The organism is Streptomyces sp. NPDC021080, assembly GCF_044333225.1.
GTDB lineage: Bacteria > Actinomycetota > Actinomycetes > Streptomycetales > Streptomycetaceae > Streptomyces.
On sequence record NZ_JBIRQM010000003.1, the window covers coordinates 579541 to 690719 of the forward strand.

General features: G+C 72.3%; 111 protein-coding genes, 1 pseudogene and 1 riboswitch (2 of these 113 only partly in view). Of the genes and pseudogenes, 67 read left to right on the top strand and 45 right to left on the bottom strand.

Annotation, left to right across the window (positions count from 1 at the left end; genetic code table 11):
• The 4 genes in view from ACH4S8_RS09845 to ACH4S8_RS09860 are tightly spaced (at most 17 nt apart) and all read left to right on the top strand, a layout consistent with a single transcriptional unit that may run on beyond the window.
• A protein-coding gene (locus tag ACH4S8_RS09845; protein WP_398392182.1) for a DUF6084 family protein crosses the window boundary here: on the top strand, positions 1–349 show its 3' portion. It extends 305 nt beyond the left edge of the window; the window shows 349 of its 654 coding nt (coding positions 306–654); the start codon falls outside the window, past its left edge; it ends in the stop codon at positions 347–349.
• 1 nt (position 350) lies between these two features.
• Positions 351–1787: a hypothetical protein gene (locus ACH4S8_RS09850; protein WP_398392183.1), complete on the top strand. Its 1437-nt coding sequence runs from the start codon at positions 351–353 to the stop codon at positions 1785–1787.
• A complete protein-coding gene (locus ACH4S8_RS09855) occupies positions 1784–2344 on the top strand; it encodes a hydrogenase maturation protease (protein ID WP_398392184.1) in 561 nt (186 codons plus the stop codon). Before ACH4S8_RS09850 ends, ACH4S8_RS09855 begins: the two co-directional genes overlap by 4 nt.
• A gap of 17 nt (positions 2345–2361) precedes the next feature.
• Positions 2362–2466, top strand: coding sequence for a DUF6893 family small protein (locus ACH4S8_RS09860; RefSeq protein ID WP_398392185.1), 105 nt, complete (start codon positions 2362–2364; stop codon positions 2464–2466).
• On the opposite strand, the gene ACH4S8_RS09865 is transcribed toward ACH4S8_RS09860, so the two are convergent.
• Positions 2442–2897: a helix-turn-helix transcriptional regulator gene (locus ACH4S8_RS09865; protein ID WP_398392186.1), complete on the bottom strand. Its 456-nt coding sequence runs from the start codon at positions 2895–2897 to the stop codon at positions 2442–2444. The genes ACH4S8_RS09860 and ACH4S8_RS09865 overlap by 25 nt on opposite strands.
• A gap of 77 nt (positions 2898–2974) precedes the next feature.
• Between ACH4S8_RS09865 and ACH4S8_RS09870 the strand changes: the two genes are divergently transcribed.
• From ACH4S8_RS09870 to ACH4S8_RS09905, 8 genes are all read left to right on the top strand, one after another.
• On the top strand, positions 2975–3412 hold the full coding sequence (locus ACH4S8_RS09870; RefSeq protein ID WP_398392187.1) for a hydrogenase maturation nickel metallochaperone HypA: 438 nt from the start codon (positions 2975–2977) through the stop codon (positions 3410–3412).
• Positions 3396–4187 carry a hydrogenase nickel incorporation protein HypB gene (hypB, locus tag ACH4S8_RS09875; protein ID WP_398392188.1) on the top strand — a complete coding sequence of 264 codons (792 nt, stop codon included), beginning with the start codon at positions 3396–3398 and terminating at the stop codon, positions 4185–4187. The genes ACH4S8_RS09870 and hypB overlap by 17 nt, the downstream gene beginning before the upstream one ends.
• Positions 4184–6550, top strand: coding sequence for a carbamoyltransferase HypF (gene hypF, locus ACH4S8_RS09880; protein WP_398392189.1), 2367 nt, complete (start codon positions 4184–4186; stop codon positions 6548–6550). The genes hypB and hypF overlap by 4 nt, the downstream gene beginning before the upstream one ends.
• Before the next feature lie 35 nt (positions 6551–6585).
• Complete coding sequence (locus ACH4S8_RS09885) at positions 6586–6924, top strand: HypC/HybG/HupF family hydrogenase formation chaperone (RefSeq protein WP_398392190.1); 339 nt, start codon at positions 6586–6588, stop codon at positions 6922–6924.
• The gene (gene hypD / locus ACH4S8_RS09890; RefSeq protein WP_398392191.1) at positions 6921–8039 is read left to right on the top strand and encodes a hydrogenase formation protein HypD; all 1119 of its coding nucleotides are present in this window, start codon (positions 6921–6923) and stop codon (positions 8037–8039) included. Before ACH4S8_RS09885 ends, hypD begins: the two co-directional genes overlap by 4 nt.
• Positions 8040–8112: 73 nt before the next feature.
• Positions 8113–9102, top strand: a complete 990-nt coding sequence (gene hypE / locus ACH4S8_RS09895) for a hydrogenase expression/formation protein HypE (protein ID WP_398392371.1) — start codon at positions 8113–8115, stop codon at positions 9100–9102.
• Between the two features lie 212 nt (positions 9103–9314).
• Positions 9315–9671 carry a DUF779 domain-containing protein gene (locus tag ACH4S8_RS09900; protein ID WP_398392192.1) on the top strand — a complete coding sequence of 119 codons (357 nt, stop codon included), beginning with the start codon at positions 9315–9317 and terminating at the stop codon, positions 9669–9671.
• Positions 9672–9746: 75 nt separating this feature from the next.
• Positions 9747–10997, top strand: a complete 1251-nt coding sequence (locus ACH4S8_RS09905) for a phosphodiester glycosidase family protein (RefSeq protein ID WP_398392193.1) — start codon at positions 9747–9749, stop codon at positions 10995–10997.
• 12 nt (positions 10998–11009) lie between these two features.
• Here ACH4S8_RS09905 and ACH4S8_RS09910 read toward each other — a convergent pair whose 3' ends face one another.
• The 5 genes from ACH4S8_RS09910 to ACH4S8_RS09930 form a co-directional block, all read right to left on the bottom strand.
• Positions 11010–11204: a hypothetical protein gene (locus tag ACH4S8_RS09910; protein ID WP_365734568.1), complete on the bottom strand. Its 195-nt coding sequence runs from the start codon at positions 11202–11204 to the stop codon at positions 11010–11012.
• Between the two features lie 270 nt (positions 11205–11474).
• Positions 11475–12581: an acyl-CoA dehydrogenase family protein gene (locus ACH4S8_RS09915; protein ID WP_398392194.1), complete on the bottom strand. Its 1107-nt coding sequence runs from the start codon at positions 12579–12581 to the stop codon at positions 11475–11477.
• On the bottom strand, positions 12578–13768 hold the full coding sequence (locus ACH4S8_RS09920; RefSeq protein WP_398392195.1) for an acyl-CoA dehydrogenase family protein: 1191 nt from the start codon (positions 13766–13768) through the stop codon (positions 12578–12580). The genes ACH4S8_RS09915 and ACH4S8_RS09920 overlap by 4 nt, the downstream gene beginning before the upstream one ends.
• Positions 13765–14742, bottom strand: a complete 978-nt coding sequence (locus ACH4S8_RS09925) for an NADPH:quinone oxidoreductase family protein (protein ID WP_398392196.1) — start codon at positions 14740–14742, stop codon at positions 13765–13767. The genes ACH4S8_RS09920 and ACH4S8_RS09925 overlap by 4 nt, the downstream gene beginning before the upstream one ends.
• A gap of 163 nt (positions 14743–14905) precedes the next feature.
• Positions 14906–15550, bottom strand: coding sequence for a helix-turn-helix domain-containing protein (locus ACH4S8_RS09930; protein WP_398392197.1), 645 nt, complete (start codon positions 15548–15550; stop codon positions 14906–14908).
• Positions 15551–15627: 77 nt separating this feature from the next.
• Between ACH4S8_RS09930 and ACH4S8_RS09935 the strand changes: the two genes are divergently transcribed.
• The 5 genes from ACH4S8_RS09935 (at position 15628) to ACH4S8_RS09955 (ending at position 20447) form a co-directional block, all read left to right on the top strand.
• A complete protein-coding gene (locus ACH4S8_RS09935) occupies positions 15628–16596 on the top strand; it encodes an NAD(P)/FAD-dependent oxidoreductase (RefSeq protein ID WP_398392198.1) in 969 nt (322 codons plus the stop codon).
• A 73-nt stretch (positions 16597–16669) separates the two neighbouring features.
• Positions 16670–18208 (top strand): ATP-dependent DNA ligase, encoded by a 1539-nt coding sequence (locus ACH4S8_RS09940; RefSeq protein WP_398392199.1) that lies wholly within the window; start codon positions 16670–16672, stop codon positions 18206–18208.
• Entirely contained in the window at positions 18205–18681 is a 477-nt protein-coding gene (locus ACH4S8_RS09945) for an NUDIX domain-containing protein (RefSeq protein ID WP_398392200.1), read from the top strand. The genes ACH4S8_RS09940 and ACH4S8_RS09945 overlap by 4 nt, the downstream gene beginning before the upstream one ends.
• 109 nt (positions 18682–18790) lie before the next feature.
• Complete coding sequence (locus ACH4S8_RS09950; RefSeq protein WP_398392201.1) at positions 18791–20182, top strand: NADP-dependent succinic semialdehyde dehydrogenase; 1392 nt, start codon at positions 18791–18793, stop codon at positions 20180–20182.
• A 25-nt stretch (positions 20183–20207) separates the two neighbouring features.
• Positions 20208–20447 carry a DUF6213 family protein gene (locus ACH4S8_RS09955; protein ID WP_151470505.1) on the top strand — a complete coding sequence of 80 codons (240 nt, stop codon included), beginning with the start codon at positions 20208–20210 and terminating at the stop codon, positions 20445–20447.
• 78 nt (positions 20448–20525) lie between these two features.
• Here the strand turns inward: ACH4S8_RS09955 and ACH4S8_RS09960 are convergent, their stop codons facing one another.
• Positions 20526–21221 carry a transcriptional regulator gene (locus tag ACH4S8_RS09960; RefSeq protein WP_398392203.1) on the bottom strand — a complete coding sequence of 232 codons (696 nt, stop codon included), beginning with the start codon at positions 21219–21221 and terminating at the stop codon, positions 20526–20528.
• A 200-nt stretch (positions 21222–21421) separates the two neighbouring features.
• On the bottom strand, positions 21422–22651 hold the full coding sequence (locus tag ACH4S8_RS09965) for an acyl-CoA dehydrogenase family protein (RefSeq protein ID WP_398392204.1): 1230 nt from the start codon (positions 22649–22651) through the stop codon (positions 21422–21424).
• 169 nt (positions 22652–22820) lie between these two features.
• Here ACH4S8_RS09965 and ACH4S8_RS09970 point away from each other — a divergent pair, with 169 nt between their 5' ends.
• Positions 22821–23465 (top strand): TetR family transcriptional regulator, encoded by a 645-nt coding sequence (locus ACH4S8_RS09970; protein WP_398392205.1) that lies wholly within the window; start codon positions 22821–22823, stop codon positions 23463–23465.
• 75 nt (positions 23466–23540) lie between these two features.
• Here ACH4S8_RS09970 and def read toward each other — a convergent pair whose 3' ends face one another.
• Positions 23541–24080 carry a peptide deformylase gene (gene def / locus ACH4S8_RS09975; RefSeq protein WP_398392206.1) on the bottom strand — a complete coding sequence of 180 codons (540 nt, stop codon included), beginning with the start codon at positions 24078–24080 and terminating at the stop codon, positions 23541–23543.
• A gap of 153 nt (positions 24081–24233) precedes the next feature.
• Here def and ACH4S8_RS09980 point away from each other — a divergent pair, with 153 nt between their 5' ends.
• From ACH4S8_RS09980 to ACH4S8_RS10010, 7 genes are all read left to right on the top strand, one after another.
• Positions 24234–25472, top strand: a complete 1239-nt coding sequence (locus tag ACH4S8_RS09980) for a MurT ligase domain-containing protein (RefSeq protein WP_339127947.1) — start codon at positions 24234–24236, stop codon at positions 25470–25472.
• A gap of 19 nt (positions 25473–25491) precedes the next feature.
• Positions 25492–26220 carry a type 1 glutamine amidotransferase gene (locus tag ACH4S8_RS09985; RefSeq protein ID WP_398392207.1) on the top strand — a complete coding sequence of 243 codons (729 nt, stop codon included), beginning with the start codon at positions 25492–25494 and terminating at the stop codon, positions 26218–26220.
• Between the two features lie 274 nt (positions 26221–26494).
• Complete coding sequence (locus ACH4S8_RS09990) at positions 26495–27520, top strand: 6-phosphofructokinase (protein WP_398392208.1); 1026 nt, start codon at positions 26495–26497, stop codon at positions 27518–27520.
• A 137-nt stretch (positions 27521–27657) separates the two neighbouring features.
• Entirely contained in the window at positions 27658–28611 is a 954-nt protein-coding gene (locus tag ACH4S8_RS09995; protein WP_398392209.1) for a cytochrome c oxidase assembly protein, read from the top strand.
• Between the two features lie 227 nt (positions 28612–28838).
• A complete protein-coding gene (locus ACH4S8_RS10000; protein WP_398392210.1) occupies positions 28839–30407 on the top strand; it encodes a DUF6777 domain-containing protein in 1569 nt (522 codons plus the stop codon).
• Positions 30407–32632, top strand: a complete 2226-nt coding sequence (locus ACH4S8_RS10005; protein ID WP_398392211.1) for a protein kinase — start codon at positions 30407–30409, stop codon at positions 32630–32632. The genes ACH4S8_RS10000 and ACH4S8_RS10005 overlap by 1 nt, the downstream gene beginning before the upstream one ends.
• A 94-nt stretch (positions 32633–32726) precedes the next feature.
• Positions 32727–32885: a hypothetical protein gene (locus ACH4S8_RS10010; RefSeq protein ID WP_261704251.1), complete on the top strand. Its 159-nt coding sequence runs from the start codon at positions 32727–32729 to the stop codon at positions 32883–32885.
• 27 nt (positions 32886–32912) lie between these two features.
• Here the strand turns inward: ACH4S8_RS10010 and ACH4S8_RS10015 are convergent, their stop codons facing one another.
• From ACH4S8_RS10015 to ACH4S8_RS10030, 4 genes are read right to left on the bottom strand one after another with little or no spacing between them, the layout of a single operon-like run.
• Positions 32913–34118: a sensor histidine kinase gene (locus tag ACH4S8_RS10015; protein WP_398392213.1), complete on the bottom strand. Its 1206-nt coding sequence runs from the start codon at positions 34116–34118 to the stop codon at positions 32913–32915.
• Entirely contained in the window at positions 34115–35884 is a 1770-nt protein-coding gene (locus ACH4S8_RS10020; RefSeq protein WP_398392214.1) for a cation acetate symporter, read from the bottom strand. The genes ACH4S8_RS10015 and ACH4S8_RS10020 overlap by 4 nt, the downstream gene beginning before the upstream one ends.
• Before the next feature lie 3 nt (positions 35885–35887).
• Positions 35888–36283: a hypothetical protein gene (locus ACH4S8_RS10025; protein ID WP_398392215.1), complete on the bottom strand. Its 396-nt coding sequence runs from the start codon at positions 36281–36283 to the stop codon at positions 35888–35890.
• A 10-nt stretch (positions 36284–36293) separates the two neighbouring features.
• On the bottom strand, positions 36294–37049 hold the full coding sequence (locus ACH4S8_RS10030; RefSeq protein ID WP_398392216.1) for a LytR/AlgR family response regulator transcription factor: 756 nt from the start codon (positions 37047–37049) through the stop codon (positions 36294–36296).
• A gap of 98 nt (positions 37050–37147) precedes the next feature.
• Here ACH4S8_RS10030 and ACH4S8_RS10035 point away from each other — a divergent pair, with 98 nt between their 5' ends.
• The 4 genes from ACH4S8_RS10035 (at position 37148) to ACH4S8_RS10050 (ending at position 40662) form a co-directional block, all read left to right on the top strand.
• The gene (locus ACH4S8_RS10035) at positions 37148–37651 is read left to right on the top strand and encodes an Lrp/AsnC family transcriptional regulator (RefSeq protein ID WP_151470518.1); all 504 of its coding nucleotides are present in this window, start codon (positions 37148–37150) and stop codon (positions 37649–37651) included.
• A 125-nt stretch (positions 37652–37776) separates the two neighbouring features.
• A complete protein-coding gene (gene ddaH / locus ACH4S8_RS10040) occupies positions 37777–38589 on the top strand; it encodes a dimethylargininase (protein WP_398392217.1) in 813 nt (270 codons plus the stop codon).
• Positions 38586–39836 (top strand): ornithine--oxo-acid transaminase, encoded by a 1251-nt coding sequence (gene rocD / locus ACH4S8_RS10045; RefSeq protein WP_398392218.1) that lies wholly within the window; start codon positions 38586–38588, stop codon positions 39834–39836. Before ddaH ends, rocD begins: the two co-directional genes overlap by 4 nt.
• Positions 39837–39936: 100 nt before the next feature.
• On the top strand, positions 39937–40662 hold the full coding sequence (locus tag ACH4S8_RS10050; protein WP_398392219.1) for a lysophospholipid acyltransferase family protein: 726 nt from the start codon (positions 39937–39939) through the stop codon (positions 40660–40662).
• 81 nt (positions 40663–40743) lie between these two features.
• On the opposite strand, the gene ACH4S8_RS10055 is transcribed toward ACH4S8_RS10050, so the two are convergent.
• The 8 genes from ACH4S8_RS10055 to ACH4S8_RS10090 all read right to left on the bottom strand — a co-directional run bounded on the left by ACH4S8_RS10055 (position 40744) and on the right by ACH4S8_RS10090 (position 47860).
• The gene (locus ACH4S8_RS10055) at positions 40744–42348 is read right to left on the bottom strand and encodes an alpha/beta hydrolase (protein ID WP_398392220.1); all 1605 of its coding nucleotides are present in this window, start codon (positions 42346–42348) and stop codon (positions 40744–40746) included.
• 168 nt (positions 42349–42516) lie between these two features.
• Positions 42517–43284 carry an urease accessory protein UreD gene (locus ACH4S8_RS10060; protein WP_398392221.1) on the bottom strand — a complete coding sequence of 256 codons (768 nt, stop codon included), beginning with the start codon at positions 43282–43284 and terminating at the stop codon, positions 42517–42519.
• Entirely contained in the window at positions 43272–43949 is a 678-nt protein-coding gene (gene ureG, locus ACH4S8_RS10065) for an urease accessory protein UreG (protein ID WP_398392222.1), read from the bottom strand. Before ureG ends, ACH4S8_RS10060 begins: the two co-directional genes overlap by 13 nt.
• A gap of 259 nt (positions 43950–44208) precedes the next feature.
• Positions 44209–44883, bottom strand: coding sequence for an urease accessory protein UreF (locus ACH4S8_RS10070; RefSeq protein ID WP_398392223.1), 675 nt, complete (start codon positions 44881–44883; stop codon positions 44209–44211).
• Positions 44883–46604: an urease subunit alpha gene (locus tag ACH4S8_RS10075; RefSeq protein ID WP_398392224.1), complete on the bottom strand. Its 1722-nt coding sequence runs from the start codon at positions 46602–46604 to the stop codon at positions 44883–44885. The genes ACH4S8_RS10070 and ACH4S8_RS10075 overlap by 1 nt, the downstream gene beginning before the upstream one ends.
• Positions 46597–46908: an urease subunit beta gene (locus ACH4S8_RS10080; protein ID WP_398392225.1), complete on the bottom strand. Its 312-nt coding sequence runs from the start codon at positions 46906–46908 to the stop codon at positions 46597–46599. The genes ACH4S8_RS10075 and ACH4S8_RS10080 overlap by 8 nt, the downstream gene beginning before the upstream one ends.
• Positions 46909–46925: 17 nt before the next feature.
• Positions 46926–47228: an urease subunit gamma gene (locus ACH4S8_RS10085; protein WP_103550668.1), complete on the bottom strand. Its 303-nt coding sequence runs from the start codon at positions 47226–47228 to the stop codon at positions 46926–46928.
• A gap of 353 nt (positions 47229–47581) precedes the next feature.
• On the bottom strand, positions 47582–47860 hold the full coding sequence (locus ACH4S8_RS10090; protein ID WP_398392226.1) for a type II toxin-antitoxin system Phd/YefM family antitoxin: 279 nt from the start codon (positions 47858–47860) through the stop codon (positions 47582–47584).
• 186 nt (positions 47861–48046) lie between these two features.
• On the opposite strand from ACH4S8_RS10090, the gene ACH4S8_RS10095 reads away from it, so the two are divergent.
• From ACH4S8_RS10095 to ACH4S8_RS10105, 3 genes are all read left to right on the top strand, one after another.
• Positions 48047–48682, top strand: coding sequence for an ATP-dependent Clp protease proteolytic subunit (locus ACH4S8_RS10095; protein WP_398392227.1), 636 nt, complete (start codon positions 48047–48049; stop codon positions 48680–48682).
• 7 nt (positions 48683–48689) lie between these two features.
• Entirely contained in the window at positions 48690–48995 is a 306-nt protein-coding gene (locus ACH4S8_RS10100) for a hypothetical protein (RefSeq protein WP_398392228.1), read from the top strand.
• A gap of 337 nt (positions 48996–49332) precedes the next feature.
• Positions 49333–49529, top strand: a riboswitch (cyclic di-AMP (ydaO/yuaA leader).
• 3 nt (positions 49530–49532) lie between these two features.
• Positions 49533–50006, top strand: a complete 474-nt coding sequence (locus ACH4S8_RS10105) for a C40 family peptidase (protein WP_398392229.1) — start codon at positions 49533–49535, stop codon at positions 50004–50006.
• 147 nt (positions 50007–50153) lie between these two features.
• On the opposite strand, the gene ACH4S8_RS10110 is transcribed toward ACH4S8_RS10105, so the two are convergent.
• Positions 50154–50777 carry a LysE family translocator gene (locus ACH4S8_RS10110; RefSeq protein ID WP_398392230.1) on the bottom strand — a complete coding sequence of 208 codons (624 nt, stop codon included), beginning with the start codon at positions 50775–50777 and terminating at the stop codon, positions 50154–50156.
• 110 nt (positions 50778–50887) lie between these two features.
• On the opposite strand from ACH4S8_RS10110, the gene ACH4S8_RS10115 reads away from it, so the two are divergent.
• Entirely contained in the window at positions 50888–51862 is a 975-nt protein-coding gene (locus tag ACH4S8_RS10115) for a LysR family transcriptional regulator (protein ID WP_398392231.1), read from the top strand.
• Here the strand turns inward: ACH4S8_RS10115 and ACH4S8_RS10120 are convergent.
• Positions 51850–52308 (bottom strand): ATP-binding protein, encoded by a 459-nt coding sequence (locus ACH4S8_RS10120; protein ID WP_398392232.1) that lies wholly within the window; start codon positions 52306–52308, stop codon positions 51850–51852. The genes ACH4S8_RS10115 and ACH4S8_RS10120 overlap by 13 nt on opposite strands.
• A 212-nt stretch (positions 52309–52520) precedes the next feature.
• Here ACH4S8_RS10120 and ACH4S8_RS10125 point away from each other — a divergent pair, with 212 nt between their 5' ends.
• Entirely contained in the window at positions 52521–53378 is an 858-nt protein-coding gene (locus ACH4S8_RS10125) for a helix-turn-helix domain-containing protein (protein WP_398392233.1), read from the top strand.
• 11 nt (positions 53379–53389) lie between these two features.
• A complete protein-coding gene (locus tag ACH4S8_RS10130; protein WP_398392234.1) occupies positions 53390–53641 on the top strand; it encodes a DUF397 domain-containing protein in 252 nt (83 codons plus the stop codon).
• Positions 53642–53809: 168 nt separating this feature from the next.
• Here ACH4S8_RS10130 and ACH4S8_RS10135 read toward each other — a convergent pair whose 3' ends face one another.
• A complete protein-coding gene (locus ACH4S8_RS10135) occupies positions 53810–54934 on the bottom strand; it encodes an 8-amino-7-oxononanoate synthase (RefSeq protein ID WP_398392235.1) in 1125 nt (374 codons plus the stop codon).
• A 169-nt stretch (positions 54935–55103) separates the two neighbouring features.
• Between ACH4S8_RS10135 and bioB the strand changes: the two genes are divergently transcribed.
• From bioB to ACH4S8_RS10155, 4 genes are all read left to right on the top strand, one after another.
• Positions 55104–56351, top strand: a complete 1248-nt coding sequence (gene bioB / locus ACH4S8_RS10140) for a biotin synthase BioB (protein ID WP_398392236.1) — start codon at positions 55104–55106, stop codon at positions 56349–56351.
• Entirely contained in the window at positions 56344–57624 is a 1281-nt protein-coding gene (locus ACH4S8_RS10145) for an adenosylmethionine--8-amino-7-oxononanoate transaminase (protein ID WP_398392237.1), read from the top strand. The genes bioB and ACH4S8_RS10145 overlap by 8 nt, the downstream gene beginning before the upstream one ends.
• Position 57625: 1 nt before the next feature.
• Positions 57626–58342, top strand: a complete 717-nt coding sequence (gene bioD / locus ACH4S8_RS10150; RefSeq protein ID WP_398392238.1) for a dethiobiotin synthase — start codon at positions 57626–57628, stop codon at positions 58340–58342.
• A 134-nt stretch (positions 58343–58476) separates the two neighbouring features.
• Positions 58477–59166: a class I SAM-dependent methyltransferase gene (locus tag ACH4S8_RS10155; RefSeq protein WP_398392239.1), complete on the top strand. Its 690-nt coding sequence runs from the start codon at positions 58477–58479 to the stop codon at positions 59164–59166.
• A 31-nt stretch (positions 59167–59197) separates the two neighbouring features.
• Here ACH4S8_RS10155 and ACH4S8_RS10160 read toward each other — a convergent pair whose 3' ends face one another.
• Both ACH4S8_RS10160 and ACH4S8_RS10165 read right to left on the bottom strand, forming a co-directional pair.
• A complete protein-coding gene (locus tag ACH4S8_RS10160) occupies positions 59198–59536 on the bottom strand; it encodes a fic family toxin-antitoxin system, toxin component (protein WP_398392372.1) in 339 nt (112 codons plus the stop codon).
• Between the two features lie 40 nt (positions 59537–59576).
• Positions 59577–59816: a toxin-antitoxin system HicB family antitoxin gene (locus ACH4S8_RS10165; RefSeq protein WP_339127977.1), complete on the bottom strand. Its 240-nt coding sequence runs from the start codon at positions 59814–59816 to the stop codon at positions 59577–59579.
• A 208-nt stretch (positions 59817–60024) separates the two neighbouring features.
• Here ACH4S8_RS10165 and ACH4S8_RS10170 point away from each other — a divergent pair, with 208 nt between their 5' ends.
• The 7 genes from ACH4S8_RS10170 to ACH4S8_RS10200 all read left to right on the top strand — a co-directional run bounded on the left by ACH4S8_RS10170 (position 60025) and on the right by ACH4S8_RS10200 (position 69014).
• Complete coding sequence (locus ACH4S8_RS10170) at positions 60025–61026, top strand: ABC transporter ATP-binding protein (protein WP_398392240.1); 1002 nt, start codon at positions 60025–60027, stop codon at positions 61024–61026.
• Positions 61027–61033: 7 nt separating this feature from the next.
• On the top strand, positions 61034–63598 hold the full coding sequence (locus ACH4S8_RS10175) for an ABC transporter permease (RefSeq protein WP_398392241.1): 2565 nt from the start codon (positions 61034–61036) through the stop codon (positions 63596–63598).
• A 173-nt stretch (positions 63599–63771) separates the two neighbouring features.
• The gene (locus ACH4S8_RS10180) at positions 63772–64692 is read left to right on the top strand and encodes an LLM class F420-dependent oxidoreductase (protein ID WP_398392242.1); all 921 of its coding nucleotides are present in this window, start codon (positions 63772–63774) and stop codon (positions 64690–64692) included.
• Positions 64693–64749: 57 nt separating this feature from the next.
• Positions 64750–65175: a GNAT family N-acetyltransferase gene (locus ACH4S8_RS10185; RefSeq protein WP_398392243.1), complete on the top strand. Its 426-nt coding sequence runs from the start codon at positions 64750–64752 to the stop codon at positions 65173–65175.
• Positions 65176–65422: 247 nt separating this feature from the next.
• Entirely contained in the window at positions 65423–66748 is a 1326-nt protein-coding gene (locus tag ACH4S8_RS10190; RefSeq protein WP_398392244.1) for a hemolysin family protein, read from the top strand.
• On the top strand, positions 66745–67758 hold the full coding sequence (locus ACH4S8_RS10195; protein ID WP_398392245.1) for a hemolysin family protein: 1014 nt from the start codon (positions 66745–66747) through the stop codon (positions 67756–67758). Before ACH4S8_RS10190 ends, ACH4S8_RS10195 begins: the two co-directional genes overlap by 4 nt.
• Positions 67759–68201: 443 nt before the next feature.
• Positions 68202–69014, top strand: a complete 813-nt coding sequence (locus tag ACH4S8_RS10200; protein WP_398392246.1) for an SGNH/GDSL hydrolase family protein — start codon at positions 68202–68204, stop codon at positions 69012–69014.
• Positions 69015–69742: 728 nt separating this feature from the next.
• Here ACH4S8_RS10200 and ACH4S8_RS10205 read toward each other — a convergent pair.
• Together ACH4S8_RS10205 and ACH4S8_RS10210 are read right to left on the bottom strand one after the other, a co-directional pair.
• Entirely contained in the window at positions 69743–70981 is a 1239-nt protein-coding gene (locus tag ACH4S8_RS10205) for a BN159_2729 family protein (RefSeq protein ID WP_398392247.1), read from the bottom strand.
• Entirely contained in the window at positions 70978–71559 is a 582-nt protein-coding gene (locus ACH4S8_RS10210; protein WP_398392248.1) for an RNA polymerase sigma factor, read from the bottom strand. The genes ACH4S8_RS10205 and ACH4S8_RS10210 overlap by 4 nt, the downstream gene beginning before the upstream one ends.
• Before the next feature lie 427 nt (positions 71560–71986).
• Between ACH4S8_RS10210 and ACH4S8_RS10215 the strand changes: the two genes are divergently transcribed.
• The 4 genes from ACH4S8_RS10215 to ACH4S8_RS10230 all read left to right on the top strand — a co-directional run bounded on the left by ACH4S8_RS10215 (position 71987) and on the right by ACH4S8_RS10230 (position 76037).
• On the top strand, positions 71987–72454 hold the full coding sequence (locus ACH4S8_RS10215; RefSeq protein WP_398392249.1) for a transcriptional regulator: 468 nt from the start codon (positions 71987–71989) through the stop codon (positions 72452–72454).
• A 6-nt stretch (positions 72455–72460) separates the two neighbouring features.
• Positions 72461–73036, top strand: a complete 576-nt coding sequence (locus tag ACH4S8_RS10220) for a hypothetical protein (protein ID WP_398392250.1) — start codon at positions 72461–72463, stop codon at positions 73034–73036.
• 284 nt (positions 73037–73320) lie between these two features.
• Entirely contained in the window at positions 73321–74763 is a 1443-nt protein-coding gene (purB, locus tag ACH4S8_RS10225) for an adenylosuccinate lyase (protein ID WP_398392251.1), read from the top strand.
• Between the two features lie 458 nt (positions 74764–75221).
• Positions 75222–76037, top strand: a complete 816-nt coding sequence (locus ACH4S8_RS10230; protein ID WP_398392252.1) for a nucleotidyltransferase domain-containing protein — start codon at positions 75222–75224, stop codon at positions 76035–76037.
• A gap of 316 nt (positions 76038–76353) precedes the next feature.
• Here the strand turns inward: ACH4S8_RS10230 and ACH4S8_RS10235 are convergent, their stop codons facing one another.
• Positions 76354–77079: an ABC transporter permease subunit gene (locus ACH4S8_RS10235; protein WP_398392253.1), complete on the bottom strand. Its 726-nt coding sequence runs from the start codon at positions 77077–77079 to the stop codon at positions 76354–76356.
• Between the two features lie 2 nt (positions 77080–77081).
• On the bottom strand, positions 77082–78008 hold the full coding sequence (locus ACH4S8_RS10240) for an ABC transporter ATP-binding protein (RefSeq protein ID WP_398392254.1): 927 nt from the start codon (positions 78006–78008) through the stop codon (positions 77082–77084).
• A gap of 108 nt (positions 78009–78116) precedes the next feature.
• Between ACH4S8_RS10240 and ACH4S8_RS10245 the strand changes: the two genes are divergently transcribed.
• The 3 genes from ACH4S8_RS10245 to ACH4S8_RS10255 all read left to right on the top strand — a co-directional run bounded on the left by ACH4S8_RS10245 (position 78117) and on the right by ACH4S8_RS10255 (position 81213).
• Entirely contained in the window at positions 78117–79280 is a 1164-nt protein-coding gene (locus tag ACH4S8_RS10245; RefSeq protein WP_398392255.1) for a sensor histidine kinase, read from the top strand.
• 14 nt (positions 79281–79294) lie between these two features.
• Complete coding sequence (locus ACH4S8_RS10250) at positions 79295–79957, top strand: response regulator (protein ID WP_398392256.1); 663 nt, start codon at positions 79295–79297, stop codon at positions 79955–79957.
• A 98-nt stretch (positions 79958–80055) separates the two neighbouring features.
• Positions 80056–81213, top strand: a complete 1158-nt coding sequence (locus ACH4S8_RS10255) for an ROK family transcriptional regulator (protein ID WP_398392257.1) — start codon at positions 80056–80058, stop codon at positions 81211–81213.
• A 201-nt stretch (positions 81214–81414) separates the two neighbouring features.
• Here the strand turns inward: ACH4S8_RS10255 and ACH4S8_RS10260 are convergent, their stop codons facing one another.
• Together ACH4S8_RS10260 and ACH4S8_RS10265 are read right to left on the bottom strand one after the other, a co-directional pair.
• Complete coding sequence (locus ACH4S8_RS10260) at positions 81415–82176, bottom strand: GntR family transcriptional regulator (protein WP_398392258.1); 762 nt, start codon at positions 82174–82176, stop codon at positions 81415–81417.
• A 269-nt stretch (positions 82177–82445) separates the two neighbouring features.
• Positions 82446–83330 (bottom strand): RNA polymerase sigma-70 factor, encoded by an 885-nt coding sequence (locus tag ACH4S8_RS10265; RefSeq protein ID WP_398392259.1) that lies wholly within the window; start codon positions 83328–83330, stop codon positions 82446–82448.
• A gap of 112 nt (positions 83331–83442) precedes the next feature.
• Here ACH4S8_RS10265 and ACH4S8_RS10270 point away from each other — a divergent pair, with 112 nt between their 5' ends.
• Positions 83443–84096, top strand: coding sequence for an NADPH-dependent F420 reductase (locus tag ACH4S8_RS10270; RefSeq protein WP_398392260.1), 654 nt, complete (start codon positions 83443–83445; stop codon positions 84094–84096).
• Positions 84097–84324: 228 nt separating this feature from the next.
• Complete coding sequence (locus tag ACH4S8_RS10275; protein ID WP_398392261.1) at positions 84325–85155, top strand: alpha/beta fold hydrolase; 831 nt, start codon at positions 84325–84327, stop codon at positions 85153–85155.
• A 120-nt stretch (positions 85156–85275) separates the two neighbouring features.
• On the opposite strand, the pseudogene ACH4S8_RS10280 reads toward ACH4S8_RS10275, so the two are convergent.
• Positions 85276–86121 (bottom strand): annotated as a pseudogene (locus ACH4S8_RS10280) (DMT family transporter); the annotation flags it as partial.
• On the opposite strand from ACH4S8_RS10280, the gene ACH4S8_RS10285 reads away from it, so the two are divergent.
• The 3 genes from ACH4S8_RS10285 (at position 86112) to ACH4S8_RS10295 (ending at position 91069) form a co-directional block, all read left to right on the top strand.
• Positions 86112–87611, top strand: coding sequence for a PLP-dependent aminotransferase family protein (locus tag ACH4S8_RS10285; RefSeq protein WP_398392262.1), 1500 nt, complete (start codon positions 86112–86114; stop codon positions 87609–87611). The pseudogene ACH4S8_RS10280 and the gene ACH4S8_RS10285 sit on opposite strands and share 10 nt — an antisense overlap.
• Before the next feature lie 136 nt (positions 87612–87747).
• Positions 87748–89343: an alkaline phosphatase D family protein gene (locus tag ACH4S8_RS10290; protein WP_398392263.1), complete on the top strand. Its 1596-nt coding sequence runs from the start codon at positions 87748–87750 to the stop codon at positions 89341–89343.
• Positions 89344–89590: 247 nt separating this feature from the next.
• The gene (locus ACH4S8_RS10295; protein ID WP_398392264.1) at positions 89591–91069 is read left to right on the top strand and encodes a GNAT family N-acetyltransferase; all 1479 of its coding nucleotides are present in this window, start codon (positions 89591–89593) and stop codon (positions 91067–91069) included.
• Positions 91070–91272: 203 nt separating this feature from the next.
• Here ACH4S8_RS10295 and ACH4S8_RS10300 read toward each other — a convergent pair whose 3' ends face one another.
• Positions 91273–92463 carry a trans-sulfuration enzyme family protein gene (locus tag ACH4S8_RS10300; RefSeq protein ID WP_398392373.1) on the bottom strand — a complete coding sequence of 397 codons (1191 nt, stop codon included), beginning with the start codon at positions 92461–92463 and terminating at the stop codon, positions 91273–91275.
• An 81-nt stretch (positions 92464–92544) separates the two neighbouring features.
• On the opposite strand from ACH4S8_RS10300, the gene ACH4S8_RS10305 reads away from it, so the two are divergent.
• Together ACH4S8_RS10305 and ACH4S8_RS10310 are read left to right on the top strand one after the other, a co-directional pair.
• The gene (locus ACH4S8_RS10305) at positions 92545–93051 is read left to right on the top strand and encodes an Lrp/AsnC family transcriptional regulator (RefSeq protein ID WP_151470566.1); all 507 of its coding nucleotides are present in this window, start codon (positions 92545–92547) and stop codon (positions 93049–93051) included.
• A 62-nt stretch (positions 93052–93113) separates the two neighbouring features.
• Complete coding sequence (locus tag ACH4S8_RS10310) at positions 93114–94805, top strand: DUF885 domain-containing protein (protein ID WP_398392265.1); 1692 nt, start codon at positions 93114–93116, stop codon at positions 94803–94805.
• Positions 94806–94937: 132 nt separating this feature from the next.
• Here ACH4S8_RS10310 and ACH4S8_RS10315 read toward each other — a convergent pair whose 3' ends face one another.
• Positions 94938–95459 carry an immunity 21 family protein gene (locus ACH4S8_RS10315; RefSeq protein ID WP_398392266.1) on the bottom strand — a complete coding sequence of 174 codons (522 nt, stop codon included), beginning with the start codon at positions 95457–95459 and terminating at the stop codon, positions 94938–94940.
• Between the two features lie 120 nt (positions 95460–95579).
• On the bottom strand, positions 95580–96098 hold the full coding sequence (locus ACH4S8_RS10320) for a rhodanese-like domain-containing protein (RefSeq protein ID WP_398392267.1): 519 nt from the start codon (positions 96096–96098) through the stop codon (positions 95580–95582).
• 187 nt (positions 96099–96285) lie between these two features.
• On the opposite strand from ACH4S8_RS10320, the gene ACH4S8_RS10325 reads away from it, so the two are divergent.
• Positions 96286–96732: an Lrp/AsnC family transcriptional regulator gene (locus ACH4S8_RS10325; RefSeq protein ID WP_339128009.1), complete on the top strand. Its 447-nt coding sequence runs from the start codon at positions 96286–96288 to the stop codon at positions 96730–96732.
• Positions 96733–96776: 44 nt separating this feature from the next.
• On the opposite strand, the gene ACH4S8_RS10330 is transcribed toward ACH4S8_RS10325, so the two are convergent.
• From ACH4S8_RS10330 to ACH4S8_RS10350, 5 genes are all read right to left on the bottom strand, one after another.
• Entirely contained in the window at positions 96777–99773 is a 2997-nt protein-coding gene (locus ACH4S8_RS10330) for an AAA family ATPase (RefSeq protein WP_398392268.1), read from the bottom strand.
• Between the two features lie 55 nt (positions 99774–99828).
• Positions 99829–100992 (bottom strand): exonuclease SbcCD subunit D, encoded by a 1164-nt coding sequence (locus ACH4S8_RS10335; RefSeq protein WP_398392269.1) that lies wholly within the window; start codon positions 100990–100992, stop codon positions 99829–99831.
• 109 nt (positions 100993–101101) lie between these two features.
• On the bottom strand, positions 101102–101728 hold the full coding sequence (locus ACH4S8_RS10340) for a YigZ family protein (RefSeq protein ID WP_398392270.1): 627 nt from the start codon (positions 101726–101728) through the stop codon (positions 101102–101104).
• 370 nt (positions 101729–102098) lie between these two features.
• Positions 102099–102641 (bottom strand): SixA phosphatase family protein, encoded by a 543-nt coding sequence (locus ACH4S8_RS10345; RefSeq protein ID WP_398392271.1) that lies wholly within the window; start codon positions 102639–102641, stop codon positions 102099–102101.
• Entirely contained in the window at positions 102638–103450 is an 813-nt protein-coding gene (locus tag ACH4S8_RS10350; protein WP_398392272.1) for a hypothetical protein, read from the bottom strand. Before ACH4S8_RS10350 ends, ACH4S8_RS10345 begins: the two co-directional genes overlap by 4 nt.
• A 138-nt stretch (positions 103451–103588) precedes the next feature.
• On the opposite strand from ACH4S8_RS10350, the gene ACH4S8_RS10355 reads away from it, so the two are divergent.
• The 3 genes from ACH4S8_RS10355 (at position 103589) to ACH4S8_RS10365 (ending at position 105519) form a co-directional block, all read left to right on the top strand.
• Positions 103589–104461 (top strand): alpha/beta fold hydrolase, encoded by an 873-nt coding sequence (locus ACH4S8_RS10355; protein WP_398392273.1) that lies wholly within the window; start codon positions 103589–103591, stop codon positions 104459–104461.
• A 22-nt stretch (positions 104462–104483) separates the two neighbouring features.
• The gene (locus tag ACH4S8_RS10360; RefSeq protein WP_398392274.1) at positions 104484–104891 is read left to right on the top strand and encodes a CoA-binding protein; all 408 of its coding nucleotides are present in this window, start codon (positions 104484–104486) and stop codon (positions 104889–104891) included.
• Positions 104892–105078: 187 nt separating this feature from the next.
• Positions 105079–105519, top strand: coding sequence for a GNAT family N-acetyltransferase (locus ACH4S8_RS10365; protein ID WP_398392275.1), 441 nt, complete (start codon positions 105079–105081; stop codon positions 105517–105519).
• 16 nt (positions 105520–105535) lie between these two features.
• Here ACH4S8_RS10365 and ACH4S8_RS10370 read toward each other — a convergent pair whose 3' ends face one another.
• The gene (locus tag ACH4S8_RS10370) at positions 105536–106435 is read right to left on the bottom strand and encodes an alpha/beta fold hydrolase (RefSeq protein ID WP_398392276.1); all 900 of its coding nucleotides are present in this window, start codon (positions 106433–106435) and stop codon (positions 105536–105538) included.
• Positions 106436–106716: 281 nt separating this feature from the next.
• On the opposite strand from ACH4S8_RS10370, the gene ppk2 reads away from it, so the two are divergent.
• On the top strand, positions 106717–107652 hold the full coding sequence (ppk2, locus tag ACH4S8_RS10375; RefSeq protein WP_398392277.1) for a polyphosphate kinase 2: 936 nt from the start codon (positions 106717–106719) through the stop codon (positions 107650–107652).
• 131 nt (positions 107653–107783) lie between these two features.
• Here ppk2 and ACH4S8_RS10380 read toward each other — a convergent pair whose 3' ends face one another.
• Complete coding sequence (locus ACH4S8_RS10380) at positions 107784–108143, bottom strand: ArsR/SmtB family transcription factor (protein ID WP_398392278.1); 360 nt, start codon at positions 108141–108143, stop codon at positions 107784–107786.
• 61 nt (positions 108144–108204) lie between these two features.
• Here ACH4S8_RS10380 and ACH4S8_RS10385 point away from each other — a divergent pair, with 61 nt between their 5' ends.
• Entirely contained in the window at positions 108205–109431 is a 1227-nt protein-coding gene (locus tag ACH4S8_RS10385; protein WP_398392279.1) for a cation diffusion facilitator family transporter, read from the top strand.
• 37 nt (positions 109432–109468) lie between these two features.
• Here ACH4S8_RS10385 and ACH4S8_RS10390 read toward each other — a convergent pair whose 3' ends face one another.
• Both ACH4S8_RS10390 and ACH4S8_RS10395 read right to left on the bottom strand, forming a co-directional pair.
• Positions 109469–110029: a YbaK/EbsC family protein gene (locus tag ACH4S8_RS10390; RefSeq protein ID WP_398392280.1), complete on the bottom strand. Its 561-nt coding sequence runs from the start codon at positions 110027–110029 to the stop codon at positions 109469–109471.
• Positions 110030–110126: 97 nt separating this feature from the next.
• Positions 110127–110699, bottom strand: coding sequence for a helix-turn-helix domain-containing protein (locus ACH4S8_RS10395; RefSeq protein ID WP_398392281.1), 573 nt, complete (start codon positions 110697–110699; stop codon positions 110127–110129).
• Between the two features lie 93 nt (positions 110700–110792).
• Here ACH4S8_RS10395 and ACH4S8_RS10400 point away from each other — a divergent pair, with 93 nt between their 5' ends.
• Positions 110793–111179, top strand: the 5' end (the start) of a protein-coding gene (locus ACH4S8_RS10400) for an EamA family transporter (RefSeq protein WP_398392282.1). It continues 471 nt past the right edge of the window; only the first 387 of its 858 coding nucleotides appear in the window; the start codon lies at positions 110793–110795; the stop codon falls past the right edge of the window.

The window sequence follows — 111179 nt, forward strand, 5'->3', positions numbered from 1 at the left end:
CTGCACCTACGACACCGAGGTCGCGTCGGCCTCGTACTTCCGCGCGCTGTCCCGCGGCGAGGTGCCGCTGCTCCTGCTCTTCTCCGGCACGGTGTTCACCGGCCGGGACGGCTTCCGGGCCGAGCCGGTGCCCTGGCACAAGGAGACGTCGTACCGGATGCCGGTGGACGTGTGGCGGAACATGATCGAGCAGTACTTCCCCAACTCGGGCTGGCTGCGCGTCCGGCTGGACGTGCTCGACGCGCTGCGCCGCTACCGGTCCGCGCACGCGCTGCCGTCCTGGGAGCGGGTCTTCGACGAACTCCTCGCCACCGCCGACGCGAAGGCCGACGCGAAGGGGGCCGACTGAGATGAGCAATCCCCTGGAGGACCGCTTCGAGCAGGCCCGCACGGTGGCGGACGCCGTCCTGTTCGAGGGATATGTCCTCTACCCCTACCGCGCCTCCGCCGCGAAGAACCAGCTGCGCTGGCAGTTCGGCGTCCTGGTGCCGCCCGCCTGGACCGCCACGACCGGAGAACACTCCGTCCAGCGCACCGAATGCCTGCTGGAACCCCGCACGGGCGACCGGCTCCACGCCGAACTGCGCTTCCTGCACGTCCGGCGGCGCACCGTCGAGCGGCTCGACGCCGATGGAAGCTACACAGAGGTCCCCGAACTCGACCTGCCCGACCGGGTGTTGGTTCCCTGGGACGAGGGACACGAGGAACGCGTCCTGATCCATGAATCGCTCGCGGAACTGACGGGTGACCAAGCCTCGGTGCACGCCGTACGGTTCGACCTCCCCGACAGCGTCGAGTACGAGCCGGTCACCGACGCCGAGGGCCGCACGCTCGGCCGTCTCGTGCGGCGCCGGAAGCGGCTGACGGGCGAACTGCGTCCCAGAGTCGAGGAGTTGCCGGGACCGTACCGGGTGCTGCGGCTGACGGTGAGCGTGCACAACACCACCACCGCCCCCAAGGACGCCCCCCTCGACCGCGAGACCGCCCTCGCCCACAGCCTGATCGGCACCCATCTGCTGTTCGGCGTTCCCGGGGGACGGTTCCTGTCGCTGACGGACCCTCCCGAGTGGGCCCGTCCGGCCGCCGCGAGCTGTCAGAACGACCGCACCTGGCCCGTCCTCGCGGGCCCGCCCGGCGCGGACGAGGTCATGCTGTCCTCGCCGATCATCCTGGAGGACCATCCCGCCGTCGCCGAGGAGAGCCCGGGGCCCCTCTACGACGCCACCGAGATCGACGAGATCCTGTCCCTGCGCACGGCCGCGCTCACCGACCGGGAGAAGCGTGAGGCCCGCGGCACGGACGCCCGCGCCGCCGGGGTCGTCGACCTGGTCGACGCCATGCCGGACGCGGTGCGCGAGCGTCTGCACGGGGCGATCCGGGGACTGCGCGAGATCACCGGCGACGACGCGGCGGGCGAGGCGCTCCCCGCCGCCCCCGACACCGGCCCGAGTCTGCCTCGGGGCCCGGGGCATCCCTGGTGGGACCCGGCCGAGGAGGCCGGGGCCGCCGAGGTGCCCACCGCCGTCGTCATCGACGGCGCGACGGTACGGGCCGGCAGCAGGGTCAGGCTCACCCCCGGCGCCCGGCGCTCCGACGCCCAGGACGCCTTCCTGCACGGCCGGCACGCCACGGTCGAGGCCGTGGTCGGCGACCTCGACGGCGAGACGCATCTCGCCGTCGTCGTGGACGACGACCCCGGCACCGACGTGCGCCGGGCCCAGGGCCGCTTCCTGTACTTCAAGCCCGACGAGGTGGCCCCGCTGACGGAGCAGGAGGAGGCGACATGACCGGATCCGGTCGCACCGGCCCGTCCGGGCCGGCCGAAGGGCGCGGGACCGGCCGGGTCCTGGTCGCCGGGGTCGGCAACGTGTTCCTGCGGGACGACGGGTTCGGCGTGGAGACCGTACGGCGGCTCACCGCCCGGGCACCCGAACTGCCGCCCGGCGTCGAGCTGATGGACGCCGGCATCCGCGGGGTGCACCTCGCCTACCGGCTGCTGGAGGGCTACCGGACGCTCGTGCTCGTGGACATCGTCAGCCGCGACGGCCCGCCGGGCACGCTCTACACGATCGACGTCGGCCCCGGACCCCCCGCGGCAGGCCCCGGACCGGGCCCACTGGACACGCACGCCATGGACCCCGCCACCGTGCTGGCCCTGCTGCACGATCTGCACGCCGGCGCGGGCGGCACCCTCCCCGAGGAGGTGTACGTCATCGGCTGCGAACCCGGCGCCACCGACGAGGGCATGGGCCTGACTCCCCCGGTGGCCGGTGCCGTGGACGCCGCCGCCGACCTGGTGCTCGGCCTGGTACGCCGCGCCACCTCCGTACCCCAGAGGAGCTGACCGAGATGGAGGCAAGGATGGAATGGCAATGGGTCGGCGTCGCCGCGGGCCTCGTACTGGCCTACGGAGTCGCGAGGAACCTGTCGGACATCCGCCGCTACTTGCGCATGCGGCGCATGTGATCCGGCGGACGTGAATGATCGGGCGGACGCGCGTGATCCGGCGGACGCGCGCCGGCGCGCGGGCCCCCGCCGTCGCGCCCCGCGCGGCCGCCGACGTCCTCGAGCTGCACGTACCGCTCCAGGAAGAGATGCAGGGTGCCGTGGAGTTCCCCCAGGCGCACGAACCACAGGGCGAGGTTCATGGCGCCCTGCTGGGTGATCGCGTAGACACGACGCGCGGGGCCGCTCTCCGAGGCGCGCCAGTGCGAGGTGACCTCGCCACTGCCCTCCATGCCCCGCAGCAGCCGGTACACATGCGCCTGGTCCGCGTCGCCGCAGCCGAAAGCGCCCAGGCGCTGCACCAGTTCATAGCCATGACCTTGGCGTTCGGCCAGCAACAGGAGCAGCACCGGGGTGAGCAGAGCGCGCCGCTCGGCCTCTTGCCCGGTCATCGTGGTCTCAGGGTAACCAGGCATGCGCGCGCCGCACGTCCGGGCGCGGCGGCACCCGGCGGCGGGAGGTGAGGTCCGTGCACGAGCTGTCGATCGCGGTCGCGGTCGTCGAACAGGTCGAGGAGGCCGTGCGGGAACAGGGCCGCGCGGTCGCGTCGCTGACCCTGCGGATCGGCGAGCTGGCGGGGGTGGTGCCCGAGGCGCTGGACTTCTCGTTCGGGCTCGCGGCGGAGGGCACCGCGCTGGCGGGGGCACGGCTGCTGATCGAGACTGTGGAAGCACGGGGCCGCTGCGAGGGCTGCGGCCGCGAGGCGGCGACCGGGATGCCACCGGTGCTGTGGTGCGCCGGGTGCGGGGCGCCGCTGACCCTGCTCGGCGGCCGGGAGCTGGAGATCGTCCGGGTGACGCTGGCCGACGGGCCCCTGAACGGCAAAGACGCGGACGACGGGTCTCGGCCCGCGCCGTCCGGGCCACCGGTACGCGACGAGGAGGCGAGCCATGTGCCGCACCGTTGACCTGCATCAGGCCGTGCTCGCCAAGAACGACGAGAACGCGCTGGCCCTGCGGGGCTATCTGGGTGACCGCGGCACCGTGGCGGTGAATCTGCTGTCCAGTCCGGGCAGCGGCAAGACGGCTCTGCTCGAACAGCTGCTCGCGCGCGCCGTGGCGGGTGGCACCCCCGCCGCCGCCGTCACCGCCGACCTGGCGACCGAGAACGACGCGACCCGGCTGGCCCGGTCCGGCGCACCGGTGCGGCAGATCCTCACCGACGGGCTGTGCCATCTGGAGGCGGGCATGCTCCAGCGGCGGCTGGAGGGCTGGCTGCCCGAGGGCACCCGGCTGCTGTTCGTCGAGAACGTCGGCAATCTCGTCTGCCCCGCCTCCTACGACCTCGGGGAGACCCTGCGCATCGCGCTCGCGTCGGTGACCGAGGGCGAGGACAAGCCGGTCAAGTACCCGACCGCCTTCGGGCTCGCGCATCTCGTCGTGATCACCAAGACCGACATCGCGGACGCCGTCGACTTCGACCGGGAGGCGTTCCTGCGGGGTGTCCGGCAGGTCAATCCCGGGGTGCCGGTGCTGGAGACCTCGGCCCGCACCGGCCAGGGGGTCGACGCCCTGCTGGCTCACGTCCTGCGCTGCGCGGCCGGAGAGGAGACCCACGTACCGGTACTGGCGCGGCAGCACGAGCGCTACCTGCACAGCCACGAGAACGGCCACGAGCACCCGCCGGCGGACGGGCACACCGACGGGCACGCGCACCCCGGCGTGCGGGGACAGGCCCGGTGAACCGGTCCCCCGGGCGCGAGCGCCGGCGCGTCGTCGTCACGGGCGTGGTCCAGGGAGTGGGGTTCCGGCCGTTCGTGTACACCCTCGCGGAGGAACTCGGGCTGACCGGCTGGGTCACCAACAACGCGCGGGGCGTCGAGGCCGAGGTGGAGGGCCCGGCCGCCGGCGTGGCGGAGTTCTGCGCGCGGATCGGGACGCGGCCGCCGCCGCTCGCGGTCGTCGAGTCGGTCGAGCACGAGGCCGTGCCCCTGGAGAACGACGGCTCGGTGTTCACCATCCGCCCCTCCTCCGGCGGCCCGGGCCGCACCCTGGTCTCCCCGGACACCGCGACCTGCGACGCCTGTCTGAGCGAACTCGCGGACCCCGCCGACCGGCGCTACCGGCACCCCTTCATCACCTGTACGCACTGCGGTCCGCGGTTCACCATCGTCACCTCGCTGCCGTACGACCGGGCCGGCACCACCATGGCGGACTTCCCGATGTGCGCGGACTGCGCCCGTGAGTACGCGGACCCGGCCGACCGGCGCTTCCACGCCCAGCCGATCGCGTGTCCCGCCTGCGGTCCCCGGCTCACGCTGCGCACCGGGGCGGACGATCCGGGCGAGCTGCGGGGCGCGGAGGCGCTCGCCGAGGCCCGCCGGCTGCTGGCCGAGGGCGCCGTCGTCGCGGTCAAGGGGATCGGCGGCTACCACCTGGCGTGCGACGCGGGTGATCCCGCGGCCGTGCGCACCCTGCGCAAGCGCAAGAACCGCGGCGGCAAGCCGTTCGCGGTGCTCGCCGGTTCGCTGGAGACCGTCCGGCGACTGGCCCGTGTCGGGCCCGAGGAGCGGGAGTTGCTCCTCGGGCCGCGCAAGCCGGTGGTCCTGCTGCGGCGGCGGGCGGGGGCCGGCGACGAGATCGCCCCGGGAGTCGCCCCGGGCAGCCCCGACCTCGGCTTCATGCTCCCGTACACACCGGTGCACCGGCTGCTGCTCGGTCTGCCCGGTGATCCGCCGGGCCCGGCCGTCCTCGTGATGACCAGCGGGAACCGCTCGGGCGAACCCATCGTCACCGACGACGCCGAGGCGCTGACCCGGCTGGCCGGGCTCGCCGACGCCTGGCTCGCCCACGACCGGACCGTCCACGTGCCCTGTGACGACTCGGTGGTCCGGGTGTGCGCGGGAGCCGAGCTCCCGGTGCGCCGGTCGCGCGGTTACGCCCCCTTCCCGATCGCCCTGCCGGTGCCGGTGGTCCCGGCCCTGGCCGTGGGCGGGGACCTCAAGAACACCTTCTGCGCCGGGGACGGCCGCTACGCGTGGCTGTCCGCGCACGTGGGGGACATGGACGACCTGGCCACCCTGAACGCCTTCGAGCGGGCCACCGGCCATCTGACGGACCTCACCGCCGTCGCGCCGCGTCTGCTCGTCGCCGACCGGCATCCCGGCTACCGCGCCACCCAGTGGGCACGGCGCACCGCCGAGGCCCGCGGACTGACACTGCGCCAGGTGCAGCACCACCACGCCCATGTCGCCTCGGCGATGGCCGAGCACGGTCTCGACGGTTCGGCTCCGGTGATCGGGATCGCCTTCGACGGGACCGGATACGGCGACGACGGTGCCGTATGGGGCGGTGAGGTGCTGCTCGCCGACTACGACGGATACCGGCGGTTCGCCCATCTGGCCTATGTCCCGCTGCCGGGCGGCGACGCGGCCGTACGCAACCCCTACCGGATGGCCCTGTCGCATCTGCGGGCCGCGGGACTGCCCTGGAGCGACGAGCTGCCGTGCGCGGCGGCGGCCACACCGGAGGAGCGGCGGCTGCTCGAACGGCAGCTGGAACGCGGCCTCAACTGCGTTCCCACGTCCAGCATGGGACGCCTCTTCGACGCGGTGTCCTCGCTCTCGGGCGTCTGCCACCGGGTGGAGTACGAGGCGCAGGCGGCGATGGAGCTGGAGAACGCGGCGCTCGACGACCTGACGGGACCGCTCGCCGACGACGAGCGGAACGACGCGTACCGGTTCATGCTGAGAGCGGTCCGTCAGGGCCCCGGGGTGCCGCTGATCGCCGATCCGGCGCCGGTCCTGGCTGCCGCCGTCGCGGACGTCAGGGCCGGTGTCACGGCCGGTCCTGTGGCCCGCCGGTTCCACCGGGCCGTGACCGGCCTGGTCCTGGAGGTGTGCACGGTGGCACGGAAAAGGACCGGCATCGACACGGTCGCCCTCAGCGGCGGGGTGTTCTGCAACGCCCTGCTGACCGAGGGCTGCGGCGCCGTCCTGGAACACCGCGGCTTCACCGTGCTGAGGCACCACAGGGTTCCCCCCAACGACGGCGGTCTGGCCCTCGGCCAGCTGATCGTCGCCGCCCGGTCGCTGGACTTCGACTAGCGCGACGGAGCGCACGAGCGAGGCAGGAGCAAGTCATGTGTCTGGCCGTACCCGGCCGAGTGCTGGAGATCGAGGAACGCGACGCGACGCGGATGGCCAAGGTGGACTTCGGCGGTGTCGTCAAGGACGTGTGTCTGGAGTACGTGCCGGACATGAAGGTCGGTGACTACGCCATCGTCCATGTGGGATTCGCGTTGCAGCAGCTGGACGAGGAGTCGGCCAGGCAGACCCTGGAACTCTTCGAGAACCTCGGGGTGCTGGAGGAGGAGTTCGGCGACGCCTGGGGCAGGGCCGCCCGGGACGCCGGCGCCGAACGCCCCGCAGGAACCGGACTTCCGCCCCTAAAGGGCGCCGAGAAGGAGGCGCGGTCATGAAGTACCTGGACGAGTTCAGCGATCCGGTTCTCGCCAAGCGGCTCTTCGACGACATCAGGGCGGTCACCACCCGGCCCTGGTCTCTCATGGAGGTCTGCGGCGGCCAGACGCACTCGATCATCCGCCACGGCATCGACCAGCTCCTGCCCGAGGAGATCCAGTTGATCCACGGGCCGGGCTGTCCGGTCTGCGTGACCCCGCTGGAGATCATCGACAAGGCGCTGGAGATCGCCTCCCGGCCCGACGTGATCTTCTGCTCGTTCGGCGACATGCTGCGCGTGCCCGGCAGCGGACGCGACCTGTTCAAGGTCAAGAGCGAGGGCGCGGACGTCCGGGTCGTGTACTCGCCGCTGGACGCGCTGAAGATCGCTCAGGAGAACCCCGACCGGCAGGTCGTGTTCTTCGGCATCGGCTTCGAGACCACGGCGCCGCCCAACGCGATGACCGTGTACCAGGCCAAGAAGCTGGGCATCCCCAACTTCAGCCTGCTGGTCTCGCACGTCAAGGTGCCGCCGGCCATCGACGCGATCATGAACTCGCCGGACTGCCGGGTGCAGGCGTTCCTCGCCGCCGGGCACGTCTGCACGGTGATGGGCACGGCCGAGTACCCCGAACTCGCCGAGCGGCACCGGGTGCCGATCATCGTGACGGGCTTCGAGCCGCTCGACATCCTGGAGGGCATCCGCCGCGCGGTGATCCAGCTGGAGGCGGGGCAGCACACCGTGGAGAACGCCTATCCGCGCGCGGTGCAGCCCGAGGGAAGCCCGGCGGCGCGGGCCATGCTCTCCGACGTCTTCGAGGTGACCGACCGGGCCTGGCGCGGGATCGGCACGATTCCGCTCAGCGGCTGGCGGCTGTCGCCCAAGTACCGGGACTACGACGCCGAGCACCGCTTCTCGGTGACGGGCATCGAGACGGAGGAGTCGACCGTCTGCCGCAGCGGCGAGGTGCTCCAGGGCCTCATCAAGCCGCACGAGTGCGCCGCCTTCGGCAAGGAGTGCACCCCGCGCAATCCGCTGGGCGCGACCATGGTCTCCAGCGAGGGCGCGTGCGCCGCGTACTACCTCTACCGGCGGCTGGAGAGCCCGGACAAGGAGGCGAGTTCCGTTGGCTGACTCGGCATACGCTCCGGTCGACTTCTCCTCCTGGACCTGCCCGGCGCCGCTGCGCGACCACGACAGGATCGTGATGGGGCACGGCGGCGGCGGCACGCTCTCCGCCGAGCTGGTGGAGCACCTGTTCGCGCCCGCCTTCGGGAACACGGTGCTCGCCGAACTCGGCGACGCGGCCCATCTGCTGATGGGCGGTGCCCGGCTCGCCTTCTCCACCGACTCCTTCGTCGTACGGCCGCTGTTCTTCCCCGGCGGCAGCATCGGCGACCTCGCCGTCAACGGCACGGTCAACGACCTGGCCATGGCGGGAGCGGTGCCGGCCTATCTCTCCTGCGGGTTCATCCTGGAGGAGGGTGTCGAGCTGTCCGTCGTGGGACGCGTGGCCGAGGCGATGGGCGAGGCGGCCCGGACGGCCGGGGTGCTGGTCGCGACCGGCGACACCAAGGTCGTCGACGCCGGTCACGGCGACGGCGTCTTCATCAACACCGCCGGGATCGGCCTGATCCCGGACGGCGTCGACATCCGCCCGCAGCGCGCGGCCCCGGGTGACGTGGTGCTGGTCAGCGGGCCGATCGGCGTGCACGGAGTGGCGATCATGAGCGTGCGGGAGGGTCTTGAGTTCGGCGTCGAGATCCAGAGCGACACCGCGTCGCTGGCCTCTCTGGTCGCGGACATGCTGGCCGTCTGCCCGGATCTGCACGTGCTGCGCGATCCGACCCGCGGCGGGCTGGCCACCTCGCTGAACGAGATCGCCGCGGCGGCGCGGGTCGGCATCCGGCTCGACGAGCGGTCCCTGCCCGTCCCGGAGACGGTCGCCAACGCCTGCGCCTTCCTGGGCCTCGACCCGCTGTACGTGGCCAACGAGGGCAAGCTGGTGGCGTTCGTGGCGGCCGAGCACGCCGACGCCGTGCTCGCGGCGATGCGGGCCCACCCGCTGGGCAAGGAGTCCGTGGCGATCGGACACTGCGTCCCCGACCACCCCGGCATGGTGGTCGCGGCCACCGGTCTGGGCGGCACCCGGGTGGTGGACATGCCGCTCGGGGAACAGCTGCCGCGCATCTGCTGACCCACCGCGCCCACGGCGGCGGCTGACACCCCGTCGGCCGGTACCGCGTCGGCAGGCACGATCGCTCCCGAGGCCGGTCCCCGGTGACGACCCGCATCACGCGGGTGTCACCGGGGACCGGCCTCTCGTGTGTCCGGGGTGTGCAACCCTCTCGCAACGTCCGGGGTGGTCGGCTGGTGCGCGACAGCCGTGAGACCCGAGGGGGAGAGCCGATGGACGCCGTCCCGCGCGTGGAGCTGACGCCCGATGCCGCCGAACTGCTGAGGCGGCTGCGGACCCTGCACGGACCGCTGATGTTCCATCAGTCGGGCGGCTGCTGCGACGGCAGCGCGCCCATGTGCTACCCGGACGGCGAGTTCCGCACCGGCGGTTCCGACGTCCTGCTGGCCGAGCTGGAGGTCGAGGGCGTCGAGGAGCCGGTCTCCTTCTGGATGTCGAAGAGCCAGTACGAGCTGTGGAGTCACACGCGGCTCATCGTGGACGTCGTCGCGGGCCGTGGCAGCGGCTTCTCCCTGGAAGCACCCGAAGGAGTGCGTTTTCTGATCCGTTCCCGCGTCGTCGGCGCCTAGCCACCGCCCCGGGTCCCCGTCTCTGATGCAATTCCCCTGAGTCCTGGCAGAGTTGACGAGACATCAGGGGGCACGGTGACGCGTCTTGGCAGACGGTTCAGAACGGCACTGACGGTCTTCACGGCAAGCGGGGCGCTGGCCGGTGCGGCCCTGACGGGGGCGGCACCGGCCAGCGGCGCGGACGGCGCGACCCGCGTCGCGGACGGCCCGACCCGCATCGCGCCCGGTGTCATGTACACCCAGCTGGACATCCCGGCGGTCAAGGGGGTGGCGCACGCGCACGTACTGACCGTCGATCTGCGCAATCCCCATGTGCGCGTCGACCTCCTCTACCCCGGGGCCGTGGCGTCCCGGGCGCCCGTGTCCCGACTGGCCGATTCCCGGGGCGCCGTCGCGGGGGTGAACGGCGACTTCTTCGACATCACGGAGACGCAGCATCCCGGTGTCGAGGCGACGGGCGCGACGGTGGGTCCGGCGATCGCGGGCGGCCACGGTCTCAAGGCGGCGGTGCCCGAGGGCCAGCGGTTCGGACCGGCACTGCCGCCCGGCACGAGCACCGAGGACGTGTTCGGGGTGGGCGTCGACCGCCGGGCCCGGCTGGACAGCGTGGCCCTCGACGGGTCCGTGCGCAGCCCCGAGGGCACCTGGCGGCTCGGCGGGTTCAACCAGTACGCGCTCCCGACCGGATCCGTCGGCGCGTTCACCGCGGACTGGGGCAGCGCCTCGCGGGTCCGGGCGACCTGCGGTACGGACACGGACCGGGCCGCGCCGTGCAGCGCCGACACCTACGAGGTGACACTCCGCCACGGCCGGGTCGTGTCCACCGCCGGGGCTCCGGGAAGCGGGCCCATCGCCCGGGGCACCACCGTGCTGGTCGGCCGCGAGACGGGCGCCCGACGGCTGCGGAAGCTGTCCCTGGGCGAACGGGTCGGGGTACGGCACCGGCTGGTCGCGAAGTCCTCCCGGGTGCCCTACCGGTTCGCGATCGGCGGCTATCCGATGATGACCGCCGGGGTGCCGCTGCCGGGTCTGGACGACAAGACCTCGGCGGTACGCACCGCGGTGGGCCTCTCCGACCACGGGCGCCGGATCCAGCTCCTCGCCCTGGACGGCGCGCCGAGGTTCCGCGTCGGGCTCACCATCGCCGAGGTCACCCGGACCATGAAGGGGCTGGGGGCGAAGGACGCCTTCAGCCTGGACGGCGGCGGATCCACGACGATGGTCGCCCGGCAGGCGGGGGCGGACGCGGTCAGCGTCCTCAACCATCCGAGCGGCGGCGCCGAGCGTCCCGTCCCCAACGGCATCGGGGTGTTCGCGGGCCCCTGACGCCGCGGCCGGTCAGGGCGTCAGGCTGCCCACGATGTCGGCCGTCGCGGTGAGACCGCTGTGGATGGTCGGGGCCATGCTCGTGCTGGCCAGCAGGAACCCGAGCAGGGCGCACACCAGGGCGTGGGAGATCTTCAGCCCTCCGTTGCGCAGGAAGATCACCGCCAGCACCAGGAGAAACAGCACCGCAGAGATGGAAATGGCCATCGTCAACCTCCTCCGCCACGTCCGCTTCGCGGCGTTCGGCCGCAAGTGTGGCGTAGCGGAGGCTTCGTCCGGGCGGCTGACATGTCCCCCGATCGGGTGGTCTTCTTCCGGCGGCCGGGGGCGTCCGGGAACGTTTCGAAACCGCCCAGGTCAACGGTGTCGGGAGGGTCGGCGGCGTCCGGGAAACGGACCCCCTCGCCCTCGCTCGCGACCCGCGCACGGGAAGAGCCCGTCCCGGTCAGGTGGGACGGGCTCTTCCCGGCTCGGTGGTCAGGGAGCCTGCAGGTCGACCAGTCCGGCCAGGGCCTCGCGGTGCGCGCCCGCCGTGCCGTAGGCGATCGAGTCGGCCTTGGCGCGCTTGAGGTAGAGGTGCGCCGGGTGCTCCCAGGTCATGCCGATGCCGCCGTGCAACTGGAGCGCCTCCTCCGCGGCGTGCACGGCGACGGGTGCCGCGTACGCCTGGGCGACGGCGACCGCCACGTCGCTGTCCGGACTGCCGGTGGCCAGCGCGTCGGCGGCGTTCCGGGCCGCGGCACGGGTGCCCACGACCTCCAGCCACACCTGGGCCAGCCGGTGCTTGAGCGCCTGGAATCCGCCGACCGGCCGGTTGAACTGCTTGCGTTCCTTGAGGTAGCGGACCGTCTCCGTCAGCGAGTGGTCGGCGATCCCGAGCTGCTCGGAGGCGAGCAGTCCGGCACCGGCCCGCAGCGCCCGCCGTACGGCGCCTGCCGCGTCCGTGGTGAGCGGCCGCGCGGGCGCCGCGTCGAAGCCGATCCGGGCGAGCGGCCGGGTCTGGTCGAGGCTGACCTGCGGGACGACGGTGACGGCGTCCGCGGCGACGGCGTACAGGGCGCCGTCCTCGGCCGGGACCAGCAGGACGTCGGCGGCGGCCGCGTCCGCGATGCCCGTCAACTCCCCGTGCAGGGAGCCGTTCTCCAGACGGACGGTGCGGTGGGCGGTTCCCGGTCCGGCGTTCAGCGCGACGGCGAGGACGCCCACGGTCCGGCCGGAGGCGAGCGCGGCCAGGAGTTCGTCCGCGACGGACCCGTCGCAGGCCAGCAGTGCCTCGGTCGCGACCACGGCGCTCGTCAGATACGGCACGGGAGCGACGGCGCGGCCCAACTCCTCCAGGACCACGGCGGCTTCGCGGTGCGTGGCACCCTGGCCGCCCCGCTCCTCGGGCACCAGCAGGCCGGCGAGGCCCATGCCCTCCGTGAGGGCCTTCCACAGCTCGAGGTCGTGCGGAGTGCCCGACTCGCTGCGGGTGATGACGTCCGCCGCCGCGCAGCGGTCGGTGAGGAGGTCGCGGACGGCGGCGCGCAGCGCCTCTTCCTCCTCGGTGTAGAGCAGATCGGGCTCGGTGCTCACCTGGCTCATCGGGCGAGGTCCTTCCATGCGACGTCCTTGTCGGTGCGCGGCTCGGACGGCAGGCCGAGGACGCGTTCGGCGACGATGTTCAGCAGGACCTCGCTGGTCCCGCCCTCGATGCTGTTGCCCTTGGAGCGCAGGTAGCGGTATCCGGCGTCCCGGCCGGTGAAGTCGACGAGTTCCGGCCGGCGCATCGTCCAGTCCTCGTACAACAGGCCTTTCTCGCCGAGGAGTTCGACCTCGAGACCGCTGATCTCCTGGTTCAGCCGGGCGAAGCCGAGCTTCATGCCGGCTCCCTCGTGGCCCGGCTGGCCCAGGGCGAGCTGCTGGCGCAGCCGTTCGCCGGAGAGGCGGGCGACCTCGGCCTCGACCCACAGCCGCAGCAGCCGCTGGTGCGTGTCGTGGGTGCGCAGTTCGGGCCGCTCGCGCCAGGTCTTCGCGACCGGGCCGATCATGCCGCCCTCACGCGGGATGCGCATGCCGCCGATGGAGACGCGTTCGTTCATCAGGGTGGTCTGCGCGACCCGCCAGCCGTCGCCGACGTCACCGAGGCGGTGGGCGTCGGGGATGCGGACGTCGGTGAGGAAGACCTCGTTGAACTCGGCCTCGCCGGTGATCTGCCGCAGCGGCCGCACCTCGACACCGGGGTCGGTCATGTCGCAGATGAAGTACGTGATGCCCCGGTGCTTGGGCACGTCCGGGTCGGTGCGGGCGATGAGGATGGCCCAGCGGGCGAGGTGGGCGCTGGAGGTCCACACCTTCTGCCCGTTGACCACCCACTCGCCGCCTTCGCCTTCCGCGCGGACCGCGCGGGTGCCGAGCGCGGCGAGGTCCGAACCGGCGCCGGGCTCGCTGAAGAGCTGGCACCACACCTCCTCGCCGACCCACAGGGGCCGCAGGAAGCGCCGCTTCTGCTCCTCGGTGCCGAAGCCGAGGATGGTCGGGGCGGCCATGCCGAGGCCGATGCCGATCCGCCGGGGGTCGTTGTCGGGCGCGCCCGCGGCCGCCAGTTCGGCGTCCACGACGGCCTGGAGGCTGCGCGGGGCACCGAGTCCGCCGAGGCCCTCGGGGTAGTGCACCCAGGCGAGCCCGGCGTCGAAGCGGGCCCGCAGGAAGTCCAGCCGGTCCGTCTCCCCGGGCGGGTAGGCAGCCAGCAACTCCTGGGTGCGGCGGCGCAGTTCGGCTGCGTCGGTCATACGGCGGCTCCGTTCTGAAGTGTGGGCACCACGGCGATCCGCCCGGTGGTGACTCCGTCGGCGACCCGCTGCACGGCGGCGGCGGCCCCGCCCAGCGGCACCCGCTCGCTCACCAGCGGCTTGATCGCGCCCCGTGCGGCCAGTTCGGTGAGCTGCTCGTGGCAGTGCAGGACGAGCTTCGGGTTCTTGGTGTTGTACAGGCCCCAGTGGAGGCCGAGGATCGCGTAGTTCTTGACGAGGGCGTGGTTCAGCGCGGGGCTCGGGATCGAGCCGCTCGCGAAGCCGACGACCACGATCCGGCCCTCGAAGGCGACGACCTTCGTGGACTGGGTGTAGGCCTCGCCGCCCACGGGGTCGTAGATCACGTCCGCGCCGCGTCCGCCGGTCGCCTCCTTGACGGCGCCGATCACGTCCTCGGCGCGCCGGTCGATCACCACGTCGCAGCCCAGTTCGCGTGCGGCCGCGGCCTTGTCGGCACCGCCCACGACACCGATGACCCGCGCGCCCGCCGCCTTTCCGAGCTGGACGGCGGCACTGCCGACTCCTCCGGCGGCCGCGTGGACGAGCAGCGTCTCACCGGCCTCCAGGCGGGCCCGGCGGTGCAGGCCGAACCAGCCGGTCTGGTAGCCGATGTGCAGGGCGGCGGCCTCGGCGTCGTCGAGGGCGTCGGGTGCCGGCAGCAGGGCGGCGGCGTCCGCGACCGCGTACTCGGCGAAGCCGCCGTAGGGCAGCGCGGGGTTGGCGATCACCCGGCGGCCGTCCTCGGTCTCGCCGCAGATCTCCACTCCGGGGGTGAACGGCAGCGGCGGCCTGACCTGGTACTGGCCGCGGCACATCAGCGCGTCCGGGAAGTTGATGTTCGCGGCGCGCACCTTGAGCAGGACCTGGCCGTCACCGGGCGTCGGCCGGTCCACCTCCACCAGGCGCATCGCCTCCGCGGGCTCGCCGTTCTGGTGCACTTGCCATGCCTGCATGCGGGGCCTCCAGGGGGACTGTGTCGGCTGACCGGGGTCCTTCGCATACTAAGCGGTCGCTTGCCGCCCTGGGAACAGCGGACCGCCGTCGTCTTCGCCACGCCCTGCGCCGACGCCTTCGCCACACCCGGCGCCGACGCCCCCGGCCGCCCGCCGGCGGCCCTCAGTCCTCCTTGGACCGCGCCTTGGGCCGTGCCCGTACGTGCATCCGCTCGCCCTGCGGCCCGAACAGGCTCAGGAACTCGGCGGGCCCCTCCCCCGTCGACCCGAACCAGTGCGGCACGCGGGTGTCGAACTCCGCCGCCTCCCCGGCCTCCATCACCACGTCGTGCTCGCCGAGGACCACCCGCAGCCGTCCGGAGAGCACGTACAGCCATTCGTAGCCCTCGTGGGTGCGCGGATCGGGCTCCGCCGTCCGCTTCGGTTCGAGCACCTTGTAGGCCTGGAGCCCGCCCGGCTGGCGGGTCAGCGGCCAGTACGTCCGGCCGTGCCGCACGATCGGCTCGGCACGCACCCGGGGGTCGTCGACGGGCGGGGCGCCGACCAGCTCGTCCAGGGCCACCTGATGGGCCCGCGCGATGGGCAGCAGCAGCTCCAGGCTGGGCTTGCGCAGGCCCGACTCCAGACGCGAGAGCGTGCTCACCGAGATGCCCGTCGCCTCGGACAGCCCGGCCAGGGTCGCCCCGCGCTCCTTCCTGATCCGCCGCAGCCGCGGACCCACCTCGGCGAGAACCGCGTCCGTCGTCGCCTCGCCGGCCGCCTCGTGCCCGCCGGGACCACTCTCGCCCGCACGGGCCGCGTCACTCATCCCTCTATTGCAGAATCGGCAAAGCCATTTGTCAATCCGGCGGGCTTCGGGCGATCGTCCGGGTGGAGGTGGTCACCATGACCGAGAGCATGACCGAGACCATGACCGAGACATACGAAGTGGTCGTCGTCGGCGGCGGCACGGCGGGGCTCTCCGCGGCCCTGGTCCTCGGACGGGCGCGGCGCCGGACGCTCGTCGTCGACGAGGGCGAGCCACGCAACGCGCCCGCCGCGCACCTGCAGGGCTATCTGACCCGCGACGGCATGCCGCCCGGCGAGTTCCTCGCCGAAGGCCGGCGCGAGGTCGAGGGATACGGGGTGGAGATCGTCCGGGGCCGGGTGGTGGACGTCGCCCGGGACGGCGCCGGGGAGTTCGACGTCACGATCGGCTCCGGAACCACCGTCCACGCGCGCCGGCTGATCGTCACGACGGGGCTGGCCGACGAGATGCCGCCGGTGCCCGGCGTCGCCGAGCGCTTCGGGCGCGATGTGCTGCACTGTCCGTACTGCCACGGCTGGGAGGTGCGTGACCAGGCCTTCGGCGTGCTGGCCACGACCCCGATGAGCGTGCACCAGGCACTCATGGTCGGCCAGTGGTCGAAGGACGTCACGCTGTTCCTGCACACGGTGGCCGAGGACGAGCTCTCCGACGAGGACCTGCGCCGGCTCGCCGCCGCGGGCGTCGCCGTGGTGCCGGGCGAGGTCGCGGAGCTGGTGGTCGCGGACGGCCGGCTCACCGGCGTACGGCTCGCGGACGGGACCACGTACGACCGCTCGGTGCTGTTCGTGGCGCCGCGCCCGGTGCCGCGGACCGGACTGCTGGAGAGACTGGGCGCACAGCTGCGGGAGACCCCGTTCGGCAGCTACCCGGTCGTCGACCCGACCGGGCTGACCAGCGTGCCCGGCGTCTGGGCGGCCGGCAACTCCGCCGGTTTCGCCGAGCAGGTGGTGAACGCGGCGAGCGGCGGATACCGCGCGGCGGCCACGCTCAACGGCGAACTCCTCTTCGCCGACCTCGACGCGGCGATCGCGCGCGGGCAGGGCTGAAACACGTCGCACGGGGGCACGTCCTGGGTCCCGTACGGGTGTGAAGCGGGCGCTCGCGTTGCACGATGGCTGCATGCTGCTGAGCCGGCTCGCCCATGTGTCCCAGGAGGTCGCCGCCACCTCGGCGCGGTCCCGCAAGACCGCTCTGCTCGCCGAGCTGTTCCGGGACGCCGAGGCGGACGACGCGCCGATCGTGATCCCGTACCTGGCGGGCCGCCTGCCGCAGGGCCGCATCGGCGTCGGCTGGAAGGTGCTGAGCACACCGGTCGCCCCCGCCGACGGACCCACCCTCACCGTGCGTGAGGCCGACGCCCGGCTCACCGCGCTGGGCCGGCTCTCCGGCACCGGTTCGCAGGCCGAACGGGCCCGCCTGGTGGGCGAGTTGATGGCGGCGGCCACCGGGGAGGAACAGCGTTTCCTGTTCGGGCTGCTCACCGGCGAGGTGCGCCAGGGCGCGCTGGACGCGCTCGCGGTCGAGGGGCTCGCGGAGGCGACCGGCGCGCCCGCGGGGGACGTACGACGGGCGGTGACGCTGGCGGGTTCGCTCTCGGCGGTGGCACGGGCCCTCCTGGCGGACGGTCCGAAAGCATTGGACGGCTTCCGGCTCACCGTCGGCCGCCCGGTGCTGCCGATGCTGGCGCACTCCGCCTCCTCCGTCTCCGAGGCGGTCGGCAAGCTCGGCGCCTGCGCGGTCGAGGAGAAGCTCGACGGCATCCGGGTGCAGCTGCACCGCGACGGCGAGGAGGTCCGTGTCTACACCCGCACCCTCGACGACATCACCGAAAGGCTGCCCGAACTCACCTCTGCCGCAAGGGAGTTGCAGGGTCAGCGGTTCATCCTGGACGGCGAGGTGATCGCACTGGACGACCGCGGGCGGCCGCGTTCCTTCCAGGAGACGGCCGCCCGGGTGGGGTCCCGCGTGGACGTGGCGACGGCCGCGGAGACCGTGCCCGTCTCCCCCGTCTTCTTCGACGCCCTGTCCGTCGACGGGCGCGACCTGCTGGACCTGCCGTTCACGGAGCGGCACGCGGAGCTGGCACGGCTGGTTCCCGAGCCGATGCGGGTCCGGCGGACGCTCGTCCGGGGCCCGGAGGACGCCGGACGGGCCGAGGCCTTTCTCGCCGACACGCTGGAGCGAGGGCACGAGGGCGTCGTGGTGAAGGCCCTCGACGCCCCGTACGGCGCGGGCCGGCGCGGTGCCGCCTGGCTCAAGGTCAAACCCGTGCACACCCTCGACCTGGTGGTCCTGGCGGCCGAATGGGGTCACGGGCGGCGCACCGGCAAGCTCTCCAACCTGCACCTGGGCGCCCGCACCGGCGACGGCTCCTTCGCCATGCTCGGCAAGACGTTCAAGGGCATGACCGACGCGATGCTCACCTGGCAGACCGAACGGCTGCGGGAGCTGGCCGTCACGGACGACGGCCACGTGGTGACCGTACGCCCCGAGCTCGTCGTCGAGATCGCGTACGACGGCCTGCAGCGCTCCACCCGCTACCCGGCCGGTGTCACCCTCCGCTTCGCCCGGGTCGTGCGCTATCGCGAGGACAAGCCGGCGGCCGGGGCCGACACCGTCGACACCCTGCTGGCCGCCCACCCGGAGGTGACGCGATGAGCGGAGCACAGCACGGAAGGAGGAGCGCGGGACTGCTGTTGTTCCGGCACACCGACCACGGCATGGAGGTATTGGTCGGCCATATGGGCGGCCCGTACTTCGCGCGGCGCGACGCCGGGGCCTGGACGCTTCCCAAGGGCGAGTACGAGCCCGGCGAGACGGCCTGGGACGCCGCCCGCCGCGAGTTCCGCGAGGAGCTCGGGCTGCCGCCGCCCGACGGGGAGGCCATCGCGCTCGGCGAGGTCACCCAGACGAACGGCAAGGTCGTCACGGCCTGGGCGATCCAGGCGGATCTCGATCCGGCGGCGGTGGTGCCCGGCACGTTCACGATGGAGTGGCCGCCGAGGTCGGGGCGGCGGCAGGAGTTCCCCGAGCTGGACCGGGTGGAGTGGATGACCCCGGAGCGGGCCCGGACTCTGCTGGTGAGTGCCCAGACCGTGTTTCTCGACCGGCTGGCGGAGCACTCGGCCTGAGAGCCGGTGTTCGGCCAGGAGCTCCGGCTCACCTCGGGGCCCGCCCGCGTTGCGCCGCGCCGCACCGCGCGGGAGGGTCGGGGAACAGTCAGCTCTCAGGAGGTCGGCCATGCCCATCGCGACGGTGAACCCGGCGAACGGCGAGACGCTCAAGACGTACGACGCCCTCGGCGCCGAGGAGATCGAGCGCAGGCTCGCTGCCGCCGACGCCACGTTCCGCACCTATCGCACCACCCCGTTCGCCGAGCGGGCGCGGCTCATGCACCGCGCCGCCGATCTCCTGGACGAGGATCTGGAGGACATCGGCAGGGTGATGACCACCGAGATGGGCAAGCCGGTCAAACAGGCCCGGGCGGAGGCCGCCAAGTGCGCCAAGGCGATGCGCTGGTACGCCGACCACGCCGAGGACCTGCTCGCCGACGAGCTGGCCGCCCCCGCCGACGCAGCGGACTCCGGGGCCTCCCGGGTCCTCGCGCGCTACCGGCCGCTCGGCCCCGTGCTCGCGGTGATGCCGTGGAACTTCCCGCTCTGGCAGGTGGTCCGGTTCGCCGCGCCCGCGCTGATGGCGGGCAACGTGGGCCTGCTCAAGCACGCCTCGAACGTGCCGCAGACCGCCCTGTACCTGGAGGACCTGTTCCGCCGGGCGGGCTTCCCCGAGGGCTGCTTCCAGACGCTGCTGATCGGGGCGGGTGCCGTCGAGGGCGTCCTGCGCGACCCGCGGGTCAAGGCGGCCACCCTCACCGGCAGCGAACCGGCGGGCCGCGCGGTCGCCTCGGTCGCCGGGGACGAGGTGAAGAAGACGGTGCTGGAGCTGGGCGGCAGCGACCCGTACGTCGTGCTGCCGTCCGCGGACGTGGAGCGCGCCGCGACGATCGCCGTCACCGCGCGTGCGCAGAACAACGGGCAGTCGTGCATCGCCGCCAAGCGGTTCATCGTGCACACCGACGTGTTCGACGCCTTCGCCGAGCGGTTCGCGGCGGGCATGCGGGCCCTGAAGGTCGGCGACCCGCTGGAGGAGGACACCGAGATCGGGCCGCTCTCCACCGAGCAGGGCCGCGCCGACCTGGAGGAACTGGTGGACGACGCCGTCGCGAACGGCGCGACGGTGCTGTGCGGCGGTGAACGCCCCGACGGTTTCGGCGCCGGCTGGTACTACGCGCCGACCGTGCTCACCGACATCACGCCCGCCATGCGCATCCACCTGGAGGAGACGTTCGGGCCGGTCGCCACGCTGTACCGGGCCGGGGACCTGGACGAGGCGGTGGCCCTCGCCAACGACACCCCGTTCGGGCTCAGCTCGAACGTGTGGACCCGTGACGAGGCCGAGGTGGAGCGGTTCGTACGTGATTCGGAGGCGGGCGGGGTGTTCGTCAACGGGATGACGGCCTCTCACCCGGCATTCCCCTTCGGAGGGGAGAAGCGGTCCGGCTACGGGCGGGAACTGTCGGGGCACGGAATCCGCGAGTTCTGCAACATCACCACCGTATGGCACGGAGCGTGAGCGTTCCGCAGCTACGATCCCTTGTGTGAACCGCGAAGTGACCCTCCCCCTGATCGTCGACGACCGCGGCACGTTGCAGGTGGCGGCCGCCGACGTCAGCAAGCTGCTGCGCACGGTGGGCGGCCGGTGGCTGCATCTGGTGGAGGCCGGCCAGGACGGTCTCGACGAGGACACGGTCGCCGCGCTCACGATCGAACTGGCCAAACTGGCCGACCGGATCGACGTCGCCTGCATCGCGCACAGCAGCGGCCCGAGCGGCCGCTGAACGCTTCGACGACGGCGCCGGGCCGGAGCGGCGGACGGTCTCCCCTTGACGGACGCCACTCCGGCCGGTGGTGCCGGCTCAGGCGACCCGCTGGTCCAGTTCCCACAGCGCGTGCCAGAACCTCGTCTCGTAGGCCTGGAGCAGGCGTCCGTGGCGCAGGACGTCGTCCAGCGAGATCCGGTCGGCGTCGAGACCCGCCTGCACGGCGGCCAGTGCCGCGTTCTCCAGTTCGGGCGCGGGCGCGGCGAAGAGGTCGAAGAAGCCGCAGGCCTTGTCGCCGAAGCCGTAGTGGCGGCGCAGGGCCTCGGCGATGGTCTCGCAGTAGCCGCCCCACGCCGCGACGTTGGCGCCGAGCGCGAGGACCACGTCGACCGGCTCCCCGTTCAGGGCGAGCAGGGCGACGTACGCGGGGTAGGCCTGGCAGTCGGCCAGCGGTTCGTACTCCGCCGCCCGTGCCTCGTCGGCTCCCACCGCGGCGGCGAACGCGGCGAGCCGGTCCCCGGCCGTCACCTCGCCCTCGGCGAGCATCTCGAAGAAGGCGGCGCTCGCCGGGTCCGGGGCCGACGTCCGCGTGCCGGCGGCCGAGCGCTCGGCCAGATGAACGAACGCGCGGTGGTCCGCGGCGATCACGTGACGCTCTTCCAGGGCGAGGGCCGCGAGCGTGCCGAGCTGGGCGGCGCCCCGGGCGATCAGGGGCAGCAGCCGGTTGGCATGGGGGTCCGGGGCGAGTTTCCCGGTGACGCCCTCCAGCAGTTCCCTGGCCGTCCGCGTCATCGCGCGCTCCTTCGGTCCGGCTGACTCCGAGCCCCCGCGACCAGAGTGCACGCTCGCCCCCTCTTCCCGGTGCTCCGACGCGAAATCCCAGGTCCGGTGGGGTGACGGTGGTACGCGAGGGCGGGGCGCCCCGGGACGCCGGTGATCACCGGCGTCCCCGTCGCGGGAGCGCGGAACGGGACCGGCCGTGCGCGGGAGCGTCAGCGGATCGGCATCCCCGACAGGGTGCGGGCGATCACCAGGCGCTGGATCTCGCTGGTGCCCTCGAAGATCGTGTAGATGGCCGCGTCGCGGTGCATCCGCTCCACCGGGTACTCACGCGTGTAGCCGTTGCCGCCCAGGATCTGGATCGCCTGGGCGGTGACCTTCTTGGCCGTCTCGCTGGCGAACAGCTTCGACATCGAGCCCTCGGCCGCCGTGAACTGCTTGCCGTTGACCGCCATCCAGGACGCCCGCCACACCAGCAGCCGCGCCGCGTCGATCGAGGTGCGCATGTCGGCGAGCTGGAAGGCGACGCCCTGGTTGTCGATGATCGGCCGGCCGAACTGCTCCCGCGTCTTCGCGTAGTCGAGGGCCACCTCGTACGCGGCCCGCGCGGTGCCCACCGCCATGGCGCCGACGGCCGGACGGGAGGCCTCGAAGGTGGCCATCGCAGCGTTCTTCACCCGCTCGCCGCCACCCGCCCTGGCGCGCTCACGGGCCCGGGCGAGGCGCTCGTCGAGCTTCTCCTTGCCGCCGAGCAGGCAGGAGCCGGGGACGCGGACGTTCTCCAGGACGACCTCGGCGGTGTGCGAGGCGCGGATGCCGTGCTTCTTGAACTTCTGGCCCTGGGACAGGCCGGGCGTGTTCGGGGGCACGATGAAGGAGGCGTGGCCCTTGGAGCCGAGTTCCGCGTCGACGACCGCGACGACGACGTGGACGTTGGCGATGCCGCCGTTGGTCGCCCAGGTCTTCGTGCCGTTCAGGACCCACTCGTCCTTGGCCTCGCCGTAGACGGCACGCGTGCGCATCGAGGCGACGTCGGAGCCGGCGTCGGGCTCGGACGAGCAGAAGGCGGCGACCTTGACATCGTTGGCATCGCCGTACATCTGGGGGATCCAGGTGCCGATCTGCTCCTCGGTGCCGTTGGCGAGCACGCCCACGGCGGCGAGGCCGGTGCCGACGATGGACAGGGCGATGCCCGCGTCGCCCCAGAACAGCTCCTCCATGGCCATGGGTATGCCGAGGCCGGTGGCGTCGAAGTACTGCTGGGCGTAGAAGTCGAGGGAATAGATGCCGACCTTGGCGGCTTCCTGGATGACCGGCCAGGGAGTCTCCTCACGCTCGTCCCATTCGGCGGCCGCGGGACGGATGACATCGGCGGCGAAGCCGTGCAGCCAGTCCCGGACCTCCTTCTGTTCGTCGTTGAGCTCCATGGTGAACTCGGCCATGTCCCCTCCAGCGCTGCATTAAGCTGTTACTTGCGGTAACTGGAGTGTGTTACCGGCTAGTAGGAAAAGTCAACTCCCGGGTTGGGCTCGGCATCCCGTTCGATACCCATACGACGATCAGTGTTAGTTTGCGCAGGCGTCACCGAATCACCACGGGTGGGGAGAGCACATGGACACCACACAGCGGACCGATCAGCAGAAGTCCGCCGACCGCCGCCGGCGCGAACTGCTGGAAGCCGCCGACAGAGTGGTGCTCCGCGACGGCCCCGGGGCCTCCATGAACGCCATCGCCGCCGAGGCCGGCATCACGAAGCCCATCCTGTACCGCCACTTCGGCGACAAGGGCGGCCTCTACGCCGCCCTCGCCAAGCGGCACACCGACGCACTCCTCGAAGCGCTGCGGGCGGCGCTGGACGCCCCGGCCGAACGGCGTGAGCGCGTCGAGGCGACGCTCGATACGTACTTGGCCGCCATCGAGGCGCGACCGCAGGTCTACCGGTTCCTGATGCATCCGGCGGAGGGCGGCCAGCCGGGCGACCCCGGCTTCGACGTGGGCAAGTACTCCGCGCCGGTGCTGCGCCGCATGGGCGAGGAACTGGCCGAGGTCATCGAGGAACGGGTGGACCTCGGGCCGGGCAGCCAGCAGCTGGCGCGGGTGTGGGGCCACGGCATCGTCGGCATGATGCACGCCGCCGGGGACTGGTGGCTCGGCGAACGGCCGTGCTCGCGCGCCGAGTTGGTCCGGAGCCTGGCCGACCTGCTGTGGGGCCGGCTCGCGGCGGCGGGCGACCGCCTCGGTGGCCCCGGCTTCTGACCGGGGCTCACGCGGACACCCCGTCACAGCACACGGCACCGCCCGCCGGAGACGGCCGGCGGGACCGAAGGACCGTCAGCCGCTCCAGGAGGCCCGTGTCACCTGGCGCAGCAGCCGCCGGCGGCGCCATCCGGTGAGCCGGTCCGCGTACACCCCGCCCTCGAGGTGGTCGCACTCGTGCTGGAGGCACCGCGCGAACCAGCCGGTGCCGTGCACGGTGACCGGCTCGCCGGTGACCGTGCGGCCCTCGACGACCGCGTGGTCGTACCGCTCGGTGCCGGCCTCCAGACCGGGCAGCGAGAGGCAGCCCTCCGGTCCGCGCAGGACCACGCCGTCCGCCTCGACGAGACGTGGATTCACCACATGACCGACATGACGGACATCGTCGTCGTCCGGGCAGTCGTACACGAAGACCCTCAGGCCGACGCCGATCTGGTTCGCGGCGAGACCGACGCCCTCGGCGGCGTACATCGTCGCGAACATGTCCTCGACGAGCTCCGCGAGTTCGGGGCCGAATTCGGTGACGTCCTCGCAGGCTGTACGCAGGAGGGGGTCACCCAGCAGGATGAGGGGCCGGACGCGCCCGTGCGTGCCGGGGATGGATCCTTGTCGCATGGCGGCAAGGGTACGGTCCTGGTAGGCGCGCGCAGGTCGCGCCGGCACCGAGGTGGTGCCGCGATTCGGGCCCGTGAGCGGATCTCGATAGGCTGAGCCCCACATGTGCCGGGGGCAGGGGCGCGGCGCGTACGCAAGGAGGATCGAGAAACGATGTCAGGCAACTCGGACCCGCTGTCGCCGCGGGCCAAGCTGGCCGTGACGGCGGGCAAGGCGGCGGCAGCCGTCTCGCGAGCCGCCGGACGCGGCAGCGGATCGGTGATCGGCGGCCGGGTGGCGCTCAAGCTCGACCCCGACCTGCTGGCGAGGCTCGCCACGCACCTGGACGTGATCCTGGTGTCGGCGACCAACGGCAAGACCACGACGACCCGGCTGATCGCGGAGGCACTGCGCGCCGCGGGCCCGGTCGTGTCCAACGCGCTCGGCGCCAACATGCCCGCGGGCATCACCTCGGCGCTGGCCGGCGGCTCGGACGCCAAGTTCGCGGTCATCGAGGTCGACGAGAAGTACCTCGCCGGTGTCGCCCGTGACACCGACCCGAAGTGCATCGCGCTGCTGAACCTCTCGCGCGACCAGCTCGACCGCGCCGCCGAGACCCGGATGATGGCCGAGCACTGGCGCGAGGGGCTGGCCGGTTCCAAGGCCGTCGTGGTCGCCAACGCGGACGACCCGCTGGTCGTCTGGGCCGCGTCCTCCTCGCCGAACGTCATGTGGGTGGCGGCCGGCCAGATGTGGAAGGAAGACGCCTGGTCCTGCCCGTCGTGCGGCGGCGTGATGCAGCGTCCCGGCGACGACTGGTTCTGCGGCGAGTGCGGCTTCCGCCGTCCGACGCCGACCTGGGCGCTGTCCGGGGACCACGTCCTCGACCCGCACGGTTCCGCGTGGCCGATCCACCTCCAGCTCCCGGGCCGGGCCAACAAGGCGAACGCCGCCTCCTCGGCCGCCGTGGCCGCCGTCTTCGGGGTGCCGCCGCAGGTCGCCCTGGAGCGCATGTACCAGGTGCAGGCGGTGGCCGGACGCTACGACGTGGTCCAGTTCATGGAGCGCGACCTGCGTCTGCTGCTCGCCAAGAACCCCGCGGGCTGGCTGGAGACCTTCTCCCTGATCGACCCGCCGCCGACCCCGGTCATCCTGTCGGTGAACGCGCGCGGCGCCGACGGCACCGACACCTCCTGGCTGTGGGACGTCGACTACACCCGCCTGACCGGACACCCGATCTTCGTCCTCGGCGACCGCAAGCTCGACCTCGCCGTCCGCCTCGAAGTCGCCAACCAGCAGTTCCAGGTCTGCGACACCCTCGACCAGGCCGTGCAGATGGCACCGCCCGGACGCATCGAGGTCATCGCGAACTACACCGCGTTCCAGGACTTGAGGCGTCGTGTCGGCAACTGAGCCACGGAGGACGAAGAGAATGACTGACAACAGCCTGCGCCTGGTGTGGATCTACCCGGACCTGCTGAGCACCTACGGCGACCAGGGCAACGCCCTCGTCGTGGAGCGCCGGGCACGCCAGCGCGGCCTCGACGTGGCCCGTGTCGACGTGCGCAGCGACCAGCCGGTGCCGACCTCCGGGGACATCTACCTCATCGGGGGCGGCGAGGACCGGCCGCAGCGGCTCGCCGCGGAGCGGCTGCGCCGCGACGGCGGTCTGGAGCGCGCGGTCGGCAACGGCGCGATCGTGTTCTCCGTCTGCGCCGGCTACCAGATCCTCGGGCACGAGTTCATCAACGACCTCGGCCAGCGCGAGCCGGGCCTCGGCCTGCTCGACGTGGTCTCGGTGCGCGGTGAGGGCGAGCGGTGCGTCGGCGACGTCCTCGCGGACATCGACCCGCGGCTCGGTCTGCCCCAGCTGACCGGCTTCGAGAACCACCAGGGCGTCACCCACCTCGGACCCACCGCCCGCCCGTTCGCGAACGTGCGGCTCGGCAAGGGCAACGGCACGGGTGACGGCACCGAGGGCGCGTACAACGACACCGTGTTCGGCACGTACATGCACGGGCCCGTCCTCGCCCGCAACCCGCAGATCGCGGACCTGCTGCTGAAGCTGGCCCTCGACGTCAACGCGCTGCCGCCGACCGACGACCGCTGGTACGAGGCACTGCGCGCCGAGCGCATCGCGTCCGCCCAGCAGCCCGCGTAGGGCCGACCCGCTCCGGCGGGCAGGAGGAACCGTTTCTCGAGGAGGAACGGTTCCTCTTCGCGTTTCCGGGAGAGGAACCGTTTCGGCGTCGCGAAACGACCCCTCCGACCCCTCCCCGGGGCCCGTCTGAAACGGCATCCGCACAGGTGAGCGGGGGTGTCCAGCAGGCGGACGCACGGTACGGCGCGAGCACCTCCCGCCGGTAGGCTGGCGGGGATCCTCACCGGACAACGTGGTCCGGTCCCCGGACCACGTTGAGAAGGTATTTCGGGCTATGCGCATTGGTGTCCTCACGTCCGGCGGCGACTGCCCCGGCCTGAACGCCGTCATCCGATCGGTCGTACACCGCGCCGTCGTCGACCACGGCGACGAGGTCATCGGCTTCCGGGACGGCTGGAAGGGTCTTCTGGAGTGCGACTACCTCAAGCTCGACCTCGACGCGGTGAGCGGCATCCTCGCTCGCGGCGGCACCATGCTCGGCTCCTCCCGGGTCCAGCCCGCGCATCTGCGTGACGGCGTGGAGCGGGCCAAGGGCCACGTCGCCGACCTCGGGCTCGACGCGATCATCCCGATCGGCGGCGAGGGCACGCTGAAGGCGGCCCGCCTCCTGTCGGACGGCGGCCTGCCGATCGTCGGCGTGCCGAAGACCATCGACAACGACATCGCGGTCACGGACGTCACCTTCGGCTTCGACACGGCCGTCGGTGTCGCGACCGAGGCCCTCGACCGGCTGAAGACCACCGCCGAGTCCCACCAGCGCGTCCTGATCGTGGAGGTCATGGGCCGCCACACCGGCTGGATCGCGCTGCACTCCGGCATGGCCGCGGGCGCCCACGCCATCGTCGTACCGGAGCGGCCCTTCGACATCGAGGAGCTGGCCGCCCGGGTCGGCGAGCGGTTCGCGGCGGGCAAGCGGTTCGCCATCGTCGTCGCCGCCGAGGGCGCCAAGCCCCGCGAGGGTTCGATGCGCTACGACGAGGGCGGCAAGGACATCTACGGCCACGAGCGCTTCGCGGGCATCGCCCGGCAGCTCTCCATCGAGCTGGAGGAGCGGCTCGGCAAGGAGGCCCGGCCGGTCATCCTCGGGCACGTGCAGCGCGGCGGCACCCCGACGGCGTACGACCGCGTGCTCGCGACCCGCTTCGGATGGCACGCCGTGGAGGCCGTGCACCGGGGCGAGTTCGGGATGATGACCGCGCTGCGCGGCACCGACATCGTGATGGTGTCGCTCGCGGAGGCGGTCGAGACCCTCAAGACGGTTCCGGACGAGCGCTACGCCGAGGCGGAGTGCGTGCTCTGAGCCGTACGCCGTCGGAACCGCCCCCGGCCGCAGTCGCGGCCGGGGGCGGTTCTACTCTGGTGCGGACAGACAGCGCACAACCTCCCCCAGTGCCGTAAAAGGTCCGGGGAGGTACCCCCAGAAACAGGAGCCGGCGGATGGATCACAGCGGGCACGGCATGACCATGGATCTGCCGCCGTTCACGCTGGGGCGGGGGCTCGAGTGGTCCGCGGACCCGTTCTTCCTCGTCGCGTGCCTGCTCGGGCTCGGGCTCTACGGCTGGGGAGCCGTGCGGCTGGCCCGGCGCGGCGACGCGTGGTCGTGGGGCCGTACGGCCTCCTTCGTGGTCGGCGTGCTGACGGTGATGCTCGTCATGTGCACCCGGCTGAACGACTACGGCATGGTCATGTTCAGCGTGCACATGGTCCAGCACATGGTGATCAGCATGCTCTCTCCGATCCTGATCCTGCTCGGGGCACCGATCACGCTGGCGCTGCGGGCACTGCCGGTGGCCGCGAAGCGCGGCGCCAAGGGGCCGCGCGAACTGCTGCTGATGTTCCTGCACAGCCGGTACATGCGGGTCGTGACGCACCCGGCGTTCACCATCCCGATGTTCATCGCGAGCCTGTACGGGCTGTATTTCTCCCCGCTCTTCGACTTCCTGATGGGCTCCACCACGGGCCACGTCGTGATGATGTGCCACTTCCTCCTCGTCGGCCTGTTCTTCTTCTGGCCGATCATGGGCGTGGACCCGGGCCCGCACCGCCCCGGTTATCTGATGCGGATGCTGGAACTGTTCGCGGGAATGCCGTTCCACGCGTTCTTCGGCATCTCGCTGATGATGGCCTCGGGCCCGATGGTCGAGTCGTACAAGAACCCGCCCGCCTCCCTCGGCATCGACGCGCTCGCCGACCAGACCGCCGCCGGCGGGATCGCCTGGGCGTTCAGCGAGATCCCCTCCGTCCTCGTCCTGCTCGCGCTGCTCTTCCAGTGGTACAACTCCGAGCAGCGTCAGGCCAAGCGCCTGGACCGCGCCGCGGACCGGGACGGTGACAAGGAACTCGAGGCGTACAACGCCTATCTGGCCTCATTGAACGCACGCGGTCGCTGAATTCACCGTGTCAATTCCCCTTGCCTGAAAGGCATTTCCATTCAGTAGCATGGAGGCGAAGCTCCGCGTCCGCTCTCCGGCTCGCGGAGTCCAGGGGGAAACCGCGAGGGGGAGCGGCCATGACATTTCGCGCATCCATGCGAAGGGCCGGATTATCGGCGGTACGACAAACCGCTTTACTTCTGATTCCCGTACTCCTCATCGGCGGGTGCGGAAAATCCGATCAATTGTTCGCCGTACGGGCCGTGGCCGCGGGGGTTTCACAGGCCGATCCCTTCTTCAAGGAGGACGGCACACTCGGAAAGGACGTCACCGGCGCACGACCGGCCCGGCCGGTCGGCGGGGTGCAGGCCAGCAACAGCCCGGGGCTGTACGGGGGCACGGCCGGAGGTGATGCCCCCGGCCGACCCGGTGGTGGCGACGACGGCGGCGACGGCGCCGGTGGACAGGGCGGAAGCAGCGGCACGGGCGGCCGGGGCGGGAACAGCGGCGGCCAGGGCGGGAGTGACGGCACTCCGGGACCGGTCCGGTCCGGCGGACCCGCCCCCGACTTCGGCGGCTCGGCCCGGCCCGGCACCTGCGCCGTCGCGAGGCTCAAGGAATTCCTCACCGCCCCCGAGAACTCCGCCAGGGCGCGGGAATGGGCGCGCGTCCTGGATATCCGGCCGGACGAGATTCCCGGATATGTCGACCGGCTCACACCGGTTGTCCTGCGTCACGACACCCTCGTGACGAATCACGCCTACAAGCACGGCAGGGCCGTCCCCTTCGACTCCTTGCTCCAGGCCGGAATCGCCGTTCTGGTCGACCGTCGGGGGCTGCCCGCGGTGAAGTGCTCCTGCGGCAATCCACTGCGCCCCTCCAAGGCGGACATCAACAAGGCCTCGGTGGGTTTCAAGGGCGGAAACAGGAAATGGTCCGGCTTCCGGCAGGACCGGATCGTCGTCGTCGAGCCGCCGCCCGGGAAGCGGCCCCTCCACCGGCTCCGCCTGGTGGACGTCGACGATCCCGGCCGCGGGATCTCGCGCCCGCTGGGCACGGAGGGCGAGAAGGACACACCGTTCGACCCTCGGGTCGGGACGACCGTGCCGCCGGTCGCGGGCCTGACGTTCGCCGAGGCGAGCGAGCGGCTGGCGCGGGCCGGGCTCGCCCTCTCCTTCGACGGCGCCTCCCTGCCCCCGGACGACTCCCCGGTCACCTCGTCCCGGCCCGCCGCGGGCAGTGCCCTGGAATGGGGCAGCCAGGTGACGCTGTCCGTGTCCGGCGCGAGTGACGACGCGGACCCGGGTACCCCCACGGACACCGGCGGCCTGACGCCGGTGCCGGACGCGTCCGGCACCGGCCCGGACGGCACGGACACCGGTACGGGGGCCTCGACCGGTGATCCCACCGGGGGCGGGAGCGACACGGACGGGACGACCGGCACGGGTGACTCCGGCTCGGAGACCGCCGGAAGCACGACCGGAACGGACGGAGGCAGGACCGGGAGCACGGACGGGACCACGGACGGGACCACGACCGGTGCCACCGCCGGTGGCACGGCCACGGACGGGACCACGACGGGCGCCACGGACGGCACCACCACGAGCGGTACCGACACGGGCGGCACCACCTCGGGTGCCGCCACCTCGAGTCGGACCGCCACGGACGGAACCGGTACCGGCGCCACGGCCGGCGAGACCGTCCCGGGCTCCGGCGGCACCGCCACCGGTCCGACCGGTCCGACCGGCACGGCCGGCGCCACGGGCGCCGGCGAGTCGCCGGGGCCGTCCGCCTCCGCGGGGGGTGTGGCCTGATGACGCCGGGGTCGCCCCGGTCGGGCGTGGGACGGATCATCGCCGGCCGGTACCTGCTCGTGGACCGGGTCGGGTCGGGCGGGATGGGGCACGTGTGGCTCGCGCACGACCAGCGACTCGACTGCGAGGTCGCGCTCAAGGAGATCAGGTTCCCCGACGTCCCCGGGAGCGGCGCGGACCACGAGTCGCGGACCGCGCGGGCCCGCGCCGAGGCCCGGCACGCGGCGGTGCTGCGGAGCCATCCGCACGTCGTGACGGTCCACGACGTCCTGGAGCACGAGGGCCTGCCGTGGATCGTGATGGAGTACGTGGCCGGTGCGGTGGACCTGCGCGACCGGGTCGCCCGGAGCGGCCCCCTCGCCCCCGACGCCTGCGCCCGCATCGGCATCGCGGTGCTCGACGCCCTGACCGCCGGACACGAGCACGGCATCATGCACCGGGACGTGAAGCCCGCCAACATCCTGCTCGCCCCGGACCGCACCGGGAACCCGGAAGCCCGCATCCTGCTCACCGACTACGGGATCTCGGTCCAGCCCGGTTCCCCGGAGACCCGCTGGACCCAGACGTCCGTGCTGGTGGGCACGGCCGGCTATCTGGCCCCGGAGCGGGCGACGGGGGGTCCGCCGACGGCGGCGGCCGACCTGTTCTCGCTGGGCTGCACTCTGTACTTCGGGGTGGAGGGACACGGGCCGTTCGACCGGGACACCGATCTCGCCGCCCTCACCGCCGTGGTCCTGGAGGAGGCCCCGCCGCCGCTTCGGGCGGGCGCCCTGCGGCCGGTCGTCGAGGCGCTGCTGGCCAAGGATCCCGCCCTCCGGCTGTCCGCCGAGGAGACCGCGTCGGCGCTGGCCGGGATCCTCACGCCGCAGCCCCATCCCCCGACGCGCCTCGACCCGGGCTCGCGGTCGCCGTGGTCGGGCCTCGTCACCTTCGACGGACCTCCGGGGATGTCCGACCCGGTGTCCGGCCCGGCGGAGGACAGGGGCCGGGCCCTGCCGAGTGCGTATCCGTCGGCGGAAGGCGCGGACGCGTACGGTCCGGCCGGGGAGCAGGGACCGGCCGGACCGGCAGGCCACTCCCCCGCCGCGGGCCCGTACCCGCGGGCGGACGGGCGGTACGGGTACGCGCCCACGGCCGAGGGGCACGCGTACCCGGCACCGGCCGGCGGCCACGGGTACCCCGCGCAGGCCGAGGAGCACGGATATCCGCCGACGGCCGAGGGGTACGGCCCGTACGCGCCCTCGGGGCAGGGCGGGGACGCCGGCACACCCCCGCCGTGGGAGGGGTTCCCCCCTCCGGCGCCCGACGCGCAGCACGCCCCGCGGACGACGTTCGGGCAGGGCTACGGGCCGCCCTGGTACGGAGCTCCGCCCGCCCCGGTCCCCGGCCCTCCGGGGCGGCGCCGGCGGAAGCCGCCGTACGCCCTGCGGGCCGTGGCCGCGCTCCTGCTCGCGTTCGCGCTGGCGGCCGGTGCGGTCTGGTTCGCACAGGCGCACCGGGCGGCCCGGCTGCCGTACGGCGACACGGTCGGACTCGTCGAACCGCTGCACCGGGGCGACTGCGTCCTCGGTGAGCCGCCCCTGTGGAAGACCACCGGCGTGCCACGGCTGACGCTGGACCCGACCTGTCGCGGCAAGAGCCCCGATGCCCAGGTGATGGCGGTGTACAAGGCGCCCTCGTTCGCGGCGGCCCGCCGTGACGGCGCGCGCCGGTGCGAGGAACGGACCAGGGACACCGCCCGCAAGCTCGCGTGGAACGTCAAGAGCATGGCCGTCGTGCCCACCCGGGAGGGCTTCGGCACCACCGGCGGTACCGTCGCCTGTCTGCTCGCGGGTGTGCACGGCCCGGTGTTCGGTCCGCTCGGGGACCGGCGCTGGTACGGAATGACCTTCACGGACGCGACCCAGATGCAGCGGGGCGACTGCCTGGGCAACGTGGGCGGCGAGGCCCGTGTCGGTACGCACTTCGAACTGGTCCCCTGCGGCGAGGAGAACGTGCGGAAGGTCGTCGACATCACCCACCTCGACACCTACAGGCCCGGGACGGACCCCCTGGAGCAGGCGAACGACCAGTGCGCGCTCGACGCCCCACCGCGGCGCTACGGCTACGACCCCTCGTCGCACTGGAGTCATGGGGTGCGCAGTGTGGGGGTGTGGGCCCGGCCGTACTACCTGGTGGTCTGCTTCGTCGACGAGGGGCAGCGCCCGTCGCGGGGGACCCGGTAGTGCGCACGGCCCTGGCGATGCGCCTCCCTCCGGGTGAAAATGGCCCCAGAGGCCACGGCCCGCGTCGCGGACCCGCCTGGAGGAGGGTGCTGCGATGCCCGGTTCGACGAAGACGATGGGGGTGCTCACCGTGGGCGGGCTCGTCGTGGTGACGGCCTACACGGTGGCACTGGGCAGCAACGGCTGGCTGTGGTTCGGCTGGGTCGTGCTCGGCCTGATCACGGTCGGGATGGTGGCCTCCCGCAGCACCTGACGCCGGCCTCTGCGGCGGCCGGGGACTTCACTGCCGGGGGCGCCGGGCCGCGGAGTGCACGCCTGGCTGGTATTTGGGGAGCCGTGCGGTGATCCTCATGCCCGCTCCCACCGCGGTCTCGATGACCAGGCCGTGATCGTCGCCGTACACCTGGCGCAGCCGTTCGTCGACGTTGGAGAGCCCGATCCCCCCGGAGGGGCCGACCTCTCCGGACAGGATGCGGCGCAGCCGTTCCGGGTCCATGCCGATGCCGTTGTCCTCGATGACCACGAGCGCCTCGGCACCGGCGTCCTGGGCCGTGATGCTGATGTGGCTCTTGTCGGTCTTGCCCTCGAGTCCGTGTTTGACGGCGTTCTCCACGAGGGGCTGGAGGCAGAGGAAGGGCAGCGCGACCGGCAGCACCTCGGGGGCGATCTGCAGGGTGACGGACAGCCGCTCGCCGAACCGGGCCCGAACCAGCGCCAAGTAGTGGTCGATGGCGTGCAGTTCGTCGGCGAGGGTGGTGAAGTCGCCGTGCCTTCGGAACGAGTAGCGGGTGAAGTCGGCGAACTCCAGCAGCAGTTCGCGGGCCCGCTCGGGATCGGTGCGGACGAACGAGGCGATCACGGCGAGCGAGTTGAAGATGAAGTGCGGGGATATCTGGGCTCGAAGTGCCTTGATCTCGGCCTCGATCAGCCGGGTCCGGGACTGGTCGAGGTCGGCCAGTTCCAACTGGACGGAGACCCAGCGCGCGACCTCGCCCGCGGCCCGCACGAGGACCGCGGACTCGCGGGGTGCGCAGGCGACGAGCGCTCCGTGCACCCGTTCGTCGACGGTGAGCGGTGCGACGACGGCCCAGCGCAGCGGACAGTCGGGCTCGTCGCAGGTGAGCCGGAAGGCCTCGCCGCGGCCGGTCTCCAGCGGGCCGCCGAGACGTTCCATGACCTCGGCGCGGTGGTGGGCGCCGACGCCGTCCCAGGCGAGGACCGTCTCCTGGTCGGTGAGGCACAGGGCGTCCGTGCCGAGCAGGGTGCGCAGCCGCCGCGCGGACCGGCCGGCCGTCTCCCCGGTGAGTCCGGCGCGGAGCGGGGGCGCGGCGAGCGAGGCGGTGTGCAGGGTCTGGAAGGTGGCGTGCTCGACCGGGGTGCCGAGTCCTCCCAGGTTCTCGGGCCGCGCGGTGCGCCTGCCGAGCCAGAACCCGGCCGCCAGCAACGGGAGTACGGCCACGCACAGCCCGGCGATGAACCCGCTCACCCGTTCACCGTCCCGGACGCCGCATCCGTACCCGTGGTTCCGCCCGCCGCGGCGCGGACCTGACCGTCCGTGAGTTCCTCCGGGAGGTGGAAGCGGGCGAGGATCGCCGCCGTCCCGGCCGGCACCCGGGCAGGGGTGGCCAGCGACACCAGCACCATGGTCACGAAGCCTAGCGGCACCGACCAGAGCGCCGGCCAGGCGAGCAGCGCGCGCAAGGGGCCCGCCGTTCCCGGATAGCCGGCCATGGTCGCGCCGACGGCGACGAGTGCCGCGCCCCCGCCGCCGAGCATCCCGGCCGCCGCCCCGGGCGGGGTGAGCCGGCGCCACCAGATGCCGAGGACCAGCAGCGGACAGAAGGAGGAGGCGGACACGGCGAACGCGAGACCCACGGCGTCGGCGACGGGCAGCCCGCCGACCAGCACGCTCGCGGCGAGCGGTACGGCCATGGCCAGGACGGTGCCGAGCCGGAAGTGCCGTACGCCGCGGGAGGGAAGCACGTCCTGGGTGAGCACGCCCGCGACCGCCATGGTCAGTCCGGAGGCCGTCGAGAGGAACGCGGCGAAGGCGCCGCCGGCGACGAGTGCCCCGAGCAGGTCCCCGCCCACTCCGCCGATCATCCGGTCGGGCAGCAGGAGGACGGCGGCGTCCGCGTCGCCGGTGAGGCTGAGTTCGGGGGCGTACAGCCGGCCCAGGGCGCCGTAGAGGGGCGGCAGGAGGTAGAAGGCGCCGATCAGGCCGAGGACGGCGACGGTGGTGCGGCGGGCGGCGACACCGTGCGGGCTGGTGTAGAAGCGGACGACGACGTGAGGGAGGCCCATCGTGCCGAGGAAGGTGGCGAGGATCAGTCCGTAGGTGGCGTAGAGCGGGCGTTCCTCGTGGCCGGTGGCCGCCGAGGCCGACAGGGCGTCGGCGCCGTCCCGTCCGGCCGCCGGGACCGGGGCTCCCCGGTCGAAGGTCAGCCGGGTGCCGCCGCCGATGCGGTGGGTGCCCCGTGGCAGCCGGACGCGCGCGTCCTCGTACCGCCGGCCGTCGACCGTGCCGGTCGCGGTGACGGTGAGCGGCCGGGACAGCACCAGGTCGAGCGTGGAGTCGACCTGGACCAGGCGCTGTTCGCGGAAGGCCGGCGGTTCGTCGAAGGCGTCGCGGGGGGCACCGTGGGACTGCCAGGCGAGGACCAGGAAGAGCGCGGGGACGAGCAGGGCGGTGAGCTTGAGCCAGTACTGGAAGGCCTGGACGAAGGTGATGCTGCGCATGCCGCCCGCGGCGACCGTGGCCACCACCACGACGGCGACCAGGACCCCGCCGAACCAGTCGGGCGCGTCGGTCAGGACCGCCAGGGTCAGCCCCGCGCCCTGCAGTTGGGGCAGCAGGTAGAGCCATCCCACGCCGACGACGAAGGCTCCGGCGAGCCGTCTGACGGCCTGGGAGCCGAGCCGGGCCTCGGCGAAGTCGGGCAGGGTGTAGGCACCGGAGCGGCGCAGGGGTGCCGCGACGAAGAGGAGCAGCACGAGATAGCCGGCGGTGTAGCCGACCGGGTACCAGAGCATGTCGGGCCCCTGGACGAGCACCAGGCCGGCGATGCCGAGGAAGGAGGCGGCGGAGAGGTATTCGCCGCTGATCGCGGCCGCGTTGAGCCGGGGGCCGACGGTGCGTGAGGCGACGTAGAAGTCGGAGGTGGTGCGGGAGATGCGCAGCCCGAAGGCGCCGACCAGGACGGTCGCGACGACGACGAGGGCGACGGCGGGAACGGAGTAGTTCTCGTCCACGGTTCAGCGGTCCTCGACCAGGCGCACGAGGTCCTGCTCGTTGCGTTCGGCCCGGCGCACGTACCAGCGGGCGAGCAGCACCAACGGCGGGTAGAGACTGAAGCCGAGGATTGCCCATTCCAGGCCGGCGCCGTCCGGCATCGCGGCGAAGGCCAGCGGCAGCGGTCCGACGAGCAGGACCAGAACGGCCAACGTGACGCACGCGGACCGGAGTTGACTGCGCATCAGGGAGCGTACATAGGTGTGGCCGAGTGTGGTCTGTTCGTCGATCTCGGTCCTCGGCCGGTAGTAGCCGGAGGCATGGGGGTACCGCCCGCGCGAGCGGAGCCGGGCGTGCGGGAGGGTGTGCCTGGGCACTCCGGTGACGACCACGCGGCGTTCGGTGGGGTCCTGCGGCACGCGGTGCTCCTCAGCTCGTGGTCCGGCGCAGCAGCAGATCGCGCAGCTGGCGGGCGTGCCGTCGGCTGACCTGGAGTTCGACGGAGTCGACGAGGACGCTCACCGTGCCCGCGTCCAGGCGGAGTTCGCCGATGTGGCGCAGCGCGACCAGGTGGCGCCGGTGGATGCGGACGAAGCCGCGGGAGCGCCAGCGTTCCTCGAGGGTGGACAGCGGGATGCGCACCAGGTGGCTGCCCTGCGCGGTGTGCAGCCGGGCGTAGTCGCCGTGGGCCTCGACGTGGGTGATGTCCTCGACGGCCACGAAGCGTGTCACGCCGCCGAGTTCGACGGATATGTGGTCGGGGTCGGGCTCGTGGACGGGGATCAGGGGTGCGGTGTCCCGCAGTTGGGCGACCCGGCGGACCGCCTCGGCGAGCCGTTCGCGGCGTACGGGCTTCAGGACGTAGTCGACGGCCTTGAGGTCGAACGCCTGTACGGCGAATCCCTCGTGGGCGGTGACGAACACGACGAGCGGGGGCTGGGCGAACCCGCCGAGCAGCCGGGCCAGGTCGAGCCCGTCCAGGCCGGGCATGTGGATGTCGAGGAAGACGACGTCGATCGCCTCGGGTCCGCCGGGGCCCGACTCCAGGGCCCGGTTGATCCTGCGCAGCGCCTCGGTCGCGTCGCTCGCACCCTCGGCGCCGGCGATCCGGAGGTCGGCGTTCAGCAGATACAGCAGCTCTTCGAGGGAGGGTTGTTCGTCGTCGACGGCGAGCGCGCGCAGCATGAGAGTGGAGTGTAGGAGCGTTTCGCGCGACTGGACACGTGGCGGACACGGTCGTCATGCCCGGCGGGGCGACGGCCACCGCTGGATACAGTGCGGCAATGAACAGCAAGCCCGCGATGTTCGACGAGCTGGACCGCAAGATCATCACCGCTCTGATGGCCAATGCCCGGACGAGCTTCGCGGAGATCGGCGCGGCGATCGGGCTGTCCGCGACGGCGGTCAAGCGCCGTGTCGACCGGCTGCGCGAGACGGGCGTGATCACCGGGTTCACGGCCACGGTGAAGCCCGCGGCGCTCGGCTGGCGCACGGAGGCGTACGTGGAGGTGTACTGCGAGGGGGCGGCGCCGCCCCGGCGGCTCGCGGAGGTGGTGCGCAACCATCCGGAGATCACCGCGGCGATGACGGTGACCGGCGGCGCGGACGCGCTGCTGCACGTACGGGCCGTCGACGTGGAGCACTTCGAGGAGGTCCTGGAGCGCATCCGGGTGGAACCGTTCATCCGGAAGACGATCAGCTACATGGTGCTGTCCCATCTGCTGCCCGAGGCCCCGGAGGCCGGGGCGACCCACGCCGCCCCGGACGACGCAGGAAACGTGCGCTGACCCCGCCGATCACGCAGCAGTACTGCGTATACGCGCAGCTCTCCGCGCTTGTCGAGCCTGTCTCCCGCTTCTTACCGTGGAGACATCCCACCAGATGACACCGCAGGAAGCGGAGGAACCTCTCTGTGTCCGAAAGCCGTGTGCCGCGCCCCCGGCGCTTTCTCGTCTGCGAACCCAGACACTTCGCCGTGCAGTACGCGATCAACCCGTGGATGCGTCCCGACACCCCGGTGGACGTCGATCTCGCGGGCGCTCAATGGCAGGCGCTGATCAGCGCCTATCGCGCCCACGGCCACACCGTCGAGTCCGTCGAGCCGGTCGCCGGCCTGCCCGACATGGTCTTCGCCGCGAACTGCGCGCTCGTCCTGGAGGGCCGTGTCTTCGGCTCCTCCTTCCACGCACCCGAGCGCCGCCCCGAGTCCACCGCGTACGAGACCTGGTTCAAGACGGCAGGTTTCGACGTCTACCGTCCGGAGTCGGTGTGCGAGGGCGAGGGCGATCTCGTCCCGACGCGCCGCTACATCCTCGCCGGTACGGGTTTTCGCACCACGCCCGAGGCGCATCGCGAGGTCCAGGAGTTCTTCGGTGTCCCGGTGATCGGCCTGCGCCTGGTGGACCCGCACTTCTACCACCTGGACACCGCGCTGTTCGTCCTCGACGAGGACAACATCGCGTACTACCCGGAGGCGTTCTCGCCCGGCAGCCGCGAGGTGCTGGGCCGGCTGTTCCCGGACGCGGTGCTCGCCACCCGTGAGGACGCCCTCGCCTTCGGCCTCAACTCCGTCTCGGACGGCCGCCACGTCTTCATCGCGCCGCGTGCCGAGGCCCTCGCCGACCAGCTCGTGACCCATGGCTACGTCCCCGTCCCCGTCGACCTGTCGGAGCTCCACAAGGCCGGCGGCGGCATCAAGTGCTGCACACAGGAGATCCGTTCATGACCGCTCCCGCCCGCGCCACCGCGTCCGCCGGTGCCGACGCACGCAGCTCCGAGGAACTGATCCGGGCCGAGGGACCCGTTCTGGCGCACAACTACCACCCGCTGCCCGTGGTCGTCGCGCGCGCCGAGGGCACCTGGGTCGAGGACGTCGAGGGGCACCGCTACCTCGACATGCTGGCGGGCTACTCGGCCCTCAACTTCGGCCACCGCAACCCGGTGCTGATCGAGGCGGCGCACCGCCAGCTGGACCGGCTCACCCTGACCTCACGGGCCTTCCACAACGACCAGCTGGCCGGATTCGCCGAGTCCCTGGCCGCCCTGACGGGCCTGGACATGGTCCTGCCGATGAACACGGGCGCCGAGGCGGTGGAGAGCGCCATCAAGGTGGCCCGCAAATGGGCGTACGAGGTGAAGGGCGTCGAGCCCGGCCGGGCCACCGTCGTGGTGGCGGCCGACAACTTCCACGGCCGTACGACCACGATCGTCAGCTTCTCCACCGACGAGACGGCCCGCGCGGGCTTCGGCCCCTTCACCCCCGGCTTCCGGGTCGTCCCGTACAACGACCTGGCCGCGCTCGAGGCGGCGATCGACGAGACGACGGCCGCGGTGCTGATCGAGCCCATCCAGGGCGAGGCCGGCGTGATCATCCCGGACGACGGCTATCTCGCCGGCGTCCGCGAGCTCACCCGCCGCACCGGCTGCCTGTTCGTCGCGGACGAGATCCAGTCGGGCCTCGGCCGCACCGGCACCACCCTGGCGGTGGAGCACGAGGCGGTCGTCCCCGACCTGCTGCTGCTCGGCAAGGCGCTCGGCGGCGGCATCGTGCCGGTCTCCGCGGTCGTCGGGCGCCGGGACGTGCTGAGCGTGCTGCGTCCGGGTGAGCACGGCTCCACGTTCGGCGGCAATCCGCTGGCCGCGGCCGTCGGCTCGGCGGTCGTGGGCCTGCTGGAGACCGGCGAGTACCAGCGCCGGGCGGCCGAGCTCGGCGTGGTGCTGCGGGACGGGCTGACGGCTCTGGTGGGCCGGGGCGTCCAGGGCTTCCGGTCCCGGGGCCTGTGGGCGGGCGTCGACATCGACCCGTCCATCGGCACCGGCCGGGAGATCAGCCAGGGCCTGATGGACGAGGGGATTCTGGTCAAGGACACCCACGGCTCGACCATCCGCCTCGCGCCGCCGCTCACCATCACGGCCGAGGAACTCCTGTCGGCTCTCGGGTCTCTGGAGAAAGTTCTGACGCAAGGGGTCTGATACCGGCCAAGAGGCCACAGAGAGTGACACCGCAGCGGTTACGCCCGGCGACGGCCGCGCCTACACTGATCGCTCCCCAGGGGAAAAGAGGAGCGCCCCAGTGTTCTATCACGTGCTCAAATATGTGCTTCTGGGTCCACTGTTGAGGCTGGTCTTCCGGCCTCGGATCGAGGGCCTTGAGCACATACCGTCGTCGGGTCCCGCCATCGTGGCGGGCAACCACCTGTCCTTCGCGGACCACTTCCTGATGCCGGCCATGCTGAAGCGCCGGATCACCTTCCTCGCGAAGGCCGAGTACTTCACCGGCCCCGGCATCAAGGGGCGGCTGACGGCCGCCTTCTTCCGCAGCATCGGGCAGATCCCGGTGGACCGCTCCGGCAAGGAGGCGGGACAGGCCGCGATCCGCGAGGGGCTCGGCGTGCTGCGCAAGGACGAGCTCCTCGGCATCTATCCCGAGGGCACCCGTTCGCACGACGGGCGGCTGTACAAGGGCAAGGTCGGCGTCGCGGTGATGGCGCTGCGGGCCCAGGCCCCGGTGATTCCCTGCGCGATGATCGGCACCTTCGAGGCCCAGCCCCCGGGCCGGAAGCTCCCGCGGATCCACCCCGTGGTGATCCGCTTCGGCAAGCCCCTCGACTTCTCGCGCTATGCCGGGATGGAGGGTGAGAAGGCGATCCTGCGCGCCATCACGGACGAGATCATGTACGCGATCCTGTCGCTGTCCGAGCAGGAGTACGTCGACCGGTACGCGGCCGTCGTCAAGGCCGAGGAGGCCGCGCAGAAGGCCGAGTCGGGGCGCAAGTTCCCGCGCATGCCGATGAGTTGAGGTCGGACGTCACAGACGCCCGCGCCGTGCACGGCGAAGGGGGCGGCCGGTTTCCCGGCCGCCCCCTTCGTGCGGTCGGGACTACGGCTGCGGAGTGGCGTGCGGGGTGCACGTCACGTCGGCGGCGTCCGTCTTGCCGGTGAGCAGGTAGGAGTCCACCCGCCCGTTGATGCACGGGTTGACCAGGCCGGTCACACCGTGCGAGCCCGCGCCCTGCTCGGTGATCAGGCGGGAGCCCTTGAAGCGCTTGTGCAGTTCGACGGCGCCCGGGTACGGGGTGGCGGCGTCATTGGTGGACTGCACGATGAGGACGGCGGGCAGGCCCTTGCCGGTCTTCACCTCCACCGGGGACTGCTGCTTGACCGGCCAGGTCGCGCACGGCAGGTTCATCCATGCATTGGCCCAGGTCATGAACGGGTACTGAGCGTTGAGCCGCGTGTTGTCCCGGTCCCACTTCTTCCAGCTGGTGGGCCACTGCGCGTCGGTGCACTCGACGGCCGTGTACACGGCGTTGCCGTTCTCCGAGGAGATGTTGCCCGCCGTGTCCGACAGGTCGGGGGACGCGGCGTCGACGAGCGCCTGGGTGTCACCGGCGACGTACTTGCTGAACACCGAGGCGGTCGGCACCCACGAGGAGTCGTAGTACGGGGCGCTCTGGAAGAAGGAGATCAGCTCGGCGGGGCCGACGACGCCGCCCAGCGGGGCCTTCTTCGCGGTGGCGCGCAGCTTCAGCCACTGGTCCTGCACCTTGGCGCGGGTGTCGCCGAGGTGGAAGGTCGCGTCGTTCTTGGCGACCCAGTCCTCCCAGTCCTTCCAGCGACCCTCGAAGGCGATGTCCTGCTCCAGGTTGGCCTGGTACCAGATGTTCTCGCGCGCCGGGTTGACGACACTGTCGACGATCATGCGGCGCACGTGCCCCGGGAAGAGCGTGCCGTAGACGGCTCCGAGGTAGGTGCCGTAGGAGACGCCCAGGTAGTTGAGCTTCTTCTCCCCGAGCGCGGCCCGGATGACGTCGAGGTCGCGTGCCGTGTTGGGCGTGGTCATCTGCGCCAGCACGGCCTTGCCGGTGCGCTCGGCGCAGCCGTCGGCGTACTCCGCGGCCAGCTTGCGCTGGGCGCGCTTGTCGGCCTCGGAGTCCGGGACCGGGTCCGCCTTGGGCGCCTTGACGAACTCCTGCGGGTCGATGCAGGAGATGGGCGCCGAGTGACCGACACCGCGCGGGTCGAAGCCCACGAAGTCGTACGCCTTGGCGGTGTTCACCCACAGGGGGCTCTTGGTGGTGACACGGCGCGGGAAGCGCATGCCGGAACCGCCGGGGCCGCCCGGGTTGTAGACGAGCGCGCCCTGGCGCTCCTCCTTGGTACCGGTGTTCCCGATGCGGTCCACGGCCAGCTTCAGCTGCTTGCCGTAGGGGTGCGCGTAGTCCAGCGGCACGCTCACCCAGCCGCACTGGATCGGCTTCTCGAAGCCCCAGTCGGCCGGGCAGTCCTGCCAGTCGATCCCGGCCTTGGCGGCACGCTCGGCGGCGACGGCCGCTCCACGCTGCTCACGGCTCTGCCCGTGGCCGTGCCGCGAGTCGGCGGTGGCCGACGGTGCCGCGACGGCTCCGGCTATCAGGGTCGCCGTGACGAGCACTCCGGCCGAGCCGAACGCCGCCACCCGTTTCGTCGGTCTCTTGGACCTCAAGTGTGACCTCCCCGTACATCATTGCGATTGGTACGGGGATCCTTTCGGCTGTGAGGCCCCTGAGAACAGACGTGACCGGTGTTCTTTACCAATCCGATAGCCGGTATGCCATGTTCCGGTGAGCGGTGAATCTGACGTGAACTCACCTTTCTGAAAACATAATTGACGTCACGTGAGTTCGCGCAGTGCTTCGTCCAGCACTCGTCGCAGCACCAGCGCGTCGGGGGCGAGCGCCGTCACGAGCACGGCGGGCCCGGCGAGCGGGGTGAGCGAGGCGTGCTCGCCGAGCGGACGCGCCGCCGGCAGTTCTCTCTCGAACTCCGGTCGTACGACGATCAGTTGCCCAAGTGCCCGATACCCCGCGAGAACAGCCGGCCCGTCCCAGCCTCCGGGCGCCCCGGGACCGCAGGCCAACTCCTGCTCGAGCAGGGCCCGTCCGTCACGCCGTACGGTGAGACGACTGGTGAGCCGCCCGGGTTCCTCTCCCACGCGCCCGAGCACCTGTTCCTCCCGGAGGACGAGCCGGGCGTCTCCGCGCAGGTCGACCCGCGCGGAGACGGACAGTTCACTGCCGCCGGCGGAGATCAACTGCTCGGGCAGCCAGCACAGTTCTCCTCCGTCGGCGACGTCGAGGCGGACGTCGTAGCGGGCCTCTCCCTTGGCCTGTCCGGGCAGCGCGATGGTGGCGGCCACCGAGCCGACCCGCAGCCGCGCGCCCGGGCCGACCCGGGCCTCGACGACGAGGTGGTCGCCGCCGAGCGGTCCGCTCATCGCGCCGACGAGCATCACGCGCGCCTCGGACCCGCTGCCCCGGGTCCGGCGCAGGGCGAGCGGGCCCTGGCCCTCCAGCACCGGCAGCGAAGTCCCGCCCCGGCCGTCGTCCCGGGCCTCGATCCGCGCGGTGGCGCGGACTCCCGCCGTCGTCACGCCGTCCACGCCGCGAGTCGCTCCCGCACCCAGCCGGCGACCGCCGTGACGCCGGCCTCGGTGCGCAACGACTGGAACACCACCGGGAGTCCGGCCCGCTGCGCCTTGGCGTCGGTCGCCATCCGGCCCAGGTCCGAGCCCACATACGGTGCCAGGTCGGTCTTGTTCACGACGAGCAGGTCGGCCGTCGTGACACCGGGCCCGCCCTTGCGCGGGATGTCGTCCCCGCCCGCCACGTCGATCACGAAGATCTGCGCGTCGACCAGCCCCTTGGAGAACGTCGCGGTGAGATTGTCGCCACCGGACTCCACGAGGATCAGGTCCAGTGGCCCGATCTCGTCCTCCAGGTCCTCGACCGCTTCGAGGTTGGCGGAGATGTCGTCCCGGATCGCGGTGTGCGGGCAGGCGCCCGTCTCGACGGCGGTGATCCGCTCGGGCGGCAGGACCGCCTCCCGCAACAGGAATTCGGCGTCCTCGCGGGTGTAGATGTCGTTGGTGACGACGGCCAGGGACAGTTCGTCGCGCAGCGCACGGCAGAGCGCGGCGACGGTGGCGGTCTTCCCGGAGCCGACGGGGCCACCGAGCCCTATGCGCAGGGCGCGGCGCCGTCCGTCGGGCCGACGGGCGTCGGCACTGACCGCGGACGGCCCGTCGTGGGTGTGATCGAGGTGCACGATACGACTCCAACTTCGTTCGGAGCGGGGGGATCTGGTTCGGGTGGCGGGTTGCCGACGGCTGGTCCGGTCACCCCGGTCGTCCGGTCACCTCGGTCACCCCGGTCACCCGGGGGGGACCAGGGCGACCAAGGTGACCGGGTGACCCGGTCCGGCTCTCCGGCTCTCTGGCTGGGGACGGCAAGGTCTGCGGACTGGGTGTCCGCGGCGGCACCGAGCGGACCCGTCCGCGTTCCGGCGGTCAGAGAGTGTGCGGCCGTCAGGACGCGAAGAGCCGCACCGGCCAGGCCGCGTGCGCCTCCGCGCCGATCTCCAGCAAGGGTGCCGACGCCGCGGGCAGTGCCTCGACCCCCTCGTCGAGGGCCCGTCGCGCCGCATCCGCCGCCGCGCGGGCGACGACGTCCAGCTCCGGCGCGAGCCGGGCCAGCGCGGCCGTCGCCTCGAACGGGTCGAGGCTCAGCAGCCGCACCGTCGCCGACGCGGGCCCGCTCACGCACTCGTACACGGAGCAGTACGCGGCGTCCTCGGGCCCGAGCCCGGCGGCCCGCGCGGTCACGCCCAGCACGACCGGCTGATGCGCCCCCTTGGGGAACTCCCGTGCCAGTGCGTCGAGTTCGACGGAGGGCCAGGTCGCCCTGGCCGCCCGCACGAGCTGCCGGCCCAGGCGGCGCGCGGCGACCCGCAGGGCGAGCGAGGGCGTGCGGGCGTCGGCGGCCGCGTCCAGGGCGACCGGATCGACCCCGAGCGCGGCCGCCGCGGCCAGCGCGGCCGAGACGAGTCCGCTCGTGTGCAGCCGACCCCGGCAGAAGTCCTCCAGACTCGCCGCCCCGGTGATCCGCCCGGCCCTGACGGCGGCCTCGGCCCCGCCGGAGTGCGCGTGCCCTCCGGCGGGAAAGCGGCCGTCGGCCAGGACGAGAAGTGCGGCCCGGGACATCAGAAGAGGAAGTAACGCTGGGCCATGGGCAGTTCGGCGGCCGGAGTCGCCTCGACGAGCTCCCCGTCGATGTGCACGGCGAAGCTGTCGGGGTCGATCCGCACGTCGGGCCGGGCGTAGTTCTCCCGCATGTCGGCCTTGGTCACCGCCCGCGTCGACTCGATGGCGACGAACCGTTTGCCCAGCGAGAGCCGCTCCGGCAGTCCGTCCTCGATGGCCAGCGGGGCCACGAAGTTGAACGAGTTCGCGGCCGGGGCCCGCCCGATCGCCCCGAACATCGGCCGGGGCAGGACCGGTTGCGGGGTCGGGATGGACGCGTTGGCGTCGCCCATCTGCGCGTACGCGATCTGGCCTCCCTTGACGACCAGATGCGGCTTGACCCCGAAGAACGCGGGCTCCCACAGGACCAGGTCGGCGAGCTTGCCGGTCTCCACCGAACCGATCTCGCGGGCGAGTCCCTGCGCGAGCGCCGGGTTGATCGTGTATTTGGCGACATAGCGACGGACCCGGTGGTTGTCCGCGCGGCCGTCACCCGGCAGGGCGCCCCGGCGCCGCTTCATGACATGGGCCGTCTGCCAGGTCCGCATGACGACCTCGCCGACGCGGCCCATGGCCTGGGAGTCGGAGGAGATGATCGAGATGGCGCCGAGGTCGTGGAGTATGTCCTCGGCCCCGATGGTGGAGGGCCGGATGCGGGACTCGGCGAAGGCCAGGTCCTCGGGCACCGCCGGGTTCAGGTGGTGACAGACCATCAGCATGTCGAGGTGTTCCTCGGCGGTGTTGACGGTGTAGGGCCGGGTCGGGTTGGTCGAGCTGGGCAGGACGTACGGCTCGGACACCACGGTCATGATGTCCGGCGCGTGCCCGCCGCCCGCGCCCTCCGTGTGGTACGCGTGGATCCCGCGTCCCGCGATGGCGGCGAGGGTGTCGGCGACGAACCCGGCCTCGTTCAGGGTGTCGGTGTGGATGGCGACCTGGATGCCGGTGCGGTCCGCGACGGTGAGCGCGGCGTCGATCGCGGCGGGTGTCGAGCCCCAGTCCTCGTGGATCTTCAGGCCGAGGGCGCCGCCCCGGATCTGCGAGAGCATCGCCTCGTGCGAGACGGTGTTGCCCTTTCCGAGCAGACCGAAGTTGACCGGGTACCCCTCCATCGCCTCCAGCATCCGGGCCAGGTGCCAGGGGCCGGGGGTGACGGTGGTCGCCTTGGACCCCTCGGCGGGGCCCGTGCCGCCGCCGACGAGCGTGGTGATGCCGGACGCGAGGGCCTCGTCCGCGATCTGCGGACAGATCAGATGGACGTGGGCGTCGATGGCGCCCGCGGTCATGATCCGTCCGTTGCCCGCGATGATCTCGGTCTCGGGGCCGATCACCAGGTCGGGATGGACGCCGTCCATGGTGTCGGGGTTGCCGGCCTTGCCGATGCCGGAGATCCGGCCGTCGCGGATGCCGACGTCGGCCTTGACGATCCCCCAGTGGTCGACGATGACGACGCCGGTGACGACCGTGTCCGGGGTGCCGTCCGCGCGCGTGGCGCGTGCCTGGCCCATGGATTCCCGGATGACCTTGCCCCCGCCGAACACCGCCTCGTCACCGGCGAGTCCGGGCCCGCCGCAGCGGTCCTCCTCGATCTCGATCAGCAGGTCCGTGTCGGCGAGGCGGATGCGGTCGCCGGTGGTCGGACCGAACAGGTCGGCGTACGCGGCACGCGAGATCTCAGGCATCGAGGGGACCCCCGGTCTCACCGCGCAGTCCGGGCACCACACGGGCGCCGGCGAGCGGGACGAGTTCGACGTCGACGGGGATCCCGGGCTCGAAACGCACGGCCGTTCCGGCGGCGACGTTGAGCCGCTTGCCGCGCGCGGCGGCGCGGTCGAAGTCCAGACCGGGATTGGCCTCGGCGAAGTGGTAGTGGGAGCCGACCTGGACGGGACGGTCGGCGGCGTTGAGAACGGTCAGACGGGTGGCCTCGCGGCCCTCGTTGAACACGACGGGTTCGTCGGCGAAGAGGAACTCTCCGGGAATCACTGCTTTTTCCCCCTCCGTCAGACGATCGGGTCGTGGACGGTGACCAGCTTGGTGCCGTCCGGGAAGGTCGCCTCGACCTGGACGTCGTGGATCATCTCGGGGATGCCCGTCATGACGTCGTCCCGGGTGAGGATCTTGCGCCCGGAGGACATCAGTTCGGCGACGGTGCGGCCGTCGCGGGCGCCCTCGAGGATGTGCGACGTGATCAGGGCGACGGCCTCGGGGTGGTTCAGCCTCAGTCCGCGGGCCCGGCGCTTCTCGGCGACATCGGCCGCCACATGGATCAGCAGCCTCTCCTGCTCGTGCGGGGTCAGTTGCACGACGTCCCACCTCACATCCTCGCTCCGGACCGTGCGGGGCCCGGTGGCCGCGGCCACCGAAACCCCTGGTGGCGTGGATGGGCACGCTAGTTGGCCGGAGTTTCGAGGACGTTAACCGGCCCGTGATCCCTTCCGGGCCGGGCCGGAGGAGCCCTTCGGGTCCGCGAGAGGGCCCCGCTTGCCCGGATCCGTCCGGCCGGGCCGCGGCGGCACCCCGGAACGCGGCGAGGCTGCCGGTGACCGGACGTATACGGCCGTCCGCGCGACGCGCCGGAGTCGCCCCGGAGCAAGTGCGAGAGCCGCCTCGGAGGAAACGGGGCCCTGGAGGAAACGGGGCCCGGCGCAGACGGGCCCTAGGAGGCGCTGGGCCCCCGGTGCTCCGCCGCGATGCCGAACCGCTGGTGCTCACGGGGCGCGGACGCCACGTCACGGACGCTGGACAGAGAGCTGAGCACCTGGTCGTCGGCGCGCTCCGGGAGTTCTTCGAGGCGCTCCAGGTCGGCGGCCGAGACCAGGGCGACGAGCGGCTTCCCGTGCCGCGTCACGACGACGCGCTCACCGCCGTACACGACGCGGTTGATCAGTTCGGCGAGCTCAGCCCTGGCTTGCGTCACCGGAATCTCGTAGGCCATGACGTCCAGCTTAGACCGGGCCCCGCCCGCCGGGCGGGGCGCGAGATCGCCCCGGCCGACGGTGCGCGGCACACCTCGACACCTTCTCCGCCCGGCCGCCACCGTTTTCGCTCTCGGCAGGGCCCCCTCCCCTGACGACGTACGTCCTGTACATTTTTTACAGACATCGATGTGAGGAGGCGCGCCATGGACAGCCCGTCCGCCCGCTACGTCCTGCCCGAGTTCACCGAGCGCACGAGCACGGGAGTGCGGACCCTGGATCCGTACTCGAAGCTGCTCGGCGAGCGGATCGTGTTCCTCGGGACACCGATCGACGACACCGCGGCGAACGACGTCACGGCGCAGTTCATGTACCTCGAACACCAGGCGCCCGAGCAGGACATCTCGCTGTACATCAACTCCCCGGGCGGCTCCTTCGGCGCGATGACCGCGATCTACGACACCATGCGGTTCGTGACCTGCGACGTCGAGACGATCTGCCTCGGCCGGGCGGAGTCGACCGCGGCGCTGCTGCTGGCCGCCGGGACTCCGGGCAAGCGGCTCGCGCTGCCGGGAGCCCGTGTGCTCCTCCGCCAGCCGTCGCTCCCGGAGCCGGTCGAGGGGCAGACCGGCGATCTGGTCATCCAGGCCGAGGAGTTGGCCCGCACCCGCGAGATCCTGGAGGAGATGCTCGGGCGCCACACGGGACAGGGCCCGGAGCGGGTCGCCGCGGACATCGAGCGCGACAAGATCCTCGACGCGCCGACGGCGCTGGCCTACGGGCTGATCGACCGGATCGTCCCGAGCCGCAGGCCCGCGGGCCGGACGCCCGGCGCGAGGTGAGCGGCCGATGATCCCGGACCTTCCCCCGCTGCCCGCACTGACCCGCGCCGAGGCCGAGCTGATCGACCGCTATCTCGACGTGGTCGACCTGGTCGGCCGCATCAATCCGTCCCGCCCCGGAGACACCTATCGCGGCCTGAGGGCGGCTCAGGCGCTGGTCGGCAAGGCGGAGGCCCTGCGGGACGCTCTCGCGCTCATGCACCAGCGGGGTGAGAGCGAGGTGCACGCCCCGACACTGGCCCAGGCTCTGCGGGTGCTCGGCGGTGAGCGCCGGGCGGCCCGGGTCACCGTGCCGCCCGAACCGGGAAGTTGACGGACCCACACCGGCGGGCCGGTACGCGCGGCGGGGCGGTGACGTCCAGCCCGCGACTCAAACGGACCGGATGGTGTACCCCCCGATGGCGTATTTACGGGTCCTTTCTGCGACCCCTCCGAGTTGCGCAACACGCGGAGGGCAAAGGCCGGATGAGGACCTTCGCCGCAGGTGCGGACCTCATCGGTGTCCCCAACACGTGCCCGAACAGAGGGGTGTTCACTCGAACGGGTGATTGGTGAGTAAGCCCACAAAACGCCGGTTCCGCTCGGTTTTTTCGACTCTCATGAGTGAAGATCCCTTCCGACGACAAGCCCCCGCCACAGCGGCGGGGCGGTCCGGGCGGACGCCGAGTCCTGCCGCCGCCCGGATGCCCGGTCGACAGGAGTGGATCGGCAGGAGTGGAGGACCCAGCTAGACGGGCCGCCGGAACAGTTCCGGGCGGTCCTTGGGGTGAAGCCGCAACCGCGGCCGGGCAACTTCGCCAGCCCGAATCCGACAGGTCATCCTTCACAGGCGGCTGACGAAGGGTTGCGCATGACTGCGCTCAATCGTGTCCCGTCGCTGTGGACCAGGGCCGGTACGGCCTCGGCCCTCACCCTTGCCGCGGTGGGCGGCAGCCTGGTGGTTCCCGGCGCCGCACCCGACGCCGAGGCGGCCACTCTCGCGACGCGGGCACTCCAGGTCGCGGCGTCGAAGCACGGCTCCCCCTACCAGTGGGGCGCCACCGGACCGCACCGCTTCGACTGTTCAGGGCTCACGCTCTACTCGTACAAGAAGGCGGGCAAGACGCTGCCCCGTACCGCCGCGGCGCAGTACAACAAGACGCACCATGTCTCGGCCTCGCACCGCAAGGCCGGTGACCTGGTGTTCTTCCACTCGGGCCGGAACGTGTACCACGTCGGCATCTACGCCGGTAAGGGAAAGATCTGGCACTCCCCGAAGACCGGGGAAGTGGTGAAGCTCGAGAGGATCTGGACGAGGAGCGTCTGGTACGGCAGGGTCGGCTGACCCGCGCCCGGGGCGGCGGACCTCGCCGCCCCCGGTGCGGGCCCTTCCCGGGCCGCTGCGGCGCCCTCCCGGCACCCGGGGGACTCCTTCGGACGGCCTCTCGGCTCCCGAGGGGCTCCGGGCTCCCGAAGCGCTCCGCACGCCCCCTCAGCTCGTGAGGGGTTCCAGCACCAGGACGAGGCCCAAAGCGGTGAGGGCGCCGCCGGTGAGTCCCGCGACGGCACGTGCGGCACGCGGCCCGCGCAGCCACCGCCCGAGCCGGTCCACCAGGAGCGCGACCGCCGGGAACCACACCAGGGCCAGGACGACCACGATCAGCGCGAGCAGCAGGGTCCGCGGCATCGCGGCACTGCCCGCGGGCACGAACTGCGGCAGCAGGCTCAGGAACGTGATGGGCGCCTTCGGGTTGAGCGCGTTGGTGACGAAGCCCTGACGCAGCGGACGTGCGCTCCGGGCCGTGCCGGTCCCGTCGGCCGCCACCTCGCTCGGACGGCCCGGCGATCCGAGCGTGCGCAGGCCCAGGTACAGCACATAGGCCCCGCCGAGCAGTTGGAGCGTCCGGAAGAGCGCCGGCACGGCGGTCAGGACGGCGGCGACCCCGGCGACGGCGAGCGCGGTGTGGAGCAGCAGTCCGCCCGCGATGCCGAGGGCACACGCGACTCCGGCCCGGCGGGAGACGAGGGCGTTGCGTACGACGACGGTGAAGTCCGCGCCCGGCATGGCGACCATGCCCGCGGCGACGCCCGTGAAGGCGATCAGCTGTGCGTCCATGCCCCCAGACTGCCGGGCACGGGCCTTCAGCAGGTATGTCGAATATCCTGGCCCGGTCTTAAGCGATCGTTTAGACCCGGAAGGGTGCCGCCGGGCCGGGGAGGGATGCGGTGTACGACCCGACGCGACTCGCGGCGCTGGTGGCGATCTCCGAGGCGGGGTCCATCACCCGGGCCGCCGAACGCCTCGGATACAGCCCGCCGGCGCTGTCCCAGCAGGTGGCGAAGCTGGAGCGGGAGGCGGGGACGGCGCTGCTGGTCCGCTCCCATCGCGGGACCCGGCTCACCGGTGCGGGTGAACTGCTGGTCGTACGGGCCCGCCGGGTCCTCGACGAGATGGAGCTGGCCCGGCACGAACTGGCCCGTCTGACGGGACTGTCGGGCGGCACCCTGCGGCTCGGCACCTTCCAGACGGCGGGCATCCATCTGCTGCCGCCCGTGCTGAGCGCCTTCCGCCGGGCCCACCCGGACGTGGCCCTCGCGGTCGCCGACTACGAACCGCCGCACGGGATCGCGGCGGTCGCGGCCGGCGAGGTGGACCTGGCGCTCACGCACACCTACCAGCCCGCCCCGCCGGTTCCGCTCCCGTCGTCCGTGGGCGTCGAGCCGGTCCTCGTCGAGGAACTGGTGCTGGTGACCGCTCCCGGTCACCTTCTCGCGGGCGGTTCGGCGCGGCTGCCGCTCGCCGGGCTCGCCGGGCAGCCACTGATCAGCATGGCCCCGGACCACCCTCCCCGGCAGGGGGTGGAGGCCGCGCTCGCCAGGGCGGGGGCCACACCCTCGGTGCTCGTCGAGACCCCGGGTTACGCCCTGGTGTGCGCGCTGGTCAGCGCCGGGCTCGGGGTCGCGGTCGTGCCGGAGATGGTGGCGGCGACGGCGGCGACGCCGGTGGGCACGAGACTGCTGGAGCCGGGAGATCTGCGCCGTACGATCTCGGTCGTCCACCGGACGGACGGAGCGGCACCGGCGGCCGACGCGTTCCGCGCCCTGCTGCGCGGTGCCTTCGGGCGGGCCGGACGGCACCGGGCGGGAGACGGCAGGCCGGAGGCCGCGGGACGCCGGGACGACGTGTCTCAGGGTTCCTGAGGCCACCCGGCGGGCACCGGACGCACCGGGACCGTCCACGGGAGTTCGATGGAGACCGTCTTGCCGCCCTCCCGGGTCGGCAGGACGGAAAGCCTGCCGCCGCATTCGGCGGTCAGCCAGCGGATGATCACCATCCCGCGGCCGTTGTCCTGCTGGACGGCCGCGGGCAGCCGCTTCGGGAACCGTGGATGGCTGTCGGTGACGCCGATGCGCAGCAGTTCCTCCCGTTCGAGGCGCACTCCGACCGTGAAGGTGGGCGACTGCCCGAACGTGTGCTGGACGGCGTTGGTGGCCAGTTCGGACACGATCAGGCGGACGGTGTCGGCGACTTCGCCGTCGCGCGGCAGGCCCCATTCGGCCAGCACTTCGGCGACGAATTTACGGGCCACGGAAACCGAGGCCGGTTCGCTCGGCAGGGTGACGGATGCTTCCTGATGGTCTGCCATGGCGACGTTCGTCCCTTTCCCACGGGACCGGAGCCCGACACCGAGCGGATGGTTCGAGTACGGTCCCGGACTGGTGCTTGCGCCAGACTGCCATTACCGGGCCGGTCGTGGGTGCGATCCACCGAGTAATGCATATATCTGTCGCTCGATGCGGTGAACTCTGCGTCGGCAGAGCGTATTCGGGCGACTTGGAGGGAGTAAGGAGAACGGACATGCAGCACGGTCCCGCGGTGCGCCGGCGCAAACTCGGCGCCGAACTGCGCGCACTGCGCGCGGGCACGGGCCTCACGAGCGGTGAGGCGGCCCGTCTGCTCGGCTGGCACCAGTCGAAGGTGAGCCGGATCGAAACCGGCACCAGCGGAGTGAAACCGGCCGATGTGGAACGCCTGTTGCACGCGTACGGCGTCGAGGATCCCGAACTGCTGGAACTCCTGGTCGTGCTGGCGGGATCCGAGGGCAACGGCCGCCACCACTGGTGGCACGCGTACCGCGGCGTACTCCCGCAGGCCTACCGCGACTTCATCAGCCTGGAGTCGGGTGCCAGCGGTATGCGCACCCTGGAGACCTCTGTCGTACCCGGACTGCTGCAGACACCGGAGTACGCCCGTGCGGTGACACGGGCCGCCGTGGACGGACTGGAGGAGAGCAAGCTCGACGCCCTGGTCGAGGTGCGTCTGGCCCGGCAGGACGTCCTGCGCGCGAACCCGCCGCTGAAGCTGTCCGCCGTCCTGGACGAGGCGGTGTTACGGCGGGAGGTCGGCGGCCCCGACGTCATGGCACGCCAGCTGCGCCGACTGCGGGAGGCCGCCGTCCTGCCCCAAGTACGGCTCCAGGTACTGCCGTTCGCCGCCGGGGCACACGTCGGCGTGACCGGTCCTTTCGTTATTTTCTCATTTCCGAACACAACCGATCTGGATGTGGTTGTTCTCGACCACTTGACGAGTAGCCTCTATCTCGAACGGAAAGAAGACCTCCAGGCCTACGCCGAGGCCTTCAACGCCCTTCAGTTCCACGCCCTTTCACCCGAGGACTCGTTGGACTACATCGCCGCGATAGGTGACAACACGTAAGGAGGCACGTCATGTCTGCAATGCCTCGGTACGTACCCTCCAGCACTTCACTGCACCCTGTGCGATGGCTGCGCAGCAGCCGCAGCACCGGGATGAACAACTGCGTCGAGACAGCACGCCCGAGCACCGGACCCTGGTCCGGAATGGTCGCGGTGCGCGATTCCAAGAACACGGCGGGACCCGCCCTGCTGTTCCCCCCGGACGTCTGGGAGGGGTTCATCACCGGGCTGGACCGGCCCCGCACGGCTCACCGCTCCGTCTGATCACCGGCCGGCCGCTCCGGCGGATCACCGGCCGATCGACCCACCGGTTCACCGCTCGATCGCTCCACCGGTTCACCGCTCGATCGCTCCACCGGTTCACCGCTCGATCGCTCCACCGGTTCACCGCTCGATCGCTCCACCGGTTCACCGGTTCACCGGTTCACCGGTTCACCGGTTCCGGCTGATCACGTCCACCGCATGCTCGATCTGCTCCTCGGTGAGGTCCGCGCGGGCCGTCAGCCGCAGCCGCGAAACACCGTCGGGCACCGACGGGGGACGGAAACAGCCGACAGCGAGGCCCGCCTCGCGGCAGTCGGCCGCCCATCGCACCGCCCGTTCGGGGGACGGTGCCCGCACGGAGACGACCGCCGCGTCCGGCCGTACCGCGGAGAGACCCTCCGCCGTCAGCCGCGCGTGCAGTGCCGTGGCCACCTCGCGCGCCCGTGCCGCCCGCCCGGGTTCGCGGCGCAGCAGCCGCAGCGCCGCCAGGGCCGCGCCCGCCGCCGCCGGCGCGAGGCCCGTGTCGAAGATGAAGGTGCGCGCCGCGTTGACCAGATGGTCGATGACCGCCGCCGGGCCGAGGACGGCTCCGCCCTGGCTCCCGAGCGACTTGGAGAGCGTGACGGTCACGACGACGTCCGGGTCCCCCGCGAGTCCCGCCGCGTGCGGAGCGCCCCTGCCTCCGTCTCCCAGGACACCGAGTCCGTGCGCGTCGTCGACGATCAGCCCGGCGCCGTACTCCCGGCAGGCCAGGGCGAGTCCGGCGAGCGGGGCCGCGTCGCCGTCCACCGAGAAGACGGTGTCGGAGACGGTCACGGCGGGTCCGTCGTGGGTGCCGAGCGCCTTGCGCACGGCGTCGGGGTCCGCGTGGGGGACCACCTGCGTGGTGCCGCGGGCGAGCCGGCAGCCGTCGATCAGGGAGGCGTGGTTGCCGGCGTCCGAGACGACCAGCGAACCGTACGGCGCGAGCGCGGTGACGGCGGCGAGGTTGGCCGCGTAGCCCGAGGACAGGACGAGCGCGGACTCGAAGCCGCAGAAGTCGGCCAGTTCGCGTTCCAGCTCGCCGTGGAGTTCGGTGGTGCCGGTGACGAGCCGGGAGCCCGTCGCGCCGCCGCCCCAGACGCGCGCGGCCTCGGCCGCGCCCTCGGTGACCTCCGGATGGCGGGCGAGCCCGAGATAGTCGTTGCTCGCGAGATCGAGGAGCGGCGAGTCGGCGGGACGGGGCCGCAACGTACGCACGAGTCCGGCCCGGCGGCGCGCCTCGGCCTGCTCGTCGATCCAGCCGAACGCCATGTGTCCTCCGGGTCTCGCCAGGGTGCGGTGACGGTGATTTGTAGGCAGTGAACAGACCCTAGCGGTCGCTCCGGCGGCGCATGATGTGGCAATACCCACACGTCGAACCGTCTCTGTTGTGCAAACTCTCCTTGGCCGATAGCGGTCGCATAGGTCAGGATCGGACCTCATGGACCTGCTGAACACGCTGGTGGACAAGGGGCTTCGGCGCGAGCTGCCGACCCGCGACGAGGCGCTGGCCGTACTGGCCACCTCCGACGACGACGTACTCGACGTGGTGGCCGCGGCCGGCAAGGTACGCCGGCACTGGTTCGGCCGACGGGTGAAACTGAACTATCTCGTCAACCTGAAGTCGGGCCTGTGCCCGGAGGACTGCTCGTACTGCTCGCAGCGTCTCGGCTCCACGGCCGGCATCCTCAAGTACACCTGGCTCAAGCCCGAGGAGGCCTCCCAGGCCGCGGCGGCCGGACTGGCCGGGGGCGCCAAGCGGGTCTGCCTGGTGGCCAGCGGGCGCGGCCCGACGGACCGTGACGTGGACCGGGTCTCCGACACGATCAAGGCGATCAAGGACCAGAACGAGAACGTCGAGGTCTGTGCCTGCCTCGGTCTGCTCTCCGACGGCCAGGCCGAGCGGCTGCGCGAGGCGGGCGCGGACGCCTACAACCACAACCTGAACACGTCCGAGGGGACGTACGGGGAGATCACGACCACTCACACGTACGCCGACCGGGTGGACACCGTCCAGAAGGCGCACGCGGCGGGGCTGTCCGCCTGCTCGGGCCTGATCGCGGGCATGGGCGAGTCGGACGAGGACCTCGTGGACGTCGTGTACGCGCTGCGCGAGCTCGACCCCGACTCCGTTCCGGTGAACTTCCTGATCCCGTTCGAGGGAACCCCCCTCGCCAAGGAGTGGAACCTCACCCCGCAGCGCTGTCTGCGCATCCTCGCCATGGTCCGTTTCGTCTGCCCGGACGTCGAGGTCCGGATCGCCGGCGGCCGCGAGGTGCATCTGCGCACCCTGCAGCCGCTCGCCCTGCACCTCGCCAACTCGATCTTCCTCGGTGACTACCTCACCAGCGAGGGCCAGGCGGGCAAGGCCGACCTGGAGATGATCGCGGACGCCGGCTTCGAGGTGGAGAACGCGGGCGAGGTGACGCTGCCCGAGCACCGCGCGCCGTCCGGCGGCTGCGGATCGCACGCGGAGAGCGGGTGCGGATCGCAGGCGGAGAGCGGCTGCGGATCGCACGAGAGCGCCGGGTGCGGAGCGCACGCGGAGGCGGGCTGCGGCTCCCACGCGGGCGGCGGCGTGTGCGGTTCGGCGCCCGCGGCCGTGGCCGAGGCGCCCGCCGACGCCCGTACGGACCTCGTCTCCGTGCGTCGCCGCGGCGCCGGAACGGATCTCGCGCCCAATGCCTGAGCTGTCCGTGCGGGAACTGCTCGACCTCGACCGGCGGCACGTCTGGCATCCGTACGGGCCCATGCCCGGCCGCCAGGAGCCGCTGGTCGTGGAGTCGGCGAGCGGGGTCCGGCTGCGGCTGGCCGGCGGCACGGGCGAGCTGATCGACGGCATGTCGTCCTGGTGGTCGGCCATCCACGGCTACAACCACCCGGTCCTGAACGACGCGGCACGCGGCCAACTGGAGCGCATGAGCCATGTGATGTTCGGCGGGCTCACCCACGAGCCCGCCGTCATGCTGGCGAAGCGGCTGGTCGACATCTCGCCCGAGGGTCTGGAGCACGTCTTCCTCGCCGACTCCGGCTCGGTCTCGGTCGAGGTCGCCGTCAAGATGTGCCTGCAGCACTGGCGCTCGCTCGGGCGGCCGGGCAAGCAGCGGCTGCTGACCTGGCGGGGCGGCTACCACGGGGACACCTGGCAGCCCATGTCGGTGTGCGACCCCGAGGGCGGGATGCACGAGCTGTGGCAGGGCGTGCTCCAGCGCCAGGTGTTCGCCGACGCGCCGCCGGCCGCGTACGAGGAGTCGTACGCGGACCATCTGCGCGAACTGATCGGGCGGCACGCCGACGAGCTCGCCGCGGTCATCGTGGAGCCGGTGGTGCAGGGCGCGGGCGGGATGCGTTTCCACTCCCCCGCGTATCTGCGGGTGCTGCGCGAGGCCTGCGACGAGCACGACGTCCTGCTGGTCCTCGACGAGATCGCGACGGGTTTCGGCCGTACGGGTGAGCTGTTCGCGGCGGACCACGCGGGTGTGACCCCGGACGTGATGTGTGTCGGCAAGGCACTGACCGGCGGCTATCTGACGATGGCGGCGACGCTGTGCACCTCGCGGGTGGCCGAGGGCATCTCGCGCGGCGAGGTGCCGGTGCTCGCGCACGGCCCGACGTTCATGGGTAATCCGCTCGCCGCCGCGGTGGCGTGCGCCTCGGTCGACCTGTTGCTGGGACAGGACTGGCGGACCGAGGTGAAGCGGATCGAGGCGGGCCTGCGGGACGGCCTCGCGGAGGCCGCCGGGCTGCCGGGCGTCCGGGACGTGCGCGTGCTCGGCGCGATCGGGGTCGTCCAGCTCGACCACGAGGTGGACATGAAGGCGGCGACGGCGGCCGCGGTGCGCGAGGGCGTGTGGCTGCGGCCGTTCCGCGACCTCGTCTACACGATGCCGCCGTACGTCACCGGCGACACGGACCTGGCACGGATCGCCCGCGCGGTGTGCGCGGCGGCGCGGGAGGGCTGAGATGACGGTACTGGTGATCACGGGGACGGGCACGGAGGTGGGCAAGACGGTCGTCACGGCCGCCGTCGCCGCTGCGGCTCTCGCCGCCGGGCGGTCCGTGGCCGTCCTGAAGCCCGCCCAGACGGGTGTGGGACCGCACGAGCGCGGTGACGCCGACGAGGCGGCCCGTCTCGCCGGTGCCGTCACGACCCTCGAACTGGGCCGCTACCCGGAGCCGTTGGCGCCCGCGACGGCTGCCCGGCGGGCCGGCCTCGCGGCGGTGTCCCCGGTGGCGGCGGCGGAGGCGGCGGCGAAGCTCGCCACCGAGCACGACCTGGTGCTGGTGGAGGGCGCGGGCGGTCTCCTCGTCCGGTTCGACGACGCGGACGGGACGCTGGCGGACATGGCCCGGCTGCTGGACGCTCCCGTGCTGGTCGTCGCTTCGGCGGGGCTGGGAACGCTGAACACGACGGAGCTGACGGCTCGTGAACTGCGGCGTCGGGAAGTGGAGTTCGCGGGCGTCGTGATCGGGAGCTGGCCGGACTCCCCCGATCTGGCGATGCGGTGCAATCTCGCGGACCTCCCGGCGGTGTCCGGGGCACCCCTGCTGGGCGCGGTCCCGGCGGGCGCGGGTGTCCTCCCGCCCGCGGACTTCCGCGCCTCGGCGCCGAGTTGGCTGGACCACCGGCTCGGCGGGCGCTGGAACGCCGGAGTCTTCGCGGCGGCGCACACGGCCTGACACCGGTCGTCGCACGCATCCCCGCACCGGCCGCCGCACACGCCCGTCACCGGTCGTCCGCCGGACGCGCGGCGCGTGCGGCGGACGTCCCCGGGGGACAATCCTGGTGAGCCCTGTCTCCCGGGAGGTTCGTCATGCCGTTCAAGCCGCTCCGGTCGGCCGACTCCGGCAAGGTCTCCGCGGAGGCCGTGCACCATCCGGTGTTCGCCCGCTACTACGCCCGGTTCAGCGTCGGCGCCGAGACCCGGATGGGAATGGGCCGGGTGCGCGAACGGCTGCTCGCCGGGCTGTCCGGGCGGGTGATCGAGATCGGCGCGGGCAACGGCCTGAACTTCGCCCACTATCCGGGCACGGTCTCGGAGGTCGTCGCCATCGAACCCGAGCGGCTGCTGCGGCAGCTGGCGGTGGAGGCGGCGCTGCGCTGCGAGGTGCCGGTCGATGTGGCGCCGGGTGCCGCGGAGGCCCTGCCGGTCAAGAGCGAGGCGTACGACGCCGCCGTGCTCTCGCTGGTGCTGTGCAGCGTGCGGAACGTGCCGAGGGCGCTGGCCGAGGTACGGCGGGTGCTGCGGCCGGGCGGCACGGTGCGGTTCTTCGAGCACGGCCGGGGTGGCGGACGGGTCATGGGGTCCGTCCAGCGGGGCCTGGACGCCACGGTGTGGCCGCGGTTGTGCGGCGGCTGTCACGTGGCCCGCGACCCGATCGCCGCCCTGCGCGAGGCGGGGTTCGAACTGGGCCCGTACCGGCGGCTGTCGCTGCCGGAGAAGGGACCGCGCCTGCCCACCTCGTACTGCGTTCTGGGCACGGCCCGCCGGCCGCTCGACTGACGAGCGCGGCCCCGGCCGCGTGCTTCGGGTGTCACAGGCTCCAGCGGCGCAGTTCGTGGGCGATGTCGTGCACGGTGGCCTCGCCGGTCTTGACCAGGCGGGCCAGTTCCCGCACCTGCTCGGGCGAGGTGACGACCTTCAGGCCGCTGGCGACGAGGTAGGCGTAGGCGACGGCCGAGGCGAACATCGCGTTGGAGCGTTCGAGCGCCGGGACGTGCAGCAGGAGCTGGAGCAGCGCGGCGGCGCGGGCGTGCGGGCTGTCGTAGACGGGAATGCCGAGGATCTCCGCCTCGTGCCGGCTGACCGCGGCGACGAGCGCCCCCCAGTCGGTGACCTGGGGGTCTCCGGGTGTCTTCTGTTCGGCGATCATGAGGAGCCAGGCAAGGTCGACTCTGATACTGCTCAACGGATCAACGACGACCTTCGCTGGTGCCTTCACGCTCCGCGCCGAACTCCTCGGCGAAGACGGACTCGTACTGCTTCATGAAATCCGCGGCGGCCTCCACGAAGGTGTGGCCGACTTCCCCGGTGTCCTGACGGACCAGTTCCTCGATGTAGCGGTTCACGCTCATCCCCCGTTCCAGGGCTCTCTCCCGGGCGGCGCGCGCGGTGCCTTCGTCCACCCGGACGTTCAGCTGAGTCTTCGCCATGCTTCGAAGCTAGCGCGACAGCGCTAGCACGGGCAAGGGGAGCCCGGGGTGGAGAGCCACGGTGGAGATTGCCCCTTACATCCATATCGGGGGCACACCCTGGGACGGAGACCCCCCGGCACCTAGGGGGGATACCGAGTGTGCCTCCGATCACACTACGCTCGGGCCGGACGAGGAGTCCGGACCATCCATCACGAAGGAGGCGGTCTTGTCCACAGCTGCTGCGGAGCAGATTCCCGGCCGCGCGGAGGGGGACGGGATCGCCGCCCGCGCCCGCGGTCTGACCAAGGCTTACGGTTCCGGCGAGACCGCGGTACTGGCCCTCGACTCGGTCGACGTGGACATCGCGCGCGGCCGGTTCACCGCCGTCATGGGCCCCTCGGGCTCCGGGAAGTCCACCCTCATGCACTGTCTCGCGGGCCTGGACACCGTCTCGGCCGGGCAGGTGTGGCTGGGCGACACCGAGATCACCGGACTGAAGGACCGCGAACTGACCCGGCTGCGACGGGACCGGATCGGCTTCATGTTCCAGTCGTTCAACCTGATCCCCACCCTCAACGCCGCCGAGAACATCACGCTGCCCATGGACATCGCGGGCCAGAAGCCCGACCAGAAGTGGCTCGACCAGGTCATCGACACCCTCGGGCTGCGCGAGCGGCTCAAGCACCGACCCGCCCAGCTCTCCGGGGGCCAGCAGCAGCGCGTCGCCTGCGCCCGGGCTCTCGCCTCCCGGCCCGAGCTGATCTTCGCGGACGAGCCGACCGGGAACCTGGACTCGCGGGCGGGCCTCGAAGTCCTCGGATTCCTGCGCGAGGCCGTCGACGAACTGGGCCAGACCGTCGTCATGGTCACGCACGATCCCGGTGCCGCCGCCCACTCCGACCTGGTCCTCTTCCTCGCGGACGGGCGGATCGTGGACGAGATGGAGCGGCCCTCTGCGGAAGCCGTGCTGGAGCGGATGAAGCGTTTCGACACGGCCCGGGTGACCTTCGAGGGCGGACGTGACGCGCCCGGGGAAGCGGCGCCCGAAGGCGGCGGAAGCCGCACGGCCGGCGTCCGCGGCACGCCCGAAGGCGAAGGGGGTCCCACGGCCGGCGTCGGCGCGGGTGACACCGCCCCCGTCGCCACCGGCGGCGACCCGGCCCACGGCAGTTCCGGCGGCACCGCTCCCGGTGGCGGCCCCGGTGACGTAACCCCCGACAAGGACTGAGGCGGTCGTGCTCAAGGCGACACTGCGAAGCTTTCTCGCGCACAAAGGGCGGCTGCTGCTCTCGGCACTGGCCATCGTGCTGTCCGTGGCCTTCGTCGCGGGCAGTCTCATCTTCTCGGACACGGTGACCCGTACGTTCGACCGGCTCTTCGCCTCCACCGCGGCCGATGTGACCGTGGAGCCGAAGAACGACCTGAAGTCCCAACTGCCCACCGGCGCCACCGAGACCGTCCCGGCCTCGCTCGCGGACCGGCTCGCGAAGGTCGACGGGGTCGCCGCCACCCATGTGGACGCGTCGGTCGAGAACGCCCCCGTCGTCGACAGCGCGAACAAGTCGGTCGGACCGACGACGGGCGCCCCCACCATCGTCACCAACTGGGAGCTCACCGAACGCAGTCCGGTGAAGCTGACCTCCGGTCACGAACCCCACGGCACCGGCGAGGCGCTGCTCGACGCGGACACCGCCGACAAGAAGCACCTCGGCATCGGCGACACCCTGACGGTGCAGGCGCAGCCCGGCTCCTTCAAGGTGCGGATCGTCGGGATCGCCACCTTCACCACCACCAATCCCGGTGCCGCGCTGATCTTCCTCGACACCCCGACCGCGCAGACCAAGCTGCTCGGCCGCCCCGGCCTCGCCACGAGCGTCTCCCTGGACGCCGCGCCGGGTGTCGACGACGCCGTGCTCAAGAAGCGCGTCTCCGCCGAACTCGGCGGCGGGACCTACGACGTGAAGACCGCCGAGGAGCAGGCGAAGTCGTCCGCCGAGTCGCTCGGCGGGTTCCTCGACGTCATCAAGTACGTGATGCTCGGCTTCGCCGGGATCGCGGTGCTCGTCGGGATATTCCTCATCGTCAACACCTTCTCCATGCTGATCGCCCAACGCACCCGGGAACTCGGGCTGCTGCGGGCCCTGGGCGCCGACCGCCGCCAGGTGCGGCGGTCGGTGCTCACCGAGGCGCTGCTCCTCGGCCTGGTCGGCTCGACCCTCGGCCTCGCGGCCGGGATCGGGCTGGCGGTCGGGCTGATCAAGCTGATGACCGCCTTCGGCATGAACCTCAAGTCCACGGAGATGGTGATCGGTTGGCCGACCCCCGTGGCGGCGTACGTCGTCGGCGTCGGCGTCACGTACATCGCGGCCTATCTGCCGGCCAGGCGTGCGGCGGGCGTCTCCCCCATGGCGGCCCTCTCGGACGCCGAAGTCGCGGGCGTGGGAAGGCCGTTGCGGGTACGGGCCGTGGTGGGCGGGGTCGTCGGCGCGGCCGGGGCCGCGGCTCTCGCGGGATGCGCGGCCTCGACGAAGACCTCGACCGCGGCCTCCTTGCTGGGACTCGGTGTCGTCCTGACGCTCATCGCGACCGTGATCGCCGGACCGCTGCTCGTCCGCCCGGTGATCCGCGTCCTCGGCGGCGCGTTCCCGGCGCTCTTCGGCCCGGTGGGCCGGATGAGCCAGCGCAACGCGCTGCGCAATCCGCGGCGCACCGGCGCCACCGCCGCCGCCCTGATGGTCGGTCTCGCCCTGGTCGGCGGGATGTCCGTGGCCAGCGCCTCCATGAGCAAGTCCTTCGACCAGCAGATCGACAAAACCCTCGGCGCCGACTTCGTGCTCCAGAACGCCAACTTCGTGCCGTTCTCGCACGAGGTCACGGACAAGGTCCGCGCCACCGACGGGGTCGGGCTCGTCGTACGGCAGCGGTTCACCCCGGTCGCGGTCAAACTGCCCGACGGCAAGCGGGTGGAGACGACCGCCGCGGCCTACGATCCGCGGCTGGACGACGTCGCCCACATCACGTACGCCGAGGGCGACACCGCGGCGGCGCTCGGCGAGGGCCGCATCGCCATGGACGTGAAGTTCGCGAAGGACCACGACGTGCGGGTCGGCAGCACGATTCCCGTCGAGTTCCCCGCCGGCCGCTCGACCGAGCTGACGGTGGGCGCGCTCACCGACCAGGGCGGCGGAGGGTTCGGTACGCAGGGCGGACTCGTCTTCGGCTTCGGCACGATCGAGAAGTACGTGCCCGGCGGGCAGGACTCGGCGCTGTACGTGAACGCGGCGCCGGGCACGTCCCCGGAGAAGCTGCGTCCCCGGCTGGAGAAGACACTGGAGCCGTATCCACAGGTCCAGGTCCGCGACCAGGCCGACTACAAGAAGCTGGTCCACGACCAGATCGCCGTACTGCTGTACCTCGTGTACGCGCTGCTCGGACTCGCGATCGTCATCGCCGTGCTCGGCGTGGTCAACACCCTCGCCCTGTCGGTCGTGGAGCGCACCCGCGAGATCGGACTGCTGCGCGCCATCGGTCTCGGCCGGCGCCAGCTGCGCCGGATGATCCGTCTGGAGTCCGTGGTGATCGCCGTGTTCGGCGCGGTCCTCGGACTGGCGCTGGGGATCGTCTGGGGTGTCTGTGTCCAGCAGGTGCTCGCGCTGCAGGGCATGAAGGCGCTCGCCGTCCCCTGGACGACGATCGTCGCGGTGGTGATCGGCTCGGCCGTCGTGGGTATCGTCGCGGCGCTGCTTCCGGCACTGCGCGCGTCACGCATGAACGTGCTCGCGGCCATCGCCCACGAGTGACCGTCGAATCGCCCCGGCCCACCCGGGCCGGGGCGTGACCTCCGGCTCTCCCCGGTCCGCCGTGGCCGGGGACCGACAGCCCGCTCGCCCCGGTCCACCAGGGCTGGGGCGTACCGCCCGCCCGCTCCGGTCCGCCGAGGGTCGGGGCGGGTCCCACGAGGAAGGGATGGCCGATGTCGCGCCCGTTCCGTTTCGGTGTCAGCCTGATCGCCCCGGCGACCGCGGCCGAGTGGGCCGCCAGGTGCCGCCGCGCCGAGGAACTCGGCTACGACGTGATCACCGTGGCGGACCATCTGGGCATGCCGGCCCCCTTCCCCTCGCTGGTCGCCGCCGCGGCGGCGACCGAGCGGCCCCGGCTCGGCACGTTCGTGCTCAACTCGGGCTTCTGGAATCCCGCACTGCTGGCCCGTGAGGTGGCCACCACGGACGCGCTGACGGGCGGCCGCCTCGAACTCGGCCTCGGCACCGGATACGTGGCGGCCGAGCACGAGACGGCGGGCCTGCCCTGGGGCACTCCGCGCGAGCGCGTCGATCATCTCCTGCGCACGGTCGAGGAGGTGAAGCGTTTCCTCGGCCCCGACGGACCGCTCCACCGCGGCACTCCGTGGCCGGGCGGGAAAGCTCCCGGGTCTCCGGCCGGCGGACCGCCGCGAGTGCCCCTGCTGATCGGGGCCAACGGCGACCGGATGCTGCGCATCGCGGCGGAACACGCGGACATCGCCGCGTTCACGGGCGCGCGCACCGGGCGGAACGGCGCCCTGGAGCCGCTCACGGCGACCGAACTCGACGAACGCGTCGCGCTCCACCGGAAGGCGTCCGCCGCCCGCGAGGAGCCTGCCGAACTCAATCTGCTGATCCAGATCGTCGCCGTCACCGACGACCGGAGCGCCTCGGTCCGGCCGTGGCTGCCGCGGCTCCCGCAGCTGACCGAGCGGGAGGTGCTGGAGCTGCCCGTCGTCCTGATCGGCACGGTGGAGCAGATCGCCGATCAGGTCCGGGGTCTGCGGGAGCGCTACGGGTTCTCGTATCTGACGGTGCTGGAGCCGAACCTGGAGGCCTTCGCCCCCGTGGTCGGCGCACTGCGCGGCCGGTAGTCGTCCGCATGGCGGAAATGCCGTTCCGGCCCCTGGTCCGCGTGATGGGATCGGACCATGACCGACTTGCGCATACGGGCCGCGCGGCCCGAGGACCTCGACGCCGTGCTCGCCTTCTGGAAGGTGTCCGCCGAGGGCGCCAGCATCAGTGACGACCTCGGCGGCGTGGAAGGGCTTCTCACCCGCGACCCCGGGGCACTGCTGCTCGCGGAGCGCGCCGGGGAACTGGTGGGCACGGTGATCGCCGGCTTCGACGGCTGGCGCTGCCATCTGTACCGGCTGGCGGTCCATCCGGACCGGCGGCGCCTCGGCATCGGCTCCGCACTGCTGGCCGCGGCGGAGGAACGCTTCGTACGGCTCGGGGGCCGGCGCGGGGACGCCATGGTGCTGAAGCGGAACGAGATCGCCCACCATGCCTGGCGCGCAGCCGGGTACACGCCGGAGGAGCACTGGCGGCGCTGGGTGAAGCCGCTCACCGACTAGGACCTGTCCGGTCGACCACGGCGGACTCGAGAGGGCCGGCCGAGGAGGCCCGCACCGGCGGGCGGCGCCCCCAGGAAAGCCACTTTGCCGATCCTTTACCCTTGTTGGACCAGCGTTCCTCCGACGAAAGGTGTGAGCGTCCGCCCATGGGCGAGCCTCCCCGTACCCGCGGCCGTGAAGCCCACGGTGGCAGCGGACATCGCGCGATCCCCCCGTCCCTGGCCGATCATGGGACGGAGGTGACCCGATGACCGAAGTGTTCCTCCTGCTGGTCGCAGTTCTGCTGTCGCTGGCCTGCGGTGTCTTCGTGGCGGCCGAGTTCTCCCTGACCACGGTCGAGCGCAGCGAACTGGAACGTGCCGTGGAGCGCGGCGAGCGGGGCGCCTCAGGGGCCCTCAAGGCCGTACGGAACCTCACCTTCCAGCTGTCCGGCGCCCAGCTCGGCATCACCGTGACCAACCTTGTGGTCGGCATGCTCTCCGAGTCGTCGATCGCCAAGCTCATCGCGGGTCCCCTGGAGTCGCTGGGCGTCCCGGCGTCCGCCTCGAACTCGGTGGCCCTGGTCATCGGCACGGCGCTCTCGACGGTCTTCCTGATGGTCGTCGGCGAACTGGTGCCCAAGAACTGGGCGATCTCCTCACCGCTGGCCGTGGCCAAGCGGGTGGCGACACCGCAGCGCTGGTTCAGCGCCGCGTTCCGTCCCTTCATCGCCCACCTCAACAACTCCGCGAACCACGTCGTACGCCGCTTCGGCCTCGAACCCGCCGAGGAACTCGCCTCCGCCCGCGGGCCCCAGGAGCTGGTGGCGCTCGCCCGGCACTCCGCCAAGGAGGGCGCGCTGGAGGCGGACACCGCCGAACTGTTCGTGCGCACCCTGAACCTGGCCGACCTGACCGCGGAGAACGTGATGACACCGCGCGTCCAGGTCATCGCGCTGGACGTCCAGGCGACCTGCGAGGACGTGGCGAACGCGACCCGCGCGACCGGCCTGTCCAGGTTCCCGGTCTACCGCTCGAGCCTGGACGAGGTCGTCGGGGTCGCGCACATCAGGGACGTGCTGACCGTGCACGCCGCGAGCCGGACGCAGACGCCCGTCTCGCAGATCATGCGCGAGCCGTTGTTCGTACCGGAGTCACTGACCGTCGACCGGCTCCTGGACAGGCTGGCGGGCAAGCGCACGATGGCCGTGGTCATCGACGAGTACGGCGGTACGGCCGGTGTGGCCACCCTGGAGGACATCGTCGAGGAGGTCGTCGGCGAGGTGCGCGACGAGCACGACCCGCACGAGACGCCCGACCTCGCCCCGGCCGGCAAGGACACCGACGGCCGGACGCTGTACTCGGCCGACGGGTCCGCCCGTACCGACCAGCTCGCCCGCGTCGGCCTCCGGGTGCCCGACGGGCCGTACGAGACCCTGGCCGGCTTCATCGCGACCGAGCTCGGCCGCATCCCCGCCGAGGGGGACACCGTCGAGGCCGACGGCTGGCGGCTCGACGTCGTGGACGCCTCGGGACGACGGGCCGCACGGGTCCTGCTGCACGCCCCGCACGACGCCGAGGAGAGCGCGCGATGACCGCCGTACAACTGCTGATCGGACTCGCGACGCTCGTCGTGAACGGCTTCTTCGTCGGCGCCGAGTTCGGGCTGATCTCGGTGCGCCGCAGTCAGATCGAACCGCACGCCGAACGGGGCGACCGGCGGGCGCGGAGCGTCCTGTGGGGCCTCGAACACGTCTCGGTGCTGCTCGCGACCGCGCAGCTCGGCATCACGCTGTGCACCCTGGTGCTCGGCATCGTGGCCGAACCCGCCATCGCACACCTGCTGGAGCCGGTGTTCCACGCGGTGGGTGTCCCCTCCGGCGCGGGTCACGCCGTCTCCTTCGTCATCGCGCTCACCCTGGCGACGTATCTGCACATGCTGCTCGGCGAGATGGTGCCGAAGAACGTGGCCCTCGCGGAACCCGTGCGGACGGCGCTGACGCTCGGACCGCCGCTGGTCGCGCTCTCCCGCGCGCTGCGCCCGGTGATCTTCGCGGTCAACGCCTTCGCCAACGGGCTGCTGAAGCTGCTGCGGGTCGAGGTGAAGGACGAGGTCGGGGCGACCTTCTCCGACGACGAACTCTCCCGCCTGGTGAAGGACTCCAGTGCGGCGGGGCTCATCGACCACCGCGCCCAGGAACGGCTGCACGACGCCCTGGAGCTGGGCCGCCGGCCCGTGCACGACGTCGTGCTCCCGGTGGAACGCGTCGTCTACGCGCGCGTGGGCGTCACTCCGGAGGAGTTGGAGCGGCTGTCCGCGGGGTCGGGATTCTCCCGCTTCCCGGTCGTCGACGAGGGACGCCGGATCGTCGGCTACCTGCACGTCAAGGACGCGCTGGACGCGACCCCCCGTGAGGTGCCGTTCCGCGTGGAGGACATGCGGCACATCGCCCGCGTCCGGGAGAGCACCCCTCTGGACGACGTCCTGACGGCGATGCGCCGCAGTCGCACCCATCTCGCGGGTGTCATGGGCAGCGACGGACGGCTGACGGGGCTGGTGACGATGGAGGACGTCCTGAGGGAACTGTTCGGCCAGCCGGCATAGGCCGGCCGACGGACGCCGACGCGGGAGATCGCGGCGGAGCCACGACCCCGGGCTCCGCGGTACCCGCCCGATGCCCGGGGCCGGACGAACGTCGGGGCCGGGCAAGCACCGGAGCCGACGGACAGCCCGGGTCGGGCGAACGTCCAGGTCGGCGGGCCGCCCGGGCCGGACCCCGGCCGCCCCGGCTTCAGCCCCGGCGCAGAAGCCCACCCAGCACTGCCCCCGGCTCGGGGTCCGACCCGCCACCGACTCCGTCGGGCAACGGCCCCGACTCCGGTCCAGGCCGCAGCGCCGGTCCCGGCCCGCTCGGGCGCCGGCCCGCTCCGGTACCGATCCGCTCGGGCGCCGGCCCGCTCCGGTGCCGGCCCACTCCGGCAGGACGGTCCGTTCCAGTGGGACGGACCGACCGATGGGTATGTGTTCGGGTTACCATCTTTCTCGCCATGCAGATGAATGCCTCATACACCAGCCTCGTCGCGGTCGGCGACTCCTTCACCGAGGGCATGTCGGACCTGTTGCCCGACGGCTCGTACCGAGGATGGGCCGACCTCCTCGCGGGCCGGATGGCGGCCCGGACGCCCGGTTTCCGCTACGCCAACCTCGCGGTGCGCGGCAAGCTGATCGGACAGATCGTCGACGAGCAGGTGGACGTGGCCGCCGCCATGCGGCCCGATGTGATCACGCTGGTGGGCGGTCTCAACGACACCCTGCGGCCCAAGGTCGACATGGGACGCGTCCGCGCCCTCCTGGAAGAGGCCGTGGAGCGGCTCGCCCCGGCCTGCGAGCGGCTCGTCCTGATGCGCAGCCCCGGCCGCAACGGTCCGGTCCTCGAACGCTTCCGCCCCCGCATGGAGGAGCTGTTCACCGTCGTCGACGACCTCGCGGAGCGGCACGGCGCTCTGGTGGTCGACCTCTACGGGGCACCCTCGCTCGCCGACCCCCGCTCGTGGGACGTCGACCGGCTGCACCTGACCGCCGAGGGCCACCGCCGGGTCGCGGAAGCCGTGTGGCAGACCCTCGGATACGAGGCCGAGGACCCGGACTGGCACGTCCCGTCGGCGCCCACTCCGCCTCCCGGCTGGGTGTCCCGCCGCACCGCGGACGCGCGCTTCGCCCGGCAGCACCTGCTGCCGTGGATCGGGCGACGGCTGACCGGGCGCTCGTCGGGGGACGGCCTGCCGGCGAAGCGGCCGGAGCTGCTGCCCTACACGGGGCCTGCCCACGAAGAGCCCGTCACGGGCGGCCACGGCGGCTGAGTCCCCGGTCCACCGGGACGAACCCGTGATCCACCGGGACGACTCCGGGCGCCGAGAGCAGCGCCGAGCGGGCGGCTTCCGCCGTGTCGCTCTCTCGAGTGACACGGCGGCCCATGCTCCGCATGAACGAGGACGCTACCGGTTCACCCCTCGGTCGCCACAGGGCGCGCGGGGGGCGCTCGACAGCGCGGGAGTGCCGTTGAATGCGCTCACTCACGCGCCCCGGAACTACGGCCGGGCCCGGCGCGTACGCCGGGCCCCGCCGACGGCCCCACCAGCTTTGCGGAGCATGGAGAGGAGCCGTCTCGCCATCCCGGAGGGAGATGGCAAGTAACAGGCCAGCTGGGAATTCCCGCTGGATCCAACATCAAAGCACTCATACGAGGGCCTGAGAAGTACGCCCCTGAGCACCGCCCGAAGAACTTGTCGGCACCTGTCCACGGGCGTGGCCGGGGCAAAAGCGTGTGCGTACCTTTTGGCACCGACACGCCAACGGTGGACCGATCAGGGCCGATGTGCCCCATCGGCGACGTTGCAACGGGTTGCCGTCAGGGTGGGAAACAAGCCATACCGAGCGACTGCGCCTACTACGGGTCATGGTTGCTCTGCGCCAGGTGCAGTACACGGATCGTGAGCATTCGTGGACGCGTCGCCCCGCTTCACCTCGTACAGAGGCGCGGGGCACCACGAGTGAGAAACAGCCAGCCGAAGCGGCGGCCCGGCCGCGATCAGGCGCTGTCCCCGGCCATTCCGGCGGAGGGCAGGGGGGTGGCCGTCAGCGGGCCGTGCGCCATGACGATCGAGGCGAGCGGATAGGGGGGCCCGTCCGTGCCGCGCAGGATCAGCAGGGGCATCCCGCGCTCGTCCTGACGCCGGCCGAGCGACAGCCAGATGCGGTCGGTCCGGTCCACCTGCCCGACCCCGAGGTCGTAGATCCGCCCCCAGAGGAAGAAGGGATCGGCGGCCGCGTCACTCGCTTCCTGGAGGAGTTCGGGGACACCGTGCGCGGTGAGGTGGACGGCGACCCCGTCGAGGGTTCCCGCGGCCACCTGAGCATGCCCCGCCGTCCTGGTCCGGACGTTGCGGGGAGCCCCGATCGCGTCGAGCCAGTACTCCCAGTCGGCCAGGCACGTGGCCTTGACGGCCACCGTCACCCGCTCGCCGTCCGCCGTGATCTGCATGGCCTCCAGGCGTGCGAGGTGGTCGGACTGCAGGCTCGCGGCGACGGAGACCGCGCGGGCGGAGGCACTGCCCCAGCCGACCGTGCGCGACCGCGCGGCGGCCGGCCGTACCCGCGGGACCTGGCCCTCGACCCGCCTCGGGACCGGCGCGGCCCCGTGGTCCAGGACGACCCGTCCGGGATCGCGGCCGGCGAGGTGCAGGACGATCGCACCGCGCGCGGCCGGCACGAGCGGCGAGGGCGCGGAGGCACGGTCGTGCCGCGGATCGGGGTCCTCGCCGCCGGGGGACGGCTCCTCGTGGTCCGGCACGGACGCGGGAGCGTGATCGTGCCGGGGCTCGAACTCCCCGCCGCCGGGAACGGGTTCCTCGCGCTGCGGCGCGGGCGCCGGGGCACGGTCGTGCCGCGTCCCGGCGGCGTCCGAGCCGTCGGCGACCGGCTCCCGCTCGTCGCGTTCAGGCACGGACGCCGGCGCACGGTCGTGCCGGGGCTCGACGTCGTCGCCGGGGATCAGCCCCTTGCGGTTGAGCGCGGTGGCGATCCGCATCGCGACCTCGCTCGGATAGCCGCAGTCCTCGACGATCGTGTCCACGGCCGCGTGATAGGCCTGCGGACGGTTCTGCCCGGCCTCGACCTGGGTCCGCAGCCGTTCGAGAACACCGGCCCCGCCCGCCTCCACCAGACGCCCCTGCGCCTCCAGGTCGGCGACGAACTCCCTGGCGAACGCGCCGAGTTGCTCGGCGAGATGGACTTCGACAGCCGAACGGATCCCGGGCACCGTGGTCATGCCGCCACCCCCAGGTACTCGCTGCGCAGCTTGGCCAGAGCCCTGAACTGCAGGGTCTTCACGGCACCTTCGGACCGTTCCATCTGGCGCGCCGTCTCCAGCACCGAGAACTCCATCAGGAACCGGCGGGTCAGGACTTCGCGCTGCGGCGGCCGCAACTGCTCCAGGGCCCGGCGCAGCAACTCCTCGTCCAGACTGATCAGTACGGTGTCCTCGGTGCTGACCGTGAGATCTTCGTCGAAGCCGAGCATGTCCTCGACGACGAACTCGCGGCGCTGGGCACTCTTGCAATGGTCGATGACCTTGTTCCGGGCGATGGCGATCAGCCAGCCCACGAAGCCGATGCCGCGATACGTGAAAGTCCCGCGTTTCATCCAGGCATTGAGAAAGGTCTCGCCGGTGATGTCCTCGGCGACCTGCCGATTGCGTACACGGCGTTGTACGTAAGCCAGTACCGCGGGGTGGTGCAGGGCGTAGAGCTCCCCGAACGCGTCCCGGTCGCCCGCGAGCGCTCGGGCGATAAGGGCCGGTTCTCTGGTGTCGAACCGCGGTGTGGCGGCGTTAGCCTCGGCGATCAAGGCCTACTCCGTTCATGAGTGGATGAACTGTGGTGGGCAGGTGCTGCGACGGTCCGCTCCGGCCATGGCCGGGCTCGGGCGCCGGATGACCGGGTCGTCGTGTCCGAAGGTTTCGAGGCGTCCCCCGCGGTTGCCTCGCAGCTCTGGAGCCTGGTCGAGCCGATGCCGAGGCGGTGCAAATAGGTTCCCCTCAAAGGGACTTGCATACGTGCGACTAACTCACAGTCATGCAACATATGCAACTTGCGTACACGTACGCAAGTTGCTTCGCCCGGATGACTGCGGGACTTTTTGTGGGGAACTGGAGTGCGAGCCGTCCCCCTTGGCCTGGTATGACGGCCAAACGCCTATTGACCTGCGAAGATGCACGCATGCAAGTCGCGTGCAAGTTGCATACACGCGCGCTACTCTCCGGAACATGCGGAGCATGGAAGAGTCCCCCCACGAGTCCCGCGGTGAGCGACAAGCTCTCGCAAGGAGGGTTGGCGAGTACCTCACAAATGCCGCGACAGCGGCCGGGTACGACGTCCGCCCACGAGCCGGTGGCCGGGCTCAGCTGGCCATCTCGATTGGAGTGAGCCTGACGACGATCAGCAGAACGCTGGAAGGAAAGACCCTCCCCCTCCCCTCGCAACTGACCACATGGGCGTCAGTACTTGGCCTCGACCAGCGCGAGATGTTGGTGAACAGCGGCATGCTTCCGCCGGAACACGGGCCTCAGCCTGTGGTACGGAGGGTAGCCTCAGCATCACTCACCCCGGAGGAGGCCATGGACGCATGGGGAATCACTGATCTCAGAATCCGCACAATGCTCAGCGGGAACATCGTCCAAGCGATCGAGCTCCAAAAGGACCTCGATGCCGACGACAGCCGGGGGGCCACTGCAAGGGGGTAACGAAACGTGGCGTACAGACTGGCATTCGCGTCCGCCGCCAGCTGCACAGCCGGCTGGACATTCGTGGGCGAGGGCGTCTGGCACCATACATGGGAGTTCGCGACAGTCGGGATCGGCCTGTTGACCATGGGCGTGGCCGGGGCGCTTGCCGCCCTGCTCCGCCACACGGTCAACCAGGTCGATGCCCGTACCCGGCATGATCTCAGCGTCCTGGCGGAGCGCCGGCGACGTCTGGAGCTGGACATGCACAGGCGTGAGCTGGACCTGTCACAACGCGAGAGAGCCATGGCCCGCAGGGCCACCGTCACAGCCATCCGACTCGGCAGTCATGCCCGAGCCCTCGACGAGGCGCGGAACGCGAACACGGCACTGCGCGCCAAGAACTCCGAGCTCATGCAGGAGATCGAGGAAGTCAACGACGAGCGCAACCAGTTGGTCACGGCAGAGCTCACCTTCACCCGCGACCGGTTCACTTCCAAGACGTACGGGGGCCTGCGCGCTGTTGTCGGCAGCGAGCGGTCCCACCCCGATCCACACGCCCAAGCGGGGTACGGAACCCGTCCCCCGCGTTCCGGATCCTGAGCACCTTCCTGCGAAAACGTTCCACCAACACATCTGTCCATCAATACGGTGAACAACTCCCCTCTGTTCAAAGGAGTTGAGCGTCAATCCGCCGGGCCCACCGGTGGAGGCAGGAGCGACGACGTGGTTCGTGGTGCGCGCCGAGCGTGACACCTGCGCCCCGTCCCCGCACCTCTCACGCACGCCCCGGTCCGCCGGGGGGTGCCGCTCCGCCCTGACCTGCGCATCCGGGACGCGGCGGACATAACAGAACCCTCGCCGGACAGCCGGTATGCTCCGTACACGTGACTGCCGCGCCTGCAAAGCCCCGTATCCCCAACGTTCTCGCCGGACGCTACGCCTCCGCCGAGCTCGCCACGCTCTGGTCCCCCGAGCAGAAGGTCAAGCTGGAGCGTCAGCTCTGGCTCGCCGTGCTGCGGGCCCAGAAGGACCTCGGGATCGAGGTGCCGGACGCCGCCATCGCGGACTACGAGCGCGTCCTCGACCAGGTCGACCTCGCCTCCATCGCCGAGCGCGAGAAGGTGACCCGGCACGACGTGAAGGCGCGGATCGAGGAGTTCAACGACCTCGCCGGCCACGAGCACGTGCACAAGGGCATGACGTCCCGTGACCTCACCGAGAACGTCGAGCAGCTGCAGATCCGGCTCTCGCTGGAGCTGATGCGCGACCGTACGGTGGCGGTCCTGGCCCGGCTGGCCAAGCTCGCCGGCGAGTACGCCGAGCTGGTCATGGCCGGCCGCTCCCACAACGTGGCCGCACAGGCCACCACTCTGGGCAAGCGCTTCGCGACCGCCGCGGACGAGATGCTCGTCGCGTACGGCCGCCTCGAGGAGCTGCTCGGCCGCTACCCGCTGCGCGGCATCAAGGGCCCGGTCGGCACGGCCCAGGACATGCTCGACCTGCTGGGCGGCGACGCGGCCAAGCTCGCGGACCTGGAGCAGCGCATCGCCGGGCACCTCGGCTTCTCGCAGGCCTTCACCTCCGTCGGCCAGGTCTACCCGCGCTCCCTGGACTACGACGTCGTGACCGCGCTGGTGCAGCTGGCGGCCGCCCCGTCCTCGACGGCCAAGACGATCCGGCTCATGGCCGGGCACGAGCTGGTCACCGAGGGCTTCAAGCCCGGCCAGGTCGGCTCCTCCGCGATGCCGCACAAGATGAACACCCGCTCCTGCGAGCGTGTCAACGGCCTGATGGTCATCCTGCGCGGCTACGCGTCGATGACCGGCGAGCTGGCCGGCGACCAGTGGAACGAGGGCGACGTGTCGTGCTCGGTGGTGCGCCGGGTCGCGCTGCCGGACGCCTTCTTCGCGCTGGACGGTCTGCTGGAGACCTTCCTGACCGTCCTCGACGAGTTCGGCGCCTTCCCGGCCGTCGTCGCCCGCGAGCTGGACCGCTACCTGCCGTTCCTCGCGACGACCAAGGTCCTGATGGGCGCGGTGCGCGCCGGTGTCGGCCGTGAGGTCGCCCACGAGGCGATCAAGGAGAACGCCGTCGCCTCGGCCCTCGCCATGCGCGAGCAGGGCGCCGAGCGCAACGAGCTGCTCGACAAGCTCGCCGCGGACGAGCGGATCCCGCTGGACCGCGCGCAGCTCGACGAGCTGATGGCCGACAAGCTGTCCTTCACGGGAGCCGCGGCCGATCAGGTGGCCGTCGTCGTCGGCCGTGTCGAGGAGATCGTGAAGCAGCACCCGGAGGCCGCGGGCTACACGCCCGGCGCGATCCTCTGACCCAGCTCGCCCCAGCGGACCTGGAGGCCGCCCGCGACCGGCTCGTGCCGGATCCCTCGCGGTCGGCCTCTCGGCTTTTCCGGCTGCGCCGAGCCGGTCCGGTGCCGGGCTCCACCATGAGACCTCCCCTCGGGCCGACGGCCTCTCCCGGCCGGGCGACGCTTCTCCGCGCGACGCCCTTTCGCGCCCCGGCGGCCCTCCGGCCCAGGCGCCCCTCTCCGCCTGACAGCCCTCCCGGCCCGGTGGCTCTTCCCGACCCGGCCGCTCTTCCCTGCCCAGGGCTCTTCCCGCCGCAGCGGGACTTCCCGCCCCGGTGGCCCTCCCGGTCCGACGGCCCTCCCGGGCACGTACGGGCTCCTGACTCCTGACTCCTGACTCCTGGTGAGGGTGAAACGGTCGTTCTCCGGCGGCAGGCAATTCGGTCGCGGGCGTGGATGCGGCTCGGCAGACTCCGGGGTATGGAGCGTCTTGTGGAGATCGCGGATCGGCTGACCGAGGTGGGCGGCATCGTCGGTGTGTGTCTGGGAGGCAGCCGTGCCAGTGGCACGCACCGTCCCGATTCCGACTTCGATCTGGGCCTGTACTACCGGCAGCCGCTGGACACCGCCGCTCTGCGCCTGCTCGCCGCGCAGCTGACCGGTGGCCCCGTCGAGGTGACCGAGCCGGGCGGCTGGGGGCCGTGGGTGGACGGCGGCGGCTGGCTCACCGTCGACGGTCACCGCGTCGACTGGATCTACCGCGACCTGGACCGGGTGCACCGCGTCTGGCGGCAGTGCCTCGCCGGGCGGTTCGAGATCGGTGTTCAGCCCGGCCATCCCCTGGGCGTGTACTCCCACGCCTACGTCGGCGAACTGGCCGTCGGACACGTCCTGGCCGACCCCGGCGGTGAGCTTCGGGAGCTGCGGGAGCGGACGCGCCACTACCCCGAGCCGCTGCGTGAGGCGCTCATGGACAACGCGCGGTGGGAGGCACCGTTCATCCTGGCCGGCGCCCGCAAGGGGGCTGCCCGCGGAGATGTCTTCTACGTCGCCGGCTGCCTCTTCCGCGCGGTCGGGCTTCTCGCGCACGCCCTTCATGCCCATGCCCGGCGTTGGGTGCTCAACGAGAAGGGGGCGGTCCGGGCCGCGGGAGAACTCGCCAGCGCCCCGGCCGGGTTCGCCGGACGGGCCCACGGACTGTTCGCCGCGCTCGACACCGCACCGGAGACCCTCGCCGCCGCGCTCGACGACGCCGACAAGCTGGTCGGCGAGGTATGCGCTCGCCTCGACCGGTGATCAGACCCCGGTACGGCCCTGTCCCGTGGTCACGGCGGCTCTGTCTCCGTGAACACGGCGGACCGGTCTCCGTGTTCACGACCGGTCTCCGTGAACACGGCGGATCCACTCCCGTGATCACCGACGGCAGCCTGAACTCCTGGTCCTCGCCGAGTCGGGAGATGCCGAGGGCGACCCGGCGGCCGACCCGCTGTGCCCCGTGGGGAACTCCTCGGCGCACAGCCGGCCGATCGTGGCGAGCCGCTCAGCGACGGTCATGACGTCCGGTGAAGCCGCCGCCACCGACAACCGGTGAGGCGTCACGGAGCCGGTGCGGTCACGCGTCCCTGCGCCGGACGCACCACGCGCCCGCGCCCAGCGCCGCGGCGGTCCACAGCGCCGTCACGGCGAGCCCGCTCCAGGGTCCCAGGGCACCGTCCCACGTCTCGTGCAGGACCGTCTGCCCGGCCTTGTCCGGCAGGAAGTCCGCCACGCTCCCGGACGCGTTCCCGACGACGAAGGACACGATCAGGAGGAACGGGATCAGGATGCTCAGCGTCGCGACCCCGCTGCGCAGGACGGCCGTCAGACCCGCCGCGAACAGGGCCATCAGGGACAGGTAGACCGCACAGCCGGCCACGCCCCGCAGTTCCTCCGTCCAGGTCAGGGCGTCCGCCCGGGAGCCGAGCACGGACGTCCCCACGACCAGACCGGCCACGCCGGTGACCAGGCCGATCCCCAGGGCCGGTACGCCGATCGCCACCGTCTTGGCCAGGAACCAGCGCCCCCGGTCGGGAACCGCCGCCAGCGAGACGCGCAGCGCGCCGCCCTGGTACTCGGCCGAGACCGCCTGGGCTCCGAAGGTGATGGCCGCGATCTGGCCGAAAGTGACACCGAAGAGCGCCGAGAAGAGCGGGTCGAAGTCCGGATCGGCGGAGTCGTCGAGCCCGGCGAGCGCGGAGAAGACGACCGTGGCCGCGAGAACCCCCAGCAGGCCCCAGAGGAGCGGGCGCAACGTCCGGATCTTGATCAGTTCCGCGCGGAGTGCGGGTGCGAAGGACATCGTCAGGCCTCCTGAGGCTGCGTCGGGGCGGCGAACTCGGTCTCGTCGGCCGTCAGATCCAGATAGGCCTGCTCCAACGTGCCCTCTTCCGCGGCAAGTTCGAGGATGGAGAGGCCGGCGGCCGAGGTGAGGCGGCCGATGTCCTCCAGTTGCGCGTCGAACGCGGTCCAGCGGCCCTCCTCGCCCTCCACGGCCTCGATGCCGTGTTCCGCGAACAGGCCGCCCAGGGCGCGGCTGTCCGTGCTGCGCACCCGGACGCGGGGCTGCACACGTGCGTCGATGAACTCGCGCATCGGCATGTCGGCCAGAAGCCGACCACGGCCGAGGACGACGAGCTGGTCGGCGAAGGAGGCGGTCTCGTTCATGAGGTGGCTGGAGACGAGGACGGTGCGCCCCTCCCGGGCCAGCCGGCGCAACAGCTCCCGGATCCAGATGATCCCTTCGGGGTCCAGCCCGTTCGACGGTTCGTCCAGGAGCACCACGGGCGGGTCGCCGAGGAGGGCGGCCGCGATGCCCAGCCGCTGACGCATGCCCAGGGAGTACGTCTTCACCCGGCGCCGGGCGACCGCGGCAAGTCCCGTCTCCTCCAGCACCTCGTCGACCCGGCGTTCGGGGATCCGGTTGGTGGCGGCGAGCGCCCTCAGATGGTCCCGGGCGGTCCGCGAGCCGTGCGCGGCGCCCGCGTCGAGGAGGGCGCCCACCTTCCGCAGCGGTTCGTCGATGGTGGCGTACGCGCGGCCCCCGACGGTGGCGGTGCCGGAGGTGGGCCGGTCCAGGCCCAGCACGAGCCGCATGGTGGTGGACTTTCCGGCGCCGTTGGGGCCGAGGAATCCGGTGACGCGGCCCGGGAGGACGCTGAAGGTCAGGTGGTCCACGGCGCGCCGGGTGCCGTACTCCTTGGTCAGGTCTTGGACGTCGATGCTGGTCATGGGCACAGCCTGACCGCCGGAGACCCGTGACCACCTCCCCCGCGGGTGGAGATCGTCTCCCCCGCCCGGGGGAGGTCCGTTGTCGGTGCCCGCTGGCAGGATGGCGCAATGGCCCGATTTCTGCGCCCGCTGCTGTGGGGGACGACGTACACGCGTTTGCTGCACCTGTGGGTGCCGATGCTGTTCGTCAGCGTGTGGCTGTTCATCGACTCCTCGAAGCCGTGGGTGCCCGCGATCCTGCTGATTCCGTTCGGGCTGATCCCGGCGGTGCGGCGGGGCGAGGGGGTGCAGGCGCGGTTCATGCTGGCGCCGGGCGATCGGGACGGCAAGGACACGGTGTTCTCGGTCACTCCTTCGGCCGGATGGCGGGACCGGTGGCGGACGGTGCTCTGGCTCGAAGCGCGCCTGTTGCTGGGCTGGGTGACCTGCGGTGCCAGCGTCTGGCTGCCCGTGTTCGCCGTCGATCTCGGCAGGGCGGCCACCGGCTACCGGCCCACCGACGATCCCGTGGTGATGCTCCTGGACCCGCACTGGAGCTGCGCCCTGCTGATCCCGCTGCCCCTGCTCGTCCTGTACGGCGCGGTGGTCGGCCTCGGCGAGCTGGTCACGGCGCTCGCGCGGCACCTCCTCGGCCCCTCCCCCGCCGAGCGGCTCGCGGCGCTCGAGGAGCGCACCGAGCAGCTCCTGGAGCGCAACCGCATCGCCCGTGAGCTCCACGACTCCATCGGCCACGCGCTCACCGTCGCGGTGGTGCAGGCCGGCGCCGCGCGCGCGGCCGGCGACCCGGAGTTCACCGAGCGCGCCCTGGCCGCCATAGAGGACACCGGAAGGGCCGCCCTGGAGGATCTGGAGCGGGTGCTGGGCGTGCTGCGCGAGGCGGAACGCCCCGTGAGCAGCCGCCCCACGCTGGCGGACGCCGACCGGCTGCTGGAGTCGGCGCGCACCTCCGGGGCCAAGGTGGACGCCGAGGTCTCGGGCCCGCTGGAGACGGTGGCCGGTCCGGTGTCCAGAGAGGGCTACCGCATCCTCCAGGAGGCGCTCACCAATGTGCTGCGGCACGCCGGGAGCGTCCCGGTGCGGGTCCGGATCGAGGTCAGGGACGGCACGCTCTCCCTGGAGGTCCGCAATCCGCTGCCGGACGGCAGAGCCGGTTCCGGGCGGGGCAGCGGTCTGCGCGGCATACGGGAGCGGGCCGCGCTGCTCGGCGGCAGCGCCCGGACAGGCCCGCACGAGGGTGACTGGCAGGTGCACGCCGAGCTTCCGTCGCACTGATCTACGCTGGCCGGATGCCGGTCACCGTTCTGCTCGTCGACGACGAACCCCTCGTACGCGCGGGACTGCGCGCCGTTCTGGAGGCGCAGCCCGACATCGAGGTCGTCGGTGAGGCCGCCGACGGCGCCGCCGTGATCCCGCTGGTCCGGCAGCTGCGTCCGGACGTGGTCGCCATGGATGTCCGGATGCCCCTGATGGACGGCATCGAGGCCACCCGCGCGGTGCTGCGGACGGTCGCCGACCCGCCCAAGATCCTCGTGGTGACGACGTTCGAGAACGACGAATACGTCTACGAGGCGCTGCGCGCGGGTGCCGACGGCTTCCTCCTGAAGCGCGCGCGGCCGGCCGAGATCGTGCATGCGGTCCGGCTCGTGGCCGAGGGCGAGTCCCTGCTGTTCCCCGCGTCCGTACGGCAGTTGGCGGCCGAGTACGGGGACGGCGGGGGCAGTCCGGCGGCGCGGGCCGTCATGGAGAGGGCCGCACTGACCGAGCGCGAGGCGGACGTGCTGCGGCTGATGGCCCGGGGGATGTCCAACGCCGAGATCGCCGCGCGGCTGGTCGTCGGCACGGAGACGGTCAAGTCGCACGTCAGCTCCGTACTGGCGAAGCTGGGGGCCCGGGACCGTACTCAGGCGGTCATCGCGGCCTACGAGTCCGGGTTCGTGGCTCCGGGCTGACGGCGGCCCGCGGACGGGAAAGGGTCCCCGGCTCTCGCCGGGGTCCCCCGCGACGAGTACGATCCGGCCAACACGCGTACAAGCTGGGAGGACGGACGTTGGGGCAGTTGACCGGCGGGGATCCCTCTCTGCTGCGACGGATCAATTCCGCGGTGGTCCTGCACGCCTTGCGTGCCACGGACTGCGCGACCCTCACCGAGATCACCCGGGTGACCGGATTGTCACGGCCGACGGTCGAGGGAGTCGTCGAGGGGCTGATCGAGAACGGGCTCGTCGTCGAGAAGGCGGCCGAGGAGGGCGCCACGCGGCGCCAGGGGCGTCCGGCGCGCAGGTTCCGGTTCCGGGCCGAGGCGGGGCATCTGCTGGGCCTGGAGATCGGCCCGCACCGCGTCGCGGCGCTGCTCGCGGACCTGGACGGGCGCGTGATGGGCGCGATGGCCAAGGACGTGGAGGAGACGGCGTCCGCCGACGAGCGGCTGGAGCGGCTGCGGGTGGCGGTCGCCGAGCTGCTGCGCCGGGCGGGCGTCGCCCGCAGCTCGCTGCGCGCGGTGGGCGTGGGAAGCCCCGGGATCGTGGAGGCGGACGGCACCGTACGCCTGGGCACGGCGCTGCCGGAGTGGACGGGCCTGCCGCTGGGCGAGCGGCTGAGCCGTTCCTTCAAGTGCCCGGTGCTCGTGGAGAACGACGCCAACGCGGCGGCCGTCGCGGAGCACTGGAAGGGGGCGGCGACCGAGTCCGACGACGTCGTGTTCGTCCTGGCGGGACTGAGTCCGGGCGCCGGCTCCCTGATCGGCGGACGGCTGCACCGGGGGTTCGGCGGGGCGGCCGGCGAGATCGGCGCGCTGCATCTGCTGGGCCGTGACGTCACCCCCGAGACGCTGCTGTCGACGACGGACGAACCGTTGCACCCGCTCGACGAGCAGGCGGTCGCGAAGGTGTTCGCGCTGGCCAAGGACGGCGACCAGCGGGCGCGCGCGGCGGTCGACCGCTTCATCCAGCGACTGGTGCACGACGTGGCCGCCCTGGTCCTCGCCCTCGACCCGGAACTGGTCGTCATCGGCGGCTGGGCGGCCGGTCTGGACGGCGTACTGGAGCCACTGCGCAGGGAGTTGGCGCGCTACTGCCTGCGTCCGCCCAGGGTGGCCCTCTCGATGCTGGGCGAGGCGGCCGTGGCGACCGGTGCGCTGCGGCTGGCCCTCGACCATGTGGAGGAGGAGCTGTTCGCGGTGGAAGGAACCGTGACCGCGCGCCGCTGAAGCGCGAGCGAGACGACGGCGTCGGCCACTGCCCCGACCCCGGTCACGGGCCGATCCCGACCCCGACCCCGACCCCGGTCACAGCCACAGCCACAGCCACAGCCACAGCCACGAAACCCGTCGCGCCCTGAAGTGTTCCGGGGTGCGACGGGTGTGGTTCCGGATCGTGCTCGACGGGCGCGGCGTCCGGAGCCGGACGGCTCAGGAGGCGCGGCGCTCCGGGTCGTGGTGGATCTCCACGCCGCCGGAATCACCGAACGTGAGCCGGCAGGTGTCGGCACGGTACGTGGCCACGGACACCGCCGCGGTGCGCCCCTCGGTGAAGAACCGGGTCGTGACGACGAGAACGGGCGCTCCGGGAAGGCGGTCGAGCTCCTTGGCGTCGTCCGCACGGGCCGAGCCCAGTTCGACGGCGCGGTCCTGGCCTTCCAGTTCCAGGCGCTGGAGCTCCCGCAGCACGGCACGCGCGCGTGCCGCGCCCGAAGGCGCGTCGATCGCCGACAGGTCCGGAACCGAGGACGCCGGGATGTACAGAAGCTCGGCGGCGGCGGGCTGACCGTGCGTCACCAGGGACCGGCGCACGGTGTGCACCGGCTCGCCGTCGGCGGTCTCCAGGATGCCGGCCACCGGCGCGGGCGGCGCCGTCACGGTGCAGTCCGCGGCGTGCCAGGCGTCACCGGCCGCCCCCGGCCACACGTGCTGCTCGGTTCCGACGGCCACACCCACGCGCGGGGGTGCCACGGTGGTGCCCACACCGCGTCGGCGCTGCAGGCGGCCTTCCAGTTCGAGCTGCTCGAGCGCCTGGCGCAGAGTCGCCCGGGCGACACCGAAGCGGGCCGCCAGGTCACGTTCGTTGGGCAGGATCTCGCCCACGGTGAACTCGGAGTCCAGCGCTTCGCTGAGCACGGTCCTGAGGTGCCAGTACTTCGGTTCCGGCACCGATTCCAACTGCGTGGTCCCCACCCTGTCCTCCGCAATCGCCGTGGCCCGGCGGCGTTTTAACGCCCTTGTTTATTAAAGGTTCCTGCACTATCCCTGCGACGATAGGCCTGCCCCCACCCTTGGTCAAGACCAATCCTCGAACCCTTACGGATTGCGCGGGCGCTCCGCCGGGGAGCGTTCACGGGGTGTTCTCGCCGGGCGACGTCCGTGACACAACGCCGAAAGCCCCCGTACAAGAACGGGGGCTCTCGCTGTCCTGCGCCGCCTCTTCGGGAGGCGTTCGACCGTGGCTATTCGGCGGGGATCGTCGTCAGCTTCTCCGGGTTGCGCACGATGTAGACGCACTGGATACGGCCGTCCGCGACGTCCAGTTGGATGATGCTGTCCGGCTTGCCCTCGGACAGCGCGAGCACCGCGAGACCGCCGTTGACCTCCAGGAAGCGCAACGACAGACCGGGCACGCCCTTCCTGGCGACGCCGATGACGAAGCGGCCGACCTTCTCCGGGGTGTCGAGGATCCGCAGCGGTGCCTGGGCCAGGCCGCCGCTGTCGCCGATGAGCCGGGCCTGTGGTGCCAGCAGGGACATGAGCCCCTCCAGATCCCCCTCGTCCGCCGCGGCGAGGAACCGCTCGGTGAGGTCACGGCGTTCGGCCGGGTCCACCTCGTAGCGCGGCCGCCGTTCCTCGACGTGCCTGCGGGCCCGCCCGGCGAGTTGGCGCACCGCGGGCTCGCCCTTGTCGAGGACCGCCGCGATGTCGGCGTACGGATAGCCGAACGCCTCCCTCAGGACAAACACCGCGCGTTCCAGCGGTGACAGGGACTCCAGGACGACGAGGACCGCGAGGGAGACGGTGTCGGCGAGGACCGCCCGTTCGGCGCTGTCGGCGACGGTGTCGCCGAAGTCGGTGGGGTACGGCTCCGGGAGCCACGGTCCGACATAGGTCTCACGGCGCGACCGGACCTGGCGCAGCCGGTCGATGGCGAGCCGGGTCGTGACACGGACCAGGTACCCGCGCGGTTCACGCACCTCCGACCGGTCTTCCGTGGACCAGCGCAGCCACGCTTCCTGGACGACGTCCTCCGCGTCGGCCACGCGGGCGAGCATGCGGTACGCCACACCCATCAGTACGGGACGGTGTTCCTCGAAGACATCGGTCGCCGTGTCGATCGCCACCGCACCATCCCACCCGACACATTCCCCGGTGTCCAGGCGAAACGGCCGGACCCGGCGCACAATGACCGCGGGCCGACGGTGGCCGACGGTCCCGACAACGGGAGGAACGACGATGCGGTACGGGGTTCTGGGCACGGGCGACGTGGGGCGCGCGCTTGCCGGCAAGCTGGTCGGACTGGGGCACGAGGTGTGCCTGGGTTCGCGTACGAAGGACAACGCGGCGGCCGTCGAGTGGGCGGGCGGCGCGGGTCCCGCGGCACAGCACGGCACCTTCGAGGACGCCGCGGCGTTCGGCGACGTGGTCGTGAACGCGGTGGGCGGGCGGATCGCGCTCGCCGTGCTGCGGTCGGCCGGGGAGGAAAACCTGGACGGCAAGGTGCTGTTGGACGTCTCCAACCCCATGGCGTTCGAGGACGGCGAGCTGCGGCTGTCTCCCGTCGAGTCGGACAGCGTGGGCGAGCAGATCCAGCGGGCGTTCCCGGGAGCCCGCGTGGTGAAGAGTCTCAACACCGTCAACAGCCAGGTGATGGTGGATCCTTCGCGGGTGCCGGGCGAGCACCAGATCTTCGTCTCCGGTGACGACGAGAGCGCCAAGGAGCAGGTGACGGCGCTGCTGGGCGAGTTCGGCTGGCCCGCGGACCGCGTGTTCGACCTCGGGGGCATCCGGACCGCGCGGTCCGCGGAGATGTACCTGCCGCTGTGGCTGAACCTCATGCGGGGCATCGGGCACGCGGACTTCAACGTGGAGGTGCGCAGGGCGCATTAGCGCGGGCCGCAGGGTCCTGGTGCGGGAGCAGCGCGTCGACACGGGCCGGGGGTCCTGGTGCGGGAGCCGCGCGCCAGGACGCCCGTGGGACCGGGTGCGGGAGGGCGATGGCGACCGAGCGGCGCCTGACGTACGGTTCGTGGCGACTCGGGGCTACCCGTCGGTAGCACTTGCTGACAAGCTGTCTACAAGATGGTTCGTCACGGCGTTCAGACGAGGAGCAGTCCCATGTCCGACACGGTCACCGTCAGTCTCCCCTCACCGCGCGGCCCGAAGCCGGTCACCGTGTCCTACGCGCGGGTGGGCACCGGTGAACCGCTGCTCCTGCTGCACGGGATCGGTCACCACCGTCAGGCCTGGGACCCGGTCATCCCCATCCTGGCGGCCGAACGCGACGTGATCGCCGTCGACCTCCCCGGCTTCGGCGCGTCCCCGGCGCTGCCCGAAGGGCTCACCCACGACCTGCCGACGGTGGTGCCCCTGCTCGGGGCGCTGTGCGAGGCGCTGGGGATCGAACGGCCGCACGTCGCCGGCAACTCGCTCGGCGGACTGCTGGCTCTGGAGCTGGGGCGCGAGAAACTCGTACGGTCCGTCACCGCGCTCTCGCCCGCCGGCTTCTGGTCACCGGTGGAACGGCGCTACGCCTTCGGCCTGCTCATCGCCATGCGCCGGACGGCCCGGCGCATGCCGCTCCCGGTCATCGAGCGGCTCTCCCGTTCGGTGGCCGGGCGCACGGTGCTGACCAGCACCATCTACGCCCGGCCCGGCCGCCGTTCACCCGACGCCGTCGTCGCCGAGACCCTGGCGCTGGCCCACGCCGAGGGCTTTGCCGAGACCCTCCGGGCGGGTACGAACGTCCAGTTCACGGACGACGTCCCGGCGCTCCCCGTCACCGTGGCCTGGGGCACCCGCGACCGGCTGCTGATGCGCCGCCAGGGTGTCCGGGCCAAGCAGATCATTCCGCGGGCGCGGCTGGTGCGGCTGCCCGGCTGCGGCCACGTCCCGATGAACGACGACCCGGCGCTCGTCGCCCGCGTCATCCTCGACGGCAGCCGCTGAGCCGTCCCGGGACGTGGCTCGCGGGCCGCGTCCCGGCAAGAGGCTCAACGCACCCGATCCGAGGGCGACTCCGGCGCACACGAGGGCGCTTCCCGCAGCCTGCGCGAGCCCGTAGGCACCCGTACCGACGAGCGGTGCGGTGCAGGCGGCGGAGACCGGGACGAGGCCGGAGAAGAGGGTGGCGCGCTCCGCGCCGATGCGCTGCACGCCCATGTACCAGCAGACGAAGCCGATCACCGTGACGACCGCCGCCTGCCACAGCAGCGCGGTCGCCTCGGTGGCGTCCGGCATCCGCAGCCACGCTCCGCGGCCGCCGATCATCCCGGCCGCCGCCGACTCGGCCGCGGCGACACCGCACACGGTGGCCGACAGCAGCCGCGGCCCGAGCGGGCGCAGCACCGGCACGGCCAGGACGGCGAAGCCCGCTTCCCCGGCCAGCGCGCCCAGGGAGTACGCGATCCCGGCCGCGTCCGTGCGGCCCCATCCCTGGACGGCGAGGGCGCCGAGAGCGACGAGCGACGCCCCGTACAGGACCCGGCGTCGCGGCCGACGGCCCTCCTGGAGCGGTACGAGCACCGCCACGACGACCGGGGCGCAGCCCACGAAGACGCCGGGGACCGCCGGTTCGGCCGTGCGCTCGGCGGCGAGCACCGCGAGGTTGAAGCCGACCATGCCGACGGCCGCGATCAGCGCGAGGCGCCCCCACTCGCGGACCGTGAGCCGCCGCAGCGGGGCGGCGGCGCCCCGGCCGACGAGAGGCAGCAGAAGGACACAGGCGAGGGCGTAGCGCAGGAACTGGCCGCCGGCGTACGGGTAGTGGCCCATGACGCTGTTGGCGGTGAAGGAACCTCCGACGAGGACACAGGCGAGGGCGGCGAGCAGCGCGCCCCGGGTGGTGGTGGCGTTCATGGCTCCCACGCTATGAACGGACGTGGCCCGGTTTAAGGTCCACTTCCATGACGTCATCGGGGACCAATCGAGGAGGGCCGCCGGGGCCCGCTCCGGCAGGACCGGCACCCTCGTCGGCCGCGTGGGAGCTGCTCCTGCCGGCCGCGTCGGCGCCGCCACGCGCGCGTGGACGCACGCTGCAGGCCGCGCTGCGCGAGGCGGTCCGTTCCGGGCGGCTCGCTCCCGGCACCCGGCTGCCGTCCAGCCGTGAGCTGGCAGCCGACCTCGGTGTGTCGCGGGGGCTGGTCACGGAGGCGTACGGGCAGTTGACGGCGGAGGGGTACCTGCGCAGTGACCGGGGTGCCGGTACCTGGGTCGGCGGCGCGGTCCGCGCGGTCGGTCCACGCGCGCGTGACCGCGCACCGCGGCCCGCCGGGGTACGCGCCGACTTCGTCCCGGGAACCCCGGACCTGTCCCTCTTTCCGCGCTCCGCGTGGACCGCGGCGCACCGCGCGGTGCTGGCAGAGCTGCCCCACCAGGCACTGGGCTATCCGGATCCGCGGGGGCTGCCGAGGCTGCGGACCGCGCTCGCCGAACTGCTCGTGCGCCGCCGGGGCGTGGTCGCGGACCCGGAGCGGGTCATCGTCGTCTCCGGGGTGGCCCAGGCGATGACGCTGCTCGGATTCGTGCTCCACGCGCGCGGGACACCCGGCGTGGGTGTGGAGGATCCGGGCAGTCCGGAGCTCGGCGCGCTGTTCGCCTCGGCCGGGGTCGCCACCGTACCGCTGCCGCTCGACGACGAGGGCCTGGCCGTCGCTCCGCTCGAGGCCTCCGGTGTACGAGCCGTGGTGACGACGCCCGCCCACCAGTTCCCCACGGGAATCGCGTACTCGGCGCGGCGCCGCGCCGAACTCCTCGGCTGGGCCCGGTCCGTGGACGGGCTGGTGATCGAGGACGACTACGACGGCGATTTCCGCTACGACCGTGCCCCGGTGGGCGCCCTCCAGGGGCTCGATCCCGAGCAGGTCGCGTACACGGGCTCGGTCAGCAAATCGCTCGCTCCGGGACTTCGGCTCGGCTGGCTCCTCGTTCCCGCGTCCCACTTCGAGGAGGTCGTCGAGCGCAAACGCACCATGGACCTCGGCAACCCTGCCCTCGACCAGGCGCTCCTGGCCCGTTTCGTGGAACGCGGCGACTACGACCGTCAGTTGCGCCGCTGCCAGCGCGCCTACCGGGAACGGCGTGACGTCCTGGTCGCGGCGCTGGACGAGCATTTCCCGGGCACCGAGGTGTCCGGGATCGCGGCCGGTCTGCACGCGGTCGCCGCGCTGCCCGGCCGGTACGGGCCCCAGGACCGTTTCCTCGCCCGGGCCGCGGCGGCCGGGGTCGTGGTCCGGCCCTCGGCGCACTACGGAGCGACGGCCGTGGACGGCGCACGACCCGTGGACGACGTACGGCTCGTGCTGGGGTACGCCCATCTGCCGCCGGTGCGGATACGGGACGGCGTGCGGCTGATGGCGGAGGCCGTGCGTGACCAGGGCTTCGATGACCGGTCCTCGACGTCCTGAGACTCCCGCGCCGAGGTCGGGGGCGGGTGCCGTTGCGGTGACAGCCGGTTGTTCACCCCTGGTTCGCCCGCGCGCTGCGGCGCACCAGTAGGTGTGGCTCTGCACACCGGCCGAATCCGTATCCGGAGGCGTATCCATGTCGCACCGTCCGTTCAGCTCGTTCCCCGGTCGCCGCAGCGTGCTGCGCGGCTCTCTGGCCGCGTCGGCGGCTCTGGCCCTGCCCACCGCCCTCGGCGCGGCGCCGGCCCTCGCCCTGTCCGGCCGGCCGAAGGCGGGCTGGGGTGTCCAGACCGGTGACGTGACCGCCGACTCCGGTCTGGTGTGGGTCCGCTCCGACCGGCCCGCACGGATGATCGTCGAGACCTCGGCGACCGCCTCGTTCCGCGACCCGCGCAGATGGCACGGTCCGCTGCTGGGCGCGGACACGGACTTCACGGGGACGACCCGGCTGCGCGGGCTGCCGTCCGGCGAACAGATCCACTACCGCGTCCTGCTCGCCGACCCCGACGACCCCCGGCGCACCGGCGAGCCGGTGAGCGGCACCTTCCGTACGGTTCCGCGGGGGCGGCGGGGCGGTGTGCGCTTCCTGTGGTCGGGCGACCTGGCCGGACAGGGCTGGGGCATCAACCCGGACATCGGCGGCTACCGCATCTACGACGCGATGGCCCGGCTCGACCCCGACTTCTTCCTGTGCAGCGGCGACAACATCTACGCGGACGGCCCGATCGCCGCGACGGCGGCGCTCCCCGACGGCAGCACCTGGCGGAACGTCACGACCGAGGAGAAGTCCAAGGTCGCCGAGTCGCTGGCGGAGTTCCGCGGCAATTTCCGCTACAACCTGCTCGACGAGAACCTCAAGAGGTTCAACGCCCAGGTGCCCTCCGTCATCCAGTGGGACGACCACGAGGTGCGCAACAACTGGTACCCCGGCGAGGTGGTCGCCACCACGGACACGCGCTACACGGAGAAGAGCGTCGACGTCCTGGCGGCACGGGCCCGGCGCGCGTTCGGCGAGTACTTCCCCGTGTCGACCCTGCGGCCCGGCGACAAGGACGGACGCGTGCACCGGGTCCTGCGTCACGGTCCGCTCCTGGACCTGTTCGTCCTCGACATGCGCACCTACCGTGACGCCAACTCCCCGGACAAGCAGACCACGGATCCTCAGGGCATCCTCGGTGCCGGGCAGCTGGAGTGGCTGAAGCGCGAACTGGCGCGCTCGCGGGCGGTGTGGAAGGTGATCGCCGCGGACATGCCGCTCGGGCTCGTCGTGCCGGACACGACCGAGGGACAGCCGAACTTCGAGGCCGTGGCGCAGGGCGACCCCGGTCTGCCGCTGGGACGCGAGCTGCAGCTGGCGGAGCTGCTGCGGTTCGTCAAGCACCGGCGGATCACGGGCACCGTGTGGCTCACCGCCGACGTGCACCACACCTCGGCGCAGCACTACCAGCCGTCGCGCGCCGCCTTCACCGACTTCGAGCCGTTCTGGGAGTTCGTCTCGGGTCCGCTGAACGCCGGGGCCTTCCCGGCGAACGCGCTGGACGACACCTTCGGTCCGGAGCGGGTGTTCGTGAAGGCGCCCGTCGCCTCGAACGTCTCGCCCGCCGGCGGGTACCAGTTCTTCGGCGAGGTCGACATCGACGGTGACAGCGGCGAGCTGACGGTGCGGCTGCGCGAACAGGACGGAACCGTGCTCTTCACGCAGGTTCTCCAGCCGGGGTGCGTGGGGCAGTAGGGGTGCCGGGCAGCCGTGCCGCGCGCACCGGGCCCTCCTCCCGAGCGCGGGCACGGTCGGAATCCGGCCTCACGCGGGGCGCAGCGGGCCCGCGGCTCTGACCAGGTGGGCAGCGGGCTCTCGCGTCCGAGGCAAAAGACCCGTAAAAAGAACTATAAAAAGGACAGAATGACACTTAACCGATCAGTCACAAAGCGTTCGTGATCACGCAACACCATTCCTTCACAGTGGCTGTATGACTCCAGACATGTCTGATGTGACGCGTGCGAAGCACGGACGGCCCGTTCACCACTGGCGACGGGACGTCGTCGAGCTCGCCGCACTGTTCACGGCCGTGGCGGTCGCGGACGGTGTGGCCAATCTGATCGGGCACGGGCCCGACGGTCCCGCGCTGCTGGCGATCTCGGCGGTGCTCCTCGCCGCCACGGCCGGATTCCACACATGGTGGGCACGACGCCACGGTCACGCGCCGCCGACGAGCGATACCGGCGCCCGGCCGCCCTCGGACGGGCGAACGGGCGCACTTCCCGGAGCGGAGGTGGCGGCCTCCGCCCCGCTGATCGCCGCGGAGGCGACCGTGCTGCTGCGGATGCGTACGACGGTCAAGGACGCGCCGGGCTCGCTCGCCGCGCTGTGCACCGCGCTCGCCCGGCACCAGGTCGACATCCTGAGCCTCCAGACGCACCCGCTGGCGGACGGAACGGTCGACGAGTTCCTGCTGCGCGCACCGGCCGAGCTGGCCACCTCCGAGATCACCCGCAGTGTGGCGCAGGCCGGCGGCGCCGAGACCTGGATCGAGCGGGCCGATGCCCATGATCTGGTGGACGCGCCGACCCGGGTACTCGGCCTGGCCACCCGTACGGCCCTCGATGCCTCCGAACTGCCGCTCGCGCTGAGGCAGTTGCTCGGCCGGTGCACGATCCGTTCGCTGCCCGGCACGTCTCCCGTCTCCGGCCGGGCGACGGAGGGGGCTCCCGTGGAAGGAGCGCTCGAGGACACGGTGATGCGGCTGCGCGCGCCGGAAGGCGGAGTGATCACGGTGGAGCGGCCGTACCTGCCGTTCACGCCGACCGAGTTCGCCCGGGCGCGGGCGCTGGTCGAACTGGACGCGCGGCTCGGTCCGCGCGTTCCGCGCGGGCAGGACGTGCTGACGCTCCCCGAGGGCAACGCGATCACCGTGCAGCGGGCCGACGTCTCCGACCTCGAGGCCGCCAAGGCGATGCACGAGCGCTGCTCGCCGCGCACGCTGAGCATGCGGTACCACGGCCCCGTCGGAGACGCGGACCGGTACCTCAACCACCTGCTCAGTCCCAGTTTCGGACGCACCCTCGCCGTCCGTACGGCGTCCGGCAGGATCGTCGGGCTCGGTCATCTCCTCTGGGACGGCGACGAGACCGAGGTCGCGCTGCTCGTCGAGGACGAATGGCAGCGGCGTGGCATCGGCGTCGAACTGCTCGGCCGTCTGGTGGCGATGGCCGTCGAGGCCGGCTGCGAGAGCGTGTACGCCGTCACGCAGGCGTCGAACACCGGCATGGTCGCCGCGATGCGCGGCCTCGGCCTCCCGCTCGACTACCAGATCGAGGAGGGCACGCTGGTCATCACCGCCCGCCTGGAAACGGCACCGGCGGCATCACCGGCGCCGTACGCCCAGCACCACGGTCACGGTCACGGCCGACACGGCACCGTGAAGGGAATGAGCCCGGGCTCCGGGACGGCTAGGCCCTAGCCGGACAATCCCGGCCGTGCCCCACCCCTTCGGACTCCGGCAACCGAGAACCCCGGCACCATCGGTCACCTCCGATACCGCCGAAACGGCCGATACCGATACGCCGAACGACTCCGGCGCCACCCGCCCCCCTCGGGATCAGGGAGCGTCCCCGGCACCACCCCAAGTGCCGGGGGCGCTCCCTCCCCCCGTTCCCCCGAGCCTCACGCCCCGCCGCTGGACCCCAGTGCCGCGTCCAGGTCGGACCACAGGTCGTCCACGTCCTCCAGGCCCACCGACAGGCGCAGCAGCCGGTCGCTGACGCCCGCGTCGTGGCGGTCCGCCGTGGGGACGATGCGGTGGCTTATGGAGGCCGGGTGCTGGATGAGGCTGTCGACACTGCCGAGGCTCACGGCGGGGGTGACCAGCCGGACTCCGGCGATGACGTCGTGCGGGTCGCCGTGCACCTCGAAGGCGATCATGGCGCCGCCGATACGCGGGTAGTGGACGCGGGCGACGCGCGGATCGGCGGCGAGCCTGCGGGCGAGTTCCGCCGCGTTCGAGGAGGCGGCCCTGACCCGGACGGGCAGGGTCGACAGACCGCGCAGCAGCAGGTAGCCGGCCAGCGGATGCAGGACGCCTCCCGTCGCGAACCGCACCTGGCGCAGCTTGCGGGCGAACTCCTCGTCGCAGGCGACCACCCCCGCCATCACGTCCCCGTGTCCGCCCAGGTACTTGGTGGCACTGTGCAGGACCAGGCGCGCACCCTGTTCGGCCGGGCGCTGGAGCACGGGGGTGGCGAAGGTGTTGTCGGCGAGGAGCGGGACGGACCCGCAGGCGTGCGCCACGGCCCGGAGGTCGAGTTCGGCGAGCGTCGGGTTGGCCGGGGACTCGACCATCACGAGACCCGTGTCGGGCCGCAGCGCGTCGGCGATCCCGGCCGGGTCGACCCAGGTGACCTCGGAGCCGAGCAGCCCGGCGGTCAGGAGGTGGTCGCTGCAGCCGTACAGCGGACGCACCGCGACGACATGGCGCAGGCCCATCGCGTTGCGTACGAGGAGGACGGCGCTCAGCGCCGCCATGCCGCTCGCGAAGGCGACGGCGCTCTCGGTGCCCTCGAGGCGCGCGAGGGCGGTCTCGAAGCGGGCGACGGTCGGATTGCCGAGGCGGGCGTAGACGGGCGGGCCCTCGGGTTCGGCACCGTCGGCCGCGAAGGCGTCGATCCGGGCCGCCTCACCGCGGCTGTCGTACGAGGGGTAGGTGGTGGACAGGTCGATCGGGGCCGCGTGCAGCCCGAGAGCCGCCAGATCCTCCCGGCCGGCGTGCACGGCTTCGGTGGCCAGCGCCCTGGCCGGAGCCGCGATGACCTGGACGTTTCCGCACCGGTCGTCCTGCGCGTCCCGCGCGCCCTGCATGTCGTACACAACGGAGTCCATGCGCCGAAGCCTGAACACCGGGCGGGCTTCCGGCGCCACATCCCGTGTTACGTTCGCGCCATGGCCGATTCTGTCGTACTCGATCCGGTGGATCTTCATCTGTTGCGGCTGTTGCAGAACGACGCACGGACGACCTACCGCGATCTCGCGGCGCAGGTCGGGGTCGCGCCGTCGACCTGTCTCGACCGGGTGACCCGGCTGCGGCGGGCGGGAGTGATTCTCGGCCATCAGCTGCGGCTGGACCCGGCGAAACTCGGACGGGGTCTGGAGGCGCTGCTGTCCGTACAGGTGCGGCCGCACCGGCGGGAACTGGTGGGGCCCTTCGTCGACCGGATCCGGCTGCTGCCGGAGTCGCGGACCGTCTTCCATCTGACCGGTCCCGACGACTACCTCGTGCATGTCGCGGTCGCGGACATGGCGGATCTGCAGCGGCTGGTGCTCGACGAGTTCACCTCGCAGCGTGAGGTGGCACGGGTCGAGACGCGGCTGATATTCCAGCAGTGGGACTGCGGTCCGTTGCTGCCGCCCGCCGCGCCGGGCACATCGTCCCCGGCCAAATCCGGCTGATGCGGTGAAAAGCCCGGGTGCGCGGGCTGACGGGGCACCCGTGCCCGTATGAGGATGTGCGCATGCCAGAGACGAAGAACCCGCTGCCCCGCGAGGTCGCCGACACCTACGTCGACGAGCTCATCGCCCTCGACCCGGTCCTCGGTACCTACCTCGGTGTGAGGGAGAGCCACGGCAGGCTTCCCGACAACTCGCCCGCGGGCCAGGAGGCCGTCGCCGAACTGGGACGGGTGACCCTCGCGCGGCTGGACGAGGCGGAACGGCGGCCGGGCGCGGAACGTGACATCGAGCGCCGTTGTGCCCGGCTGCTGCGTGAGCGGCTCACCGCCGCGCTCGCGGTCCACGAGGCCGGCGAGGGCCTGCGGGCGGTCGGCAATCTGCACACACCGGTGCACTCGGTCCGGGAGATCTTCACCCTGACGCCGACGGAGACCGACGAGGACTGGGCCACGGTCGCGGAGCGGCTGCGCGCGGTGCCGGCCGCGCTCGCGGGCTACCGGGAGTCCCTCGCGCTCGGACTCGACCGCAAGCTGTACGCCGGGCCGCGCCCGACCGCGACGTTCGTCGAACAGCTCACGGAGTGGTCGGACACGGACGGAGCGGGGCTCGGCTGGTTCGAGGACTTCGTCTCGGCGGCGCCCGACACCGCGCGCGAGGAACTGGACGCGGCGGCGCATACCGCGACGGAGGCGGTCATCGCCCTGCGGGACTGGATGCGTGATGTGTACGCGCCCACGATCGAGGGCGCACCGGACACCGTGGGCCACGAGCGGTACGCCCGGCTGGCGCGCTATTTCAACGGTACGGATCTCGACCTCGACGAGGCGTACGCCTACGGCTGGGCCGAGTACCACCGTCTCCTGGCCGAGATGCGGACCGAGGCCGAGAAGATCCTGCCCGGCGCGGCGACCCCCTGGGTGGCCCTCGCGCACCTCGACGAGCACGGCCGGCACATCGAGGGCGTCGACGAGGTCCAGCAGTGGCTCCAGGGGCTGATGGACGAGGCGATCGCGGCCCTGGACGGCACGCACTTCGAACTCGCCGAGCCGGTACGGAGGGTGGAGTCCCGCATCGCCCCGCCCGGCGGCGCGGCGGCCCCCTACTACACCGCCCCGTCGCAGGACTTCTCCCGGCCGGGCCGCACCTGGCTGCCCACGATGGGGCAGACCCGCTTCCCCGTCTACGACCTCGTCTCGACCTGGTACCACGAGGGGGTGCCCGGTCATCACCTCCAGCTCGCGCAGTGGGCGTACGTCGTCGACGACCTGTCCCGCTACCAGGCGACCGTCGGCATGGTCAGCGCCAACTGCGAGGGCTGGGCCCTGTACGCGGAACGGCTGATGGACGAGCTCGGCTTCCTCACCGACGCCGAGCAGCGGCTCGGCTATCTCGACGCGCAGATGATGCGGGCCGCCCGGGTCATCGTCGACATCGGCATGCACCTGGAGCTGGAGATCCCCGCCGACTCCCCCTTCCACCCGGGCGAGCGGTGGACCCCGGAACTGGCGCAGGAGTTCTTCGGCGCGCACAGCAGCCGGCCGGCCGACTTCGTGGAGAGCGAGCTGACCCGCTACCTCACGATGCCCGGCCAGGCCATCGGCTACAAACTCGGCGAGCGCGCCTGGCTGCTGGGCCGTGAGAACGCGAAGAAGCGCCGCGGTGACGCCTTCGACGCCAAGGCCTGGCACATGGCCGCCCTGTCCCAGGGCTCCCTGGGCCTGGACGACCTGGTGGACGAGCTCTCCCGGCTCTGACGGCCCCGCGCGGCGGTCGGCCGCTCCCGGCCGCCGCGCGATGTCACCCGGAGTGCCTCGGCGCCAGGACGCCCCGTTGCCCTGGCGCCCGGAGTCCAGGTGCCAGGACGCCAGGCGTCAGGCGTCAGGGCGTCAGGGCGTCAGCCGACGCAGTTGTACGAGTACCATCCACGTCCCGGGTCCCGGATGGACGAAAGCCGCGCGGACCCCGTACCGGCCCGGTTCGAGCACCACCCTCAGGCGGTCCGTGCCCTCGGAGAAGGTGCCCGGCCAGACGGCCTCGAAGAGGACGACGGGGCCGGGCACCGTCCACTCCGCCTCTTCCTCCGGATCCCACTCGGCCTGCTCCAGCGCCGCCGGGACGGCGGCGAGCATCTCCTTCTCGGACCTGGCGGCGTGCCAGCGTACGAAGGTTCCGTGCTCGGGGAGGTAGGTGGTCGAGGCGGGTTCGTCGGCGAGGACCAGGGCCCTGGTGTCGCCCACGGGCACGAGGCCGATGAACCCCTCGACCTCACAGGCCCGGTCGTAGTCGCAGGAGATGTCGTCGCCTTCGAACCCCGACCAGAACGGGAGCACCGTCTCCGGAATCGCTATGAGCGGCCCGCCGCCCGAATGCACCCACTGGACCGCACCGGGGTCCGCGTATCTTGGCATGCGCAGAAGTTACACGGCACGCGTCCGCCCCCGTAGAGCAGGCAGCGCCCGGAAACCGGATCCGGACACCGGCGGGAACGCGCGGGGCCGAGACCGTCGGCCCGGCCCCCTTCCCCGGGGTCAGCAGCCGCAGTCCTCCGCGTCGACGGGCGCCGTCAGCGGGTCCGCGGCGCGGCGCTCGTCCCCCTGCCAAGTCTCGAACTCGAAGCCCTCGCGCGCCCAGTACTCGAATCCGCCGAGCATCTCCTTGACCTGGAAGCCGAGTTCGGCGAGGGCGAGGGCCGCGCGGGTCGCACCGTTGCATCCGGGGCCCCAGCAATAGGTGACGACCGGCACCGACTTGTCCAGAAGCCGCTCGGCCTGCTCGGGGATGAGCGCGGTGGGCAGGTGGACCGCGCCGGGGATGTGGCCCTGGTCCCACGACGCGGTGGAGCGGGAGTCGACGACGACGAACCCGGGGTCGCCGCCGGCCGCGAGGGCGGCGGCGACGTCGGACACGTCCGCGTGGAACGCGAGGCTCGCGCCGAAGTAGGCGGCGGCCGCGGCCGGGGAGGCCGGCGGGACCCGCAGGACGGGGTTCGCCGCCGACGTGGAACCGGTCACCGTGCCGTTCGTGATGCCCTCGGCAGTCGCAGTCATGGCCTGGCCTTTCCTTGCTCTGTGGTCCCGCCGGACGGATGCCGCCCTTGCCATCCCGGTGCTTCCTCCGCACCGTGTTCCGCGGGACCTCCCGGGAAGAAATCTACGGGGGCCGGGCCGTGTCCTGAAGTGACGTTCCACGGCAGTGCTGTTGATCGGCCGGGGATTCCCCTGGTATGCAGGACGGATGACCGCGTATTCCCCGGACGCCACCGACTGGCGCATCCTCGACGTCCTCCAGCGCGAGGGCCGGTCCAGCTTCGCCGAGCTGGCACGGGCCGTCTCCATGTCCGCGAGCGCGGTCACCGAGCGGGTGCGCCGCATGGAGGAGGCGGGCGTCATACGGGGGTACGCGGCCGTCGTCGACCCCGAGAGCCTCGGACTGCCGATCCTCGCGTTCGTCCGGCTCAGGTATCCGAACGGCAACTACAAGCCGTTCCACGACCTCGTCGAGGTCACGCCCGAGATCCTGGAGGCGCACCACGTCACGGGCGACGACTGCTTCGTCATCAAGGTCGCGGCGCGGTCGATGGCCCATCTGGAGACGGTGTCCGGCAAGATCGGCACGCTCGGGTCGGTGACGACGAGCGTCGTCTACTCCTCACCGCTGCCGAGCCGGCCACTGGGCCGCTGAGACCGCCCCCGGCGGCGGTCACGGCGGACCGCCCCCGGCGACGATCACGCGCCCCGCTGCCGTACGACCGACCCCGTACGCCCCTTCACGACCTCCAACTGCGCGTGGATGCGGCGGCGCAGGTCGCCGACGTGGCTGACGATGCCGACGCTGCGGTCGCGTTCGCGCAGCGAGTCGAGGACGTCGAGCACCTCGTCGAGGGTCTGGTCGTCGAGGCTGCCGAAGCCCTCGTCGATGAAGAGCGTGTCGAGCCGCACCCCGCCGGCCTCGTCGGTGACCACGTCGGCGAGGCCGAGGGCCAGGGCGAGGGAGGCGAAGAAGGTCTCGCCCCCGGAGAGCGTCGCCGTGTCGCGCTCCCGTCCGGTCCAGGCGTCCACGACATGCAGTCCGAGCCCGCTGCGCCCGCGGCCCGCCCGGTCGTCGGAGTGCACCAGGGTGTAGCGCCCCGAGGACATCCGCTGGAGGCGGACGGTCGCGGCCGCCGCGACCTGCTCCAGCCGGGCGGCGAGGACGTACGCCTCCAGGCGCATCTTCCGGTCGTTGTCCGCCGACGTGCCGGCCGCGAGTCCCGCGAGGCGGGCCACGCGGTCGTACTCCTCGCGCAGCGGGGCGAGCCGGCGGGCTCCTGCGGTCGCGCGGGCGGAGAGCGTGTCCAGCTCGGCGCAGCGCCGGGCCGCCGCGTCCTGCGCCGACGCGGTGTCGCGCAGCCGCCGGGCGGCCGACTCGGCCGCCCGCTCGGCGGCCCGCAGGTCGACGGGCGGGCGTCGCGCCGCTGCCGTGGTGTCGGCCTCGGCGAGCACGGCACGCACCGAGGACTCCTCCGACTGCCATTCGTCCAGCTGTCGTTGGAGATCCCGGTGGGCGGCGGCGTCGAGCATCGCGGCGGCCGCGGCCCCCGGGGTCTCGAAACCGGCGCGGAAGGCCGCGTCGGCCAGACGTGCGTCGGCGTCCTTGAGGCGCCGTGCGACGTCCTCCGCCGCCCGGACGCCGTCCGCGGCCTCGGTGAGCAGCGCGACCTGCCGCTCCAGCTGCGTGGCCCGCTCGGCCACGCTCCCGGCGGCACCCCGGGCCTGCTCCAACTCCTGCTCCAGTGAGGCCTTTTCGCGGTCGAGGGAGTCCCGGTGCGAGGCTCGTGCGGCGACCCGCCGGGCGGCCTCCTGCTGGACCGTCAGCCGCCGCGCGTGCTCCCGCTCGGCCTGCTCGCGGGCCTCGCGCGCGGCGTGCAGCCCGGAGGCCACCGTACGGGCCTCGGCGTGCCGCCGGTCCAGTTCCTCGGCCTGTTCCGCAAGTTGCGGGGTAGGGGCGTCACTCGCCTCGGCGGTCGCGGCGGCCAGCGCCTCGCGTACGACGCCGAGCCCGCGCTCGGCCTCGGCGCGCTCCTCGTCGGCGCCGCGGTAGGCGGCGAGGGCCCGCTCCTCCGTCTCGCGGTCGACATGGCCGGCGACCTTCCGGGCCGGGGCCGGGTGTTCGGTGGCTCCGCACACGGCGCAGGACTCACCGTCCACCAGACCGGCGGCGAGTTCGGCGGCGATGCCCTGGAGTCGCTGTTCCTTCAGGTCGAGCCAGTGGGCGTGCGCCCGCGTCGCGTGCTCGCGCGCGGTCAGGCTCCGGGCCAGGGCGCTCTCGGTGTCCTGGGCCAGTTCGTCGCGCAGCCGGGCCGCGGCGAGCCGCTTGAAGGCCGGTTCACGCTGGACGGCGAGCTGCTCGGCGCGTGCCGCGGCCTCCTGCGCGGCGTCGACCCGCGCCTCGAGACCGGCCCGGGTCTCCTCCCAGGCGGCCAGCCAGCTCTCGGCGTCCTGGAGGACGTCCTCGTCGGCGCGTTCCTGGCGGTCCAGGGAGGCGCGTTCCGTGCCGAGTTCACCGAGGCGCCGCTCGGCGCGGCGTGCCGACTCCAGGCCGCCCAGTTCCTCGGCGGCGCTGCGCGCGGCGGTCGCGAGCCCGGGCGCCCCGGCACCGGCGAACGTGTCCGGCAGGGCGGCACGCGCGCGGGCCTCCTCGGCGGCCGCGCGCCGGTGCTCCGCTTCGGTGGCATCGCGCAGGTCGAGTGCGGGGGCCACCGCCTCGGCCTTGCGCGCTCGCTCCATGCGGGTCCGGGCTTCCCGGTGGGCGTCGGCGTGCCGCTCCAGACGTGCGGCACGCTCCTGTGCCTCGGTGAACCGGCGCTGCAGCCGGTCCACTTCGCGTACGTCGGCGAGCGCGCGCTCGGCCGCGGCCTGGGCCGATTCCGCGGCCCCGCGGGCGCACCGGGCGACGGTGAGCGTCTCGCGAGCCGTGCTGCGGGCCAGCGCGGCCCAGCCGAGCACCGATGCGGCCAGTCCCGGGTCACCGGGCGCGAGGTCGGGCAGCGGCTCCTCGACGGTGCGACCGGCCGCCTGGTGCATCCGGTGGGCGTCGGCCAGCAACGCGGTGTCGGCGGCCCGCACTTCGGCCTCGGCTGCGCGCCGGCGCTCGGCGAGGCGCTTTTCGACCTCGGCGAAGCGGTGGGTGTCGAAGAGCCGGCCGAGCAGTCTGCCGCGGGCCTCGGCGTCCGCCCGCAGGAAGCGCGCGAAGTCGCCCTGGGGCAGCAGCACGACCTGGCAGAACTGCTCGCGGCTCATGCCGAGGAGCTGGGTGATCTCCTCGCCGATCTCCTGGTGGGAGCGGCTGAGGTCCTTCCAGGTGCCGGCCGTGGAGTCGTACGCGCGCAGCCAGGTCTGGGCCTTCTCGGTGGTCGTGCCCGTGCCGCGCTTCTTGGGGCGCTCCCAGGGCGGCTGCCGGGTGACCTCCAGCCGGCGTCCGGCGACGGTGAGTTCGAGACGGATCTCGGTGCGGGCGTCGGGCGCCGCGTGGTCGCTGCGCAGGCCGAGGCCCTGACCGCTCTGCCGGGCACCCGGAACGGCTCCGTACAACGCGTAGCAGACGGCGTCGAGGACGGAGGTCTTGCCCGCACCTGTCGGTCCGTGCAGGAGGAAGAGCCCGGCGGCGGACAGCTCGTCGAAGTCGACCCGCTGGGCACCGCCGAACGGGCCGAACGCGGTGATGTCCAGGCGGTGCAGCCTCATCGGTTTCCCTCGGTCTCCGGGCGGTCGGCCCCCTGGGTGTGCGGCGGACGTGAGGTCACCGGGCGGTCTCCCGCGCGGTCTCGTCGGCGCGGACGGCGTCGAACGCGTCCCGGAGCACGGCCTGTTCCCGGGCGTCGGGACCCACGCCGCGCACATGGGCCACGAAGTCCTCGGCGATCTGCTCCTCGCTGCGGCCCGCGATCCGGCGGGCGTACGAGACGTCCGGGGCCTGCGGGGAGCGTTCGGGTTCGAAGACGAGGCTGAGCGTGTGCGGGAAGCGCCCGGCCAGCCGTGCCATGGGGTCGGCGGGCCGCACCGGGTCGGTGAGGGTCGCCTCGACCCAGGCGTCCGTGTGCCGCTCCAGCGCCGGGTCGGCGAGCAGGTCCTCCAGGTGTCCGCGGAGGCGGGCGAGCGGGCGGGGCACCGGGCAGTCGACGCGCTCCGCGGCCAGGGAGCCGTCCGGGCCGAGGTCCACGAGCCACATGCTCTTGCGGTGGTCGGCCTCCGAGAAGGAGTACGGCAGCGGGGATCCCGAGTAGCGCACGCGCTCGGTGATGGTCTGGCTGCCGTGCAGGTGGCCGAGCGCGGTGTAGTCGACGCCCTCGAAGACTCCGGCGGGCACGGAGGCGACGCCGCCGACGGTGATGTCCCGCTCGCTGTCGCTCACTTCGCCGCCGGTGACGAAGGCGTGGGCGAGGACGACGGAGCGGGTGCCCGGCGCACGGCCGGCGAGGTCGGCGCGGACCCGGTCCATGGCGGCGGCCAGCACGGCCTCGTGGCCCGCCCGCTCCACCCCGAACTCGTCCTTCACCAGGGCGGGTTCCAGATAGGGCAGGCCGTAGAAGGCGACATCGCCGTGGGCGTCGGCCAGCACCACCGGGGTGCCGCAGCCGGCGGGGTCGGTGCGCAGGTGGACGCCCGCGCGCCCGATGAGCCCGGCGCCGACGCCGAGCCGCCGCGCCGAGTCGTGGTTCCCGGAGATCATCACCGTGGGCACACCGAGATCGGCCAGCCGGTGCAGGGCGTCGTCGAAGAGCTCCACCGCGGCCAGGGACGGCACGGCGCGGTCGTACACGTCTCCCGAGACGACCACCGCGTCCACCTCGCGCTCGCGCGCGGTCGTGACGAGGTGGCCGATGAAGCGGGACTGGGCGTCGAGCATGTTCACCCGGTGGAACGCCCGGCCCAGGTGCCAGTCGGAAGTGTGCAGGAGCCTCATGATCCCCGAAGGGTAACGGCCGGGGCTGACATCACGGGCGGTTACTCCCGTATCGGCCCACCATGAGCATCATCCGAATGTGCCCCTTGTCCCCCACATGCCCGGAATGTCACGCGTCTCCGTAGGCCTCCCCGCCCAGCTCGAACCCGGCCGTCCCCGCGGTCGCGTCGGCCAACCAGGCCCGGAACGCCTCCACATCGGCGTCCGGCAGTCCGATCTCGATGGTGACGGCCTCGCCGTAACGCACATCACGTACCTCGCGGCCGGTGGACCGCAGATCGTTCTGCACCTTGCCGGCCCGCTGGTGGTCGACGGTCACCGTGGCGAGCCGGAACCGGCGGCGGGTGATCGTGCCCACCGCGTCCAGCGCCTCGCCCACCGAGCCGCCGTACGCCCTGATCAGTCCGCCGGCGCCGAGCTTGACCCCGCCGTAGTAGCGGGTGACGACGGCGACGACGTACCTCATGTCGCGGCGCAGCAGCATCTGGAGCATGGGGACGCCCGCGGTGCCGCCCGGTTCGCCGTCGTCGCTCGCCTTCTGCACGGCGCCGTCGGCTCCGATGACGTACGCGAAGCAGTTGTGCGTGGCGTCCGCGTGTTCCTTCCTGACGGCCGCGACGAAGTCCTGGGCCTCCCGCTCGGTGGCGGCCGGGGCGAGGGCGCACAGGAATCGGGAGCGGTTGACCTCGGTCTCGTGCACGCCCGCGTGGGCCACTGTGCGGTACTCGTCCTGCATCACGCCAGCGTATGCGCTGCGCGCACGCGCCACCGACGGGCCGGACGACGCCCCGGCGCGAGGCCCCGCTCACGTTCGGCCCACGCGGCCCGCGCGCCGGGACCGGGGCCGCACCGCAGAACCCGCGAGCCGGGGACCGGAGCGACGCCCGACGCCCCGATCGCACGCCGCCACGATCACACGCCGCACCCGCGCACGGCCGACGGGGCCGGACCGGGCCGCATCCGTCAACCCGAGATCACGTCGGTGCACACGGGTGCGGGCGACGGCCGCGGAACGCGACGGGACCCGGCCCGCGCGCCCGTCACTCGGGCGTACATCGGCGCACTCAGGCGTACGCCGGCTCACCCGGGCACACGTAGGCCGGGATTCATTCCTTCTTGCCCCGAGGCACGACGACGTCCGTCAACAGGGCGTCTCCGGGGCCGAGTTCGTGCCAGGCGGTGCCGTGCCAGACCAGGACGGCGACGGCCGAGGTCGGGAACTTCGTCCGGACCCGGTCCAGCGTGTCGTCGAAGCCGTCCCCGGCCAGTTCGAGGACCAGCTCCTCGAGACCCGGGTTGTGCCCGACCAGCAGCAAGGTCCTTACGTGTTCGGGGACTTCGCGGACGGCCTCCAGCAACTCCGGCGCCTCCGCCCCGTACAGCCGCCCGTCGAACCGTACGGACGGCGGGGTTCCCCACTCCCGCGACGCCAACTCCCAGGTCTCCCGCACCCGTACGGCGGTGGAGCACAGCGCGAGGTCCGGCAGCAGGTCGGCCTCGGCCATGACGCGCCCGGCGGCGGGGGCGTCGCGACGGCCGCGTGTCGCGAGCGGGCGCTCGTGGTCGGGCACCCCGTCGGGCCAGGCGGACTTGGCGTGCCGCAGGACGACCAGTCTTCGCCTCGGGCCCGCGGCCGCGCGCGCGTTCACAGCGACGCCCCGATCTCACGGGTGAGTTCGAGGCCGAGCAGCCGGTCGGCGTAGGCGTAGGTCTCGAACCGGGCCCCCTCCGGGATGCCGGAGGTCTCCACCGAGCGCAGCACGTCCAGCACGGCGGGCACGTCCAGGTCGTCCTCCCAGGCGGCGCGCAACCGCAGGCGTACGTCCTCGGGGACCGGCTTGGAAGGCCGTGTCGCCCATCCGGCGACGGCGGCGCGCCAGTGCCGGAGCACGCCCTCCGCCTCCGCGAGCACGTCGGCGTCGAGGCTCAGCGGCAGATCCCGCCGCCGCGCGAGCAGCGCCAGCCGGAGCGCGGTCGCGTCCCCGGGAACGGGAGCGGGACCGTGCCCGGTGCCGACCGGCGCCACCTCGACGCGCGGCCCGTTCGTCACGGCGGCCCCCTGCGCGACGACGTCGATGGTCCGCGTCGCCGCCGGTCCCGGTTCCGTGTCCGGGTGGTCCTCGAACGGCCGGATCCCGAGTTCGGCGGCGCGCGCCCGCAGTCCCGCCTCGCCCCAGGGAGCTTCCCGGTCCGCGAGGTCCGCAGATCCGGCGGGGCCGGCGTGGTCGGAGGTTTCCTCCGGATCCGCGGTTTCCGCCCGGTCCGGCGCCGAAGTGAGGGTCGCCCAGGCCGGGTTGCCTCCGACCTCCAGGGCCCGTACGAGGACGTCGGCGACCAGGAGCACGCGCAGACCCGTGATGTCGGACCCGGGCGGGCGCGCGTGGACACGGACCAGACCGCGGCGGGCGAGGGCAGCGTCGACGGGTTCGCCCGTACGGGCGTCGAGGATACGGAGCACGAGGCGAGCCTAGGCGGAGGTACGGGCGGGCGCGGGGAGGTGGGGGCCGTTCCGGACACACACCCGGCCTTGACAATCCGCTTCCGTCGCCGGAAGGGTGACCGACCAGTCGGTTTGAGGGAGTGGATCGTGAACGGGATGAGCATCTCCACCGCCGCCGGTGTGTTCGACGCCGTCACGGCGGGTCCGCCCGACGGCCGCCCGGTGCTCCTGCTGCACGGTTTCCCCCAGACGGGCCTCGCGTGGCGGGAGCAGATCGCGGCGCTGGCCGCGGAGGGCTACCGCGTCGTGGCGCCCGACCAGCGCGGCTACTCCCCCGGGGTCCGCCCGGAGCGGGCCGAGGACTATCGGATCAGCCTTCTGGTCGCGGACGTCGTCGCGATCACTGAGGAGCTGGGCTGGCCGGCGTTCGACCTGGTCGGTCACGACTGGGGCGGCGCGGTGGCCTGGTGGACCGCCTCCGCACACCCCGGCCGGGTCCGCACCCTCACGGTCGTCTCCACCCCGCACCCCGGCGCCCTCGCCGAGGCTCTGCGCACCGACGACGACCAGCGCGCACGGTCCCGGTACATGATCGACTGGCGCGAGACGCCCGCGACCGAGCAGCGCCTGCTGGCCGACGACGCCCGGCTGCTGCGCGCGCTCTACGCGGGGAAGGTCCCGTCGGCGGGCGCCGACGCCTACGTCCGGCACCTGTCCCGGCCCGGCGCCCTCACCGCGGCGCTGAACTGGTACCGGTCCGGACGCCCCGACGGCACGATCGGCGTCATCGAGGTGCCCACGTTGTACGTCTGGAGCACGGAGGACACCGCGTTCGGCGCGGCTCCCGCGCGGGAGACCGGGCACTGGGTCGAGGGGCCGTACCGCTTCGAGGTGCTCCCGGGCCTCAGCCACTGGATTCCGGAAGAGGCACCCGGGACGCTGAACCGTCTGCTGCTCGAACATCTGGGAGCGCACGGCACCAGGAATCATCGCGCTCCCGTCGCCGTTGAGGAGAACGACAGACCCTGACCGATCCGTATGGAGGCCGAACGTGTACGGCGACTCGGAGACGATCCGCAGAATCCTGACCGAACGGGGCGACACCTGGGCGATCGTCGGGCTCTCCTCGAACCGCCGCCGTGCCGCCCACGGCGTCGCCGACGTCCTCCAGCGCTACGGCAAGCGGATCGTGCCCGTGCACCCGAAGGCCGAGACCGTCCACGGGGAGCAGGGGTACGCGTCTCTCGCGGACATCCCCTTCGAGGTCGATGTCGTCGACGTCTTCGTCAACAGCAACCTCGCCGGACCCGTCGCGGACGAGGCGGTCGCCATCGGCGCCAAGGCCGTCTGGTTCCAGCTCGACGTGATCGACGAAGACGCGTACGCGCGGACGCGTGCCGCCGGACTCGACATGGTGATGGACCTCTGCCCGGCGATCGAGATCCCGCGCCTGGGCTGAGCCGACGGGACGCCCGAGCCGTCCGGCCCCGAGCGTCCCGGCGCCCCTTCGGCGTACCCGGCGGAGCGTCGTGGCGCCCGGCGGCGCACCCCGCACACCGGCGGGTGCGCCGTCCGACGGTCCGCCCCGGCAGGGGCCGGGGAAAAGGCCGTTGACGTCACGCGGCCCGCTCCGGTTTCCTGCCCGGGTGACCATCCTTCGCATCGAAGCACCGGACGACGAGACCCGCCTCGCGGACTGGCAGCACGTCCACAACGTGATCGTCCCGCCCGCCGCCATGTCGCTCGACGAGGTGCGCGAGCGCGCCCGGCGCAACCGCCTGGAGGTCGCCTACCTCGGTGACGTCCTCGTGGGCTGCACGACCGTGCGCCCGCCCGCCGGCGACAGCGCGACGGCGACCGTGATCGCGCGCGTGCTCGCCGGGCACCGCGGTCGGGGCTTCGGCGAGGAGTTGTACGCACGCGGCCTGGAACAGGCCCGCACGCTGGGCGCCGAGGTGATCGAGACCGTCGTCCTCGCGGCCAACGAGGACGGCCTGCGCTTCGCCCGGCGACACGGCTTCGCCGAGGTCGAGCGTTACGTCCTCCCCGGGGAGACCGCGGAATGGGTCGACCTGAGACTGGGCTGACCGTCGGCGCGAACCGTCAAGCCCCCGGGCTCTCCCGCTCTTCGTCGTCCGAACCGTCCGGCCGTCCGCCGTCCGCCCGGTCGAGGAACCGCGCGATCGTCTCGCGCAGGGCGTCGGGGGCGTCGACCCACGGGAAGTGGCCCGCACCCGGCAGGACGGCGAGTTCGGCCCGGGGGAACAGCTCGGCGACGGCGGCGGCCACGCGCGGCAGCGGGCCGCTGTCCAGCTCGCCCGCGACGATCAGCACGCGCGCGTCCCAGGCCGCCACGACGGCGCGGGCCTCGGCGGGCCGGAAGGCACCGGGGCCCGCGTAGCGCTCGGCCGCCTCCTCGTTGCACTGCTCGACCTCGCTCGCGGCGTGCGCCCGCGCCGCCGCGTCCCAGCGCCCGTAGAAGAACGGGAGGGCCACGTCCTCGTCGGCGTCCGTCGCGGTGCCGTCCCAGATCCTCGTGTACGCGTCGTACGCGCTCTCGAACCACGGTTCCGCCTTGCGCAGGGCCGCGGCCTCCGCACGGTGTTCCGGGGCGAAGTCGATGCCCAGGGCCCGCGCCCGTCCGGTGACCATCGTGAGACTGCGGACCCGTCCCGGGTGGCGGACGGCGTAGAGGAGCGCGAGGTCGCAGCCCGCCGAGTGGGCGAGCAGATCGACCCGGTCGAGTCCGAGGTGCGCGCGGAAGGCCTCGACGTCCTCGACCTGCCGGTCGCAGCGGTACGTCGCCGGGTCGGCCGGGGATTCCGAGTCGCCCGTGCCCCGCAGGTCGAGCAGACACAGCCGGCGGTGCCGTGTCAGCCCGCCGAGGTCTCCCAGGTAGGCGGAGGCACGCATCGGTCCTCCGGGCAGACAGAGCAGCGGTTCACCCTCGCCCCTTGCGTGATGGGCGAGGCGGGTTCGGTCGGGCGTGATGAGAGTCGGCACGCCGGCCATCGTCATCGGCACGGCGCCGTACGGGCAAGTGTTTTAACAGGTCATCAAACACGCTGTGCCATAGGCGAGTTGCCCGCTACCGCCGTAAGCGTGCGGTCATCTCGACTCCGCATCGCGCCGCCTTCGCCGTGGGTTCTCCCGCCGTACGCCTCCGATTGCTTCCATCGGGGGACGGACCGCACCGGGGACGGACCGCACCGGGGGACGGGCCACAGGAACGGCAGGAACAAGGAGATCGGCGGACAATCGGGGCACGGGACGAGGAGGGCCGGATGACGGAACTGCTGGCAGGGATGCGGGTGGACTACACCGACCACGACGACCCCGTACTGATCCGCCCGGACGGCAGCCCGGTGGACACCTGGCGGGAGAACTACCCCTACGAGCGGCGCATGGAGCGCAAGGAGTACGAGTGGCACAAGCGGCTCCAGCAGATCGAGCTGCTGAAGCTGCAGAGCTGGATCAAGGAGACCGGCCGACGGCTGGTCGTCGTCTTCGAGGGGCGCGACGCGGCGGGCAAGGGCGGCACGATCAAGCGGTTCACGGAGCATCTCAACCCGCGCGGCGCCCGGGTGGTGGCGCTGGAGAAGCCGACCGAGCGGGAGCGGCGGCAGTGGTACTTCCAGCGGTACGTGGAGCACCTGCCGACCGCGGGCGAGATCGTGATGTTCGACCGGTCCTGGTACAACCGGGCGGGCGTGGAGCGGGTGATGGGCTTCTGCACCGACGACGAGTACCGGCGCTTCATGCGGCAGGCGCCCGCCTTCGAGCGGATGCTCGTCGACGACGGTGTGGATCTGATCAAGTTCTGGTTCTCGGTGTCCCAGAGCGAGCAGCGCACCCGCTTCACGATCCGCCAGGTCGACCCGGTGCGGCAGTGGAAACTGAGCCCCATCGACCTGGCCTCCCTGGACCTCTGGGAGGACTACACGGCGGCCAAGGTCGCCATGTTCCGCGAGACGGACACCGCGCAGGCGCCCTGGACCGTGGTGAAGAGCAACGACAAGAAGCGGGCCCGCGTCGAGGCCATGCGCAGTGTCCTGGCCCGTTTCGCCTACGCGGACAAGGACGAGGAGGTCGTCGGCAGCCCCGACCCGAGCATCGTGGGCGCGGCGGCGAACCTGCTGGAGGAGGGCGAGGAGACCGAGGACCACGCCGCACTCCCCGGCGACCGGACGGTCACGGGCGACGGCACGCTCACGCGCTGAGCACCGTACTCGCACACGGGCCCGGCAGCACGCGGGCCCGGCAGCACACGGTCGCGAGCGCACCCCACCCCAGGCATGCACGGGCCCCGTACAGCGGCCCGGCGCGGGGCCCGAAGCCCGCGGGGCGGGTCTCAGTCGTGCGCCGGGCGGTCGGAGAGCCGGTGGTCGGCCAGGCTCAGCGCCTCGTCGACCACCCGGCGCAGATGACCGTCTCCGAGCGAGTAGACCACCCGGCGTCCTTCCTTCCTCGTGCTCACGAGCCCGGCGAGACGGAGTCGGGCCAGGTGCTGGCTGACGGCCGGACGGGCCGCGCCGCACGTCTCGGTCAGCGTCGTGACGTCGGCCTCGCCACCGGTCAGCGCGTGCAGCAGCGTGAGACGGGTGCGATCGGCCAGGAGGGCGAGGAGTTCGGCGGCGAGCGCGAACTGTTCCTCGCCGGGGGTACGCGGGTGCGCATCGTGCGCAGGTGATAGGTGCATGCGTGCGCTCATACGCACATAATGGCCTCGTGGACACCGACGCGTCCACTCCCGCGCACGGAAGGGGACGCACGTGAACGACCGGCACGACCACGACCATCACCACGGGGGCGGGCACGGCACGGGCGACGGCCACGGCAGTCATGGCGCCCACGACGGCAAAAACACCGACGGACGGCTCCGCAGCCACGACGACGGACATGAACTCGACCACCGGCACGACCCCGGACCTGCTCACGCCCACTCCCCCGGCCGGCCGCATCCGCACCCCCGATCACGTCCGGCGGATCACCGTCACCCGCACGGCCACCCGCAGGGCCGCGGGAGCCGGCTGCGCCATCTGCTGACCCCGCACTCCCACGAGACGGCCGACAAGATCGACTCCGCGCTGGAGGCGTCGGCCCGGGGCATGCGGGCCCTCTGGCTCTCCCTGGCCGTCCTCGGCACAACGGCCCTGGCACAGGCGGCCGTCGTCATGCTGTCGGGGTCGGTCGCGCTGCTCGGCGACACCGTGCACAACGCGGCCGACGCGCTGACCGCCCTGCCCCTCGCGGTCGCCTTCACACTGGGCCGCCGGGCGGCGACACGACGCTTCACCTACGGCTACGGGAGGGCGGAGGACCTGGCGGGCATCGTGATCGTGCTGACGATCGCTGCTTCCGGCGCCTTCGCCGCCTGGGCGGCGGTCGGCCGACTGCTCGATCCGGGGCCCGTGCGGCACCTTCCGGCGGTCGCGGCCGCCGCGCTCATCGGCTTCGCCGGCAACGAGTGGGTCGCCCGGTACCGCATCCGCGTCGGGCGCGAGATCGGCTCGGCCGCCCTGGTCGCGGACGGACTCCACGCCCGTACCGACGGATTCACCTCACTCGCCGTGCTGGTGGGCGCCGGCGGCGCGGCTCTCGGGTGGCAACCGGCCGACCCGCTGGTGGGGTTGGCGATCACGGCCGCGATCCTGTTCGTGCTGCGCGATGCCGCCAGGGAGGTCTTCCGGCGCGTGATGGACGCCGTGGAGCCGGAGTTGGTGGACCGGGCCGAGCGGGCGCTGCGGCAGGTCGCGGGCGTGCGTGACGTGGGAGAGCTGCGGCTGCGCTGGATCGGGCACAGGCTGCGCGCCGAGGTGGCGGTCGTGGTGGACGGCGAGGCGACCGTGCGCCGCGCCCACGACATCGCCGTGGACGCCGAACACGCCCTGCTGCACGCCGTCCCGAAACTGACCGCCGCCCTGGTCCACGCCGATCCGGCACCGGCACCCGGCCACGCGGATCCGCATCGGACACTGGCCCATCACGCCACCGGGTGACCTGCCGGGGCGTGACACCGCACCGGCGGGCAGGACGTCATCCGGCGATGCCCAGACCTTCCAGCACCACCGCGTTCGGCAGTTCCGCGAACGCCTTGCCCGGGACCAGGAGTTTGCCGCGCCGACGGCCGCTGCCCACCAGCACGTACGGCAGCCCGACGACGGCCGGGTCGACCAACAGCGGCCAGTCGTCCGGGAGTCCGACGGGGGTGATGCCGCCGTACTCCATGCCGCTCGCCCCGGTCGCGATGTCCATCGGGGCGAACGACGCCTTCCGGACGCCCAGTTGACGTCGTACGGCACCGTTGACGTCGACGCGGGTGGTGGACAGGACGACACACGCGGCGAGCGTGGTCTCGCTGCCGCGCCGGCCCGCGACCACCACGCAGTTGGCCGACGTGTCCAGCAGTTCCTTGCCGTAGTGCTCGACGAAGACGGCGGTGTCGGCCCACTCCGGGTTCGTCTCGACGTAGACGATCTGCTCGGCGGGGGTGCCACCGCGCCACCCGCGCACCGCGTCGGCGACGGGGCCGACGAGTTCGTCCAGGCAGTCGGGGGCCGCGAAGGCGTGGTCGAAGTGTCCGATGGGTGCGCGCATGACGGCACGCTAACAGCACCGCGGACCCGGTCGGCGGGAGCCTGCCGCGCCCGCCGGGACCGGCTCACCGGGTGCGCCGCCGGAGCGGCGCCGGGCCTCAGTGCACGAGCGGGACCGACACGGCCATGACCATCTCGACCGGGACCTCGCCCTGGTTGGCGTACGTGTGGGGGGTGTCGGCCTCGAACGACGCGCTCGCCCCTTCGGGGACGCGATGCTCGACGCCGTCGACGGTGAGGGTCATCTCGCCCGCGATGACATGCACGAGTTCGACGGTGCCGGAGGGGTGCGGGTCGGACGGGCTGCCCTCGCCCGGCATCAGCCGCCAGTCCCACATCTCCAGCGGACCGGGCGCCTCGGTGCCCGCCAGCAGCCGGTTGTAGCTGCCCGCCTCGGTGTGCCACAGCCGTACGGCCTGGTCCTCGGGGACGATCCGGACCTTGGGTCCCTGCTCGTAGTCGAGCAGGGTGGTGATGCTGACGCCGAGCGCGTCACCGATCTTGACGACGGTACCCAGGCTGGGATTGGTCCTGGCCTGCTCGATCTGGATGAGCATGCCGCGGCTGACTCCGGCGCGGGCGGCGAGCGCCTCCAGGGTGAAGCCGCGCTCGGTGCGCCAGCGCTTCACGTTGCGCGCCAGGGACTGAGTCAGCAGGTCGAGATCCGACACATTCCGTCCAATATTTTGAATGACAGAGTTCAATCAGGTGAACTATCGTGTGATGCACCTGATCGTTCACCGAACTGTACTGCGAGGCCCCCCGTGACAGCACTCTTCGCCCTGGCCACCAGCCTCCTGTGGGGCCTGGCCGACTTCGGCGGAGGCCTGCTGACCCGGCGCACGCCCGCCCTCACGGTGGTCGTCGCCTCCCAGTCGATCGCCGCGGTGGTCCTCGGCGCGATCGTGCTGGCCACCGGCGGCTGGAGCGAGGCGGGACCGCAGCTGTGGTTCGCGGTCGCCGCGGGCCTGGTCGGCCCGGTCGCGCTGCTCTCCTTCTACAAGGCGCTCGCGCTCGGCCCGATGGGCGTGGTCTCGCCGCTCGGCTCGCTGGCCGTGGTCGTCCCCATCGGTGTCGGCCTGTTCCTCGGGGAGCGCCCGGGTCTGGTGCAGATCGCGGGCATCGCGGTCGCCGTGGCGGGTGTCGTCCTC

Bases quoted from the DNA above. Each gene is read 5' to 3' on its own strand.
- ACH4S8_RS10130 (WP_398392234.1), top strand. From the start codon at position 53,390: ATGTCTGCAATGCCTCGGTACGTACCCTCCAGCACTTCACTGCACCCT.
- ACH4S8_RS10380 (WP_398392278.1), bottom strand. From the start codon at position 108,143: ATGAGCGCACGCATGCACCTATCACCTGCGCACGATGCGCACCCGCGT.
- ACH4S8_RS10030 (WP_398392216.1), bottom strand. From the start codon at position 37,049: ATGCTGCGCGCGCTCGCCGTCGACGACGAACAACCCTCCCTCGAAGAG.
- ACH4S8_RS10290 (WP_398392263.1), top strand. From the start codon at position 87,748: ATGTCGCACCGTCCGTTCAGCTCGTTCCCCGGTCGCCGCAGCGTGCTG.
- ACH4S8_RS10135 (WP_398392235.1), bottom strand. From the start codon at position 54,934: ATGGCGTTCGGCTGGATCGACGAGCAGGCCGAGGCGCGCCGCCGGGCC.
- ACH4S8_RS10355 (WP_398392273.1), top strand. From the start codon at position 103,589: ATGAGCATCTCCACCGCCGCCGGTGTGTTCGACGCCGTCACGGCGGGT.
- ACH4S8_RS10165 (WP_339127977.1), bottom strand. From the start codon at position 59,816: ATGGCGAAGACTCAGCTGAACGTCCGGGTGGACGAAGGCACCGCGCGC.
- bioD (WP_398392238.1), top strand. From the start codon at position 57,626: ATGACGGTACTGGTGATCACGGGGACGGGCACGGAGGTGGGCAAGACG.
- ACH4S8_RS10125 (WP_398392233.1), top strand. From the start codon at position 52,521: ATGCAGCACGGTCCCGCGGTGCGCCGGCGCAAACTCGGCGCCGAACTG.
- ACH4S8_RS10235 (WP_398392253.1), bottom strand. From the start codon at position 77,079: ATGTCCTTCGCACCCGCACTCCGCGCGGAACTGATCAAGATCCGGACG.
- ACH4S8_RS09935 (WP_398392198.1), top strand. From the start codon at position 15,628: ATGACCGAGAGCATGACCGAGACCATGACCGAGACATACGAAGTGGTC.
- ACH4S8_RS09940 (WP_398392199.1), top strand. From the start codon at position 16,670: ATGCTGCTGAGCCGGCTCGCCCATGTGTCCCAGGAGGTCGCCGCCACC.
- ACH4S8_RS10315 (WP_398392266.1), bottom strand. From the start codon at position 95,459: ATGCCAAGATACGCGGACCCCGGTGCGGTCCAGTGGGTGCATTCGGGC.
- ppk2 (WP_398392277.1), top strand. From the start codon at position 106,717: ATGACGGAACTGCTGGCAGGGATGCGGGTGGACTACACCGACCACGAC.
- ACH4S8_RS10300 (WP_398392373.1), bottom strand. From the start codon at position 92,463: ATGCAGGGCGCGCGGGACGCGCAGGACGACCGGTGCGGAAACGTCCAG.
- ACH4S8_RS10160 (WP_398392372.1), bottom strand. From the start codon at position 59,536: ATGATCGCCGAACAGAAGACACCCGGAGACCCCCAGGTCACCGACTGG.
- ACH4S8_RS10320 (WP_398392267.1), bottom strand. From the start codon at position 96,098: ATGACTGCGACTGCCGAGGGCATCACGAACGGCACGGTGACCGGTTCC.
- ACH4S8_RS10230 (WP_398392252.1), top strand. From the start codon at position 75,222: ATGGAGCGTCTTGTGGAGATCGCGGATCGGCTGACCGAGGTGGGCGGC.
- ACH4S8_RS09995 (WP_398392209.1), top strand. From the start codon at position 27,658: ATGGATCACAGCGGGCACGGCATGACCATGGATCTGCCGCCGTTCACG.
- ACH4S8_RS10325 (WP_339128009.1), top strand. From the start codon at position 96,286: ATGACCGCGTATTCCCCGGACGCCACCGACTGGCGCATCCTCGACGTC.
- ACH4S8_RS10390 (WP_398392280.1), bottom strand. From the start codon at position 110,029: ATGCGCGCACCCATCGGACACTTCGACCACGCCTTCGCGGCCCCCGAC.
- ACH4S8_RS10070 (WP_398392223.1), bottom strand. From the start codon at position 44,883: ATGTCCCGGGCCGCACTTCTCGTCCTGGCCGACGGCCGCTTTCCCGCC.
- ACH4S8_RS10275 (WP_398392261.1), top strand. From the start codon at position 84,325: ATGTCCGACACGGTCACCGTCAGTCTCCCCTCACCGCGCGGCCCGAAG.
- hypE (WP_398392371.1), top strand. From the start codon at position 8,113: ATGGGGCACGGCGGCGGCGGCACGCTCTCCGCCGAGCTGGTGGAGCAC.
- hypB (WP_398392188.1), top strand. From the start codon at position 3,396: ATGTGCCGCACCGTTGACCTGCATCAGGCCGTGCTCGCCAAGAACGAC.
- ACH4S8_RS10075 (WP_398392224.1), bottom strand. From the start codon at position 46,604: ATGCCTGAGATCTCGCGTGCCGCGTACGCCGACCTGTTCGGTCCGACC.
- ACH4S8_RS09980 (WP_339127947.1), top strand. From the start codon at position 24,234: ATGTCAGGCAACTCGGACCCGCTGTCGCCGCGGGCCAAGCTGGCCGTG.
- ACH4S8_RS10145 (WP_398392237.1), top strand. From the start codon at position 56,344: ATGCCTGAGCTGTCCGTGCGGGAACTGCTCGACCTCGACCGGCGGCAC.
- ACH4S8_RS09860 (WP_398392185.1), top strand. From the start codon at position 2,362: ATGGAATGGCAATGGGTCGGCGTCGCCGCGGGCCTCGTACTGGCCTAC.
- ACH4S8_RS09915 (WP_398392194.1), bottom strand. From the start codon at position 12,581: ATGAGCCAGGTGAGCACCGAGCCCGATCTGCTCTACACCGAGGAGGAA.
- ACH4S8_RS10335 (WP_398392269.1), bottom strand. From the start codon at position 100,992: ATGAGGCTCCTGCACACTTCCGACTGGCACCTGGGCCGGGCGTTCCAC.
- ACH4S8_RS09960 (WP_398392203.1), bottom strand. From the start codon at position 21,221: ATGACGCGGACGGCCAGGGAACTGCTGGAGGGCGTCACCGGGAAACTC.
- ACH4S8_RS10305 (WP_151470566.1), top strand. From the start codon at position 92,545: ATGGCCGATTCTGTCGTACTCGATCCGGTGGATCTTCATCTGTTGCGG.
- ACH4S8_RS10245 (WP_398392255.1), top strand. From the start codon at position 78,117: ATGGCCCGATTTCTGCGCCCGCTGCTGTGGGGGACGACGTACACGCGT.
- ACH4S8_RS10090 (WP_398392226.1), bottom strand. From the start codon at position 47,860: ATGGCCTACGAGATTCCGGTGACGCAAGCCAGGGCTGAGCTCGCCGAA.
- ACH4S8_RS09925 (WP_398392196.1), bottom strand. From the start codon at position 14,742: ATGCAGGCATGGCAAGTGCACCAGAACGGCGAGCCCGCGGAGGCGATG.
- ACH4S8_RS09850 (WP_398392183.1), top strand. From the start codon at position 351: ATGAGCAATCCCCTGGAGGACCGCTTCGAGCAGGCCCGCACGGTGGCG.
- ACH4S8_RS09900 (WP_398392192.1), top strand. From the start codon at position 9,315: ATGGACGCCGTCCCGCGCGTGGAGCTGACGCCCGATGCCGCCGAACTG.
- ACH4S8_RS09920 (WP_398392195.1), bottom strand. From the start codon at position 13,768: ATGACCGACGCAGCCGAACTGCGCCGCCGCACCCAGGAGTTGCTGGCT.
- ACH4S8_RS10005 (WP_398392211.1), top strand. From the start codon at position 30,407: ATGACGCCGGGGTCGCCCCGGTCGGGCGTGGGACGGATCATCGCCGGC.
- ACH4S8_RS09865 (WP_398392186.1), bottom strand. From the start codon at position 2,897: ATGACCGGGCAAGAGGCCGAGCGGCGCGCTCTGCTCACCCCGGTGCTG.
- ACH4S8_RS10120 (WP_398392232.1), bottom strand. From the start codon at position 52,308: ATGGCAGACCATCAGGAAGCATCCGTCACCCTGCCGAGCGAACCGGCC.
- ACH4S8_RS10240 (WP_398392254.1), bottom strand. From the start codon at position 78,008: ATGACCAGCATCGACGTCCAAGACCTGACCAAGGAGTACGGCACCCGG.
- rocD (WP_398392218.1), top strand. From the start codon at position 38,586: ATGACCGCTCCCGCCCGCGCCACCGCGTCCGCCGGTGCCGACGCACGC.
- ACH4S8_RS09985 (WP_398392207.1), top strand. From the start codon at position 25,492: ATGACTGACAACAGCCTGCGCCTGGTGTGGATCTACCCGGACCTGCTG.
- ACH4S8_RS09970 (WP_398392205.1), top strand. From the start codon at position 22,821: ATGGACACCACACAGCGGACCGATCAGCAGAAGTCCGCCGACCGCCGC.
- def (WP_398392206.1), bottom strand. From the start codon at position 24,080: ATGCGACAAGGATCCATCCCCGGCACGCACGGGCGCGTCCGGCCCCTC.
- ACH4S8_RS10190 (WP_398392244.1), top strand. From the start codon at position 65,423: ATGACCGAAGTGTTCCTCCTGCTGGTCGCAGTTCTGCTGTCGCTGGCC.
- ACH4S8_RS10295 (WP_398392264.1), top strand. From the start codon at position 89,591: ATGTCTGATGTGACGCGTGCGAAGCACGGACGGCCCGTTCACCACTGG.
- ACH4S8_RS10010 (WP_261704251.1), top strand. From the start codon at position 32,727: ATGCCCGGTTCGACGAAGACGATGGGGGTGCTCACCGTGGGCGGGCTC.
- ACH4S8_RS10155 (WP_398392239.1), top strand. From the start codon at position 58,477: ATGCCGTTCAAGCCGCTCCGGTCGGCCGACTCCGGCAAGGTCTCCGCG.
- ACH4S8_RS10270 (WP_398392260.1), top strand. From the start codon at position 83,443: ATGCGGTACGGGGTTCTGGGCACGGGCGACGTGGGGCGCGCGCTTGCC.
- ACH4S8_RS10105 (WP_398392229.1), top strand. From the start codon at position 49,533: ATGACTGCGCTCAATCGTGTCCCGTCGCTGTGGACCAGGGCCGGTACG.
- ACH4S8_RS09910 (WP_365734568.1), bottom strand. From the start codon at position 11,204: ATGGCCATTTCCATCTCTGCGGTGCTGTTTCTCCTGGTGCTGGCGGTG.
- ACH4S8_RS10100 (WP_398392228.1), top strand. From the start codon at position 48,690: ATGATCCCGGACCTTCCCCCGCTGCCCGCACTGACCCGCGCCGAGGCC.
- ACH4S8_RS10285 (WP_398392262.1), top strand. From the start codon at position 86,112: ATGACGTCATCGGGGACCAATCGAGGAGGGCCGCCGGGGCCCGCTCCG.
- ACH4S8_RS10250 (WP_398392256.1), top strand. From the start codon at position 79,295: ATGCCGGTCACCGTTCTGCTCGTCGACGACGAACCCCTCGTACGCGCG.
- ACH4S8_RS10330 (WP_398392268.1), bottom strand. From the start codon at position 99,773: ATGAGGCTGCACCGCCTGGACATCACCGCGTTCGGCCCGTTCGGCGGT.
- ACH4S8_RS10340 (WP_398392270.1), bottom strand. From the start codon at position 101,728: ATGCAGGACGAGTACCGCACAGTGGCCCACGCGGGCGTGCACGAGACC.
- ACH4S8_RS10110 (WP_398392230.1), bottom strand. From the start codon at position 50,777: ATGGACGCACAGCTGATCGCCTTCACGGGCGTCGCCGCGGGCATGGTC.
- ACH4S8_RS10035 (WP_151470518.1), top strand. From the start codon at position 37,148: ATGAACAGCAAGCCCGCGATGTTCGACGAGCTGGACCGCAAGATCATC.
- ACH4S8_RS10215 (WP_398392249.1), top strand. From the start codon at position 71,987: ATGGAAGAGTCCCCCCACGAGTCCCGCGGTGAGCGACAAGCTCTCGCA.
- ACH4S8_RS09855 (WP_398392184.1), top strand. From the start codon at position 1,784: ATGACCGGATCCGGTCGCACCGGCCCGTCCGGGCCGGCCGAAGGGCGC.
- ACH4S8_RS10205 (WP_398392247.1), bottom strand. From the start codon at position 70,981: ATGACCACGGTGCCCGGGATCCGTTCGGCTGTCGAAGTCCATCTCGCC.
- ACH4S8_RS10200 (WP_398392246.1), top strand. From the start codon at position 68,202: ATGCAGATGAATGCCTCATACACCAGCCTCGTCGCGGTCGGCGACTCC.
- ACH4S8_RS09885 (WP_398392190.1), top strand. From the start codon at position 6,586: ATGTGTCTGGCCGTACCCGGCCGAGTGCTGGAGATCGAGGAACGCGAC.
- ACH4S8_RS09990 (WP_398392208.1), top strand. From the start codon at position 26,495: ATGCGCATTGGTGTCCTCACGTCCGGCGGCGACTGCCCCGGCCTGAAC.
- ACH4S8_RS10310 (WP_398392265.1), top strand. From the start codon at position 93,114: ATGCCAGAGACGAAGAACCCGCTGCCCCGCGAGGTCGCCGACACCTAC.
- hypD (WP_398392191.1), top strand. From the start codon at position 6,921: ATGAAGTACCTGGACGAGTTCAGCGATCCGGTTCTCGCCAAGCGGCTC.
- ACH4S8_RS09930 (WP_398392197.1), bottom strand. From the start codon at position 15,550: ATGAGTGACGCGGCCCGTGCGGGCGAGAGTGGTCCCGGCGGGCACGAG.
- bioB (WP_398392236.1), top strand. From the start codon at position 55,104: ATGGACCTGCTGAACACGCTGGTGGACAAGGGGCTTCGGCGCGAGCTG.
- ACH4S8_RS10185 (WP_398392243.1), top strand. From the start codon at position 64,750: ATGACCGACTTGCGCATACGGGCCGCGCGGCCCGAGGACCTCGACGCC.
- ACH4S8_RS09950 (WP_398392201.1), top strand. From the start codon at position 18,791: ATGCCCATCGCGACGGTGAACCCGGCGAACGGCGAGACGCTCAAGACG.
- ACH4S8_RS10195 (WP_398392245.1), top strand. From the start codon at position 66,745: ATGACCGCCGTACAACTGCTGATCGGACTCGCGACGCTCGTCGTGAAC.
- ACH4S8_RS10095 (WP_398392227.1), top strand. From the start codon at position 48,047: ATGGACAGCCCGTCCGCCCGCTACGTCCTGCCCGAGTTCACCGAGCGC.
- ACH4S8_RS09965 (WP_398392204.1), bottom strand. From the start codon at position 22,651: ATGGCCGAGTTCACCATGGAGCTCAACGACGAACAGAAGGAGGTCCGG.
- ACH4S8_RS09945 (WP_398392200.1), top strand. From the start codon at position 18,205: ATGAGCGGAGCACAGCACGGAAGGAGGAGCGCGGGACTGCTGTTGTTC.
- ACH4S8_RS10180 (WP_398392242.1), top strand. From the start codon at position 63,772: ATGTCGCGCCCGTTCCGTTTCGGTGTCAGCCTGATCGCCCCGGCGACC.